Origin of the sequence: Chryseobacterium sp. MYb328, assembly GCF_037572595.1 — a bacterium.
Lineage (GTDB): Bacteria > Bacteroidota > Bacteroidia > Flavobacteriales > Weeksellaceae > Chryseobacterium > Chryseobacterium pennae.
In genome coordinates this window covers 1-111,973 of the sequence record NZ_JBBGZQ010000019.1, presented here as the reverse complement: position 1 = coordinate 111,973, position 111,973 = coordinate 1, and the positions used below count along the sequence as shown (strand labels likewise).

The window sequence follows — 111,973 nt, the reverse complement described above, 5'->3', positions numbered from 1 at the left end:
TTCTTCACATACTGTAAACGTTACTTTTCAGGCAGAAGTTGATCCTGCTGTTTCTTTAGGATTTGATAATGATCATTCGGATGGAAAATGGTTTGATGTCAATGGCTCTATTCCTGCTGAATTAGATGGAAAATATAAGCATCATCCGTATATTGCTGAGGTTTTGCAACTGATTGAACCTGATCGTGTTATTAAAACGGATAAAATAAAAGTATTAGTAACTGGAGCAAGTGGATTTATAGGCTCTCATTTAGGGAAAAGATTGATGCAGGAAGGATATTATGTGGTTGGTGCGGACTGGAAAAGTCCTGAATTTATGCAGCCAAACGAATTCTGCCATGAGTTCCTTAGAGTAGATTTACGAACAATGAAAAACTGTATGGATGCTTGTGAAGGGATCGATTGGGTGTTTAACCTTGCTGCTGACATGGGAGGAATGGGTTTTATTCAAAGTAATCATAGCCGTATTGGATATAATAATACAATGATCAGTCTGAATATGCTGGAAGCGGCAAGGCATCACAATGTGCAGCGTTATTTCTATTCTTCAAGTGCCTGTGTTTATCCTCTGCATGTACAAGATGATTCTGAAAATACAGTTGGACTAAAAGAAAAAGATGCATGGCCGGCTTATCCACAAGATATCTATGGTTTAGAAAAGTTATATGGCGAAGAAATGGCCTTAAAATATTCGGAAGAATTTCCTCAGTTACAAATCAGAATTGCAAGATTTCACGGAATCTATGGAGAACAAGGGACGTGGAAAGGCGGAAGGGAAAAAGTACCTGCTGCATTTTGTCGTAAAGCTGCTGCTGCAGAATCAGTTTTCGAAATATGGGGAGATGGGGAACAGAAGCGCTCCTTCTGTTACATTGATGATTGCGTAGAAGGAGTTATACGAATCATGAAATCTGATTATAACAAACCGCTTAATCTCGGTTCTGAGGAAATGATATCGATGAATGATTTTGCGAAGCTTGTTATGGAAAAAGCAAACAAGCACCTGCCCTTAAAGCATATCGAAGGTCCTGAAGGGGTTCGTGGAAGAAATTCTGACAATACTCTTATTGAAGAAGTACTTGGCTGGAAGCCTTCTATTCCTTTAGCGACAGGGATAGAAAAAACATACAGGTGGGTAAAAGAACAGGTTGAGGCTGAAAGACAAATTGGTGTTAATACTTCAGCGTACAGTGAATCAAAGGTAGTCATTACCGAAGCATCTGATATTAATGATTAAAAAAAATAATTACATTTGGAATAACTGGGCAGGAAATCAATCCTGCCTTTCTGAAAATTATTTTGAACCTGAGACGGAAGAACAGATTATTGAAATAGTCCGGTTTTCAGGAAAGAATAAAAAAAAGATCAAGGTTGTTGGTTCAGGACATTCTTTTTCTCCCATTGCGGTCAGTAATGAAATTTTAATTTCATTAAAAAATTATCGAAAATTGATATCAGTGGATAAAGATGCTGTTACCTGTCAGGGAGGAATGTATTTATATGATTTATATGATGTACTAATATCAAATAATTTATCGTTTCCTGATTTTGGAGTTATTAATAAGCAAACAGTAGCTGGAGCTCTTGCAGCCGGTACTCATGGCAGCAGTTTAATGCATAAAAGTCTTTCTGCGCAGATTGAGAAACTACGAATAATAACAGCGTCAGGAGATCCGGTAGAAATAACCAGAGAAACCAAATGGAAAATTGATGACGAAGAATTCAGTCTTTGGGAAGCGGCTTCTCTTTCGCTAGGATCTTTTGGTATTGTCACAGAGGTTACTTTAAAATGTGATCCTATTTTTTATCTGAAATCTGAAGAATCTGTTGTTGATTTTGATGAGTACCTGAAATGTATGGATGATTATGCCAGACGTTATGAATACTTTAAGGCGTGGTGGTTTCCGCATACGGATAAAGTATATTTATTTAAGGCGGAAAGAATTGAAGAAGAGCAGTATCATAAAAAAGAAGAATGGATAAAATACACGGAAGAACAAAGGAAACGTGATCTTCAAATTGATAAATTAACTTCTCCTTTATTTATAAAAAGTAATGATGATTCTTCTTTGATTCCAGAAATCAATTCTTTTTGTCTGGATTATTTTTTCACTCCACGTACAAGAATAGGGAACTGTTTCGAAATATTGGTGCATGATGAAACTGTACCTATGGTTGTTTCAGAATATGGATTGTCCATGTTAGATGATAATCATAAAAAGGCATTAAAGAAATTCAGGGATATTTTAGAACAGTCTCAGCATAAACTGCATTTTCCTGTAGATCTCAGGTATACCGGTGCAGAAAATTCATATCTCAGCCCTGCTTACAAGCAGGATACCTTTTATATTGGAATGTGTATAAGGGAATACGGTGAAGAAAAAATTCATCCATCAATGCAGTTGTTTTTTGATGTGATGAAAAAATATACAGCCTGTCCCAGCTGGGGAAAACTTTCAGATCTTTCAAAATCAACATGTGAGAAGGGTTTTCCGGGCTTTGAAAATTTTAAAAAATTGCGGAATATTATAGATTCTGACAGAATCTTCCTCAATGTATTTTTTGAAGGTATTTTTTGAAGCTGATGATGTCTGCAGAGGTATTTAAACAAGTGGATTAGTTCAGAAATAGAATTGTTTTAATGTAGGTGTACAGTAGAATTTCATAAAAAAGACCGTTTTCCCGAGTTGTGAGATGGTCTTTTTCAGTGGTGATTTTAAATTCTATTAAAATCTTTGTTGTTATTTTAAGTTAGATTGATAGTGATAAAAGCAAAAGGGATAGGTTGGCGTTACCCGTACCTATACCTATAACAACTGTTGAATAAGTGCTCACGGATGGGAAAAACAAGTTTTGTTCAATCCTTCCAAATACTCCTAATGGCATTTGTAATGTAGCGTAGTTGTTTTCGTTATTTCCTATCATGTCGTCTGCGTTGATTATAGTACAATCATCACAAAGCCCATAAACTTGAAAATTCTGGCTGTTTACATAAACCTGCTGTGCATACATTGTTGTACTAGTAATGAGCATCAATAATAAGATCGAAATTGCCTTTCTGAGGGCGTTAATTGTTAATGAATAAGTTTTCATAAATTAAAATTTTGGGTTAGTTTTTTTCTGAATCAAGATTTTGAATATAAATTCTGAGTAAGATTTTAATAAAATCAAAAAGAGATAATTAATATTAAAAACTCTGCTGTTGGTGTTGCAGTATGATTCTTAGTAAAGCTTTCTAATGGGAAGCTGACCTATGTAGAACCGTTTGCATGGAGTGCTTTTCGATGGCTTACGGTTATAATGTTTTTCGTGAGTGGATTTTGCTAACTTTACAATATTAAATATAATAATGAATTAATAAATATCAATTTTTTGTATTTTTTAAATAAATTATAAAATAATACAATTATGAGTGGCAGTATTTAATATTTATAACGCAAAAGATGATCTCTCAATAATAAAGAAGGCGGGCTTGAATTTGGAATCATACAAAAGGATCTTGAAAAAACATTTCCTATTTTTGGTTTTATTATAATTAAAAACGTTACAAATCAGTTAATTACGTTTGGTTTGTTTCAGTATTAACTGCAGTTAAAGAACGGAGAGCTGAAATACTGAAATAGAAGAAACTAAAATTTTTAACAAAGAATCAAAAGTCAAATGGAATTGAGAAACAGTTCCTTACGGCAAATAGTAAAACATTGATGTTTATTTTGAAAAAAGAATGCCAAGCTCACTTTTTCAATTATAAAATATAAGCAGATTTCGGTCTGTTTTCTTTATACTTTTTTGACACTTTTTAACTTTCATACCTCGAAAAAAATCACGATATTTGTAAGTCTTTGCATATAGCAGGATTTTTAATATTTAATATGAGTCAAAAACAATATACAGCTAGTAGTATTCAGGCATTGGAAGGAATGGAGCACGTACGTATGCGTCCTTCAATGTACATTGGTGATGTGGGATTAAGAGGTCTTCATCATTTGGTTTATGAAGTAGTAGATAACTCTATTGACGAAGCGTTGGCAGGATACTGCGACACGATCTTCGTTGCGATTAAAGAAGGAAACGGAATTGAAGTTAGCGATAACGGTAGAGGTATTCCGGTTGACTTTCACGAAAAAGAACAAAAATCTGCTCTTGAAGTTGTAATGACAAAAATTGGAGCCGGAGGTAAGTTTGATAAAGATTCTTACAAGGTTTCAGGAGGTCTTCACGGAGTTGGGGTATCGTGTGTAAATGCACTTTCCAATGAAATGATCACTACGGTTTACAGAGACGGAAATGTTTATCAGCAGATCTATTCCAAAGGAAAAGCACAAACAGGTGTTGAAGAAATTGGAAATAGTGACAAAAGAGGGACAAAGCAGTTTTTCCAGCCGGATGATACTATTTTTACAGAATTAGTTTACAATTATGATACTTTAGCAACCCGTTTAAGAGAGCTTTCTTACCTTAATAAAGGGATTACAATTACCCTTACAGATGAAAGAGAGAAATTAGAAGACGGTTCTTTCAAGTCGGAAATTTTCCATTCTGAAGGAGGATTAAAGGAATTTGTTGCCTATATCGATGGAAACCGTGAATCTATTATGGAGCATGTGATTTTCATGGAAGGAGAAAGAGATAATATTCCGGTAGAAGTAGCGATGCGTTACAATACTTCCTTCAATGAGAACTTACACTCGTATGTAAATAACATCAATACTCATGAAGGAGGTACTCACCTGGCTGGTTTCAGAAGAGCTTTAACGAGAACTTTAAAGAAATATGCAGACGAATTGGGACTTCCGGCAAAAGAAAAAGTAGAAATTACAGGAGATGACTTCCGTGAAGGATTAACCGCTGTAATCTCTGTAAAAGTAATGGAACCTCAGTTTGAAGGACAGACCAAAACGAAATTAGGAAATTCTGAAGTTTCTGGTGCTGTAGATAAAATTGTAGGGGAGATGCTTACTAACTTTTTGGAAGAGAACCCTAATGAAGCTAAAACTATTGTTCAAAAAGTAGTTCTCGCTGCAAAAGCAAGACAGGCAGCTAAAAAAGCGCGTGAAATGGTTCAGAGAAAATCTCCGATGGGAGGTTCTGGACTTCCAGGGAAATTATCTGACTGTTCATCAAAAGACCCGGCAGAATCTGAAATCTTCCTTGTGGAGGGAGATTCCGCAGGTGGAACAGCAAAACAGGGACGTGACAGACACTTCCAGGCTATTCTTCCATTAAGAGGTAAAATTTTGAACGTAGAAAAATCTATGCTTCATAAAGTATACGATAATGAAGAAATCAGAAATATCTATACTGCTCTTGGAGTTTCTGTAGGTACAGAAGAAGACAGCAAAGCATTGAATATGGTAAAGCTAAGATACCATAAGGTTGTTATTATGACCGATGCCGATATTGATGGATCTCACATTTCTACCCTGATTCTTACTTTCTTCTTCAGATATATGAAAGAACTTATTGAGAACGGATATATTTATATAGCTCAACCACCTTTATATCTATTGAAGAGAGGAAACAAAAAAGTGTATGCTTATAACGAGAAAGAACGTGAAGAATTTACATTAGAAATGTCTCCGGATGGTAAAGGTGTTGAAGTACAGCGTTACAAAGGTCTTGGAGAAATGAACCCTGAGCAGCTTTGGGAAACAACTCTTAATCCTGAACACAGAATTTTGAAACAGGTAACGATTGATAATGCTGTAGAAGCAGACAGTGTTTTCTCAATGTTGATGGGAGATGAAGTTCCGCCAAGGAGAGAATTTATCGAGAAAAATGCGAAATATGCAAAAATTGATGCATAAACGTTTTTAAAATATCATAAAAAAGCTTCTAATTATTTAGAAGCTTTTTCTATATTTGGGGTAACCCAAAAAAAAATAATAATATGTTAACTCTTTTACAAACGGACCCCTACAACGGGGCAGATGCGGTTTCAGGTGCAGCCGCTGCAGGATTAGGGATTGGATCAATGTTCATGAGTTTAATCGTATATCTGTTCTACGGATATTGTATGTTCAAGATCTTTAAAAAAGCAGGCAGAGAAGATGCCTGGGCTGCTTTTGTTCCAATTTACAATGCTGTTGTCATGTTGGATATTGTGAAAAAACCAATATGGTGGATCATCTTATTCTTAATTCCATTCGTAAATCTTTATGCTGCTTGGGTTGTCAATGACAGACTGGCTAAAGGTTTTGGAAAAGAAACACCCATCTACACAATCTTGCTGTTTTTCTTTGGATTTATTTTTATTCCTGTACTGGGACTTGGAAGTGATACTTACGACAGTAAAAGAATCCCGAATGATTAAAGAAACAAAAACAAGACTTCAGAAATGGAGTCTTTTTTATTGGAAAGCTGTTGTCTGTAGAATTAATTGTACTCTTTTGTATAAATAATTCTACATGTTTTGAATTATATGGAGTGTAATTTATTTTAAATTTGAAATCGCAGACAATATGAGATTTACCATTTCATATAAAAACATTTAATCTTAAATGATTGAAAAAGGAACATACACTCAATCCGTCATTTTTGTTTGTATATAGAAAACCTTTGATTATTTACAACCTTATTTAAGGTAGATTTAGGATAATACTTTTTAAGTATTAGTAGGGGCTCCATTGTATGGAGCTTTTTTTATTTCATTAATTTGGGAATTTATATTTTTTGTAAGTTGTTTTAAATCAGATTATTATAATTTAATTTAATTAAAATCTGTTTTTATTGAGTTATTTTTTTAAGTTTTCTTTAACAGTTATTAAGAATTTGTTATTTTTGCCCCAATATTAATAAACATGATGAAAATAGTATTTCTTGGGGCGTTATCAGCTGCTTCAATGTATTTTGCTCAAACCTATCCAGCTTCTTCAATTCCTGAAAATTTAAAGAAAAATGCCAATGTTGTCATCAGAAAAGATGTTACAACAGTTCAGATCAATAAAATTGATGAAATAAAGTACCAGTATAACACAGTAACTACGGTTTTAAATAAAGACGGTAATGAAAAAGCAGTGGCTTATATTCCTTATGACAAATCAAGAAGCATTTCTGATATAAAAGTTACCATATATGATGAATCCGGGAAAAAAATAAAAAGCTATTCCAAATCGGATTTTAGTGACTTTGCCAATAATACACAAGGCGTATTTTATTCTGATAACAGAGTTATGGTATTTACATATACTCCTGTTCAGTATCCCTATACAATTGATTTTTCTTACCAGTCTGAAAATAAGAATACTGTTTTTATTCCTGATTTTGTACCATTTTATTCTACCAATACTTCTTTGGAAGACGCGCAGATGAAGATTATCAATACCTCAGGAATTGATCTTCGAACCAAGATGTATCCGTCAAAGTATAATTATGCTTCAGTAATTGAAAACAGTAATGGGAATGAAAAAACATATTCTTACAAAAATGTTCCGGCAATAGATGATGCTTTGCTTATTCCGGAACCTGTTAAAATTTTACCTCATATAAGTTTTGCACTTGCAAAATTCAATCTGGCAGGAAAACAGGGAACTTTGAACAACTGGGCAGATTTTGGAACCTGGTATTATAACAATCTTGTTGAGCCGGTAGCGGTATCTACTCCGGCGATTAAGTCTGAAGTGGCAGCTTTACAGCTTCAGGGGTCTATAGAGGAAAAAGTAAAGAAGATCTACCAGTATATGCAAACTAAAACCAGATACATATATGTAGGACTGGGAATTGGAGGTTGGCTGCCAATGATGCCTGATGAAGTGCATAAAAAAGGATATGGAGACTGTAAAGGTCTTACCAATTATATGAAAACACTGTTGAATGAAGCCGGAATTCCCTCTTATTACTGCGTCATCAATTCAGGTCCTTCACAAGTGTCTTTTGATCCGGACTTTCCTAAGATGGGTGGAAATCATGCCATTTTAATGGTTCCCACAGAAAATGGAAATATATGGCTTGAAAATACCTCACAGCAAACGGCATTTAATCATTTGGGTTACAGTACCACAGACCGAAATGTACTTTCCGTAAAGAAAAATGGGATAGAATTGATTAATACTCCGGTATATTCTGCAGATCAGAATAAGGAAAAGCAAAATCTGAAAATAAAAATAGCCGAGGACAACAGTATTACAGGGGAAGGAAGCTTTTTCTATACAGGAAATCAGTATGATAATAATCTTGGATTTGTAAATCTTACTCCCAAAGATAAAAATGATGCACTGAAAAAAAGATTTGATGTTTTAAACTTTGAAAAAGTTGAAATGAAAAACTTTACGAATGACAAAGATAAAGCCGTTATCACCTATGATATAGATTTTAAAACCAATAATTATTGTAAAAATGCCGGGAACAGCCTTATTTTCAGATCGGTCCCGATATTCTCAGATAACATTTACAAAACAGATGAGAATCGTGAGCTGCCTTTTGAAATCAGACAGTCTTTTGCAGATGAGTATGAAATCAGTTTTGTGATTCCCAAAGGTTATAAAACAGATGAAACCCCAAATGATACCAGTATTAATTCAGAATTTGGCCAATATAAGCTGAGTTTTGTTAAAAACGGGGAAGAAATAAAAGTGGTAAGGAAAATCCAGATCAATAAAGGAGCATATCCAAAAGAAAAATACAATGACTATGTAGGATTCAGAAAAAAAATAATCAATATGGATAACTCAAAAATTTTAATCACAAAAATATAAATATGAAAAAAATAATAGTGCTGATCGTATGTTCAGCGAATATAATGCTGATCAAAGCTCAGAAACATGAGTTTTTGAACCCGCCAAAGTTTTCCGATACAGATCTTTCTAAGCTCAAATCAGTATTGGATGAAAATGCGCCGGCGGAAATTTTATACAAATCAGCTCATTTTATACTGGATAATTCCACCGGAAATCTGCATAAAAAATATTTTTACAGGGTTAAAGTTTATGACAAGGACAAAGCAGAAGATTGGCTGAATCTGGAAGTCCCCCTTTATCAGTCAGGTACAGATAAGGAGACATTGGGGAAGTTCAAAGCTTTTACCTATAATCTTGAAAACGGAGCTACAGTTCCTGTAAAAGTTGAGAAAAGTTCACAATATAAAAGCAAAGAAAGTAAACATATCAATATCACTAAATTTGCATTTCCCAATGTGAAAAATGGTTCCGTATTAGAATACCAGTATGAGATCATATCACCGTTTGCATATATCATTCCTGAATTTCTGATTGAAACGGATACGCCGTCTCTTTATACGGAATATGTGCTTGATGCTCCTATCAATGTTGCTTATAGTATCAATTATACAGGAGCTTTGGCACCTAAACATAGAACTATTGAGGATCAGACTATTTTTGGTGCTCAGTATAAAACCTATAGATTTGGATATGAAAATTTAAAAGGTTTCAAAACCGAAAAATTTGTAAGAAACGACAGGAATTACAGAACCAAAATAAGTGCAGAGCTTCATTCTACCAATTTTAAAGAGCTTAAGCAATACTCCTCCTCCTGGGATCAGATCAGTAAAAGACTGTATGAAAATGAAGATTTTGGTGATGAACTGAAGATGACAAAGTTGGCAAAAGACAATATGCCTGCAGGAGTGCTGGAGATGAAAACCAGTCTTGAAAAAGCCAATGCCATATTTTCCTATGTACAAAAAACATTCACCTGGAATAAAGAAAGAGGAATTTATACAGATAATGGTATCAAAAAGCTGCTGGAAACAAAAGTAGGAAACGCGGCGGAAATTAACCTGTATTTGGTTATGCTTCTTCGTGAGGCAGGGCTGAAGGCAGAGCCAATGGTGATTTCTACAGTAGATAACGGATTGATTAATCTGGTTTCACCTAATATCTCTAACATGAATTTTGTCCTTGCATCAGTGGGTATGGCTGAAGGGTATCATCTTTATGACGCTACTTCCAAACAGTCTTTAATAGATGAACTTCCTTTGCGAGACTGGAATCAGTATGGAGTTGTAATGACTAAGACTAAAGCGATACAGCTACAGATGGAAAACAGAAAGAAAAGCGACACTTTCCTGACTGTTGATGCAAAGCTTAATGATGACGGTAGTATTTCCGGTTCTTATTCAGATAAAGATACAGGCGCTATTGCGATGTATGTAAAAGATAATTATGATGAAAATCCTGAAAAATATAAAAAACAGTATAAAGAGAACTTCTCAGTAGATTTTACAGGGATTGATTCAAAAGTACTGGATAACGGAGATTTTGAAAGCACAATGAAGTTTTCATCCTCCAATCTGATAGACAGGATAGGGAAGAAGCTGATCATCAATTCCATGTTGTTTTTAAATAAAGCTTCCAATGAATTTGATCAGACTGAAGAAAGAAAATATTCAATTGACTTTGGTGCGCCTACCATGAAAGTCAAAAAAGTAATCCTTGAAATTCCTGAAGGGTATACGATTGAAGAAATGCCGAAAAATAAAAAGATCGTGACAGATGATAAAGAGATAGAATACAGTTATGCCATCGAACAAAAAGGGAATAAGCTAGAAATAACTTCCACTACGAAAATCGCCAGTGCAGATTATCCTAAAGAATATTATCCCGCATTCAAACAAATCTGGGGGGTAGCTTCCAAGCAGGAAAATCAGGTTATCAGCTTAGTGAAGAAGTGATTATGATTGCTGTTTGGCAGGTATTTCATTAATTTGAATAAATTTTTTTAAAAACCATTCATCTTTTGAATGGTTTTTGTATTAAATACCAAAAATTAAAATTATGAAAAATACGCTTGCCGTTCTTGTACTTTCTTCATTCTTTGTTTTTACTGCCTGTAAGAAAAATGAAACGGTAGAGACATCTACGGAGAAAAATGAAAATAAAAAAGCAGAAGAATTTGTAATAGATTCAGTAATAGTAAAAGATTCCACTAAAGTTACAGATTCACTAAAACTTACTTATACTTCCAAGTTGCTGGTATTTCCCGGTATAAAAGATAAAAGCCTCTTAGACAGTATCTATTTCCAGAATAATAAAATAAAAGACTTTTCCAAGGCCGGACTTCAGGCTTACCTGGAGAATGAAAAAAATAATTATTTCAGTTCTGTAAAAAATGATAATAAAGATTGGGCTTCAGATATTGCATATGCTCAGGACTGGTATTCCAGCTCTCACATGAATCTTATATCCAATACCAATGGGTATTTACATATTCAGTATACAGGAAGCGGATATGAAGGAGGCGCACATGATAATTATGGATTTTCAGAAAGAATCTTTGATCTTAAAAACAATAAAAAATTAGAATTAAAAGATATTACTTCCACTCCAAAAGCTAAACTTGAAGCCATGCTGATGAAAAATATCGATAACATCAACAGCGGAACAATGGATGGAGACGGAAGTGTAAAAAATTCTGAAATGTTGTTAGTAGAAAAAATTCCGGCTTCAAACAACTTCTATTTTGATGACAAAAATCTGTATTTTCACTACAGTCCGTACGAAATTGCGGCATTTGCAGCAGGAGATATCACAATTCCTATTTCATGGGAAGAGCTGAAAGGCACCTTAAATGCAGAATTTAAAGAAAGAATGAAAATTAAATAACTTAATGCTTCCGGGTTCAGGAAGCATTTTCTATTTTTGCGGTAATGGAAAAAGTAGCTTTTATCATCAATCCTTTTTCGGCCAAAAAGAATTATCAGCCGTTTTTGAATGAACTTAAAAATAAGGTTGGTAATCCTTTGTATTATGTCTCCGAATCTATTCCGGGAACAGACGAATTTATCAAAACACATTTTGATAACGTTGATATTTTTGTAGCTATCGGAGGTGATGGAACTATTTCCACCGTAGCCAAGAATCTGATATCTACAGATAAAATACTGGCAATCTTCCCGGCAGGCTCAGGAAATGGATTTTCTAATGAAACCCGTTTCAGTAAGAATCTGGATGAGCTTTTAGAGAAAATAAAGGCCAAGCAATCCAGAAAGATTGATACATTTACCGTTAATGACAGACTTTCCATTAATGTTTCGGGAACAGGTTTTGACGGGAAAGTGGTAAAAGAGTTTGAAAAGACCAGCCGCGGTTTCAAAAACTATATCAAAGTCTCATTGAAGACCTTCTTCAACTATCGACCGATTAAGGTTATCTTTTTTGATGAAGAATATAAGCAATACAACGGGAGGTACCTGATGCTGAATATTGCCAATACCCGTCAGTTTGGGAATAATGCCTATATCGCACCCAACGCAAGCAAAAGTGATGGGTTGGTAGATATGGTTTTGGTTAAAAAATTCCCTTTGACCTATTCTGCATTATTTGCATTCAGAATGTTCACCAAGAGGTTAAAGGATGATGAATATGTAACTTATCTTCCTGTTTCAGAGATTTCATTTAAAGTAAATACTAAAAACTGGCATCTTGATGGTGAATTTAATAAGATAGAATCACCGGTTCACGTGAAAGTACAACCGGCAAGCCTGAATATTCTGGTTTAAGTTCAAACAAAGTCTAAAATTGTAGGTGGATTATTTACCTTAGATGTTGGTTAAGTCTGTTGTTTCATTCATTATTTGTTTGTAAAGCAACACCTATTATTAGTATTTACAGGTAAAAATTACTCTTCCAGCTGTTTTTCAATTTTAGAAGGATGATCCAAACAATAGTGTAACTGATCTTTATCTAATTGTTTTTCCCAATTAGCCACAACAACAGTTGCTACAGAGTTACCGATAACATTCGTTAAGGCACGGCATTCACTCATAAATTTATCAATCCCTAGAATCAAAGTCATTCCGGCGATTGGAATTTCCGGAACTACGGCTAAAGTTGCTGCCAATGTTACAAACCCCGCTCCGGTAACACCTGCCGCACCTTTTGAACTTAACATGGCGACTAAAAGAAGCATCAGTTGTTTTTCTATTGGAAGATGAATATTGAGAGCCTGCGCAATAAATAAAGATGCAAGAGTCATATAAATATTCGTTCCATCGAGATTGAAAGAATAGCCTGTAGGAACTACAAGACCTACTATCGTTCGTGAGCAGCCTGCCTTTTCCATTTTCTCCATGATTCCCGGAAGGGCAGACTCTGAAGAACTCGTTCCCAAAACCAAAAGTAGTTCTTCTTTGAGATAAAATAGCAGTTTAAAGATATTAAACCCATTGTACCAGGCTACTGCTCCTAACACCAAAATAACAAAAAGGAAAGAAGTAATATAGAAGGTAGCTACCAGAAATATAAGATTTAACACAGAATGAAGTCCGTATTTTCCTATGGTAAATGCCATTGCTCCAAAAGCGCCTATTGGGGCAAGCTTCATCAGAATATGAACGATTTTGAATATCGGGGCAGACAGATTCTGAAGAAAATCAGTTACTTTCTGGCTTTTTTCCTTTGTTAAAACCAATGCAACCCCCATTAAAATAGCCACAAGAAGGACCTGAAGAATATTATCACCTACCAAAGGGCTGAAAAGAGTTTCAGGAATAATATTCATAATAAATCCGGTAAGCGTAGATTCGTGAGCTTTCTCCTGATATTCTGAAACATTTCCGGTAAGCGTTGCCGGGTCAATATTTAAACCATGGCCAGGCTGTAAAAGATTTCCAACCACCAGCCCGATAATAAGAGCCAGGGTAGAGAAAGTGAAGAAATAAATCATTGCTTTTACAGCAATTCTCCCTACCTTTTTGAGATCAGTCATATGGGCAATTCCCAGCGTAAGAGTAATGAAGATTACCGGAGCGATGATCATTTTTACCAATTTGATAAAGCCATCTCCTAAAGGCTTCATTTTTTCTCCTGATTCAGGATAAAAGTGTCCCAGGAGAATACCAATACTAATGGCTATAATAACCTGAAAATAAAGCTGATTGTATATCTTTTTTGCTTTCAATGAACAGTCGTTTTATTTTTAAGGGTGAAAATTAATAAATTTCATCATGAAAACTGATAAAAGTCATAAAAATTAATCTGTAGCTTTAGATGTTGGCTGATATAAAAAAAGCTTCGGCTTCATTCCATATCGATAATCTTATCTTTAGAATGAAGCCGAAGCTATATTGAAGCATGAAAAGAATAATTATTCCACTGCTACAGAATCATCTCCGCGGCCGTCTGCAACAGCATGAATATTGCCGTTCTCATCCATAACAATCATTTCAGTTTTCCCGATCTGTTTGATCTTTTCAATAGTGTAATTTTTCTTTTGCAGCTCAGCAATAGTACTTTCCGGGAAGTTGTTTTCTACTTTTATGGTTTCCGGAAGCCACTGATGATGAAACTTAGGCGCGTTTACCGAAATATTCGCGTTTAGTTTAAAATCAACAACATTTACAATAGACTGATATACTGAAGTAGGAATAGTAGTTCCTCCAGGAGTTCCCACTACCATATAGGGTTTTCCGTTCTTAAGCAGAATTGTAGGGGTCATAGAAGAAAGCATTCTTTTATTTGGCTGAATGGCGTTGGCTTCTCCGCCTACTGCTCCAAACATATTCGGGACTCCCGGTTTAATCGAGAAGTCGTCCATTTCATTATTTAAAAAGAAACCGGCTCCAGAGACTAAAACTTTACTTCCATAATATCCATTCAGGGTAGTTGTTACAGAAGCGGCATTTCCTTCCTTATCAAGAACCGAAATGTGAGTCGTTTGGGTGGATTCTTTAGGCTGTTCTATGATTTTTCCTACTTCTGCACTTGGAGTAGCCTTATTAAAGCTAAAGCTTTTCCATCTGCCTTTTAAATAGTCATCGGAGATCAGATAAGAGGTTTTATCCTGAATGAAATCCGGATCACCCATGTATTCAGCCCTGTCAGCAAAAGCTCTTCTTTCCGCTTCAGTCATGATTTGAACAGCCTGCGTAGAGTTTTGCTGGTATTTTTCAAGGTTTTCAAAACTTGCCATTCTCAACATCTGGGCAAGAAGCAGGCCTCCGCTGGAAGGTAAGGGCATTGAAACCACATTATTTCCTTTATATTCAAATTCCAGAGCTTTTCTTTCTGCAACTTTATAGTTTTTAAGGTCTTCTAAAGTAATGATTCCGTTCCCTCTCTTCATTTCTGCAATAAGGAGGTCTGCTGTTTTACCTTCATAGAATCCCTTGGCTCCCAGTTTCTGGATTAGTTTTAATGTTTCAGCAAGATCTTTCTGTATTAAAAGATCTCCTGCTTTCCATGGAGCATCCTTTACAAAAATAATAGCTGATTTATTATGTTTCTTAAAATGTTCTCTATTATTGTTAAGCATATCAGCTTCCTGTTCTGTAATGGCAAATCCCTGTTCTGCCAGATCAATAGCGGGCTGAATGATCTTTTCCATCGGAAGTTTACAGTATTTCATTGTAGCAAAGAATCCTGCGACACTTCCCGGAATACCTACCGCCAGGCGTCCGTTTTGAGACAGGTCAGTGTTGGCTTTTCCGTTTTTATCCAGATACATATCCCTGGATGCTTTTTTAGGAGCTGTTTCTCTGTAATCCAGAGTGAATTTTTCACCATTATTTTTTACTCCCACTAGAAATCCGCCACCACCAATGTTTCCGGCCTGCGGATAGACTACTGCCAGTGCGTATTGAGTAGCTGTAATGGCATCGTAGGCATTTCCACCCATTTTAAGGATTTTAGCTCCAGCTTCACTGGCTAATGGATGTGCAGATACTACCACACCTTTATTCTTAACCTTTACTTCTTTTACAATATTGATATCTGTAAACTGAGCCCAGCTAAGCTGGCTGGCTAATATGATCGACGCAATTAAGATCTTCTTCATATGATTGTTTTCTTTATAGCAAAATTACCGATTTTTATGTAAATCATTGGTGGTGATTATCCTAATGAATATTTTTTTTGTTTTTTTTCTTCTGTTTAAAATAGTAAGATATATTCATGACGAGTTTTGCTGTACACTTATAAATGCAGTAAAGTGTATTTTTTTTTAAATTTCAAATTATTTGTATTAAAATTTAAGTTAAATTGATTTTAATTTATCAAATATTGCTTTTTATTAATTTATTGTTAATTAATATTCTGATTTAATTAATAATATCTATATTTTTATGGTATTATTTGATATGTTTAAAAATACAAAATGAGAAAAAAAAACCAAAAAATTACTTCTTTAGGGGTACTATTCTTTGTTTCAGCTAATGTATATGCTCAGACGGGTGATACCATAAAAGTGAAAACTGTAGATGAAGTAAAGATTACTGTGGGTTCCAGAAATAAAAGCAGAGTAGCTACAGATACACCGGTTCCTGTTGATGTTATCAATATTGGGTCACAATCTGTTCTTAGCCCACAAATGGATCTTAATCAGATCTTAAATTATGCAGCTCCCTCTTTTACTTCCAATTCTACAACTGTAGCAGATGGAACAGATCATGTAGATCCTGCTCAGCTGAGAGGATTGGGGCCGGATCAGGTGCTTGTATTACTGAACGGAAAAAGAAGGCATACTTCATCACTCGTCAATATCAATGGTTCGCCGGGAAGAGGTTCGGTTGGAACAGACCTTAATGCAATTCCTGCTTTTGCTATTGAAAGACTGGAGGTACTGAGAGACGGTGCTTCTGCACAATATGGATCTGATGCCATAGCAGGAGTAATTAATGTCATCATGAAGAAAAATACAAATAATCTTACAGCAGCAATTACCGCTGGTGGGTTCAATTCAAAAGGAGCAAATGATCATCGTGGTGGTTGGGATGGAGGAAAATATCAGTTAGATTTGAATTATGGTACAAAATTGGGCACAACAGGATTTTTGAATTTTACGGCAAGTTTTCTGAACAGAGGAGCGACAGGAAGAGCGGGAACAGCTACGGGAGATATTTTTAATGCTTATAATGCAATTGAGCAGCGAGCTCTTGAAAACGGTGTTGATATCAATTCTTTATTTGGAAATATTGGGAATACTTCCAACACTCAGCAGATCATTAATTACATTCATCAATATGCTCCCTATGTAAATTATTTTAGCCCTGCAATGTTAACCAGCATACAGAATGCCGGAACGATTCCTGAATTACAATCAATTTTAAAAGCGGATGTCACAGGTAATGAATTAGCTTACAGGGGACTTGAAAGAAATGATTTTAATATGCGCGTAGGACAGTCTAAGTTAGGATCAGGTCAGTTTTTTGTGAACTCTGAATTTGATATTTCTCCCTCCGTTCGTGGATATGCTTTTGGAGGACTTTCTTACAGACAGGGAAATGCTGCAGGATTTTACAGAAGACCCAATCAGAGCCGGACGCCTACTTCACTTTATCCAAACGGTTTTCTGCCGGAAATTGCTTCTGATGTGATTGATCTTTCTTTAGCGGCCGGTTTTAAGGGGAAAGTTGGAAAGATAAGCTATGATATTAGCAATACCTTCGGACAAAATACTTTCGATTATACGATAAAAAATACGGCCAATACTTCGATGTTAGGCTCAAAAAAAAGCGAATTCAGAGCGGGAGGTTTGGGTTTTTTACAGAATACCATTAATGCAGATTTTGATACTAAGTTTGACTGGCTGAAAGGATTTAACGTAGCTTTTGGTGGGGAGGTAAGATTGGAACGGTATAAAATTGAAAGTGGAGAAGAGGCTTCATGGGCTCTTTATGATATTAATGGAAATATACAGACTCCGGGAACTCCTGTAGAGTTAAAACCCACAGATTTTATGGGGGCAACAAGGCCAGGAGGGGCTCAGGTATTTCCTGGCTTCAGACCAGGGAATGCATTGAAAAAAGGGAGAAGCTCTGTAGCAGCTTATCTTGATACTGAATTAGATGTTACGGATCGTTGGTTGCTGAGTGCAGCGTTGAGATATGAGAATTATTCAGATTTTGGTTCTACATTTAATTATAAAGTAGCTACCAGATATAAGCTTACCCATAATATCAATATCAGGGCTGCTCATTCTACCGGATTCAGGGCGCCTTCCTTGCAGCAGATTTATTTTAATGCAACAGCGACTCAATTTGTTGGAGGAACGGCTTTTGAAGTGGGAACATTCTCGAATGATTCTAATGTAGCTCGGATATTAGGGATTCCACAACTGAAACAAGAAGAGTCGAAGAGTTTTTCAGTAGGTTTTACAGCGAAAATTCCACAGGCTAATCTGACATTTACAGTAGATGGATATTATATTAAAATAAAAAACAGAGTAGTACTAACGGATCAGTTTTCAAGACCTGTAGGAGTATATCCGGAGGGAAGTCCTCAATATGATCTCCAGCAGGGGTTTGATAAAGCCAATGCTAATGCAGCAACATTCTTTGCCAATGCTATTGATACCCAGACAAAAGGTATAGAAGGTGTAATTTCGCATCGGTTTAAGGCTTCTGAAAAAGTATCTCTGAACACTGATTTAGCAGTAACGGTATCTAAGACAAACAGGGTAGGAGAGATCAAAGGGTCTGATGTTCTGGTTAATGCTGGTCAAATTAACAGGTATTATTCTGAAGCGAGCCGTGTTTATATGGAAGAAGCAGTGCCTAGATTTAAGGCTTCATTGAATAATTCTTTAGAGTTTAATAATTTTAGTGTTCTTCTGAGGAATGTATATTTTGGAAAAGTCACAGATCCTAATACAACAGATGTAAATGGAGATGGTATAGTTGATAGCAATATGGTAAATGGGAAAGAGGTTCCTATTGAACATCCGATATGGGGGGCTAAAGTTATTACCGATTTGTCGATCGGATATAAATTTACAAAAGGTTTAAGACTGACAATAGGGGCTAATAATTTATTTGATATTTATCCTGATAGGAATTTTGGACCTAAATCTCTGAAAAAACCATCTGTAGATGCCTCTGGAAATCCAATTAACAATATAGATCTCTCTAATCAGGATCAGTTTGTATATTCCAGAAATGTTTCTCAGTTTGGAATGAATGGAAGATTTCTTTTTGTAAGATTGAATCTGAGTTTTTAAGGTGAGTAAAGTAATGGTATTGAATGATAGTAGTTTATAATTGATTGGGAGTATTGTCATTTGATTTCAGATACTCTCATTTAAACTCAATCTTTATAATAATTTCCTATACAAAACCAAAGGTGTATTTTTAAATACACCTTTATTATTATGGTTGACATGTTTTTTTTACTTTTGTACAATTCTAAAAAAAATCTGAAAATGGAATCCTATACGGAAAGAATACTGATTACGGGTGCTTTGGGACAAATCGGCACCGAGCTTACCAATAGACTTGTTGAAATTCACGGAGCGGAAAATGTTGTCGCTTCAGGTCTGGACAGATGGCAGGAGGGGATTACCTCTGCGGCTCACTATGAGAGAATGGATGTTACCAATACTCAATTAGTAAGACAGATCGTTAAAGATTATGACATTACTACAGTGTATCACTTAGCATCGCTTTTATCCGGAACATCGGAAAAGCAGCCTATTTTCGCCTGGAAACTAAATCTAGAGCCCCTTCTTCATTTTTGTGAAATGGCTAAAGAAGGACTTCTTAAAAAGATCTTCTGGCCGAGTTCTATCGCGGTGTTTGGAAAAGGAATTCCAAAGCATGATGTAGGACAGGACGTAGTACTGAATCCAACAACCGTGTACGGAATCTCAAAGATGGCAGGGGAGAAATGGTGTGAATATTATTTCGATAAACATGGAGTAGACGTAAGAAGTATCCGATACCCTGGATTGATCTCTTGGAAAACTCCGGCAGGTGGTGGAACTACTGATTATGCTGTTGAAATTTTCTACAAAGCAATTGAAGACGGAAAATATACAAGCTTCATTTCCGAGGATACAGGAATGCCAATGTTGTATATGGATGATGCAATCAATGCTACCTTAAAATTAATGGATGCTCCGAAAGAAAGTGTAACGGTTCGTTCATCTTATAACCTGGGAGGAATGTCATTTACTCCGAAAGAATTGGCTGAAGAAATCAAGAAAGAAATCCCTGATTTCAGCATTGAGTATAACCCGGATTTCAGACAGGCAATTGCAGATTCATGGCCGGCTTCCATTGATGATTCTGTAGCGAAAAAAGACTGGGGACTGACTTACGATTTCGGAATTTCTGAAATGACGAAAGATATGATCAAGAATCTTAAAGTAAAATTAGCTAAGAATTAATAATATAAAGTAATACTTTAATTAATTGTTGTTTTAACTTCTGATTAATAATATATTATGTGTTTTATCTAAAATTTAATTTAAATGATATTATTAACTTTTAACATCGCAAATATTGAGGCTGCTGCAAAAAACGGTGCTCATATTACTGATGAAGTAAGGTTGAAAATCACAGCAGAGAATACGAAGGCAATTCTTAGAATTTTAGATATTCATGATACGAAAGCCAGCTTTTTTGTGGAGGTTTCTCTCACTGAAAAGCTGCAGAATCTTATAAAAGCAATTTCATCCCAAGGGCATGAAATTGCTTTTTATAATAAAAGCTCAAGTCTTGAGGAAATTGAAAATGCCAAGAAGAACATTCAGGACCTTCTGGAAAAACAGATCAGGGGAATTCGTCAGAAAGATGTAAAAATTTCACAGGAAAGTCTGAAGCTTTTGGAGTTCAATTATGTCTCCAATATCGACAATGCAAATATCCTTTTTCCATTCAAACGTCTGAAAAGAGATACTGAAATTACAGAAGAAGACGGATTGAGTATTGTGCCGGAAAGTATCTCACCATACAGCCAGTTGCCTTACAATGATTTTGTATTCCAGATTCTGCCGATGAAGTATTATCAGAACATGGTGTTGGAAACATTGCAGAATGAAGAATTTGTTCTGATTTATCTTAATATCTGGCAGTTTACAGATTTCAATAAACACCGTTTTGATATTCCGTTTTACAGAAGTTTATTTTCGGGCAAAAAAATGGAGGATAAACTGGAAGCCTTTCTTTCCTTTATTAATGAAAGAGAGATGGCTACTTCCCGTATGAAAGATTATATATTTTAACATTTCGAATGATAATAAAACCTGTGTTGCAATTACCTAAAACCATTCGTTTTCTTAATGAGAATGAACTTCCGGGAAACAACCTGCCTGTCTTTAAAAGGTGGGAGGAGAGCAAGAACGCAAATATCGTTGAAGGGTATACTTTGACTCTTAAAGATAATAATCCTGAAAATAATGCTTTGGGGTTTAGGTTTTATGCAGAGATTAATATAGATAATCCGAAGCTTTGGGCCTTGATGTTAGCATTGTCAGAAACCCTTCCTGATGAAGTTGCTTTTCTGTTTGGACATGTAGATTTTGACTTAAACTATGGGAATTATCAGGACAAAGAAGGAACGCTGGATTTTATTACCCAATATCAGTATGAATTAGCCGAAGATGCTTTTATCAATTATGGATTGATTTATCATGATGAACAAACTCTTATTGAGGTATTTGTGGATGAAAGCAAATATGTTAAATACTGGGGAGTTGATGAAGGATGGTTCAGGGCAATAATGGAAGAATTCGGACTGAAAGAGGTAAAAGGACTTGAATTTGTAGATGAATATCCGAAAGTCCGCGAAGCTTTAACTGTTTTAGATGAAAAAGCACTTGATTCAAAGTCGCTTATTGAACTGTTTGCTCAAAAGTACCTTTAAACCAAATGCTGTTATTTTTGTTGGACATGAGAATGTATCCGTATCTTATATTCCTTTAGCTCAATTCAAAAAGAGTAATTTCCGGTAAAACGCCAACTCTTCCCGGGTATCCCAATACTCCGAATCCTCGGTTTACATACAGTAACTTTCCTTCACTTTCATAAAGGTCTGCCCATTTCGGATAGCGATACTGAACAGGTGACCATTTTACATTTTTAAGATCCAGTCCAAACTGCATCCCGTGAGTGTGCCCTGAAAGGGTTAGATGAATATCTTTAGGGTGTTTTTTTACCACATAATCAAAATGGGTAGGGTCATGGCTCATTAAGATCTTTGTTGCGGATTCAGGGACCCCTTTTAAGGCATCATCAATTTTTCCAAACTGAGGGAAAGGTTTCAGTCCCCAGTTTTCAACCCCAAGGATGTAGATTTTTTCTCCGTTTTTCTCAATCACTCTATGTTCGTTTCTTAACATATCAAAGCCAGCCTGTTTTTCATAATCGATCAGGGTGTCAAGGTTTTTCTTTTTAGCATCAGAAGAAGGCCATGTTACGTAATCAGCATAATCGTGGTTTCCTAATACAGCAAACTTGCCGTCTTTAGCCTTAATTTGTGAAAATAAAGGAATGAAGGGTTTGAATTCATCGGCTACATTATTTACCATATCTCCGGTAAATAAAACGAGGTCAGGCTTTTGTTCATTAATAAGATCAACAGCATGTTGCAATTTGCTTGGGTCAGGAAAACTTCCACTGTGCACATCGGAGATCTGAATGATTTTATATCCCTTAAAACTTTTTGGGAGATTAGGGAATTTTACTTTCACTCTTCTTACTTTGTGACGGTATTTCCCAAATGTAATTCCGTCTATGAACAAGGCTGAAAGTACACCGCTCATTCCCAATCCTACAAGACTTAAAAATTTACGTCTTTCCGGAAAGAAGTTTTCAGAAGGTTTTGCGAATCCTATCAGATAGCCTCCGAATCTGATAATGTCATCAATCAATAAAAATAAAACCACAAAAATTTTGGGAAGAATAAAAATCAAAAATAATGAAATCATAATTTGAGCTCTTGCAGTACTTCTGTCTGATCTTTGATAATGAGTGACCTCATAAGCAAAAATCCCATATACAGCTAAAGATAGTACCCAATATCCGATTCTTATCCATGAGTTATCAGTAAGAGTTCTGATAGCCTGATAAATATACACTTCCAGGAACAGGAAGATTCCGGCGATGATTAAAAAATTTTTTTGCATATTCTGATTCAAAAAAAGCACAAAAGAAGACTTCCTTTGTGCTTTTTATATATTTTAATTAAAATTATTTTTAAGGAAATCTGTAAACGATAGCATTGATGTTCATTCCGGCGCCTACCGAAGTCATGATAATGTTACCATTCTCTTTAAACGAATGACCTTCCATTTTTCCTTTAATTATTAAATCATACATAGTAGGAATGGTTGCAACAGATGTGTTTCCAAGGTTTTGAATCGTCATAGGAGAGATTGCGTGATCATATTCTTTCACATCATAAAGTCTGTGAAGTCTTTCAATCATTGCATAGTCCATTTTAGCATTAGCCTGGTGGATAAGGATTTTGTCGATATCTTCAATAGAAAGACCTGCGTCTGTAATAGTGTCTTTGATCGCTACAGGTACATTTTTAAGGGCGTATTCATAGATTTTTCTACCTAACATTCTTACATACAAACGTTTTTGATCTACTTCTTTGTTGATTGAAGGCTGGTTTTCAAGATAGTTTAATTCAGGACCATTATCGCAAATTGTATTGTGAGCAATAATCCCTACATTTTCTTCATCTGTTGCTTTTACAACTACTGCACCTGCTCCGTCAGCAAAAATCATTCGGTTTCTGTCATAAGGATCAGTTACACGGCTTAATGTTTCAGCCCCAATAATAAGAATGGTTTTGGCTACTTTAGCTTTAATCAGGTTGTCTGCTAAAATCATACCCTCTACCCATCCCGGACAACCGAAAATCATGTCATAGGTTACACATTTTCTGTTTTTAATTCCCAGTTTATTCTTTACTCTTGCCGCCATTGTTGGCATAAAGTCTGCATATCCGTTCTCAGTAACTTCCCCGAAATTACTAGCGTAAATAATGTAATCCAGTTCTTCGCCATCTACTTTTGCATCCTCAAGGGCAATTTTTGCGGCTTTATAACCGATCTGTGAGTTGGAAAGATCATCCTCAATGAATCTCCTGTTTTCGATTTCTGTAATTTCTACAAACTTCGCAATGGTCTCTTCCACAGGCTTTTCAATCTTTACTCCGTCTTCAGTGTAGAACTCGGAATTCATGAAGTAATCTCTACCAATAACTCTGTTCGGGATGTAAGATCCAGAGCCAATAATGATCGTATTCGGCATTCGTTTATATGATTTTTTAAAGATGCAAAGTTAATAATTAATATTAATAACAGAGAATTAAAAATATTATTAAATTTGCAAAAATTGTACTTTACAATCTATGAAAAACAACCCATCCTTAAAAGGCTTACTTATTGCAGGTGTGGCGTTTATCGTTGCCTTTGGGATCTACTTCCTTTTTTTAGCCAAGAAGAATTATTATGTGGTAGATAATCCTACCCCGAACACGTATTACTTTAAAATCAATAATGGTTCTGAAGGAGTTATATCAGCGGGGCAGTATGTGCATGTGGATTTGAATAAGGGAAAAAACTCTATTCAGGTTTTCGATCAGAATAAAAAAATGCTTTATGATTCAGCATTTGAAGTAAACAAACTTCGTGGTCTGCTCAACATTGCTCATCAGGATTACTACGTGAATGACCAGTACTACGGGTATAACCTTAAAAAAGATTCGTTATTAACGGCTCTTGACAAAACCGTTATTGACGGAAAGGATTACTACGGAGGAGCAAAGCGTTTCAATAAGCTTTACACAGAAGATTTTTACTACAATGTAGATGAAGATTATGACAAAGTGATCAAGAATGTCCAGCAAGTGGAATCAAGATCAAAGGTTTTCAGAAAGCAGGATTACCTAAATTATTATAAAGAATATTACAAGTTTTAAGTTTTGACAAAAGATATCACTAAAGTTACTCCCTACAATTCGGAGGCTACTAAGAAGAGCCAGGTAGAGGATATGTTCGACAATATTGCGCCGAAATATGACCTTCTGAACCGTGTTTTATCCATGAAAATTGACATTTTATGGAGAAATAAACTGGTAAAATGGATGAAAAATGATAACCCGCAAGAAGTGCTGGATGTGGCTACAGGAACGGGAGATCTGGCAATTACCATTGAAAAAGGAACCGGTTCAAAAGTAGTTGGTTTAGATTTATCACAACAAATGCTCAATGTTGGCGTTATTAAAATAAAAAAACTTAAATTAGACGGCAAAATTTCCATGCAAAAAGGAGATGCAGAAAATTTACCTTTCGAGGACAATAGATTTGATGCTGTTTCCGTTGCATTTGGAGTAAGGAATTTTGAGAACCTTCCCAAAGGTTTGGCAGAGTTAAGAAGAGTAGTTAAAGATAACAAGAGTGTTTATATACTGGAGTTTTCAAAGGTTGAGGGTTTGATGGGACCATTTTATATGTTTTATTTCAAAAACATATTACCTGCAATAGGTAGGCTGGTTTCCAAAGATAATAGGGCGTATACATACCTTCCGGATTCTGTAAATGCTTTTCCTTTCGGGGAGAAGATGAAGCAAATTCTTTTAGATACGGGATTTAAGAAAGTTGAATATAAAAAATTAAGTTTAGGTATAGCCACAATTTATAAAGCAACAAAGTAACCTATGAATAAATTTCTATTAAAAGCACTGGTTTTAACCTCAGTAAATGTTGCCGTTTTTGCAAACGCGCAATTTAGAACCCGAAACAGAATGGATAAGTTGGAAGATTTCGACGAGCAGAAATTCAGTTGGGGTTTTTATTTGAACGGGAACAAACTGGACTACCGCATCGTATTAAATTCCACTTATGGGATGGATGGTAATCAGAATCTTGTGACCAGCACTAAAGAAAGCTACAGCTTCGGTGCCGGGCTTATCGCAAAATGGAGGCTGAATGATTATCTTGACGTAAGGATAGAGCCGGGGTTACAGTTTGCACAAAGACAGTTGACTTTTAATACACAAGTCAATGATAGATTTTCAGGTGGATCTACCACCAATCCTATTTTTACACCGATCCCTTTACAGGAAAAAGATAAAATAAGAGATATTAAATCTACATTGGTTGATATTCCGGTACTTTTGGAACTTCATGGGCGAAGATGGTATAATTCAAGACCTTATGTTGCTGCAGGGGTAAACTATATAGTGAATTTACAGTCGAACTCCAGTTCCACAGATGACAATATGCAGCAGATCTTCAGAACTACAACACATAATTTTGCATGGTCTGCAGAAATGGGAATTCAGTTTTATTTCAATAAATTTAAGCTGACACCTGCCATCAGAGGAACCTTCTTTATGAACAATGAAAAAGTAGCTGATAACGCTACTACACCTCCTTACTGGGCTTCTGCCGTTTCTACATTACAGACAAGAGCTGTGATGTTTGTACTGAAATTTGAATAAGAAATTATCATTTTAAAAATACTCAGGAGATGCTTTTGCATCTCCTTTTTTGTTGAGATACCAAAATATAGGACTTTTTATTTTTGTTAGTGTTAATATTTTTTTATTTTTGCTTCTAGTTAGAATATACAAACCTGAAATGCTTCAAGATTTAGAAAACAATTTTTCAGAATTAGAGAGAAAAATTTTGGCTCTGCAAAAGAATTACAGAAATCTTACTGAAAAGTTATCGGAATTAAGTAGTGAGCATGATGAGCTGAAGATAAGATATGATGAGGAAAGAAGAAGAAATCAGGTATTAGCAGAAGAACAAAAAAATATAAAACTTTATTCAGCAATATCAGGGAATCCTGAACACAATAGGTTAATGAAAAATCATATCAACAGATTGGTGAAAGAAATTGATTTCTGTATTGCTCAGCTTCAAAACAGTGGATTATAATGGAGGTAAGGAGAATAACCGTCAATATTGCAGGAAGAGTATATCCGCTGAACGTACCGGCAGCAGAGGAGGAAACTTTGCGTAAAGTAGGGAAGCAGATCGAGAATATGATTAAAGATTTTGAACAGAACTTCGATGTAAGAGATAAACAGGATGCTTTGGCAATGTGTGCCCTGAAACTGGGAACCAATGCAGAAGTAGTTTCTCTTAACTACGAAAAAAATATTAATTCAACCAACGAGAGATTACAACAGATCAATCAATCGTTGAATGAAATCGGGAAATAGATTTTTTTTCCTGAACAAGCTGCCTACAATAATTCTAACACATTAAAGGTAAACTCAACGCTAAACAATTACCGAACAAATGTCCTCTGAATGGCGTGCCGGTCTTCCGGATTACAGACAGTGGAAATCAGTTCAAATCGTGTTGATTAGGAGTTTACTCTCAATCCCTGGATTATTGTGGGCTTTTTTTATTTAAAGGATATGAATACAATTAAAACTCAATATACATTATGATAGAAGTTATAGTCGGTGTTGTTTGTTTAGTAATTGGTGCAGTGGTGGGAATACTCTTCTCAAAAAGCTCTCTGAATACTAAGGCAAAATTTATTATAGATGATGCCAAGAAAAACGCCGAAAACCTTATAGAAAAAGCTAACGTACAAGCTGAATCCATAAAGAAAGAAAAGAATCTGCAGGCTAAGGAAAAATTCCTTGAGCTGAAGTCACAGCATGATGCAGACATTCAGTCCCGCGAAAAGAAAATGCAAGAAACTGAAAAAAGAACGAAGGACAAAGAGCACAAGCTGAACGACGAACTTAGCAAGACTGGAAAACTTGAAAAAGATCTTGACAGACAGATTGCAGATTACGCCAAGAAGAACGAGATTTTAGACAGAAAACAGCAGGAGTTAGATATAGCAACTACCAAGAAAGTGGAAATCCTTGAAAAGATCTCTAACTATACCGCTGATGAAGCTAAAGCTGAATTGGTAGAAACAATGAAAGCTGAAGCGAAAACAAGAGCACAGGCACATGTTCAGGGTATCATGGAGGAAGCTCAGATGAATGCTAAGAATGAAGCTAGAAAAATCGTTATTCAGACCATTCAGAGAATCGGAACAGAGCAGGCTATCGAAAACTCAGTATCAGTATTCAACATTGAATCTGATGAAGTGAAAGGTAGAATCATCGGTAGAGAAGGTAGAAACATCCGTGCTTTAGAAGCGGTAACAGGAGTTGAAATCATCGTGGATGATACGCCTGAGGCGATCCTTCTTTCATGTTTCGATCCGGTAAGAAGAGAGATCGCAAGACTATCCCTTCACAGATTGGTTACTGACGGTAGAATTCACCCGGCAAGAATCGAAGAAGTGGTGGAAAAAACAAGAAAACAAATCGAAGAGGAAATCATTGAAGTTGGTAAGAGAACAATCATTGATTTAGGAATCCACGGATTACACCCTGAATTGATCAAGATCGTAGGTAGAATGAAATACCGTTCTTCTTACGGGCAAAACTTATTACAGCACTCAAGAGAAGTTGCGAACATTGCTGCAACAATGGCTGCTGAATTAGGATTGAACGTTAAATTAGCCAAGAGAGCAGGTCTTTTACACGATATCGGTAAAGTTCCTGAGCAGGAATCAGAATTACCACACGCATTATTAGGAATGCAGTGGGCTGAGAAATACGGTGAAAACCCAGAAGTGGTAAATGCTATTGGAGCTCACCACGATGAAATTGAAATGAAGTCTCTATTATCTCCGATCATTCAGGTTGCCGATGCTATCTCAGGAGCAAGACCGGGAGCAAGAAGACAGGTATTGGAGTCTTATATCCAGAGACTGAAGGATCTTGAATCTGCAGCATTAAGCTTTGATGGAGTATCAAGCGCTTATGCAATCCAGGCAGGTAGAGAGCTTAGAGTAATGGTAGAGAGCGGAAAAGTAAACGACGAAGTAGCTTCTCAGCTGTCTTACGATATCTCAGAAAAGATTCAGAACGAACTTACTTACCCTGGACAGGTAAAAGTAACCGTAATCAGAGAAACAAGAGCCGTGAATATTGCAAGATAACAATCGGATCAAGATATTTTATAAAAACCTTTCAAGAAATTGAAAGGTTTTTTATTTTTATCAAAACTTAACAATGCAAGAATTATCTCTGTCTTCAAAACTGAAGTACATTTTCTCTATTCCCGTTATTATTTCGGCGCTTGGCTATTTCGTAGATATCTATGACCTTCTCCTGTTTGGAATTGTAAGAATTCCCAGTTTAAAAGCTTTAGGGCTTAATCCGGACGCTGATGGAACCTTTATCCTGAACTGCCAGATGGTGGGGCTACTTATTGGAGGTGTATTCTGGGGAATTTTCGGAGATAAGAAAGGAAGGCTTTCTGTACTTTTTGGATCAATTCTGGTCTATTCTTTGGCCAATATTGCCTGTGGCTTTTTACCCTATTTTCCAAAAGAGCACTTAGTGTATCAATATGCGGGTTTAAGGTTTATAGCAGGGATTGGGTTAGCCGGAGAGCTTGGAGCAGGAATTACACTGGTTTCTGAAAGCCTGCCGAAGAATTTAAGGGCAATTGGTACCTCTGTAGTAGCCGGTTTTGGATTAATGGGAGCCGTAGTCGCACAATTAACAGTAGAATTAGCCGGCGGATGGAATATTTCCTACATCATTGGCGGAATCATGGGCATACTGCTGTTGCTGCTGAGAATAAGTGTTTCGGAATCCGGAATCTATAAAAATATTGAACATAAAAGTGTTTCTAAAGGTAATTTTCTGTCCTTTTTCACCAATAAAGAAAGGTTGGTAAGATACTTAAAATGTATTGCTATAGGATTGCCTACCTGGTATTGTATAGGGATTCTGGCTGTTTTAGCTAACCAATTTGCCCCAGAATTCGGAATTAAGGATCTTAGCCCAGGAAAAGCAATTATGTGGGCGTATGTAGGTATTTCTGTCGGTGATCTGATGAGCGGTTTTATTTCCCATGCTTTGAAGTCGCGTAAAATGGCCATATTCTACATGCTTCTTTTCACGTTAGTCGGGGTGGGAATTATGCTGTTCGGAAATACCAATACCGAGACGAAATATTATCTGTTCTGTGTATGGCTGGGCTTTGGTACAGGCTATTGGGCAATGTTTGTGACGCTGGCAGCAGAGCAGTTTGGAACCAATATCAGAAATACAGCAACCACCACGGTTCCAAATATGGTCAGAGGATTAGTGCCGGTAATGATCCTGGCTTTTGATTTCTTTAAAGAAAGTTTCTCAGTATTGGAAAGTGCAGCCATCGTAGGGGTAGTGGTATTTGGTTTGGCATTTTATTCTTCACTCACGATTTCCGAAACTCACGACAGAGATCTTGAGTTCACAGAATAATAAAATAGATGATATTTTATCTGTTTTTAAATATATGAAATTGAGTTAATTAACATTTTTTTATGTGATGAATAATTTTTATTTATTTAATTTTAAAAATGAACTAACAAAATATATGTTTAATTAAAACCAAATCATCATGTCACAAAACATTTTAAAAAATGCTAAAAAGCTGGGAAGAGATACTCTTAAAGATATTGCAGGAGGTATTGGTGGTGAAATCACTCCCGATCTTTCGAAATGTGGCTGTAGCTGTACAGGTGCAGTGACGGGCCCGTCATATTGTATAAAATACAAAAGATGTCTGCAGGTAATAACCTGTTAAATGAAACATTATTACATATTAAAAACCTTTTGAGAAATCAAAAGGTTTTTTTAATTAAAACTTAAGAATAACTAAGGAAGCCTATATTTCTTAGATCATTATGTTTTTATATCAGGTTTACTCTCATTCATTTTGACTGCTATTTAAGCGTATCCCGGAAGCTTTATTTTACAACTAAATTTAACTTGTTTAATAAATGAAGGAAGTATTTTATGTTTTTTAATGTATTAATTTGTTTGTAATCAGTATTTTATTTAAAAATATGTTAAAAAAAGTTGCATGTAATTAATATTTGTTTAACTTTGGGAGTGAACTAAAACTATATTGTTTAATCAAAAACTAAATCACATGAATATTACTAAAAACGCTAAAAAGCTAAAAAAACAAGATCTTAAAAGCATTACAGGAGGAGTAAGCGGTAAGCCGGATTTATCTCTTTGCGGCTGCAGTTGCTCAGGTGCTGTAACAGGTCCTGATTATTGCTCTATATATATGGGCTGTCTGCAGGTTTATACTTGCGGAGAAGTTTAAGAAACTGTTATCAATAAACATTTCCACATTTAATAGGCAGCACCCTCCTGATTTCAGAAGGGTGCTGCTGCTTTTAGTGAATAATGTAGAGTAGGCTTCCGATACTGATGGTCACCCAAAGCAGTACAGCTGTAAGTAAAGGCTTAAAACCTATTGTCTTTAAAGTCTGGATGGAAAGGGTAGAACCGATAAAAAACAAAGTAAGATTCAGTCCTGATTTGGCAAAAGAAGTAATTGCACCACTGAATTGATCCATAACAGGAAAATAAGTATTCAGCAGAATAGCCAGAATGAAATATCCGATGAACCACGGAATTTTTATTTTTGAATCTTTACTTTTAAAAATAAACATGGTAATCAGAGAAACAGGAATGATCCATAAAGCGCGGGCTAATTTAACTGTAGTTGCAATTTTTAAAGCTTCATTACCATATTTACTGGCAGCACCTACCACAGAACTTGTATCATGGATTCCGACTGCACACCATAATCCAAACTGTTCCTGAGAGAGATTAAGGAGATGTCCCATAGCAGGATACACAAATAAAGCAATGGAATTTAACGTAAAAATAATAGCAAGTGCCAATGATATCTGCTTTGTACCGGGCTTAATAATGGGTGAAATTGCAGCGATGGCACTTCCTCCACAAATTGCAGTTCCTGCAGACAGAAGGTAGGAGAGAGGTCTTTCAAGTTTAAATACTTTTCCTAAAAAATATCCAAGAACCATTACAGTGATGATGCTTACAACCGTTAGCATTAATCCCGTTTTTCCGGCATGAAGGGCTTCGTCCAGTTTTAATCCGAAACCTAATCCGACAATAGAGATCTGTAACAACAGATGAATATATTGATGTAAATGTTTTTCAAACGGATTTCCCATAAAAACAGCCAGGCCAAAACCTAGTGCCAGGGCGATGGGAGAAGAAATGAATGGAGTAAGGCATAACATTGCCAATCCAATAAAAATTACTTTTCGTGTTCTTTCATTTTGAATGAAATCTTTCATAGTGCGAACTTTTAAAATCTGGTTCAAAATTCGGCAATATGTTATTATAAAGTAAATCGTATTTTGTTATATTGGATAACTATAAGTTATAAAAGATAAAAGATAAAAGATAAAAGATAAAAGATAAAAGATATTTTCGTTAAAGAACAATTCCCGATGTGTATATCCATACGGATATCAACATCAATAGGGGCAGGCTTTAGCCCGTCCGTCAAAATAAATAAATTCCATTGGCTTTAGCCAAAACCTAAAAAATCAATGCGGTTTTATTCAAAATACTAAAGATAACAGATTTTGCTGTCCTGAATAGGGTAAGAAAATTACTCTGCAAACCTCAAAAAAAGCTCTATCAATTCAGATTGTTCTCCTTTTGGAAGAATAAAATGAAAATCTCTTTCAATGCTGAAGTTTTTAATGTCAATGACAGTAAGGATATTGTTTTTCAGTTCATTCAGAATAGTGCTGATAGAAAGGAAAGCCATACAATCTGAATGAAGAAGGTAATTTTTGATACTCTCACTGCTTCCCAGTTGGATGACGGTATTCAATTCACTGAGGTTAATTTCTTTCTCCTTTAGCCGGTTCTGTATAAATTCAAGCGTTCCGGAACCCTGTTCACGGAAAATAAGGTTGAGTTGGTACAGGTCTTTTACCTGTAAAGTTTTATGAGCTAAAAGGTGGTCAGATTTGGCTGCGAGAACAATTTCATCAGGTCTAAAAGTCTTATAATCAAAATAAGAAGATTGTGATTCACCCTCAATGATACCCAGATCAATTTTTTCTTCCTTTAAAAGAGTAGAAATAGCTTCTGTATTCCCTGTAAGAAGTTCTATTTTAATGTCTTTATAATAAGCATTAAACTTGGCAAGGATCTCAGGTAAAATATACTGAGCAACCGTTGTACTTGCTCCGATAATAAGTTTTCCTTTGTGTTGCTGGTTGATCTGGCTGATTTCAAACTCCAGATCACGGTAGATATTTCTGATTTTTTCAGCATATTCATATAGGATTTTACCACTTTGTGTCAGCTGTATGGAGGTACCTTTTCTGTCAAATAATTTAGTGCTCAGCTGAACTTCAATTTCTTTGATGTGCTTGGTAACTGCGGGCTGTGAAATGTGAAGCTCCTCAGAAGCTTTAGTAAAACTCAGCCTGGAAGCTACGGTATGGAAAACTTTTAACCTGTAATCGAACATAGCGCAAAAGTACGGATTATAGTTATATTTTGGACAGGAGTGTTCGGGGATGAAAGGGTTTTAGGTTGAATGTATTATAGTGATGAAGGTTTAAAAGCGGAAAAATGGTTCAAGTTACTGGATAAGTGGAAAATCGTAGCAATTTATCCTCAATATTATTTATATTTTCGGACACAGGAAAATTAAAAATTTTCAACAAGATAATGATTCTTTTTTTGCAGATTATATTAAAACACAAGTATCTGTGAAATCTGCAGGAAGCTAAATTATTACTCAAAATATTTGAGTAATATCCAATTTTATCAAAGGTGGAAAATCAAATCGCTTATAAGAAATCGGAAATAGATCTGTCCTGCTGGCTCTCATACCTCCTGTTTTTTGCTTCTCCGATCTTTTGTTTAGTATAAATGCTGTTATGTCCTGAAAGAAGATAAGAAACAACACAGGCGATGGCAACATACACTCCACACTCTACACCGAATAATTCAATTCCCATCAGCATACAGGCCAATGGTGTATTGGTAGCCCCGGCAAAAACGGCAACAAATCCCATTCCCGCCAATAAACCGAAAGGCAACGGAATAAACAGAGATAATGCACTGCCCAGCGTAGCTCCAATAAAAAATAATGGAGTTACTTCACCCCCTTTGAATCCTGCGGAGAGGGTAATAATGGTAAAAATCATTTTTAGAGCAAAATCATAAATTGGGAGTTGTTTCTCAAATGACTCTACAATTACGGGAACCCCCAGACCAATATATCGTGTAGTGCCCATGAGCAGAACGGCTAAAGCGATAACAGCTCCTCCGATAAGTGGACGAAGTGGCGGATATTTAATTTGTGATTTAAAGACAGAACCTGCCCAATGAATAATTTTACTGAAAGCAGCTGCACAAATTCCAAAAGCAATTCCTGCTAAAATACTGTACAGGATTGGTAAAAACTCCAGTTTGGGAATGAAATCGATGTGATAGTGAGTGTGTTTTACACTCCAGAGGTTGGTGACCCAATCTGCAAGAATAGCTGAAGCAAAGGCAGGGAATATGGCATTATACCGTATTCTTCCCATCAAAAAAACTTCTAGTCCGAAGACAGCACCTGCCAAAGGTGTTCCGAAAACAGAACCGAATCCAGCAGCAATGGCAGAGATAATTAATATTTTCCTCTCACTTTTATCAAGTTTAAAAGGTTTGCTCAGCTGATCTGCCATAGCTCCAGCCATCTGAAGTGCTGTTCCTTCACGGCCGGCTGACCCTCCGAAAAGATGAGTAACAATGGTTCCAAGGTAAACAAAAGGGGCCATTTTGAACGGGATTATCTCCTTTGGATCATGGATGTTGTCGATCAGAAGATTATTTCCTGCTTCCACATCCTTCCCGAAATAATAATATAAAAGTCCAATCAGAAAGCCAGCAACCGGAAGTAAGGCAATCAGCCATATATGACTTTCCCTGAAATTCGTAGCCCATTCCAATGATTGTAGAAATCCTGCAGACGCACTTCCTGCCATTGCTCCAATGATAATACTGATAAGTAACCATTTAAAAATATAAGGCAGCGCCGGAAATTTTCTGAAGAAAAACTGAGTGTGAAAAATTGCTTTTTTACCAAGTGTTCGTTGATTTTTTGACATCATAATCCTGATTAGTTATTCATTAATAATCTCTCAATCAGGCGTCATCAGCTTTTGTAAAGCGGTTGGGGAAGGAAGAACACCATTTCCTTTGGTATTGCAAATATATGGATTAAAGTAAAAAGTAAAAAGTAAAAAGTAAAAAGTAAAAAGTAAAAAGTAAAAAGTAAAAAGTAAAAAGTACTTATTGCTAAACAACAATTATCCATACAGATATCAGTATCAATAGGAGCAGGCTTTAGCCCAAACTTAAAAAGATAACATGTCTTTAAAAACAAAAACTCCGGCAAAAATCAGAGTAAGATGTAACATGTTTATCGCAGTATTAAAACCAATAAAGAATATCTTGATTATTCGTGCCAGTATAGCTGATACTCATATTTATTACTTTGGATAATGCATAGCTTTATCGATCTCAATCGGATTGTTGTATTTCCTGATGACTTCCTGCATACTTTTGGTCTGGGTATTCAGTTCATCCACATTGTGAATCTCTTTTCCGTTGATATTAATTTTCAGATTGTTATTGGCTTTGTTGAAATTATTCCGTTCAAAAGCAAAAGGATCATTATAAAATTCCATGATCAGCTTATGTTTTTGCTTTTCATTGATCGGAATTGCTTTATTTCCAAAATTGGACTCCAGAAAGTCTTCAGTAGAGTAGAGTTCCGGAAGCTCCCTGCTTTTTACAAGATGATAGATGAAGTTTTTCCCTGCATCTGATACTTCAAAGATCAAACCTGGTAATCCGCGTAGCTTAAATGGCCCTTCATTAAATGGAATATCTTTACAGAACCATGCCGTCCAGTTTCTTCCTCCAAATTTTGTTGTCGCTTTTTGCAGGGTGTAACTTTCTACCTTTTTGGTTTCATCAGTGATTGTCCAATTGATTTTATCTGTAGTTTTAAATGAATAGTATCCGTTTTTTATATTGATGAAGTTTTCGTTGTCAAAAGAATTGATTTTTCTTTTCACTACTTGGCCGGTCATATCAGTATAACTTGAATTCATTCCGAATTTTTTATTCAGTGAATCCGTAGTAGCAAGACCTCTCCCGTAGAATTTAACTTCTTTCGGGGTAATATCCAGAATCATATTCAGCTTTTCATAGCCTGACTCAGTAGAATCCATTTTATACTGAAGTTCATAAATAAATCTGTGCATCTGAGCCTGAAAAAGAATGGTTAATAGGATGCAGATAATTGTTAGGCTGTTTTTCATATTATAGTTGTAATAGATTGATACTAAATTAGATAATTCTAATATATTGTACAATAATATGATGTGTAAAGTGTATTTTTGACTTATATATTACCTCTGGAGTTTATTTTATCAAGTACGAATCATTTTCGTAAACTGTACCTCTCATAACCTTTATCCTAAAAACTTCTATAAAAAAGGCTTCATTTCATCTTCTATCTGTGTTCTCAGTTCCATCAGACGTTTAGCGTACTGTTCTTTTTGTTTGTCTTCTTCCGTTTCAGGAATCCATTTAGGGACAGGAAGCTTTTTGCCATTTTCGTCTACAGCTACAAAAACGATGATGCAGTGGGTTTTTTTATCAAAAGTAGGCTGTTTCAGGTTCCGGGAAAAAACATTGATGGAAATATGCATACTGGAAGATCCCGTATAGATGACCTGAGCATCCACTTTTACCACTTCGCCGATTTTAATAGGTTCATAAAAGCGGATCCCTCCAACATAGACTGTCACAGAATAATTTCCACTCCAGGTGGTGGCACACGCATAGCCTGCCTGATCAATCCATTTCATAACGCTTCCTCCATGCACATTTCCACCATAATTCACATCTGATGGCTCCGAAATAAACTGAAAAGTAATAGGTTTGTTCTGCATTCTTATAAATTTTGAATAAAGTTATTTAATAATTTCCAAAGTTTTGGATTAAATCCTACTTTTGAAAGACTAAATAATAATGAAGCAGAATTTTAACAAATAACAGACAAAAATAACAATGAAGAAAGTATTTCACCTGAACACCTGCGATACCTGCAGAAAAATTTTAGCACAATTTAATCTTAAAGACTGGGAACTTCGCGAGATTAAGAAGGAACCGATTACCAAAGAAGAATTAGAGGAAATGCATAAACTGACAAAGTCGTATGAAGCTTTATTCAGTAAAAAATCTACTCAGATCAAGTTGAGAGAGTTAGATGTAAAGTCTCTGGAGGAAAAAGACTTCAAAGAATTGTTACTGGATCACTATACCTTTTTAAAACGTCCTGTTTTTATGACTGATAAAGAAATATTTGTTGGGAATGACAAGAATAATATAGAAGCTTTAAGAACATTCTTTGCTGCGGAAGAATAATTTTGCTTAATAACATAAGCCTGAGCTCCACTTGTGGAGCTTTTTTTATTTAAGATGTTGGTGTGTAGTGTTTTAAAGATTATTCTTATCTTTAAATAATCAAAAACTATTATTATGAATCAAAACATTTTTAAAGCCCAGAAACTTAACAGGCTAACATTAAAAGAAATTAAAGGTGGTGGAAAAGTTATCGTACCCAATTGTTTTACACTTTGTGGTGAAGCAGGAGGTGTAGTTTCAGGACATCCGGGAAGGGGAGATATGTGCACTCCGGACAGATCACTTTGCTGCTACTGCAGATAAGAATACAGAGATTGTAAATTTTACAGTCTCTTTTTTTTTGGAATAGATGTTAAAAGAAAAGAGACTATCCGAAGACAGTCTCTTATCAGTATTATTTTTTAGAACAATTATACAAAAGGAGCTTTTACCACTTTTGCAGGAATGTTCTTATTTCTTACCTGGATGAAGATCTCAGAACCTAATTTGAAGTGAGGTTTGTCTACATAAGCAAGACCTAAACCTACTTTCTTCATTGGAGACTGTGTTCCGGAAGTTACTTTTCCGATAACATTTCCTTCAGCATCTACAACAGGGTAGTCATGTCTTGGAACTCCTTTATCTGTAAGTTCAAAAGCTACCAGTTTTCTGGTAACACCTTCTTCTTTCTGTTTAGCGAAAACTTCTTTAGAAACGAAGTCTTTATCAAATTTTGTGATCCATCCTAAACCAGCTTCAATGGGAGAAGTAGTATCATCAATGTCGTTTCCGTAAAGACAGAATCCTTTTTCTAGTCTTAAAGTATCTCTGGAAGCCAATCCGCAAGGAACAATTCCTTCAGCTTCACCAGCCTTCATTATTTCATCCCAAAGTTGTTCAGCGTTTTCGTTTTTGAAATAGATTTCAAAACCTCCGCTTCCTGTATATCCTGTGTTAGAGATGATCACATCGTTCACTCCTGCAACACTTCCTACTGTAAAATTATAATAAGGAATTTCAGAAAGGGTTACGTCAGTAAGTTTTTGAAGAATTTCAGTAGCTTTAGGACCTTGAACTGCTAATAACGACATGTCATCAGATGCGTTGGTCATTTTTGCTCCGAAAGTATTGTATTTTGAGATATGGTTCCAGTCTTTGTCAATATTGGAGGCGTTTACTACTACAAAATATTTGTCATCCTCCATTTTGTAAACGATAAGATCGTCCACAATTCCTCCGTTTTCGTTGGGAAGACATGAGTACTGAGCTTTTCCGTTTTCAAGAGTATCCACATTGTTAGTCGTTACAAATTGTAAAAGATCTTTAGATCCCGGACCTTCGATGAAAAACTGTCCCATATGGGAAACATCAAACAATCCTGCCTTTTCTCTTACTGCAAAATGCTCTTCTGTTACTCCTGAATATTGTACAGGCATTTCAAAACCTGCGAAAGGTACGATCTTAGCTCCCAATGAAACATGTTTGTCGTACAAAGCTGTTTTCTTCATATTTAATTTTTATTTCTTTATTTTAAAACTGTTAAAAGTCTCATTAAATAGGGTCATATAGTTTCCGTTCCAGAATTTCTGGCCACAGTTTATGGTTACCAGATACAAGTCTTTATCCTTTTGAAAGGCTCTTGTAATCCAGAAAAGTTTTTCTTTTTCATCAAAATATTCGTAGAAATATTCTGTATATCCTTTTTTACCTCTGTTTTCCTTTACTTTTTTTTCTTCATCTTCCGATTTATAAAGGGCCAGAATGAATTTCTTCGTTTCAGCTTTGGGAAGATTCAGATCATGATATTCGGAAATGGTAATGGCCCCGATCTCATTGGTTGGGAAAATATTGATAATATCACTGTCATTGGTAGATTTCCAGCCTTCAGGAACATTGATAGAGTAGTTAGCACTATCATAAGTGGTTGCCTTTTGGGCAAAAAACAGACTTCCTGATAGAATAGCAGAAAAGAGAAGGAGTTTTTTCATCGTTAAAAATGGTGTTTATATTCTTCAAGAATGATTTTGAACCATTCGGTGAAATGTTCGGGGTTTTCAGAAATTTCTTTATCCAGATCTTCAGGGGAAATAAATCTTACTTCTTCTACCTCCTCTTTATTCAGGTTAAAATCAGATTCATAGTTTCCAACAAAAACATGATCAAGTTCATGCTCCCAAAGGCCACCGCCTACATCTGCTTTGTAAATAAAATTGAATTTTTCTGAAAGTTCAGCCTCTATTCCCAACTCTTCTTTTAATCTTCGTTGAGCTCCGGCCAGGTAAGTTTCCCCAATTCTGGGGTGTGAACAGACTGCATTGGTCCATTGATTGGGAGAATGGTATTTTCCTGACGCCCTTTTCTGAAGCAGCATTTCGCCCTTAGCATTGAATAAAAATACAGAAAAAGCACGGTGTAACAAACCATTAACGTGAGCTTGCTGTTTTTCCATCAAGCCCAAAACCACATCATCAGGATTTACTAAAACTACAAATTCTTCCATTTCTACAAATGTAAGTGTAATAAATGTATTTTGGAAATTTTTAGGAAAACATTATATCTTTTGGATGATAGGAAAAGAGAATAAAAAAGAAAATTTTAAATCATAAGTATGATTCACAAAAAGCCAAAATATTCTCTATTTCAATATCTAAACTAAAATTAAAAAAGAAAAATTTTAACCATAAGTCATTAAATCATGAATAAAATGTTTATATTATTTATTAAATAACGATTTTTATAGTAAAATTTTAACTTAAAGCAAGATTAATATAGCTAATGGTTATAAAATCCGTAACTTTGTTACTCAAATTTTCGTGATGGAATTAGAATACGTAGAACACATCAGTCCTATTCTTAAGGATGGAGTAAAAAATTATTTAATCGATATAGACGGAACCATTACGGATGACGTTCCTAATGAGGAACCCGAAAGAATGGTTACCTGTGAGCCATATCCTGACGCTTTGGAAACCATTAATAAATGGTATGACGAAGGACATCAGATCTGTTTCTTTACCTCAAGAACCGAAAACCTGAAGCAAATCACAATTGATTGGCTGGATAAGCATGGGTTCAAGTACCACAGTGTACTTTGTGGAAAACCAAGAGGAGGAAATTATCACTGGATAGACAATCATTTGGTAAGAGCTACAAGATACAAGGGAAGGTTTACTGACCTGGTAGAAAAGCAGGTAACCATTGAAGTGTTCAAAGAAGACGAAGAATAAAATAATATAACGGAAGATTTAAAAATTGAATGGAGTGTATCCTTTAATTTTTAAATCTTTCAACTTTTAAAACATAGCTGTATTTATGAAAGTTTTAGCAAATGACGGCCTGGATCAATCTGGAATTGATGCATTAACAGAAAAGGGATTCGAGGTGATTACTGCAAAAGTTCCACAGGAGCTTTTAGTAGATTATATTAACGAGCACGAAGTTCGTACTTTATTGGTAAGAAGTGCTACACAGGTGAGGAAAGATATTATTGATGGTTGCCCATCCCTCGAAATTATCGGAAGAGGTGGGGTAGGAATGGATAATATTGATGTAGACTATGCAAGAGAAAAAGGAATTCATGTCATCAATACACCGGCAGCTTCTTCAGAATCTGTGGCTGAGCTTGTTTTTGCTCACTTATTTTCCGGAGCGAGATTTCTTCAGGATTCCAACAGAAAAATGCCTTTGGTAGGAGATACAGAGTTTGCAGGTCTTAAAAAAGCATATGCAGCAGGGATTGAATTGAGAGGAAAGACCATCGGTATCATCGGAATGGGAAGAATAGGTCAGGAAGTGGCAAGAATAGCTCTTGGACTTGGGATGAGAGTGGTTGCAGCAGATAATAATGTAGGAAGAGCAAGTATTAAAGTGAAATTCTACAATAATCAGTTCATCAACGTAGATATAGAAACAGAACCTTTACAGGAAGTGTTGAAGCATTCAGACTTTATTACCCTTCACGTTCCGGCTCAGAAAGACGGATATATGATTGGTAAGAATGAGTTTGAAATCATGAAAGACGGAGTAGCTATCGTTAACTGTTCCAGAGGAGGAGTTATTGATGAAGCTGCTTTAATTGAAGTGTTGGATTCCGGTAAAGTGAGATTTGCTGGCCTTGATGTTTTCATTAATGAGCCGACACCTTCTAAAGAGATTCTTAACCATTCTAAAATCTCCCTTACGCCACACACAGGTGCTTCCACACTTGAGGCTCAGGATAGAATCGGGCTTTCCCTGGCAGATCAGATTTCAAGCATTCTGCAGATTCAGTAATTGAAGCTATCAGATAAAACAAAAGCACCTTCATCAAGAAGGTGCTTTTATATTTTAAACCGCTAGGGAACGGATTATATATTATTTTTGCTTTTCAGTAAATCTCTGATTTCAGCCAATAACTTTTGATCATCTGTAGGTCCTGTAGGGGCCGGAGCATCTTTCTTATTAACTTTATTAGCTCCTTTAATGATAAAGAAAAGAACCATAGCAATACACAGAAAGCTAATGACGGCAGAAAGGAAATTCCCATACGCAACACCATTCCAGGTAAGTTTAGCGATATTTTCTGCACCTGCTGCTTTAAGCGCAGGGTTTAAGATCAGAGGAGTGATAACGTCTTCCACTAAAGACGAAACAATTTTACCAAATGCTGCTCCAATGATTACACCGACAGCAAGATCGAGAACATTTCCTTTAAAGGCAAACTCTTTAAATTCCTTAACAAATCCCATAATTTATATTTTTTAATTAGTATATACACAAAAATATAATTAAAAAATGTAAAAAACACTACTTTTTATCGTTTTTTATTCTGAAAAAGCGGACTTTTATCCTAAATTCATAGTATCTGATTTAATAGAAATTGTAACTTTATCCTTATATTTTATCTCATTAATGATGTCCCTTTATTTTTGTTATCTGGGCTTTATCATAATGAAATATCTTTTATAATTTATTTAAAAGTCAGATTTACCTATGAAGATCTTCACTGCTGAACAAATCCGTAGCTGGGACCGGTTTACCATTTCCCGTGAGCCAATATCTTCCATTCAATTGATGGAGAGGGCTTCAATGACGATAGCTAATTGGATAACCGAACATTGTAAAACCCATAGAAAGACAGTTTTACTTTGTGGCAACGGTAATAATGGTGGTGATGGTTTGGCAGTAGCAAGAATACTTTATCTGAAAGGATTTGATGTAGAGGTATTTGTTAAAGATCCAAAGGGCAAATTCTCAGAAGATGCCTCGGTGAATATTAAAAGGATAGAAGATATTTCAGGAATCTCTGTCCGGACCTTCAGTCAGATTACTCAATATAAGTTTGATGATGAAACTGTTATTATTGACGCGCTCTTTGGAACTGGATTGTCTAGACCTTTGGAAGGAGAATATAAAGAACTTGTTGATCAGATTAATAAAAAAGATCATATTAAAATAGCTATAGATGTTCCCTCTGGAATGTCTGCTGACAGGCTCATTGGTGGTGATTCTGTTATCTTGAAAACTGATTATACACTTACTTTTCAGTCCTGGAAGCGAAGTTTTCTTCATCCGGAAACCGGAAAGTATACCGGAAAAGTAATCGTTCTGAATATTGATTTAAATAAAGAATATGCTGAAGTAACTGAAACGAATTATTTCGCAACTGATGATCACTTTGCCGGCTCCCTTTTTATACCCAGAAATGAATTTGCTCATAAAGGGAGTTATGGTAAAGCCGTAATTGTTGGTGGAAGCTACGGGAAGATTGGTGCAGCAGTCTTGGCTACAAAATCGGCCTTGAAAACAGGAGCAGGACTTACTTTTACATTAGCTCCTCAATGTGGATATGAAGTCTTGCAAACTTCCTGTCCTGAAGCTATGTTTACAGAAGGAGGGGAGCAATATATTAAAGATTTTGATATTGATAAAGGAGCAGTTATGGGAATTGGTCCCGGTTTGGGAACACATACCGATACTCAAAAAGGACTTTTGAAGTTTCTGAAAGATAATCAGGCTCCATTAGTATTGGATGCCGATGCATTGAATATTATTTCTGAAGATGAGAAAAACCTTCAGTTAATTCCCAAAAGATCAATTATCACTCCTCATCCCAAAGAATTCGAAAGGTTATTTGGTCCAACAGAAAACTCTTTTGAACGATTGGAACTGGCAAGAAAAAAAGCTGGAGAACTTGGTGTTTATATTGTATTAAAAGATCATCATACACAAGTAATTACTCCTGATGGGAAAGTTTACTATAATCTGACCGGAAATGCGGGACTTGCCAAAGGAGGAAGTGGTGATATTCTGACCGGTATTTTAACTTCACTATTAGCTCAGGGGTATTCGGAAAAAAATGCCTGTATTCTGGGAGTCTGGCTGCATGGAAAAGCCGCAGATCTTGCAGCTGAAAAACACTCAAAAGAGTCTATGCTTCCTACAGATGTCATTGATGAGTTAGGAAATGTTTTTATTGGTTTAAATAGAAAAACAATGAGAATTTTATGATTGCAGGGAAGGCTAAGGACATAAATCAGTAAACGTAAAAAAGGCAAATCTGTAATTAACAAATTTGCCTTTTTATATTTTAAGCCAAGATTAACCAGCTATTCTGTTTATTCCGGTTTCTCGTTTTCTACCTCCGTAATTTTAAATCTTCTGGAAACGATCATGATGATCACTCCGGCAAGCATAAAAGGAATGGAAAGAACCTGTCCTGTGTTTAGTCCTCCGATCTGAATGAATTCATCACCTTGCGGTTCTTTTAGGAACTCTACAAAGAATCTGATGGCCCACAGGATGATAAAGAATAATCCAAATAGCCATCCCTGCTGATATTTTTTATTTGTTTTTCTGTAAAGAATCCATAATAAAATGAATAATGCAACATATCCTACTGCTTCGAATAACTGACTTGGGTAACGCGGTACCGTAAGTCCATATTCACTGCTCTGTTGTGGGAAAAGTAATGCAAAAGGAGAATTGGGGTCAGCAGGTTTTCCTACGATCTCAGAATTGAAGAAGTTCCCCATTCTTACAAATGCACCACCTAAAGCTACTACAATCCCTAATCTGTCATATACCCAGAAAGGGTTTTTCCTGATAACCTTATATGAGTAATAAAGAGTGGTAAGAATCAGTGCAATAGTTGCTCCGTGACTTGCCAATCCTGAAAATCCTGTGAATTTGATCCCGTTTTTGGTGCTGATTGGTAAAAATACACTCCAGAAATCCTCCTTAAACAGTTCCGGCTGATAGAAGATAACATGTCCTAATCTAGCTCCAAGAATAGTTCCTATCAATGTCCATGTGAAAAGCGGTTCCAGATATTTCTGGTTAATATTATCAATTTTAAAGATTCTTGTCATTAAAATGTATCCAAAACCAAAGGCCAGCACGAACATTAAGCTATAAAAGTGTAGGGTAAATATGCCGATATTGATACCTTTTGACGGATCCCATATTTTAAAAGAAGTTTTAAGTTCCACTTTATCAGAATCAGAAATAGGTTTTGCAGACTTTACCGCATATTTGAATGTGGTGATATTATCTTTGGAAGGAGGAGTGTTGATCAGTTTAAAATGTTTATCAAAAAACTGATATTGTGAATCTTTGAATCTTGTAAGTGTTGAAGCACTGTAGCTGTAGTACGCAGGTTCAAAATTAGATTCGTTAAGGATGACCAGTACATTATCTTTGATTCCTCTGTCTGGAAAAGCGCTAAGGTCTCCCAGTTCTGTAGTGGAATAGATTTTTACAGGAACATTATTTCCATTGATGTCTAAAGCTCCGTCAGATAGACCTCCAGGGTATTCCTGTGCAAAAAGGCACTGGGTAACCAATGCAAATATGACAAGGTAAATTCTGAAAAAAATATTACTCATTTTTCTATTGATTTAATAGTTTGTTTTATTGATGTTTATGCTTAGGGGGAACAGGGTCGTAGCCGCTTCCTCCCCATGGGTGGCATCTTAAAATTCGCCTGAACCCCATCCAGAACCCCTTAAATACACCATGAACCTGCAAGGACTCTACCATATAATGAGAGCAGGTAGGTTCGTAACGGCAATTTTTAGGAAGTAGGGGCGAGATGAACCACTGGTAAAATTTGATCAAAATTACCAAAGGAAATGTAATGATTTTATTGAATGTAAGTTTCAAAACAATGCAAAAATAGGGTAAAAAAATGAAAATTAGTTTAATTTTTTATAAAACAGCATTGTGTTGATATTCAGTAATTTAAATATTTTAAAATGTGCTGAAAACATAGGTATTTACTATGTTTTTTACTATTTTTTTACTACAATTATATTACAAATATAAAGATTAATATTAATTTTTTACCAATTGTCATTAGTTTCCGTATACTTTGAAACGTCAAATAATTGAGTAAACGAATAGTTTATTATTTTAGAAGCTCTTCCTTCGAAATTATTTCGAAAAGATTCTTTGTCATTTGTAAGGGCGTAGCTTTCCAGATTTTCATTACCATCGTTTGAAATTGCAACTCCGCTGGAGTATAAAGAACCTGAATTTCCTTTTAGTCTTATGTTAGTTATTGTGACCCTGTATTTATTTTCTTTAAATTCTATTTTGAAGTTTGTAAAGAACTTTGATGAATAAATGAAAATAGGAGTTCCAGCTCTTGTGTTTCCCGCTCCTTTATAGTCCATCATATAATCTGAAACATCTCCATTTAATATTCCACTTTCAATGCTTGTTACATTTACTTTACCAGAACTAGTTAAAATGTTTTTTACTTCGTCAATATTTTTGGTCGAATCATATATCTTTTGCCAAACAACTTGCTTATTATTTATTGAAAAAGAGTTTTCCTGAGAATAATATAAACACGAAATCAGGATTGTAAATAAAATAGCTATATTTTTCATTTTACCAATTTTTAATATTATTATATGATTTATTATTTTACGAGAATTCCATTGAGAATTTGGATTTATAAATTGATCTCACATTTACTGAATTTATTTTAGCTGGTGACCATTTTGTTCTTAGTGACTTAATTGTCTTAATGGCTTCTTTATTAAACTCTTCATTTTTTCCTATCGCTTTAATATTAGAAGTGCTACCGTCTTTTTCTATTATAAATGACAATTCTGTTTCTACATTGCCTGGTTGACTTGTAATTAATGAAGTATCAATGTGTTCTCCAATTGTTTTTCTAAAAGCACCCATACCTCCGGGATATTCAGCGTTAAGTTCAACTTCTGTAAAAATTGTTTCATCATCTTCAGCAACATTTGGGAAAATTTTAGATGAATAAATATTCGTTTCTTCTTTGTTATCCTTATTTAGTACCGTAATTACTTTTTCGTAAGCATTATATCCAATGTACATTTGGTTATTATATTTAATAGTTTTAAATGAACCATCCATATACTGAATTTTTATTGTAGATATTTTTAAATATTCAACTACATCAGTTGGCCAAACTGATTCAAACGTCCACTCTCCTACATTTTTAGATTCAATTGGGCCAATAGCTTTTAATGTTTTGTAATATCCTGTTTTAGTCTTAACAAGATCTCCAACTGGATTCTCCCCCGCAACTGTAAACCATATATATTTTATAGTTTTAGTAGATGGATTAAAAATAAAGAAATTAGCGCCAGTTACATAATCTTCATCTGTAGCTTTAAAGCTTATTATACCAATGCCATATTTTTTAATTGCTAAAAATGGCTTGAGAGCATTATTTAAATTTTCATTTATTTTGTCAGTTTCTAAATTAAAATCTGGAGGCAATAAAACAAACTCCTTAGGCTGCGGGATAGATTGTGCGAAAATAATATTAGAAATTAATAATAGTAATACTTTTTTCATGTATTAATTTTTCCACAAATATAGAAATATAAATTATTTCAAAATTTACGGTTTCCCGTAATGCTTTATTTAGAACAGATTTAATTTAAATATTTGTATTAATTATTCATTGTTATATGAATTAATATCATATATTAGCAATCGAATAAAGATAAGAAAACGGAATAATTAATGACTTATTATTAGTATTTTTGGGCAAACCTTAAATTACTAACAATGAAAGCAAAATTAATTATTTTAACTGCAATTGTAGCAGTTCTTATTCATTCATGTTCCGGTGAGAGAGATAACGAAAATGTAACTCCTACATTGGAAAAAACTAGACCTGAAAATTTTAAGTTAAACAAAAATGGGCAGACAAGTAAATCCGTTTCTGATACAATTATTGTTAGAGGATTGAATATGCCCGAAGACCCAGAAATAGATGGAGGAGATCCTACAACAATTACGCCGCCACACAGATAAGAGTAAATTAACTTATTTGAAAATAATAGGCTCGATACTAGTGATAGTATCGGGTTTTTTGCCTTTCTTAGATAATATCATAGTGTGGTTTAATCCACCATTTGCATATTATCAAAATACAATAGGAGGATATTTGAGAAATGATTATTGGTTACTTTCTTTATATTATACCACATTTGCGGTGATAATAGGAAAATTCATGAAGGCTTATGGCCTATTATTTTACTTTCCTTTATTTGCTTCGATATATTGTTCGTCACTATATGTTTGTCAATTTGTTCTTGGAATAAAGTTTGAGCCTGAATGGCCACATAGAATAGGTTTAATTATTATGATGATTCCTGGAGCTTATGTATTATATAGGTTTGTTAATCATATTCAAAATTTAATATTAGAAGATGAAATACAATATAATACTATAAGAGGAATTAGAAAACAAAATAATAAAACCAATGGAGAAGATAAATAGAGAACAACGTGGTTTTATTAGGCAATTACATTATAGAAATGAGGATTTTTTTGATCGAGGTATTATTGAATATGATGAATACATTGAAAATAACTTTCTTCTTCTACGTCAGGTGCGATTTTCTAATATTAACAAAGAACAAAGATTCTTATTAACGGAGTCTATATCACTCGATCTAAATCTTGATAAATTCCGCTTAGGTATAAAAATAGCTCAATTTGGATTTAATTAATTGAGCTTTTATCCCGTTGTTTATCCTTGCTATCTTCCTTTAACTTAAAATGCCTTAATATTGGAGCTAATGATATTTCTATTTTAAGAGTTAAGCTGTCAACCATATCTTTGAGTTCCTCATTTTCCTTCTTCAATTCCAATAAATCATTGTGTAAAATTTCCATTTGCTTATCATGAGGTAAATTTTTTATATCTAAATTGGTTGGTTCTTTTTGTATTATTTTGGAAAATTCTCCAGTAAGAAGAAAAGCTTTATCTATACCATATAAGCTTGAAAGTTTTTCAGCTAATCTTTTTCCAATACTTCTTTTTCCGTTAATAAAGCCTGAAACATATTGCTGGGAAACATTTAATGCATCCTGAATTTCTTTCTGAGAAATATTATTTTCTGCAAAATAATCCTTTAAATAACAACTTACACGGTTGTTTTTTTCTACATCTTCTATATTCATAAATAAAAAATTATCTGTATTAATACAGTCCTCATTTGAGGTGTGCGAAATTATACTGTTTATCCTAGTTGTTTATCAGTGATTTCACGGTGATTTCAATTTTGTTTTTTTATATTAAAATTAAATACCTTGAATATCAAACAGTTAAATATTAACAACTAAAAAAGTTGTTAGTTAATTTGCGAACAACTAAAAAGGTTGTATATTTGCTATATCAAAATGATAGAACAAGATGAAAAATCAAGCAAATATACTAAAACCGCGAAAAATAAGAGGTGAAGTATTCCGTAAGATTCTGGAAGATTACAGTTTGTTAAAGAAGATTGCAGATGAAACAGGGAATAGAGAGTCAACAGTAACCAATTGGGCTTATAGAGAATCTGATAAAGTATCAAATTATTTCTCTGTTAATGCGATTAAAAAACACACTGGCTGGAAGGATAAACAAATATTTCAATCATGAACCTAGATTATCAAATAGCAAAAGATTATTTGCTAAAGCTACCCTTAGATTCAAGAGAGGAATTATGCAAGAGTATTCTTAATGGTTTGAAGGTTAGGAAAAAAACGAAGAGGGAGATAGAGCAGGAGTATTCTAATTATTTAAGCAAATCAAAATCATTTAAAGACTTCAAAGATAGATATTTTCAAAAAAAATGAGTCGCCCTGCGCGAACAGAACGACTCGGTCAAATCGTGTAACTCATAAAAATTACAACATGGCAAAAGTAAGAAAAATTTTAGGAAAACAGATTATCAGAACTCATTTAAGTAGAGTAACTGATTGGGGAATGGGAAAAGACTACATAAGAGGTCACATTCTTCTAGAAAACGGAATGTTCATTCAGGTGTCAAAGGGAAAGTATTACATAGTTGTAGATGGGGTAAGAGAAGGAACGATACTAAAAACCTCATCGGCATTTAGAAAGATGAAAATCGTAATAGCAAAAGCCTTTAAAACTTATCGCAAAGGTTTGAAAGGAGGACAGATGCATCATGTAGGATATTGGAAGAGTAGAGTGGTAGACGGCATGCATAATATAAGCCTCTTCAAACATTCGGAAGTTAAGTTCTCAGAAAACAGGTCTAATTTTTTAAAGCTCGCTTCATGAATACTTTATTATTTCTAATCAAATGTTGGTTTGTTCAGCAAACAATTTACATCATCGAATATTTACTTAAAAAACAATAACAACATGGAAAATTTCAAAGGAACAAAAGGGAAGTGGACAATGGAACGGGATTTAGAATATCCCGCGCTTCATAATATTTGGAGCAATGAAGAAAGCACGCTTGAAAAAGGAACATTGATAGCAAGTACTTGTTATGCTATTTTAAGTGAAGCTAATGCTTTATTAATCTCTAAAGCCCCTGAAATGCTTGAAGCACTTATAACTATTAGACGTAGGTATAATATACAGCCTGATTTTGAAAGAGAAATTGATCAACTAATCAAAGAAGCCACTGAGATATGAACCTAACAGACTACCTACAAAAGCCAATCAGTGAAAGAAAACAAATTGTATCTGTACCGGTAGGGATTAAAGATCAGTTTTGGCTTGAGAGATTAAAAACGGCTTTTAAATTTTCTAGTCCATTGTCTGTTTCTCTGCATAAAATATTAGTAGATGAATATTGGATCCTTAAAAAATCGTAACCATGAAAATAACTGTAATAATAGAAAACGTGGGCGGTGTTTTCTATGTAAACCACAAACGCCTGGGGCACGAACCACTTTCCGAAATGGAAACAACTGCATTAAACGAGTTCATCAAAGAGTTTAAACAATCAAATAAATAATCATGACAACACAAGAGAAAATCAACAATCTAAAAGAGGAATTGGCAGTTTTAGAAATCCAGTTGGAAAATGAAAAACAGGATCCTAAATTATTCTTGTTAGAGATTTTAGGCAATGAATTGACTTTAAAAATAGACTTAGAAAAATATCCAAATTCTGTATTCTATTTCAAAGAAGATAAATGTTTGTTAGAATTAGAAAATTCAGGAAGTACAACATACTTATGGTGTAATTATTTTAAAATTTGGAATCCTATTTCTGAAAAATTTTCCCTTGAATACTCAGAAATTCAGCAATTGATTAAAGAGACGGTAGAAGAGCACTTCAAAATGAGAGACGTCACACCACACCGTCTATCTGGCCTATACAGGAGATGGGTAGAAGAGCACTTCAAAATGAGAGACGTCACACCAATACATAAATAAAAACCAAAAATGAAAATATGGAACCAATTGACTACAGCCGAGGCAGGAACAGCACTAATTCCAAAACGGCATTCAAAAAAGTAAATGAGACTATTCCTAAGATGTGGGAGCGAGTTTTAAATGAGGTAGACGGGAAAAGATCAACTATTGAGATCGCAAATGAACTTAGAGTACAAATACACGTAATATCCGGGCGATTCTCAGAGCTTAAAGCAAAACATAAAATTTATCAAACCTCATCAAAAAAGATCGGCAGTAAGCATTACGCGATCTATTCAAAAACAATTAATTAATTATGAGTTTACCTGATAGCACAGAATATTGGTGGGATGTAAAAGGTTGCCAACCTTATATGGGTGAAATTTATGTTCATATAAGCGAAATATGCAACCATTACAAACCCGAAAGCGGAAATACACTGACATCAAAATGGCTAAATGATATTAATTGCCATGCATGCAAAAAGTTAATTAAAAACAACGGAAATATCTATGGTCTGAAAGAAGGGACTTCACCAACCCAACAATTAAAAATTGATAAGGAAAGTAACAAGTTCAAGCATGGCAAGTGTGATAAATGCGGAAGTCCTATGTCAATTCGAAAGAACAAAATGCAGAATATAAATTTTTTAGGATGTTGTAATTATCCTAAATGTAAATTCACAAAAACAATCAATTAAAATGGAAAAACAAACTAAAACACACTTCCGTAAAGTGTACAAATCAGATCACTTAGGGGTGGCAGATTTGGAAGATTACCTGGAAGATGGGAAAAGGTTGGTTTTCAAAATACGAGAAGTTAAGCAGGAGTTAGGAGCAAGTGTGGCAGGCAAGAAAGGAGACTTCAATATCGCATATTTTGAAGAGAAAATAAAACCACTTGTGTTGAATGCAACTAACGCTGCGGTATTGAAAGGATTCTCCGGGTCCTCATTCGTGGAAGACTGGAAAGGACTATTAATCGAGTTATTTATTGATTCAACAGTAAAAATGAAAGGAGATGTCGTCGGTGGTGTTAGAATCGTAAAGAAGCAGCCAATAATTGACACAGATCTGACCAATGAAATAAATGGATGTAAGGATGTTATGGCTCTTCAATCGTTATTTACTAAGATGTCAAGAGATCAGCAGCAGAGATATAAAGTATTAGTAACCGAACGAAAAAAGAAATTAGAGTATGTTGAAAGTGCATGATTTTTCAAATTACAAGTTTCGTCCTCATGCAATTGGGAAATTAATGAAAGGGCTTCCCAAGCCATTAACACCTAATCAAGTTGAAACTTTAACTGGACTTATGGAAAAGCGATATGCCGGAACCATTACTGACAAGCAAATTGTAACACTTGGTGATTTGATAAAAAAGAGAGATGCAAAACCAGAGTTATCAGATGGAGCCAAAACTTACTTAAATGAACTTTTTAAAGATAAGGTTTTTGATAGATCCAAAGAAATTCAAAGTAAGTACTTATCTAAAGGCATTTCTGTAGAGGACGAAAATATAAATCAATACAATGAGGTAAACAGAACATTCCTTATAAAGAATGAAAAAAGACTAGACAATGAGTTTTTTGATGGAGAAATGGATGTTATTGAGGATATACTTTATGAATTTAAAAGCTCTTGGGATTATTCAACATTTCCTCTTTTTGAAGAAGATGTTCCAAATGAAGACTATTATGATCAGATTCAATGCTATCTTGATTTAACAGGTCTTACAAAAGCAAAACTAGTTTACGGATTAGTTGATACTCCAGATGATTTAATCCTAGATGAAAAAAGAAAGATGGCATGGAAATTAGGATTTTTAGATGGTATTCCTGAAGAATTAGACGAAGAAATTACTAAAAATATGACTTATGCTGACATACCAAAACAAGCCAGAATAAAAGAGTTTGAAATTTATAAAGATGAAAAAAGACTAGAGCTTATAAAAATAATGGTAAAGCAGGCTAGGGTCTATCTAAACTCACTTAACATAACATTAGCAAAACACTTACAATTAATTTAAAATATGGAAATACAAGGATCAATAAAAAGAATCGGAGAAACTGAAACATTCGCTTCTGGTTTTCAAAAAAGAGAATTTGTACTACTTACAACTGAACAATACCCGCAGCCTATAAATATCGAAATAATGGGAGATAAGATAGATATTCTTGACCCATTTAAAGAGGGAGATAATGTAATGGTTGGAATCAATTTAAGAGGAAGAGAATGGGTTTCTCCACAAGGTGAAACAAAGTACTTCAATTCAATAGTTGCATGGAAGTTACAAAAACTATAATTATTGAAAGACAAGGACGGTTATTTTATAGGCCGTGATTCAAACGGCCTATTTAAATGGAATGAAAAAAGACTAATCAGAATAGAAAACGATAATAAGAAAACCAATGAAAAACCCAAAAGTAAACCCAGAAATTGAAGCAATCAAAAACAGGCTAAGAAATGAAATTCTTCCTGAAGGCTTCATCCCAAATAGCAGAGTAGCTAAGCAGCTTGATCTATTAGATGCAATGGCCACTTTAGAATATGCTAAGAGTTTAAACAGGCCGGTGAGAATGGCTAAGCCTGGAGAGTGCGAGGCAATTAAGAAGGAAATCTACAAGCAATACCAGAAGGACCCTAATAAACCTGCAGGAATGTTATCGTCAAAGGAGGCTGCTGATAAAATAGGAATTAAAATATCTAACCTATGGCAGCAGAAAAAAAATAATACTATTAAGGCTGTCAGAGTAGGTTCTAGAAATTATTATTCAGAAGCTGAAATTATAAGATTTAGAGCAACCCATTATAAAACAGCTTAAGAATTAAATACCATACAATGAGTGATGTTAAAGTGTGGTAAAAAAAAAGGCCTTCCGTGCCTGTTTAAAAATTAATTACCAATAGTTATATAAGAAGATATGGAAAGAGACGGATTTGTTTTTTACCGAAGCTTCTATGAGGGAATAAAAGATCTGCCGAGAGATATTCAGGGAGAAGTGCTTACAGCCATAATGGAGTATGGCTTAAATGGAGTAACAACTGAAAATCTAAAGCCAGTAGCACGAGCTATATTTACTTTGATAAAACCTCAAATAGATGCTAATAATCAGAAGTTTATAAACGGTAAAAGCGGTGGTAGACCACCCAAAGAAAAACCAAACCATAACCTAGAAGAAACCAAACTAAAACCAAACCATAACCAAACCATAACCAAACCGGAACCTAAAGAGAAAGTAAAAGTTAAAGAGAAAGTAAAAGAGAAAGTAAAAGAAGAAAGTATTCCCCCAAACCCCCAAGAAGATTTTATTGAAATTTTATTTTCGGAAGAAAAAAAAGAAGAATCATCAGAACCGGTAATTACTGTAAATGGAGAAAAAGAAAAAAGTTGCGCGAAAAAAGAAAAAGAAATAATTGACTTTTTTCATCAAGAATGTCCAAGTCTTCCAAGAGTTTTAGTTGTAAGCGAGTCTAGAAAAAAAACAGTTAAAGCAAGGCTAAATGACTATGGGCTTGAAAAGGTAAAAGAAGTATTGCAATTAGCAGGAGAATCCAAATTCCTAGCAGGTGATAATCACAAAAAATGGACTGCTGATTTTGATTGGGTGTTTAATGCAACAAACTTCATTAAAATCATGGAAGGAAACTATAAAAACAAAGATCATAACAATGGAGAATCAAATTACCAAACAGGAGTCACAGGAAATAATTTTTCTTCCAGGCAAGCAAGTTCCCAACAAGCAACCTACAATATCGAAGAAGCAGCTGAAAGAATTACCAATGATTTTGCAAATGGAAATATCCCGGGAGTCTATTAAACAATCTTCAGCCAATACAAAGGAAAAGCTTGTAAATGATGTTCTAGCCCTTTTTCAAGTTAGAGATAAAAATCAGGAAAAGAAAGAAATGATGGATACATGGTTGCTGTTTTTGCTGGATTTTAGATTGACAGCCACTGAAATATATCAAGCACATAAAATGGCAATACAACGTGTTTTGTTAGATCAAAACGGGAAAGAAATTGAATGCCTGCCAATGTTGTCAACTAATACAACGGGAAAGATCCTAAAGGCTTATGAACGACACAAACTAAACGATAAGCAACTTGAGGCCGGAAGAGAGCAGCTGAAAAAACTGCTTAATCCAGAACCGGAAAGATCTCCTGAAGAAATAAAGGCCGAAAAAAAGAAGAATTGGGACGCTTTGGTTGAGTCAGTGAAAAAAGGAGAAAAATGCAACCATGCTTTCCTGTTTTATGAATTCGCAATTAAGAAAGGTGGGCTATCATCCTTTGTAAGAGACGAAAGTGGTCAAAAAATCGCGATTAAAGATAAAATGATACAAATCCTTACTAAAGAGAAATTAAAGCCAAATTCGATATTATTTAACGCTTACGAGTTGAAGAATCTTTCAGAGTATTTTGAAGATAAGAAAAAAGCCATGACAGATGATATTGCGTTTTCGTTCGATAGACTTCATGCAATGGCTATAACTCATGTTAAAAACGATAAGGTTTATGAATGGGTATCTGAGCAAATTAAATCGAAAAGTCATGAAAACAAAGATTAAACGAACGCCCTCTGATCTGCTTGATGATTTCACGATTTTCATTTATAATCTTAGATCAAGAGAATTTAAGATTCAAGAAATAGCCGCATTACTAGGAAAGGATCATTCAACAATCATGTATCACTTGAAGAAATACGAAGGATTGTCGCAATTCAACCAGGAATTTAAAAACAGAATTAAAAACTTTAACGAAGAATATTTTTTACGAAAAATGAACGCATCAAAATTACTAAAAAAGCCCATTGGATTTATGCCATTAGCACCTGTTTCTGCTCAATTTATTAATACTAAACCAGTGCAGGCGCAACCGTTAATTAAGCCATTAAAAGGTCCCGAAAATTATAATGACAAAGATCGTGAAGTGGTAGAAATGTGGTTGTCATTTACTGCGATCGGAACCACTATCGTAGATACCGGAACAAAGATGCTTAAAAATAAAGGATTAATTCATTCACGAGATGGAATATTCGATCTTATCAATGCCTTTAAACAACTTAATAAGCACTTTACAGGAAATGAAAATTTCGATAAAAAGGAAATTGGAATTGAAGATTTTATTTTCTCATTCTTAACCTCAACGGAGGAGCAACAAAACAGGGTGATTAAGTTTCAAGAGTCTTTATTTAGAAAAGCTTAGTTTTCAAATTTATTGATTGTATAAACCTCATCATTAATTGTTAGTTCAAATTTTGAGTCCTTAGAACGATAAGCCTTCATATACTCAGCATTAGTGACGTCTCTTTTATATAGCTTTTCCAAAAGATTTTTAAGATTAGTGTCAACCGCCACAACCTTGCATTTATAAAGGGCTGTAAATATATTTTTTAATCTCTTATCCATTATGCAAATGTAAATAAAATAACAAATAATAACAAAACATTTGTTTATGTAAATAAAACGACATATATTTACAGAGTCAAATCAAAGTAACAACAATTAAAAATTCAACAACATGGCAAAAATTACAGCGCAAGAGGAGACGTTAATCACTTCAACTGACAAACCTCGAAAAAAAATCAAATTAGAGTTTGTGAGATTTGGAAAAAAAGGAGGAGCTTATTCTAAAGAGTATTTCAAAATCACCACGCAAAGTGGTTCTTCTAAGGGAGAAACTCATTTTCTAACCTTAGAAGACTTAAAGAACATTATTAAGGATGCTGAACCGCTAATAAAGGCAGCAGATGATGAGTTAATCTAAACATTGTTAAAGCGAACCTGGGCAAGTCTAAAAACTGCCTTTATGGTTAGAGGCGGTCACTGGATCGGCCGCCTCTTTTTTTCTAAAAAATCAAATAAATCAAATATTATGAAAAACTTAAAAAAATTATCAAAAGCGCAATTAAAAGAAGTAAACGGAGGTATGAGATGGGATGATACAAGAGGTTGTAATGTTATCGACCTTAGACCCGGAGCTAAGCCTGAGTGGATGCAGGAGATTTCTAACTGGTGGTGTAAATTATAACAAGGCTGACCACCTATAACGGTCTCATGGTTAAAGTTCCCCGGCTTACGGGTCGGGGTTTTACAATCTTAAAAAAAATCATATGAAAAAAATACATGAAAATCTCACAATACAGCTAGAAGCATTAAAATTAGAAATTGAAAAGCGAGAAGAGATATTTGAAAATAGATCTGAAAGATGGCAAGAAAGTGAAAAAGGTGAAGAGTATGAATTAAGAACCCAAGAACTTGAACAGGTTGTTGATGATCTTGAAAACACAATTGATGAATTACTAAATATTATCTAATGAAAAGTAAGTACAAGAAAGTAGCAGTAAGCGAGAGGCTGCCGGAAGTTTGGAAAGACGCAGTTGGATATGAAGATTTGTATCAAGTATCTAATCATGGTAATGTCCGTAGTAAAGATAGGATAGTACATTCTAAAACAGGCAGACCTATGTTGTTTAAGAGTAGGATGCAAAAGCTAACATTAAATAGAATAGGTTACTACACAGTTTGTTTTAGAGCAAGAACAATTAATTTAAATAAAACAATTACTGTTCATAGGTTAGTAGCACAAGCCTTTATTAAAAATGACAATTGTTTTCCAGTCATTAATCATAAGGATTTAGATCCATTAAATAATTATTTTGAAAATCTTGAATGGTGTACACAGTCGCATAATATTAAACATGCAATTTCACATGGTTTGATTGTAAAAAGTTCTTTTGAATATAAAAATTCACAATTAAATGCTATTCAAGTAATGGAAATTAAGGAGCTATTTAAAAGTTCAGAATGGACAAATATAAAAATTGCAAAAAAATACAATGTATCACACCAGATTATATCAAAGCTAAAGCATGGTAGAACTTATAAAAACGTATAAACTAAAACAACAATCATGAGTGAGAATGATATAATTCAAGTTATAGTTAATCACGAAAGGTCAACTCAGTTCAAATCTTTGATTAGTAAAATAGGCGAAATAATTAATGTGGTAGATCTGAAAAGAGGAGAATCTTTATTATACATAATTAAGGCTGATCATTCTGATCAAGCTGAAATAAAGGAGATAGGCCTAATGTCTTTTATTAATAATCCAGAATTTCAAAAATATTACAAATGAATACAGGGTATACAAAACAGCAAGATTCTTTTATACTTGAAAATTATGGCAATATCAAAATAGCTGATCTTTCTGATGCATTGGGAAAATCATCGGCTGCGATATACAATAGATATGATCGCTTAAAAAATGGTGAAAGTATTCTTAATACAATTCAGCATAGTAAAGAGAATATATTGTTCATTAAAAACAATCTTCTTTCAATGTCTGATCAAGATTTTTCTTTGCATTTTAATTGCTCAAAAAGACACTTCTATGATTTCAGAGTATCAAAAGGTATTGAAAGATTACAATCGTGTAAGAAAAAGATTTCATGGTCAGAATTTGATGATTTATTCATCAAAGAAAATGTAGATATTCTTTCCAATAAAGAAATGGCAGAGTCACTTAATAGATCAGTATCGTCTGTTATTCAACGGAAGTGCAAGGTTTTAAATTTAACAAAAACAAAGGCAATAAGGATACTTCCAGAAGACTCTGAATTTTTCATTTTTATGGGTCAAATGTTGAAACGATGGAAGGGTGATTTGTCAGATGGAACTATTTCTCACAGAAGAACGTTCATTTTCCATCTTTATAAATTCAGAAAGAAAATTTCATTCAAAGAAGTTAATGAAAATTTGATTTTAGATTTTAAAATTTTCTTACAAAACGAAGATAAAATGAATGAAAATACTATTTCTAAAAATCTTCAAATATTCAAGGTGTTTACTAATGCAGCTTTACGATCAAGGAAGATCAAAGAAAATCCTTTTGCCTGGATCAAAATCAAAAAATGTAAAAGTGATCGGGTATTTCTATCTAAAGAAGAATTCCTAAGATTAGAATCGCTGTATATAAGTGGCAAGTGGCATGGTGTTGATCGGGGAGTAATGAATATGTTTTTGCTATCCTGTACAACAGGACTACGTTTTAGTGATATTCTTCAATTCGATAAAGAAAAAATGATCGAAAAAGATGTAATAAGATTAAAAATGAAAAAAACAAAAAATGAAGTTGCGATCCCTATTTCCGATAAAGCTAAATACTTTATTAATAATTTTCATCATGCTTATTGTAATAAAGTTGTTAATCGAAAACTAAAGGAGATGTTAAACGAGGTTGGAATTAATGATCAGATCACATTTCATTGCGCTCGCCATACATTTGCTACGCTTTCTTTGACAATAGGAATTCCCATCGAGGTGATCAGTAAGATATTAGGCCATTCAGATATTTCAACTACACAGATCTACGCTAAAGTAATTGATGATGTAAAAATAAAAGAGATGCAAAAATGGAACTTTTAGATGGATTTTGGAATATTTACTGGTATCTCATGATATTTAGTCCAGGACTTAAGAAACTTGAATTCAATGATGTAGCTCAGGAAATTAATTTAGCAATTCTAACTGGTGAAAATTCAAGAAATCAGGCTCTTTATAACTGTAGAAAATTACAAAGAGAGCGATTCGGATACTCAAGGAAATTAGGAAAAACAGATTGGCAAGTTGTTAAAGATAGTATTCTTCATAACAGTATGATTGATTATGATCAGGATTACAATTATGATTTAGATCAATGGAAGGAAATTGAAATTGAAAAATTACAGAGCCTAAAAAAAAATAATTCTTATAAACAAATACTAGAATTATACAATATAGAACCATCTGAAAAAAACATCAAAATAGCTTCTAATGCGTTAAAGAGTATTGATTCTAAGCCTAGAAATGAAAAATACTTTGATTTAGATAAGGCTAAAGAAATTATTAAAGAGCATAATTTGCCCATTCATATGATTGCAGTATGGAAGTATAGAGGATCAATCCCAGTAAAGTATAGATAATATCCGGTAATTCTTCCGGGAAAAACAACAACAATTTAAAGACAAAAATTAGTTGGTGCAAAAGCATCAAAGCACCCGTCTTATGTTTAATTTAAAATAAAATAACAATGGAAAATACCTTAGAAAAAGAGCAATTCATAAAAGAAAACAATATCCAAGATTTAAAAACATTGGTAAGAGTTAATAGTGATAATTACAAAAATGCTGGTGGTTATTATGGCTCATCAAATGGATGGATAGGTAAAGTAAAGTTAGGAGGATATGTGTCATCTTCAATGCATGAGAAGTTATATGTTTCATTTGGTAATGGTGAAAATTCATGGCAATACTTTCCCCACGAATTGGAAATAGTAACAATTCAGGATTTGGAACTAATGGAAGATAAAAATAAGTCATTTCAATTACTGATGAGATCAAGCTTTATAAAACTTAAATCATCATATTTTTTAGAAAATTTAGTAAGAGAAAATCTGATTGATTGGAGCCTGAAGGATGATGTTTTAACCGTAAAGGCTGCACCTTCAATTAATAATGATGTATTTACTATTTCTGTTGAAAATAAATAACCATGAGCCACCAAGAGAAACAACGCATATTCGATGAGTATGCGAAGAGTCAAGAGTTTGAAAATTGGAATGATTTAAAAAACTTCCATTTAGAAAATGATATTGACTTAGATGATGAGATTTTCGCTGCCTGTGATCTAGTCCAGGAGCAACAGCAGAAGAGAATAGCGGAGAACGCTAAAATGAATTTTCATGATGGAGTATATAAAACAAATGAGAAAATGTCTCATATCCAATATGGAGCTGATAATTTACAGGTAGACAAAGACTCCATACTTAACCCCGAAAACCTTATCAAATGATAGACCCATTAGAAGATGAAAACCTATACAAAGTAGAATGGAGCGACATCGAAAACGCTGATATGGACTATGAATGCTATATCAATGACATTGAAAATTTCTTCAGAGAAGAATTTGAAGAAGACCAAGTATTAACACCAGAAAAACAAAATATGAAACTAATATCAATGACAGAATTCGTTCTGCAACATAAAGAAAATGTAGAATTCCATATGAATGATACAGTTGTTGAGACTGGAAAACTTATGCAAAAAGTATTTAAATATGCTGAATTCCTTCGCCAACCTCTCACATTGGGAATGTTTGTTCCTGTAGATGAACAGGGAAAGGAGTTATCATTAGTACCTCTGAAAGTATTTGAAGGTAAATTCAAAGATTATCAGGCAGTATTGGGGAATTATGTTAAAGCCAAAGAAAAAGTACTGTTTGAAGAAATTAAAATAAAACATAGGGAAAACTATTTTATTCTGGAAGATGAAGATGGGACTTTAATCCGGGTTCTAAAGAACAAGACTTCATTAAAAGTTGAAGATTTATTAAAAATGTCTTCAGTTGAATTAACCCCCTCCGTATTAAAACAGATAGGACTATGAAAGCATTAAAAGAACTAACAGCCGATATACGGGAGAAGCTGCCAGAATCAGAAAGCAGGGAAATAGTATTATCTGATTTGATGTTTATAATACTTGTTCACTTATCAGGCAATAATGAAGTGAATATTTATAAACTAACACATGAATGGACTCTTTCCAAGCCATTTCTGAAGGACCAATCCCCTGAACTAATAAACTTCCTTCACGGATTGATTAAGAAGTAATTAATACTTCTCTTTTTTCCAGAATAATGCGACTACTGCTAAAACGATAAGAGTTCCGATCACTCCGTAATATGCAAAGTCGGCTATTTGAGTGAGTTGTTTAATAATACTTTCCATAACTAATAATTTCCGATTAATATACAAATAAATATGAAATACAACTGCATCCCTTTTTATTGTCACTTAGAATTCTGTATTGAATGTGATAAGGTTACTCCATTCGATGAATGGCAATGTATCTATTGTGGATGCGATACTCCTTTCGGTGTATGGGCTGATGATGATAGGACATATGAAGAAGATGAAGAATATTTTAAACAGCGAGTTCGTATAGGTGATTTAAGAGAAGCAAGTAAAGACATACAGGATATTTTTGATAAATATTATCCAATTAACCACTAAAAAAAAGACTTATGAATAATTCAGAATTATTTCCGCCTTCTTTTGATAAAAAGAAAATTATCAAAGAAGAATATCAAAAATGGCAACATGATAAGAAGGATTTAGACTTTGCAATAAGAAATGACGGATGGATGATTTTTAAAAAAACACATTTAAAAAGAGCTGATAAAATAAATTTAGACATTAAAGAAGATGGGGATTTATTTTGGTTACGTCCTAAAACTTTAACTCAAAGACTTTCTGAACTAAATGAGTAATAACCACTAAAAAACAAAACAATGACAAAAGAAGAACTTTTAAAAATATTCAGTGCTTATCTGCCGTATGGGTTAAAGATATGTACTTCATACAATAATGGTAAATCATGGAATAAACCTAAAAAAATGTTAGGAGCTGACTTAGATCGTTTACGAACTCTAGTTAAATATATACCTATCCTGTACGACCTCTCCTATCTAACAAAAGAGATAGAGCATGAGGGGGAGAAAGTAATTCCTATTGATTATATCAGCACAAGTATTAAAGACTCTCAAACTACAATGAGGCGTGTTGAGAATAATCAATCACTTGATGTGTTAGATTACTGGAAGATTCAAAGGCTATTAGAATTACACTTCAACGTCTTTCAATTACCGGAAGGAGAATACATAAACAAAGCAACTTTAACCAATAAATAATAAAGCAATGAAAAAAATTAAATGCTACACAATGACATTATTTGGATCTACCTTAACGGATCCCGACATTAATAACATTCTAGAAACTTTAAAAATAGAACTAGAGGAAAACTTAGATGATTCGGAAGATTTTGAAAGCATTGATTTTGCTTTTGGCATTAAATATTTAAGTCAAAATGAAATAGATAACCTGCCTGAATTTGATGGATTTTAACCCCTCAAAATGTATAATCTGTGAAATACTGTAAAGATGAAGCCGACAAAAGATAATTTAAAAGATGAATTACAATATAGGATTGAATGTATAGAAAATTCTAATAACGAAGATCCAATGCTTGCTTTATTTTTAGAAAACGAAAAATCAATTTTAACAGAAATGATAAAGTTGATAGATATATTTGGCAATCGAATTGGTTACTCAGAATTTGCTTTTTCCAAATTCACTCCAATAAAAGATTGTGTAACAAAAGAACCTTTATTGATTGGAGACAAAGTAAAATCAAACAGTTCTAACGGCTGCGGATTTCTTCATTTCGATGATTATCTTAATCAATATGTTATTAAGACCGCGGAAGGCACGCATCATAAAACTTCAAGCTTTATGAAAATTCCAGAGCTGTTCAGTTACACAATTGACAATTCTAAAGTTGAGTGCCGGCCGAGTCCATATAAGAAGAAGTGGTAATTACGGAAACCCACAACTTAAAACCATCCAACAAAAGTAAATTAGCAGAATGAAAGAATTCTTCAAAGATTGCATGTTATTCCAGAACAAAGACACTCAGATGAGGTTGATTGGAGTATTTGCATGGATATGGATAGTTGCTTTAATCTGTTTTCTTTACTGGATAATTTAGTATTATTACGGTTTCCCGTAAAAATAAAAACTAAAAAATAATTAAATTACACCCATGAATAAAATAGAAAATAAAATAGGCTTATCAATAGGCATTGTAGTTACTGTACTGTTGTTTTTAATGTTATTTGGTAGCGATATAGATGTTTTAAATAAAGGCAGGGTCCTTACTCCTTCCGGCATAGGTGATGGTGTTTTTTACAGCATGACAGACTATTTAACGTATAATGTATTCATCGTAGGATGTATATTGTCTATTCTTTATGTAATTCTATTAATTGGCAGTAGATCTAAGAAGTAGTATCTTTGCTCCATGGAAAACATGGAAGAAATAGAAGCAAAAATACTTGAAAAAGTAAAAGCTGATCATAAGATAAATGGCGGATCGAACGGAACCGATTTAAATGATCTGGATAAGATTATAAACCAGCCAATACCCGAGAGAAACCAATTGCTTGATAAAATGGTTGCCGATAAGAAATTAGCTTATCTAAGACCATTAAATGCAATACGTATTACACTTCCAAAATAAAACCCCTGCATTAACAGGGGTTATTTTATTAATTTTTCCATTCGTAAAGCATGGAAAGCGCCCACCTAGGAAGTTCTTTATTTGATTGTGTTTGATTTTTAACACTATCAGGAGTAATTCCAATAATGGAGGCTATATCAGAATTATTAAGGCCTCTTTCTTTCTTATACAACTTCCAGTCTTCATGTGTTGGAGTTCCAAAACAAATTGCATAAACAGGCATCATTTCCCTTTCATCGCTTACCCCATGATCTTTGCCACAAATCGGACATTCTAAATAAAACAATCCATCTTTTTGTACAATATCAGACTCGTCTAATTTTTCTTTTCTGTGTATCATAACTTATAAATTTTCAAAATATAATTCTTCTGCTGCTTCCTGATCATTAGATACATCTTCCCATTCCAACACTTGTTCTATTGTTTGAAATGTATCTGTTAGTTCGTTTTCCAAATCAATTTCCCATTCTTCAATTATAGAATTATAAGCAGATTGTCTTTGAGTGGTTCTATTTGAAATGAAAGATAACGTTTTAGCATCTCCATTATTCCTTTTATTTCCTGAATGATTACCAACTCTTAATTTTATTTCTTTACCTGAAACGCTATACACTGTAAAGTAAGCCGTTCTACCCTGGTTGCTCAAGGTTTCCAAAATTCTATTTTTAATATCAAGTATAGTTTTCATAACTGTTTGTTTTGTTATACAAATGTAATAATAATATTACTTACATGCAACTTTAAAGTAATAATAATATTACAATTTGTTTCAATTCTAAATAAGTTAGATTAATAAATAAAAAATGTTAGTAAATACTTTAAAATAAGTTAGGATACATTTGTTTTGTACCAATTTTTGTTACTAGCTTTACTGTAATTAAGCTGGTAATGAGTGTGATAAAGCCTAAGAAGTGCGTAGTATGTGGGAGTGAGTTTAGTCCCTTCCGGACAACTCAGAAAGTATGTAGTACGACCTGCGCAATTTCTTTAGGTAAATCAAATGTTCAAAAGCAAAACGCTAAAGCTTGGAGAAAAGAGAAGAAGATCAGGAAGGAGAAGCTTAAAACACATAAGGATTGGTTGCAAGAGCTGCAGAAAGACTTCAATACATTTATTCGACTAAGGGATAAAGACCAGCCATGTATAAGCTGTGGAACTACAAGGACAGATATTAAGTATGATGCTGGCCACATGTTCTCGGTTGGGGCTTATCCGAATGTTAGATTTGATGAGGATAATGTATGGAAACAATGCAGTAATAATTGCAATTTCCATTTATCAGGAAATATTCATGAATATCGCCCTAGGTTAATTGAAAAAATAGGGATTGAAAGATTTGAAGCTTTAGAATTCAGGGCGCGAAATGGAGTTTTGAAATTGTCAATTCTGGAGATAAAAGAAAAGATTGAGTATTACCGCAATAGGATTAAAGAACTTAAAGCAAAATAAATATGGGAGTAGATTATTACGCGCATTCAGGTATTGGATTTATGGTACGAAAACCAAAAGAGCATCAAGATAATGAAGACTTTGATTTTTTAGAGCATCTTGATGAGGTTTTGATTGATTCGGGATATGGATACTTTGAGATAGGAGAAGGAGCTTATACGGGTGAGGATAATGAGATTTATGTAGTCTTATCAGATTTCCGTCCGGTCAATAACCTAGCTGAACGAGCGCATAATTTGAAGAACTTTTTAATTGAACATGACTTGATTGATGATGCAGATGATTATGATCTTGTAGGAGGTTTGAAAGTGTGTTAGATATGATTTGATGTGTTGTTGAATTGCCAAGCACAAGATGTAGAGTGCAGAAGGGGTGGTTAGTTGGTTGATGAGGTGGATTGCTTGGTGTTTTTAAAAATTACAATATGAAAAAATTTTCAGTTAAGGCAGTAGGCAAAGATGGTAGAACATTTGCGATGCCAGTTGTAGAAGCTAAGTCTGTTAGGCTTGCTAAATATTCATTCTCTGACGCTTTTAGAAAACAATTGAATTTTTTCAGTAAATGGAAAGTAGAACGTAATAATTAAATAATGGGAGAAGAAAAAGTAAAGGAATTATGGGGTGATGTATTATATAAAGCATTTGCATACCACATCAATGAAGAAGGATGGTTAACAACTGATTGGGGTGTTTTTGTCGAAAAGAACTATTCAGATTTTGATAAAGATTACAATGATAATGAAGAAAAAAAAGACATTTATCAAAGGATGTACTTATTGGATTTAGAAGAAAAAGAAACAGAGTCTGGAACTTGGATTAGGCCAATATAACAAACGTGATGCTAGCATATAGGTAATGCGACCTTAGCTATCGCTAAGAGTTACGGAGCAAAACCGGGGGCATCAGCAAAAGAAGGGTGAGAATATTAGTACCTTGATTTTTTATTTCAAATCTAACAGCAAATCCATACTGCAACTATGGTTGACACTGGGAAAGACTAGGAAACGGGAAAGTAGCATAATGGCAATGCTTGTGAGAAACTCAAAACTCTGATAAAGCAAGGGTGATTCAGGTTCAAGTCCTGGCTTTTCCACTAAAATTTTTAAATATGGTGTTGAACGAAAAAGAAGTTGAAGATTTAATTGGCAAACTCAAAGAGAATCCAAAGTTGTATCTGTACGACTATCAGCTGACAGATTTAGTTAGGTATCTTTTAATTAAAGTTGAGAAATTGGAGAAAGAAAAAGAAGGGTGAAAACCCCATCGTTCTTTTTTAAATGCCTCGAATTCGAGGGAGATTGATTTAATGCAGTAGGAACTATTTTTTTCATATTAATATTTTGTGATTTGGTGTCCCGCTGCTGTAATAGGTAGCGGGGTTTTTAATTTAGGGAGTATGAGAATAAAAGTTAAAAATACTATATGGTCTTACGTGCTTGGTACAATACCATTATTTAAGGCTTTCTGGTTTTAAAATTCCTTATAGGAAAGCCAATAAGGAGAGTATATATCAACGGTAAATTGTGCAATACGTTGTATTTGAAAGAGAAATAAATTGAAAACTAATTTTCTATGGCAGAGGGAGTGACGGGGAGTGCAATGAATGAATAAAGGAAAAGAAATGAATATTAAAACAGCTAAAGAGAAAGGATTTACCCATAAAGGATATACATACAATGTAGTTAAGATTTATGCAAAGGATGTAGATTCTATGGAACCTGAAATTACTGGTGTTAATTGGTTTCATAATATAATACTTGAGGTGGCAACTTGGCTTGATGTCAATCTGCAGTTAAATGATGGGTTCTACATGGAGGTAGTTAAAATGAATTAGAAATGGCAAAGAAGAAGAGTGAAGAGAATGAAGGAAGAAAGCCGGACGGTAAGTTTGCGGAGGGAAATACAATTTCCGTTGGCAATGAAGGAGGGCGTCCTTTGAAATTTGAAACACCTGAAGAACTATCTACATTCTGCAAAGCATACTTTGAATGGGCTGATAAAAACCCTTGGATAAAAAATGATGTTGTTAAGGGTGGTGAATATGCTGGAACTCCATTACAAATTCCAACACAAAGACCTTACACTTTAATTGCACTTTGTCACTACTTAGGAATCGCTCATGCAACCTGGAAATTATATGAAGAAAGAGCGGAGTTTGTAGAAGTCACAACATGGGCGAGGGAAAAAATTAACAATCAACAGATAGAAGGTGCGATGGTTGGAGCTTTTAATGCTAATTTAACAGCAAGACTTCAAGGAATTTCTGATAAACAGGAGAAAATAGTGAAAAGTGAAATAAAAATTACTGATCCTCCTAAGTGGGTAGTTGTTGATGCTAGTAAAAAATGAATGTATTAAAAGAATATTACCCTTTATACACTGAAGAATACTTCATTGCTGATTTATGGGGTGGACGTGCCGGGGCGAGGTCTTACGCTATGTCACAAAGAGCCTTATATAATCTACTCCATAAAGAAGGATCAAGGGCCTTTTTCCTACGTCAAACACATGCTACTATTTACACTTCATGTTGGCAGGACCTTAAAGACAGGATTGATGAATATGAATCACAGCATGGAGTAAGCTTGAGTGGTGTAATATCTTACTCAGATAATAAGTCAGGGGAAAACTATGCTGAAAACCTTATAAATGGAAATACGTTGGGCACAAAGGGGTTTAAGGTATCATCAGGAAATCAAACGGCAAGTTTAAAGTCACTTGCAGGAGCAACAGATCTTTACATTGAGGAATATGATGAAGTTGAAAAAGAGGATTTTAATAAGCTGTTGTTGTCATTAAGGAAAAAAGGGGCAGTCCTTCAGATATTAAGAGCCTTTAACCCTCCAGAAAAGGATCATCATGTTTGGGGAGATTATAAATTAACAAAGGTTTCTAATGATGTTTTAGTAGAAATAGTACTTAAGCATAGTAGCAAGAAAAGATCTGAGATAGAGCAAATAGTTAATCAAAATAATAAGCCTTACTATTTAGCAATACCAAAAAGAAATAATCATCTTTCTCTTCAAAATACATTCATCAATAACTATGAGAATTTAAACGAGACTGCAATTGAGCAGTACGAAAAGTTTTTAGAAGATGATTTCCATTATTTCTGTACAACTATTTTAGGGCTTATACCGGATAAAGGTGGACATTCAGTTTATAATGATTATGATGACATTGAAAACCATTCGGATAGAGTAGTACAGCCTAATGATGTTTTGCATATCGGTATGGACTTTAACGTCACAAATATGAGCGCAATTATCCATGTACATGAAGGTGATTCAGATTTTGCTGTAGCTGAGCTTACAGGAATTTTTGATACATTTAATATGTGTGAGAAAATTAAGGAGCTGTACGGTGGACATAGCATTGTTATTTATCCAGATGCATCTGGGCAAAATAGAAAAACAAGTGGAAAGTCCGACTTTGACATAATAAGACAGTATAAGTATGTTATTCGTACTGGGGTAAGTAACCCGGCCGTAAGAGATCGAGTGAACGAAGTAAATACTGCATTTCGAGAGCGAAAATACTTTGTTAACAGATTCACGTGTTCTGTATACTCTGAATCATTAAAAAAACAAAAGTACAAGAACGGTGAACCAAGTAAAGATCCTAAAGAAGGATATGACCACACCAATGACGCCGGAGGTTATTATATAACTAAGAAAGGTAAAACTATTAAAATCAATTCAGGTGGAGCAAGAACGCGATAGCTTAGGGGTAGTGATTCAAAATGAAGCTTTATTTAAGGCTGTTTATGAGTTAATTCTACCTGAAGATACAATGTGTGTAGGAAATATATTCAAGGTCCCATTTACTAAAATATATCAATGTTTTGATTTTTACAAAGATGACAACATACTTGAGGCTGTAGCATTAATAACTGGGAAAAGTATAGAAGATTTCTTGAAAGAATCAGCTAATGAAGCTATAAAGTTCATGAAGTGGTTAGAGCAAGAGATTGACCAGTGTTCAAAGCTTTTAAATAGTATCCCATCTGTTAATGATCCTGATATGGCAGCAGCTGGAGCAGATAGGATGAATGATATTGGTGAGTTTGCTATTTACCGATCAATAACAAATGATCCTAGAAAATGGAAAAGTTTAGGAGAAGTTGAATTTGAGCTAATGTATGTAAAATTATTGGGTGATGGCATTCAATCAGTGATACAAAGAGACTATAATGAAATAATCAAAAACAAGAAGTAATGAATATAATCAAGCAGTTTGAAAACCTTGTTAATGGTTGGAATGAATCAAGTAAATGCAATTACTGTTGGAAGTTCATAGGAGCTGGGCGTCCGGACTTATTTAACATGTTTACTGATATAGATGTAAGTAAATGTTGCATATATGTGGGTCTGTTTAATATTAAGTTTGGAACTAGATATAAAATGAATGAAGATGGATTTACTCGAAAATCATATTGTTTTGTCAGTTTTGAAGGTTTTATAGGCATTCCGAGTAGATTAGATATTCAGTTTTACAATGAGTTGGGGAATACAGAAGAAGAAAAGCTGCAATCTAAGTGGGCTATTCTAAATTCAATTCAGGAATGTTTAGGATGTGACTTTATGGAAGTATTATGTGACCAAAACGGAGTGTACGCCCCTGCAGAATTCGCAGCTACTCAAAAAATAAACTTCCAGGACACCAATTATGATGGATGGTTAATAAAAGGACAATACAATTATTGATTATGAAACCAAGGTATAGTAAACGAAGAATTAAGAGGATGACCTGTTCACGATTAGTTAACGTGGGTTTTCAATTTACAATGGAAGATTAGAGAATGATAACCCTTGAAGTAGTAACAATTGAAGAGATTAAATCAGTTATGGATGAGGTAGTTGAAAAATTCCTTATACCAAGGTTTAATGAGTTGGGAATGAATGCTACGGGTGAGTGGTTGGAAGCGGTAGGCGGAGAAGCTGAACCGAATAAAGGCTTGATAATGGGGCTTGACTATACAGAGAAATTAGTGAAGGGCCAAGAACCTACTACCGTTCCCCTTCCAGACCTAAAGAGATGGGCAAAAGCTAAGTTTAGATTAAGTGATAATGCAGCGGCTGGAGTAGCGGTTAGGGTTCAAAGAAAGATTAAAGAAGAAGGTACTACATGGTATGAGAAAGGTGGAAGTGATTTACTTGAGGTCCTTGAAGAACAGGAGACTATAAACTTTGTTAACATGAAATTAGGACAATATGCTACACCGAGAATACAAGAAATTTTAATAAGACAATTGAGAGCATGACAATAAATGGACTTGAAAATAATTACTACCTAACTCAAAATGATATTTGGGTGACGATTAACGGATTTACTGAAGTTGTAACCAAGGTAGTTATTGACTTTAAAAACATAACAACTAATAATGAACTTAAAGGATTTGAATGTTCGGCAAGTATTGAGAATGATTGTTCACTTAATGTTTGTTTTCCAGTAAGAGCATTAATGCCAGAGCCTGATCATGTTAATATAAACACTCTTCAATCATTTCAAATAAAAGTAACAGTAAAATTCAAAAACACATCTTTGCCTGATGAGGTTGTAACTATTAATAAATATTTTATAAGAGGCGGTAGAGACAAGTATGGAGCAAATGAATGGCATTTAAACGATGGGTATTCATTGATTGTTAATAAATGGATTTCAGGCGGTAAAAGTTGGAATTCACCAACGCCTCCATTAAAAATAAGTGGAGGGTCTTTAATAGAAGATGATGCAGTACAAAATTATATTCAAGAAGAGAAAAAGTCTTGTAACGGATTACTCATAAAATATCTCAACTCACTTGGTTGTTATCAATACTTTTACTTTGATAAGTATGAACTTAAAAACAAGACTAAGGCAGCTAAAACGGTTAACAGAATAACTAATAGACTACGAAATGATAACTTTCAAAACATTGGATATTCAGAAACTAAGACATTAACACTTTATTCATTCACTGAAAAAGAATTGCAACTAAACTTTGAAGATCTAATTAAGAGTTTGCATATTTTTTATTTTGATTCTAATGGAATTGATCATGACTCTTCCTGGCATTTAATTAGATTAGACGATAATTCATCAACATGGAATAATTACGAGAATGCATTTGAAAACAAAGCAGAGTTTACTTTACCTAATTTTAGAACACTCGAAATATGAAAATAGATCTTTGGTTTGATGGTAAAAGTTTAGATTTATATGAGGGAACAGATATAAATCACACATTACAAATAAACGATATTGCAGAGGTAAAGGATCGTCAAGCATCCTATACAAATACATTTAAGGTGCCTAAAACGCCTAACAATATCAGAATATTTAGTGGGTTAGGTTTGCCTTCTAGTAATTCAATGGCTCCATATATAAAACCCAATGCATTGTTAAAAATTGAAGGTTTTGATTTTTTAACACAAGCATGGATACAAGTTAGATCAACAAGTGAAGAATATGATATTGCAATATTTTCAGGGATTATCGAATTTTTCAAAAAATTTGAGAATAAAACTATTGGTGATGAATTAGCTAATGAGCTTTCAGAAATTGATCACAGTAAAAATTTAACTACAGTAGTTAATACACAAAATGATGATACTTTAAAGTATACATATCTTATCGCTGATTTCAATGGGAGAACCCATCGTAAAAACGATAGTAATATTGTAAATATTGACTTTGTTGTCCCTAGTGTATTAGTATCGTATTTATTTGATAAAATACATGCAAGAGCAGAGTACACTTATGAGGGCAGCTTTAAAGATCTGGACACTTATAAAAACTGGTACATATCGTATCCAAAAGCTCCTGAAGGCTCCAACGAAACTGAATATTATAACAATTCGTCAACAGTTCCGTATGATCAAATTAATTATACGGGAAGTTTTGGTTTTAGTTTCCAAAATGTAGGTAATGAAGGAATTAAAATAATTGAAAAAGGAGTGTATAACTTCCAAATTAGCACGGGGGCATCGTTGAATTTCCCAATACCAAGTGGCATAGGACAGCTAGATTGGACTATTTATTATAAACTAAATGGAAATATTGTTCAAATACCTAATCAAGCTAACTTTAATATATTATTAGAAGAAAATGACATTCTAGAATTTTTTTATATTGTTAGTACGGATTGGAGCGGGAGCATAGCTATGAATCTTAAAATAGTTAGTTTAGAAGATGTGCTTTTTGCAGAAGAATTTAAAGACCTTAAAATAACAGAATTTCTTAAAGATGTTTATGGTATTTTAGGTCTTACTCCGGTAATTAATAATGACACAAAACATATAAATTATAAAACTAACAAAGAGAGGTTCAAAGATGCAGAAACAGAAGATTGGTCGGATTATTTAGTTTCAATAGAAAAAGAGTTGTATTCATTAGGAAGTTATTATGCAAAAAATAATCTATTTAAATACAAGTACAATGATAATGAGGAAACGCATTCAGATGGCGCTATTGTGATAAATAACAAACATTTGGCAGATGAAAAAACGATATTTACTTCATTTACTTATTCTGTAGAAAAGGAATTGGTATCTAATTTTTACATTAATCAAAATTTAACCGACAAAGTATCATTCTACAAATTATATGAGAAAGAACCCCAGGATGGATCTACAGAATTAAAGTATAAACCTTTATCAAAGAGGTATTTTTACTTAAGAATGAGGAAGATAAATACGACGGTGGAATTTGGATCAGACATTCAGAACTTTAATATTACTAATAATATTATTAAAGTTGGAGATTTTACAAATCTTAGCATGTCAAATGTTATAGGACAAAACTATTTAGAATTTCAAAATGTTATCAATAATGTAAAAGTATGGAATGCTGAGTTAAAGATACCATATGTGAAATTGTTAAATATTGATCTAATGAAGGTGTATTACTTTAAGCAACTTCAAGCATATTGTTTTATTAACAAAATTTCATTTGATAATAATAAATCAACAGCTGAATTAATAAAAGTAAATGATTTTATATGAGCAATATAAGGGATATTTTATTGATAATTCAAAAACTTTCATCAGTGTCAGATCTAAAGTTTGTAGGTGGGACCTCTTTATTTATTCAGGGGAAAGTATCTACAATAAATGATATTGATGTTCTCGTTGATGATATTAGGGAGATAAGTAAAGTTTACGAAATAGTTTTAATTGAAGAACCGATTTATAGATTTGATAAAAGACGTAGAGGGTATTTTATTCAAAATAATATTATGATTGATGTTTTTATACAAGAAAATAATGAAGATACCATATTGGTTGGAACTCAAGCTATATGCAGTACTATTAATGCTCAGATAGAGTTCCTAGAAAAGACACTATCATTAAATATATCACCAGAAAGAAAACAAAACACAATTGCTAAAATAAACTATTTAAAAACGTTGGAGTAAGTTAAATAATTAATGAAGGAGGGAAATGGCAGAGAGAATAATATTAGGTCAATTTGATATTGACTCACGGTCTTTGGAAGATAAAATTGCCCAAAACCAAACCAAAATAGATTTGCTTAAGGGTGAAATTACTGAAACAAGAAAATCTCTTAAAGAATATCAAGATCAGGCAAAATTAGCAGCGGGAATTATTTCAGAAGGCAATAAAGCATTAGAAGAAGCTTCTCGCGAATTACAAGAAGGTATAATCACTCAGGAGCAATACAACTATGTTGTAGATATGACTTCTGAAATAATTAGAGAATCTGAAATAGAATTAGCAAGATTAATTGAGACCGAAAGAGAGCAGCAGAGGCAGTTAGTGCGCTATCAAACCGATTTAAGATCTGTTAATGATGAGAATCGAGAGCTTAATAATCTTATGAGAGCCGGGAGAACGGAAGTGCAAGGAAATGAGGGGGCATATAGAGAATTGTCGCAACAATTAGGATTAGCAAGAACAGAAGCTAATAATTTAGGGGCACAAATGCTGGTCCTTGAGCAAAATGGACAAAGGAATACTGAAGAATATATCAGGTTAAACAGACAATGGCATGAAGCAACGCAGACAGCAAGAGAACTACATGATGGTTTGTTAGAGTTAGATAGAGCGACTGGAGATAATCGTCGGAACGTTGGGAACTATACAGAAAGTATAAGAGAGGCATTTGGAGGCTTAGGTTCAAGCTTTGCCCAATTAATGTCCGGAAATGTAACAGGAGCATTCAATACATTTAAAGAATCAATTGGAGGAATTAAGACTGCAGTAATGCAATTGTGGACAGCTATTCTAACTAATCCTTTGTTAGCGCTGGCGGCAGGGTTGGCTGCAATAGGAGTTGGCTTTGTTCAAGGTATGAAAGCTGTATACGAATATAATGTCGAAGTTTCCAAACTAAACAAAGAAATTGAACAACTTACAAATTTAACAGGGCCAATAGTTGATAAATTAAGAGAATTTGCAACCGCAACAGAAAAGGTTTTTGGAAAGGATTTTAAAGATGGAATTCAGGAATTAAATTCCTTAATGACAGACTTTAAATTGACCTCTGATGAAGCGTTTAAAATTTACCAGGATGGCTTAGTTAAAGGCGGTGCTGCTAATTCAGAATTCGGAGAAAGCATAAGAGAATACGGGGTATTGTTTGCTCAGAATGGGTATTCTGCTCAGGAGTTTCTTGATCTTTTGAATGCTGGTATTGATTTAGACGTTTATTCGGACAAGTTGCCCGATGCTATTAAAGAAGCTGGACTAGCTTTAAACGAGCAAACAAAAGCAACTAGAGACGCTTTAGTTAATGCTTTTGGACAAACATTTTCAGATGATCTACTTAAGGGGGTTAGAAATGCATCTGTTACCGTTAAGCAGGCGGTAGATCAAATATCTATTCAAGCCCAAAAGGTAGGACTAAACACTCAGCAAATTGCTCAATTAAATGCAGATGTATTTAAAGGAGCCGGAGAAGATGCTGGTGGACTTGTCAAAATAATTGAAGCTGTTAACCTTGCTAACAGTAAAGAAATTAAAACATTAACAGAAGGACAAAAAGCAACATTAGAATTGGCAGACGCGAATGTTGAGCTTGAAAAAGCTAAAACCGAAGCATTTAAATCAGATTTAGTATCTGGATTCACTAAAGGGATTGAGTTATCTTGGGTTAAAATTAAAACAGTTTTAGTTCAATTAGCAGGTGGGTTAGTTGATATTGTACTTTGGTTTGATAAATTAACGGGAACATCTGATTTAGCAAAGGAAGTATTTGATGAGCTAGTTAAATATGGAAATATTATGATTGATGCATTAGAGCCTCTTAAGGGTTTATTTAATGATTTACTTAATGCAATTGGAATTAATACAGAAAAAACTGGAGGATGGATAAAAACTATAATGCAAACCCTAAACCCATTAAACTTAATCAAGGGAGCGATTATTTTATTGTCAACTGTGGTAAAAGGTTTTGGAACAATCATTGAAAACAGCCGTGTACTTATAACAACATTTGCATTAACTGCTAAGAGTCTATTCAATCAAGTTATTAGTGTGGCACAAGATTTAAAGAATTTAGACTTTTCGTCTGCGTTAAATAAACTTAAAACATTTTCTATCACAAACGAATTAAAAAATGCGAGAAAAGAAGCAGAAAAAATTGTTGCATTAAACAAACAAAAACCAACAAAAGAAGAAATTGTATATAGAGATGATACTAAAATTAAAAAAAATGGAAAGGACACTGGGGCATCAGCAGATGCTGCGGCAAAAGCAGCTGCGGATCGTCAAAAATTATTAGATAAGCAACAAAAAGAAGCTGAAAAAGCAAGATTAAAGGCTGAAAAAGCAGCAGAAGCAGCAGCAAAACAAGATTTAGCAAACGCAAAAGAAAGAGCTAACATCGCAATCCAGGCAACACAATCTGAATTGGCAGAGTATATTGCCATGAATGCAGAAAAGCTTAAGTCTGATAAAAGACTAACACAAGCGCGCGTAAATCAAATCCAAAAGTACCTTGATGATGTTCGAGAAAAGATGCTTCAGGCAAATCAGCAAGAAAGAGAGCAGAAGTTGCTATCACTTGATGAGCAGTTGGCTGCCATCAAAGGTAATAGTCAACAAGAACTTGATCAGAAAAAGAATCTCGAAGCCCAGAAGCAGGTTGTTAGAAAAGAATATGACACAAAAGAAATTCAAATAGTTAATGATGTTTATGAAAAACGTAAGGAATTAGATAAAAATTACGAGACTCAAAAAACTGAATCTAAAAACTTAGCCAGAGCATTAGAGTATCAAAAACAAATAGCGGATTTAGAATCACAACACGCCTCTGAATTAGTTTTACAAAAAGTTAATTTAGATCAACAAACTGAACAGAAGTTAGCAAGTTTTCTTCAAGAGAATGAATTAAAAAGACAACTGAACCAGGAGAATTATGATATAAACTCAGAAATAGAAGCTCAAAGAAAAGAGCTGGAAAATCAAATTGGCTTAGAACAAGATGAAATAAAGAAACAAAATCTTAAAAACCTATTATCAGCATTAAATGTAATTCAGGCCGAATATGCAAATAAAGATGTAGAAATAGCAAGAAATAAAGAAATGGCAAAATACGCTCTTGCGGCTGGAATAGCACAGGGTATGGCTCAAATTGCCGGAGAGCAAAGCGCATTCGGGAAATCACTCGCTGTTGCAGAGACAACGATAACAACATATATGTCAGCAACTAAAGCGTTTAATTCACTATCTGGGATACCAATTGTTGGACCAACATTAGGAGCCGTGGCTGCAGGTTTGGCGGTAGCGTCTGGATTAGCAAATGTTGCGAAAATAACTGGGATCAATATTCCATCTGGCGCATCATCTGGGTTAATGTCACTATCAAATGGTGTTGTAGCCTATGGGCAGGCAAAAGCAACTCCAAAAGCAGCCGACGGTGTTCTTATTGGTCCTTCGCATTCTAATGGAGGAATTCCAATAAATACCCCTAGTGGAATGATTGAGGCTGAAGGAGGTGAGGTTATAATAAATAAGAGAAGTTCTGCAATGTATCGAGATGTTCTTTCTCGGATCAATCAATTAGGCGGAGGTGTTAAGTTCGCATCAGGAGGGGTAGTAGGAAATATAAGCAGTTTGCCAACTGTACAGAATAATTTTAAATCCTTAATTGATATGGACATGATGCGTGAAGTAATAGGTGAAGCAGTATTAGAGGGGGCGCTTCTGGGCACACAAAGCGGAAGTCAAATGGGATTAGTGGAGCTTTCAAATAATAGGGAAATTCAAAATGGAGCAAATTTTTAAGATATGAAGGAGGTGTTTAAAAGGTTCTGTGAGAGCCTAAAAAAACAAGATGAGGTAAATATTATCAGAGATACAAAAGCTGTTGCTGTTGGTATTGCAAATTTCAAAACTAATAATAAAAAAGCTGTTGAATTAGCTGTTATCAGGTTGGAAAAACATTGTAAAAGTTGTATCTTTAGTATCGATGAGCCAATACCTGAATTACGAGTAGAAGATAAACAAATATCGCAATTATCCGGTAAAACTTGTGGTGAATGTGGGTGTGTTTTATCATATAAATTAAGACAATCAGTAAAGAAATGCAGCAGATGGGAACAGTGAAGGAAGTAGTTCTAAACAATAGAAGTCTTTTCTATAAATTAAATAAGTGCGGAGTCAAAAATATTGAAACCGCACTTGATTATCTTTCAATTTATGAACAATATGAAAATCAAAAACATATTGATTCAAATATGGAACGAAAAAAGGTTGTAGCTGTATTTTGTAAAGTCACGGTAAGAACTGTAGAAATAGCTTTGCAGACCATGAAAAGGGCTATTTAGTCTTTCCAAAAAGTTTATTAACTTGTTTTTTGGATAAGTATCTTGAATATCCAACGATTCCAGTGCTTTTATCTTTTGCAGCAAAATCAAAATTCATTACTCCTAATTGTTTCTCAAATCTTAATGTAATATAATGTAATTGTGACTCTAATTTTACTTCATTATTAATGTTTTTTTCAAAACCATCAATTATTAAATTATATAGATTATTTATGTCGTCATTTTCGTTAATGAAACAAAACTTTTTCCATGTATTAATTTGTGTAAATTTCATGTCTTGATACTCAAAGCAGTAAATTTTATCATCTTCAGATTTTAACATGGAAATATTTGTCGTTCCCATAGGTCCTACCTTTCCAACCTCAATCATTTTAGGACCTTTATCATCGACAACTTTTAGTTGACTGAAGCAAAAAATGCTTAAAAAAATAGTAAAAATTGATAAAAAATATTTCATTTCTTTATTTTTTCAAAAGTTGCAATCCTACCAGTTATATCTCCAATTGTCCCTGGTCTTTCTTCTTTCTTTTCAAATCCCTGAGATTTTAAATATTGTACAAGCTGGAGCCATTCACCTTTTTCAAACTTTCTATTGTCTTTATCAAAAATACCCTGTCCGGAAAAATCATAATTATTAGGTCTAAATTTTTTTTGACCATAGTTGATAAAGTATGATTCTTTTAAGTTGAACGGTTTTATAAATGCCCAAACTTCAAATACATCCGTTTTGTCCTTAATGTCTTCTTTGTTGACAAATATTTGTGCTGAAGACAAAAATGATATAGCAAGTAATGCTAGGAGTAAAATTCTTTTCATGATTTAATTTTTCCCCAAAGAAAGGAAATATTTTTGATATGGTTTTTGCGGGAAACCGTAATTGTTAATTCAAAAACTTATCTATTATCTCATACTTTCATTTATCTTTCTTTTCAATTCTTCCTCTCTCATTCTTAATTCCCTGAATCCAATTTTTTCCATTGGTAGCTCTCCATTTTTCTTACAGAATTCTATATAATCATCATATATTTTATCATCATTCATTTTATTTTGATGAGTTTCGATATATGGATTTACCTGGCTTTTCTTTTTCCTAAACATAGCATTTAGGAACCAATAGAAGCAAAAACATAAAACTAGGAACATTAATATCATAATCATTGCGAATTAAATAGTTCGTGAAAAGTCGTAATAGCCTAATAAATAGACATAGTACGTGTTGTCTTAACGAACTATGTTTTAGCAAAATTACTAATAAAAATGTGAAACTTTGTATAAGGTAGAATGGATTTTAATGAAGCATGAGATAAAACTTTATGGAGAGATATTGGATCTCGTTTGGGCTGAAGAAAGCTTTCAATATATCGATGTTAAATATGTTGATGAAGAACTGTCTAAACTTGTCGTTTCTCCAGGTGATGAGGTTATTTTCAATATACATTCTTTAGGCGGAGATACGGCTGTTGCTTTCGCTATTTACAATAAAATTAGAAGATTTGGTAAAGAGAAAAACGTTTTAATAACCACTAGAATAGATGGATATTGTGCAAGTGCCGGAGTTACGCTTTTACTAGCAGGTGATAGAAGGATTGGTAATAAGTATGCTGAACCATTTGTCCATAATGCATGGACTTATGTAGTTGGTGATAAAAATGAAGTTGAAAAACAGTTTGAAGAGCTTGAAAAAACTGATGGAATGATTGCTTCTTTATATGAGGAGCGAACAAAACTGACAAAAGATAAGGCTCTTCAATTAATGCTGGAAGATACATGGATAACAGCAGAGCAGTGCCTTGAATATGGATTCTACACCGAACTTGAAAATGATGATAGTTCAAAACCTGTTTTCAATTCAGAAAAACAAATCATTTTCAACTCACTAAAAAGATCTAGAAATAATTCAATAAATAATAAAATGACGCAAGAAGAGAATTCTTTGTTGACAGAAATAAAAAATCTGTTTAAAAACAAAAAAGCCCCTTCTAAAAACGCAATGCTATACACTGACAAACAAGAGGAAGTTGTATTTGCTGAGCTTAATGAAGGAGAAAAGCCGAAGGTGGGCGATGCTGCAACTATTAACGGTAAAAATGCGAGTGGTACAGTGAATATGGCAGACGGAGATGTTTACAGTTTCGAAAGCGGAAAAGTTACTGAGATTAAAGAAAAAGAAGGTCAAATAGATTCTGTAACCCTTAATACTTTGAATGAAAAGATAGAAAACCTTTTGTCAAAGAATACTGAGTTAGAAAATAAATTAACTGCTCAAAATTCAACAATTGAAGATCTAAAAGGAAAGTTTAATAAGGTTGAAGAATTTGAGGGTACATTTAATAGCCTTAAAAATATTGTTGGTGAATATGGAGCTGGATTAGAAAACGAACCGCCTACACCGCAAAATAATGTACAACCTCAGGTTAGTAAAAACAGATTCGAAAATTTCAAACTAAAAAACACAAAGTAAATGGCATTAGCATACGATTTTAATATTCAAGATTTAATTGATGCATCATGTGATCTTGCTCAAGCAAGAGAATTGAATATCAATAATATGATTTTCCAGGAGACTGTAGAAACATCAGACTTTGCTCAGAGACATTACATACAAACTGGAATTGAACATAATACTCCAATTATTGCATGGGAGCAGCCAAAAAACTGGGGTTTCTTAAAAAAGTCAAGTGATACAGGATGTACTTGGAACTCTTGTACTCTTTCATCTGAACCAACTAATAAACTATGGTCGCCTCATAACTATGACTGTACACTAGAATTCTGCTGGAATGATGCACAAATTACTAAGAATTTCAGAGCATTCTGGATGTTAAAGTGTCAATCAGATCCAGAAACTGAATTTGACAGCGCATTTTATCAATTTGTTGTCGATCAAACAATGAAAGCGGTAAACGATTCTCAGTGGAGAATTACATACTTTGACTACAAAGACAATGCAAATGCAGACTTTGCCGGAATTGACAACATATTCTTGAAGTTACAAGGAATTCTAAACGACCCTATTTTAGCTGCTCAACAAAGAGTAACGATCACTCAAAACGAAGGAGTAGATATTGCTGTTCAAATGACATTGCCTGCCGATGCAGGATATAAGTATTTCAAGCAGATGTATTCGTTAATGCTTACAAATAGACCGTTTATGATGACTAAACCGGGTCTTAAGATAAGAGCAACGCAAGAATTAGCATTAAATTACTTGAATTGGCTACAAGAGAATAAAGAAATTAACTGCTGTTTTTCACCAACAGATGGGGTTACGGGTTCTAAGTATTCTTTAGAGAATCTTAATTATATGGGTGTTCCAATTCAGATTGAGCAAGAATGGACTGAATTGGTGAAATACATCGCTGGCCCATCTGCAACTAAGTATGATAAACCACATAGAGCATTACTAACATACGATACTGAAATTTCTGTAGGTACTTGTGATATGAATGCATTTAAACAAATGAAGAGAATTTATGATCCTGTCACTGAAAAGCTTCAAATCAGAGTTAAGACAAACATTGACGTACAAGCAACATTTGATAAAAATTTCATTCTAGCAATCTAAAAAACTGATTATGGCAAATTGCGCAAAAATTATAAACAATTCTCTATTCAACTGTGATAATAAGTCAACAGGTGGATTAGAGCAAACTATAAAGCTGATTAACAGGGATGATATTTTAGCGAATCTTGCAGATTTTACAATCCAAAGAGCTACGGCACCAGCGTGTCAACATTCAATTACGGCTTATGCAGGAGATCCTACAACTTTAAAGGCCGTAACCTTTGAAGGGATTCCTTCTAAACAATTACTATCAGCATCGTACAATTTAACGATTGGTGATTATGCAGACCTCTTTACTCATACAGTTAATCTTTTCAGTCAAGGCATGTCAATTGAAACTGTTTGCAACCTTAAGGCGTTAGCAGTAGGGGCTGAGGTAGTTGCCATTGTACACCAAAGAGATAAGGGTACTGATAACAAAGATGCATTCTGGATATATGGCTTCGATAACGGGTTGAAGATTGGAGAATTCACATGGAATTCCAATGAGAATAACGGTAATTCCATCATTCCTTTAGCGTCTCGTGAGCCAAATCTTGAAAAAGATCCACCACTAAGGCTGCTTTTAACCGATTATACAACTACTAAAGCATTCTTTGACTCCCTGGGAAACTAAATGGGGGCGGGGACACCCCCTTCTTCAATTACACTTTCGATTATCCCTTTAGTTAGTATGGATAGAATAGAATTAATAAATAAAGGAGCGGATGCGGTTAGAAACACACCGCTCCTTTTTAATGCCTATAAACAATTTCTACTTGAAGATTGGGGGCAATTACCGCAAGGTTGTTTTGGTTGCCAATTTAACAATCATTTCAATCTGTGGAAGAATCAAGTGTTAAACAATAATATTATTCCAATGGAAAATAAAATAGAAAATAGCAATAAAACTTATGTTCTAAAAGATAGAGGGACATTAAAGTACTTGTATGGTGATGTTTGGTCTAGTAATTCATCTGATGCGGATTGGTTGAGGTATCTTGAATTAAAACCAGATGCAAAAGACTTGTTTTATGTACTTCCACAAGTAGCTGAAAAAACTACAGAAGATTTAATCATTGAGGAAGATTATAAAAAAAAAGAGCCGAACGTATTGCAAACGACAGAAGATGCTGCAGTTAATGAAGTAGAAGAGGTAGAAAAACCAAGACGAGGAAGAAAAAGACAAAACTAATGCAAAAAGCAGAAGATAATTTATCAAAGTTTACAGCAAAATTCGTTGAGATTTATAATCGAATTATTCCACAAAGAAAGGAATGCCATTTTGATATTTATCTTAATGATGTTGATAACCTTTATCCAGACAGGTTAGAGGCAATTGAGCGTAATTCCGTTACAGCATTAAGCTGTTCAAATAAGCTTGGAAATTTTATTTTCGGAAAAGGATTTGAAGATAATTTTGCAGCTGAAATAAACACCAGAAAAGGGAAAACCATAACCTTAAATAGATGTTTGTTAGATGTTGTATCATCACTAAAAACACATAAGGGAGTTTATATTCACCTAAACTATGACATTGAGGGAAAGGTAAATTATTTTGATGTTCTTGAGTACAAGAAATGTCGTAAAGTGAAAGAAGATGATTATGGCAATGAAGGTATTATTGTTTACAGGGATTGGTCAAAGATTGAAAAACGTTTTAGTTTTATTACAGAAAGAAAGAATAAAAAAAGCAAATGGTTCTATCCTTACAACATAAATAGTATTAAAGATCAGCGGGAAAAAGATAGTCCCAAAAGTGATTTAAAAACTCAAATACGCAATTACCGGGGTCAAGTTCTGTATTATTCACTAGATGATAAAAATAAAGAATATTCACATGGTTGGTTAAATGCCCAGGGAATGAATGATGCGGATTCAGAATTCAGAATGAGCTTGTATCACAACAATAATATTAGACTAGGTTTTATTGATAAGACTATACTGATCACAAACGGATTAGATCCTGATTCTGAAAGAAAATTTCAAAATGATTTTTATGATTGGTTAGGAGCTGAAAATGCCGGAGGTGTTTATCACATCAATACACCTTTCCAAGTTGAAGATATAAAAAGTACAATAGCAGTTGAAACGGTACAATCGTCTTATGATCCTAAAAAGTTCAAAGAAGCATTAGAAGATATTAAAGATAATATCCGGAATTGTTATCAAACACCCAAAATTTTAATAAACGACAATGAAGGAGGTGTTTTTGGTACATCGGGCGAAGCAATTAAGGAAGCAACTAAGGTCTACAATTCTATAACAGCCCATGTAAGATATGAAGTTGAAGATCTTTTCAAGAAAATATTTGATAAAGAATTTAAAATCATTCCAATAATTGAAGAAGAGGTTTCCAGTGATGTTGGTGAAGAACTAAGGCTTAAGTCGCAAGCTGAATTGAAGGGTTCCGTTGGCGGTGTATCAGCTTTGATTGAACTTCAAAAGAGTGTTAGTGAAGGCTTTACTGAAAGGGCATCGGCAATAGAAATTATTAAAGAGATATATGGAATTAACAGTGATCTAGCTGATAAAATGATTGGACAACCTAAAAGGCAAAATAATGGTACCGATTTGTAACATAGAGCTAAATTTAATATCCAAGATTGACTTTGAGTGTGTTGGACAAGTTGCTAAACATTGTGACTGGGAGCAATTATGTGTATTTGTTAGAGAGCAAACTAATTTATGGCTTATACCTAAAGTTGGATATTGTTTAATAAGTAAAATAACATCTGATCCAAATAATGATTTTGTAAAAAAAATATGGTGTGGCTCTGAATATGAATGCGCAGGGAAATTAAAAGTTCATTTTGGGTTAAAAAGAGTTTTAATTCATGCTAGTTATGCAGCTTATATATTTAGACATGGTTATATAGATACATCAGTGGGTGTTGTTCAAAAGATAAATCAAGACAGCGTTGCAGCTCCCATTAATGAACTTAAATCAATCATGAATGAGCATTATAAAAATGCAGAGATATATCTGGAAATGGTAAAAGATTATTTGTGTACAATAAAAGATGAGGAGGAAATAAAAGATTGCGTCCAAATTGATTGTAAAAATTGCGGATGTGGGGGTAAAAACTATAACAACGAAATTCAAAATAGGAATCCTATCGGGAAAAATATAACAAAGTGGAATTATGATGATTGATAAAAAACCGATACAAGACATGCCTAATAAGGCATTTGGAGATAAGCATTTTGCGTCAGAATTCAATACAGTAAAAACATTTTTATTGAAAACGGCAGACGCAATTAATAATTATAATATAAATATTACAGGAGAAGCATCGCCGGAAAGCAGTCCTACGCCATGGAAGCCTGGCGATAAAAATATTTTTGAAAAATGGGAAGTTAAAACTGCTGGGACTTATACTAATTTTAAAGATGCTAGTTTAAATCCAATCATTGTTACTGCCGATGATTTAGATAAAAATATAGTTCAGATTTGGGTAACGAATGGTGTCTCAAAAAAAGAATTAACAAGTTTACCAAGTGTTGATTATAACTCAACGGATTTAAATCCTACATCCATTGATAAAGCAGAGACTGGCAAAACGGTAGCAAATTTTGTTAGTGAAAAGTTAGAGGCAAACATAAGTAGCCGAATCAATGCTGGAGAAAATAGCAATAATCCACAATACTTCAAAGCAGCACCTGATGAAGCTAATGCTTTCGGGATTCGTTTTGAAAGCAATGATGGACCAGCATCGGAATATCTATCTTTTAAACGTGTGTTTTTCAGCGATGATGACCCATCTGGAGCAACGATGTTTAAGAAAGAAGACATATTTATAGGATTAAATAGACCATCTTTAATTTCATTTTCGTATTGGTTTAAAAAGGATGAATTTGATTCAATTTTCACAAGTGAATTCAAATCATATTTAGGTTATGTAGATTATAGCTTCAACGCTGCTGATATTATTGCGGGAAAAGAATCAATTGTAAATAATACGCCAGATATTCCTGAATATTCTTCAGCAGTAGGAAAATGTAAAATAATTGCAGAAAAAGAAATAAATGGAGTGTCTTTCATTCGCGTTAGGATAAATTTTGAAAATATTGTATGGAAGTCAACATTTACGGGGAATACTATCGCGTATTTCTTTTTATTTAATGGGTCTGATTTTTTTCAAAAACAAATGTCTGTCTATGACTTTACTATATTAACAGAATCGGCTCAATATGATACTGTATACAACGGCGTTAATAATGAGTTTTCCGGATCTACATCATTGAAAGATCTCAATGATAGATTAAAGGCTGTTGAAGGCACTGGATTAGATATAAGGGTAAAAAGAGATGGGGATATACTATTTGTAGGAATGCCATTCTCTAATTCTAAAGAGATAGTATCAAAACTTAATGTATTCAGGAATAATCTTACAGAAAATAGGAATGTAAATTTTGAAGGAGAATTTTTGATTGATAAAGATGGAGGTTTAACTTCTGGAAATTTAATCAAAGATAGTTCAGATGATATAGCACCTATACTTGTTGGTGGTAGCTACATTGGAGGAAATCACGGATGGGCGCTACCTAGAAAAATCACAAAAACGGCGCACGGGAAAACATATGCTGATATTGGCAAGGTCGCCACGGATGCTGCTGGAAATGAATTTACCATCATTCAAATAACTAATGCTAATTCGTTTATTATTTGTGCTAAAAATAAAGCTACTGATGGGTTTACATATACATTCCCAGAACCATCAGGAACATTAACTTTTCCAGAAGGGGCATTTTCAGGGTATACAAGTGAACACCCTGGTAATGTATTTCCATTTATAAAGTCAGTGAAGAGGCAAGTATTAATCAATGGATCAGAAGAACTTGGAGGAGGTGAACGTAAGTGTAATTTCGTTGACGTGATCGACGTTCATGACATTTATGACCTTACATCAGTTGTGTTAAAGGTAATAGCTGACAGGCCTTCTGGGGGCTATACTTCTAATCTGGATTTTACGGAAATAGGAGCTGATAAGCTAATTAATGTATCTATCGTGTATAGATATATTGGGAATACATGTCTTATTAATCAGTCCTTCTATAACTATAAGAAAATGACATTTGAATTCGCTAATGGTATTCAGATGATGGCATTCACAGGCGGAAATCTTTATATTAACAAGTCAACACCATTGTCAGATGGTACTAAGACATATGATTTCAGAAAGGGCGAGAATTGGACATCGGCACCAGCTGGGCCAATTTACCTGGAAAAAACAAAATGGGAGAATTCAACTAATTCTCCGGATAGATTCATTCAATATGATAGTAGTAAGGCTTTCGCGGTAGGATTTGTAAAGTCAAAGGGCTTTGATAGAACGAACAATGCCAACGCTGGGTGGCTGTATACTTCACGAAAGATTTACCCACGTATAGCCGATACACAAACTATAGAGGCTTTTCAAAATTTCTCATTTCAATCTTATAGATCTTACCAGGATAGATCAAATTATCCTGTAGGAAGAATTTCTAAAGTGGAATGGCTTGACAACGGAGAGTATTATTTAATGCTTGATTGGAATGCTTCAATATTTGAAAAAATAGAACTTCCAAAAGAAGTAATTGGAAAAAAAATCGAAGTGATCGAGAAAACACCTAATGTGAGTATCCTTAGCGAAGTGGCAATATCAGAGCTGGGAATAAATGTGAAAGTAGATACTGCCAATGTATACGGATACTGTGTATTAAGAATTAAATAATGAAAGAGTTTGTAACAAGTAATTTAATAAAATGAAATGGCAGATCCAAATACTAATCAAATCGGACGGGTTCAGCAACTTATCGCAAAGAATCCTATTGCTTTCGTTGCTGCTGTTTTCTTTGTTATGTTTTGGATAACATATTTCATTAACATGAATAAAAACAGTGACTCAGAGCAGTATTGGAAAGAGTTGTACGAAAAAGAAAGATGGGAGAAAGATGCCTTAAAAGATCAATTATTAACAAAGGCCGGATACATTGAGAAGGAAACAATAAAAAAAGCTGACAGCACTTTAAGGGAGAAAACTCAAGAACAGGCCAAAACAATTTTAAATCAAGCAAAATGAAAAAGAATGCATTTATAGCGATTTTGGTTTTGGCGGTTATAGTTTTAGTCGCAAACCTTTTTAATGGATGGTTTACACCAAGTAAGAACGACAGAGTTATTGATGACTTTAAGCACAAACGTGATAGTATAGCTATGGCATTATGGATGAGTAAAATAGATAGTACGTTGCATGGCAAGTTTAAAGAAAATGAAGGAGAAATTATCCAGAATCATATAACTAGGAACTACAACACTTATGTTCAAGATACACTTGCTCCAGCTCTTAATATTGCAACCGAAAAGATAAATGAATTAACGAGAGCTAAGTTCATTCTGGAAGGTCAACTAAAGGCAAGCAAGGATCAGCGGGAAAAAGATCGTATGTATTATGAAAACAAGTATATGCAGATTGTTACAAATACAAAAGATAGTACACTTGATTATAAATACAATGCGATTGTAGATGTTGTTAAGTACAGTGAACGTAAATGGCTTTTTGGTAAAGATCATTCTTACATTGACATTTCTTCTCCGGACAAAAACATGAAGATTAACGGTGTTGAGCATTTTAAAAAAAGAATTGATGTAAAACCCAAAAGAATTGGGTTTGGTGTTCAGGCTGGATATTATTATATACCTGGAGTAAATCAGTTTCATCCTGGTTTTGGAATTGGCATTTCTTACAATTTAATTAGGTTATGATCGACATCCTATTAAAAATCACTTTTTACACATTGGGAGCCGGCACTGGTTTCTGCGCAAAAATTATTATTGACAAAATACTTGAAAAATGAAAACATCACAAAAAGGAATAGACTTAATAAAAGAATTTGAAAGTCTTCATGATGGGGATTTGAAAAAGCCAGGACTTCAGCCAAAAATGGACCCGGTAGGAATATGGACAGAAGGATACGGCCGAGCAATGCGTGATGATAAAGGAAACTTTTTAAAGGGAGTGGGAAATAAGGCAGCTGCGGAAAAAAGAGCCACAATTTTCACTGAAACAGAAGCTGAAGAAGCGCTTAGACAAGACCTGCAGGTGTATGAAAATATCGTGGCTAAAAAAATAAAAGTTTCGGTTAATCAAAATCAGTTTGACGCTTTAGTTTCTCATACTTATAACACCGGCGGATCTGATGGGCTGTTTTCTTTAGTCAATAAAAAAGCAGGAGAAACGGAGATCAGAAATTGGTTCACTAATAAGTATATTACTGCTGGTGGTAAAACTTTAAATGGGCTGATCCGCAGAAGAAAATCCGAAGCTGATTTATTTTTTGCAAAATAGGTAATCATGAGTTGCAAGGCATTAAAATTAAGTAACTGTGAAATTCAAGGTTCTACGTTTGAAGGACGTGTTTTCAAGTTTCTAGGGCGTGACATTTCTATTGATTTGTTTACAGCAAAAATAAGACTTCGTAATTCATTTTTGAGCGATATTGAAGGTGTTGTAAATGATGGTTCTGTATACTTTACATTTTCATCAATAGAGAATCTGAGATCAGAGCATTACATTATTGAATACTGGGCAGATTTTCATGGTCTAGGTAAAGAAATGATAGCTATTGAAGACTTCAAGGTATCATTGTCTCCATGTGACTGCGGATCTAAAACCGAAGCATCATTTACTATTGAATTTCTAACCACTCAAATAGATTATTCAGTTAATTACTCAGTTATTAATATTGAAGGTAAAGGCGATAAGGGAGATAAAGGCGATTCTGGAGATCCGGGACCGAAAGGTGATCAAGGTATTCAAGGGGAAAAAGGGGAACAAGGACCAATAGGTCCGCCTGCAGAAAAACCATACAAAGAGTTGATAGGCTATATTAATCAAACCGGAACAACAGATCCTATTTTTTCTTTAGTATATTCGGACTTTGGAAGGATAACGTTTAAACGAATATTTCCGGGAACATTTTCTTTAGAATTAGAAGATACTATTTTTGATTTAGACAAAGTATTTTTTCAGAATACAATGTATGTAGTTGAGAATGATCCTGCTTATATTTACTGCGAATATTACTTCACCTTCAGAAAAAACCAAAGTTTTGAAGAGAAACTAATTTTCAGCAACAATATATCTTCTTATAATAATCAGACTCGAAATGATGGGGTTATTGATGCCCCTTTTTTTCTGAGAATATATAAATAAAAATTCCCCACTGTTAGGTATTCCGATCACCCTTGAATTACCCCTTGATGGGCGATCTAAAGCCTTAAAAACACCATTCTGGGTTATTATTCTTTGTCCGTTCTCTAATACGGCAACATCGATCTCTGCGCCTCCAAGTTTTAATTTTTCCTCATGAGTAGCTCTTGTTATTTTTTTTGCTGTCATATAATATTGGTTAATTTTCGAATATACAATCTATATCAAAAAGGCAATTACGGATTCCCGTAGTATTATGACTACAATTGCTATAGTTATTCCAATATTTTTTTTATTGCAATTTGCTTACCATTAAGAATATCCAATTTATGTTTGAGCGCACTATTCTCTTGTTCTAACTGTTCTATATATTTGATTATTTCATCATTTGTAACAATGCCACTAACAACTTCATTTAATAAAATTTCCTGATAAATATCCTCTAAAGGGACATCTAAAAAACGAGCAATTTTCTCCCATTCATCTCTGAAAATTTTAATAATACCACTTTCTTTTCTACTATAGTTAGACACATCTGTAGCGATAAAATCAGCTATCTGCTGCTGAGTATAGCCTTTTTGCTTTCTGATAAGACGTAATTTTTCTTTTTTCATTTAAGTGTATTTCAAACAAATGTGAGAAAAAAATAAATAATACAATTACGGTTTTTCATTTTTTTTGTGGATAACTTTTTAATGCGTCAAGTTCTGTCGTATAAAGGGTTTTGCTTTGTCCTATGAAAATTTAACAGCGATTTGATAAAAAACGGTTCAAAAAGTACATAACTTTGCGCTATGGAAAGTATCGGAAATTTAGAGTTATTTAGTTTGGAATGCAAAGATCCTGTAGTTTTAACTCCCTTAGAAGAGCGTATACATGCTGGTGGCTATGGCGCATTTCCAAGTGCTGCGCTTGATTTCCCAGACGAAAGTATAGACTTTTTAAAGCTATTGGTAAAAGATCCGATAACAACGTTTCCGGGAAGAATATCCGGGGACTCTTTAAAAGATATAGGCATATTAAGTGATGATTGGTGTTTGATACAAAAAGGTATTGAAGCCCGGCCAAATGATCTGGTTGCAGCTATTATTGAAAATCAATTTTTCATTAAGAGATTCCGTCCAAGATATGACAAAGGAAATAGGATTAAAGAATTGAAACTTGAATCAGCAAATATTGAATTTTCAGATTTTGACATCACAGATGAAACAGAGTTTTTCTTGTGGGGTGTCGTAACATGGACATTTAAGAATTGGAGAAAATTATGATAGCACTTATTGATGGCAACAACTTCTATGCAAGCTGCGAAAGAATTTTTAATTACGGATGGAGAAAACGTCCGGTTGTTGTTCTGTCGAATAATGATGGCTGTGCAATAGCTCGAAGTAATGAAGCTAAAGCTTTGGGCATTCCGATGGGCGAGCCGTATTTCAAACTAAAGCACTTTGAAAAAACACATGGTCTTGTAGTGTGTTCGGCGAACTTTGTTTTATATGGAGATATAAGCAATAGAGTAGTGAATATTACTCGAAGATATTGCAATGATATTGAACCGTACAGTATTGATGAGTCATTTTTATTCCTGGATGGATATTCTGATCAATATCAAAAAATGATAAATCTTCGCCAAGATGTATTAAAGGGGCTGGACCTGCCAACAAGTATTGGTATGGCACCATCTAAGACATTAGCTAAAGTTGCTAATAAGATAGCAAAGAAATTTCCGGATAGGACCGGATCAGTATACATGCTGGATTCTTGGAAAAAAATCGAAGCAGCTTTAAAGTGGTTTCCTATTGACGATCTGTGGGGGATTGGCCGAAGGTACAATGATAAGTTTCGAAGTTATGGGGCTCATACAGCTTGGGATTTTACCCAGTTACCGGATGGATTCCTGCAGCAGGAAATGGGAATTCTAGGATTGAGAATGAAGAAAGAGTTATTAGGCGAGCCTCAATACGGAATGAGTGTTTCTGAGCCTAAGAAAAATATTTCCACAACAAGGACTTTTGATACCGGACACGCAGAGTATGATTATATGCATGAACGTGTATCTACGTTTGCTTCAGAGTGTGCCCGAAAACTCCGTGAGCAAAAGTCATGTTGTAAGCATGTGACTGTTTTCATAATGACGGACCGATTTAAACAAAATCAAGTCCAATATTCAGACTCGTTTACGGTAACTCTTCCAAATCCTAGCAGTTCCAGCATTGAAATTTCAAAGTTCGCTAAAAAAGCATTAGATAAAATATTCATTCAAGGACCTAAATACAGAAAGGCTGGTGTGATTACGGGAACATTTGTACCGGAAACCGAAAGGATGACAAGTATGTTTGATACAGATTACCATGAGAAACATAAGCCTATAATGACGGCTATCGACACAATGAATAAACGATTAGGCAAACAAAAGGTTAAGCTGGCAAGTATGGATGTTCAGACGACATGGAAAATGAAACAAAAGAACCTATCGCCTAAATACTCGACAAGCTTTGAAGACTCAATAATTTTAAATGCATAAATGCATTGGTTGGCATTTGTACAAAATTTGTATATTCAATAAAAAATATTCTATGTGTTATTCATTTAATAATAAAAAAGTAAATCTAAAAGAGATTGCTGATGAAATGAATGCAGAAAATTACGAGAGTGATTATGTCCAGGAGGAAAGTGTTTCTGCGTTTACAAGACCCGCAATGCCTATCGTTTTAGAACATAATGGACGAAAAATCACACACGGGACTTGGGGCCTATATGCAGAGATCCCGAAGGATAAACCTGCAAAAGGATTAAACCTAACTGCAGAAAAAACACATACATTTTATAAGAAGTTTGAAAATAATCGCTGCGTAGTTCCAATATCAGGGTTCTATGATTTTCAGCATGTAGAAATACTAGGAAAGAAAACACCAGCAAAAGTTAAACATGAGGTTTTATGGAAAGGTAATGATCATCTATATTTGGCAGGATTCTTTGACGTCTGGGACAATAACGAAATAGGAGTAGGGATAGTTACAACGGCTGCAAATGAATTGATGTCTATCATTCACAATTCTAAAATGAGAATGCCAATTTGTTTAGATGCTAAAATGGCAGACCGGTTTCTGAAAGATGAGCCAATTGAAGAATTTGTTTTTCCTACTTATGATCCTGCACTTATTGCTGTTAATCTAGAGCCTCACAAAATGCCGCCACCAACATTATTTTAATCATGGAAGATTCAAAATACATATTTCAACTACTTGCAAATTACATTGAGGAAGATCCGGAAGATCTGGATAACTTCTATGATGATGCCATGAACCTAATCAGAGGTGCGGCAGCAGACAAGAATATAGAATTCGACGGTTATTTTTGCGAACGCTGGGAAATCTCCGCTGATACGATTTTTGAATTCGATGAAGACTACTTTGAAGATGAGGACCGCAGGGATCTTTACGTTTTCTTATCAACTTTAGTAGATGAAGAAATATTTGAATATCTTCATTATGTATGGCATCATGTACACAATGAAGAATTGACAAAAGAAACAATTGAGTATAGGATAGAAGAACTAAAAGAAAAAGGCGTCAGATTTTAGACGCCTTAAATTTAGTATTCATCAAGATTTATTTTTTTTGCGTCTTCAAGCCTTATCTCATTGATATAATTAGCATATATTTCAGTCATTTTTTCTGTTGAATGTCCAAAAATGCTACTAACTGTTTTTAAGTCTAATCCGGATTTTAATTTGTCATTAGCGCCTTTGTGTTTAAGCGAGTATAATTTTTTATCTATTTCTAATTCTTTTATTACAATGTTTCTCCACAGATAAGTTGGATAATTCCTTTTAATCGGGTATTTATTAGGACAAAATATTGCTTCCGATAACTTAGGTACTCTATTTATTGTATTTTTTCCAAAGAGAAAAAAGTTAGGATTTGACAGATCAAATTTACCTATATTATCAGCTATTGCACCTAATATTGGAACAATACGAGTTTTATTTGTTTTAGAAGATTCTGATGTGATTTTTATAAGACCCTTATCAAGCAAAACGTCCTCGCATTTTACCTTTAATAACTCACCAGGTCTTATACCCATGTAGTAAACAATTGAGCAAAAGACATAGTAATTAAAAGAAATTTTCCTTAATTCTTCAAATATTTCCTTTTGCTCTTCATCATTTAATAGCTCATAATTACCAACATTAATTTCTTTTATTGGTTTTAAATCCTTAGTAGGGGATTGTTGAATCATGTCCCATTCAACTAATTCGGAAAATATAGAGCCTAAATTTCTTAGTGTTTTGTTATTGTTTCTAGCGGACCACTTTCTCTTGCTTCTAGCTAGTTCTAAAACCGATTTAATATGATACTTTTCGCAATCTTTTAGTTCCAGACTAGATAAACCAATTTCATTTGCATATTTTTTAAATATATTGACAGAATTGGTGTATTCAGTAAACGAACCATCACTTAGGTCTCTTTTCTTTTTTTCTAAACCAAACGCAAGAGCATCAAATAGTTTAATTTCTGTAGGCTTCTGTTTTTTTAGTTTTGGATTCCATCCGCTATTAAGCTCTTTTTCTAAAGATAATTTTAAAGCCTCAGCACTAATCATTCTTTCCTCAAATGTCACCCCCTTATTGAGTCCCTTATATATTTTTTTTATAATTTTACCGTCTAGATATATGTATACATACCATTTATCTGATAAATTTTTAGAAGAAAAGATGCGTATTTCAGGCTTTTTCATATAATCGTATTTGATTGTTAAATTTACTATATTTTACTATAATATAATTGTATATATTTAAAAATGTTATAAATCAAACATTTATAGTGTTTAGTTAAAATTAGTTTAATTTTGTTAGAAGTTTCAGAGCGTAGAAATCTGAAATATTGATCTTAAAAAATAAAATACTTTGAATCAAAATATTCCATTAGCTGAGAAATTAAGACCTAAAACCCTGGATGAGGTGCTGGGGCAGGAACATCTTACCGGCGAGAAAGGAACGATCAGAAAAATGATCGAAAATAATTCCCTGAATTCCCTGATACTTTGGGGGCCTCCGGGAACAGGCAAGACTACACTGGCAGAGATTATTTCTGAGAGTTCCGGGAGAAAATTTTATAAACTTTCAGCGGTGTCTTCAGGAGTAAAAGATGTTCGTGATGTAATTGATGATGCTAAAAAGCAGAATTTATTTTCCGGAAAATCACCTATTTTGTTTATTGATGAGATTCACCGTTTTAATAAGTCCCAGCAGGATTCCCTGTTGCATGCAGTAGAAAAAGGCTGGATCGTTTTAATAGGAGCTACTACAGAAAATCCGAGCTTTGAAGTGGTCTCTGCTTTATTATCAAGAAGTCAGGTGTATATCCTGAAAGCTCTAAGTTATGAAAAGCTTGAAGAACTTATCGATATCGCTTCTGAAAGATACAATAAAGATGAAGGCTCAGACTTTAAAATTCTCGAAAAAGAGGCACTGATACAATATTCAGGAGGTGATGCCCGAAAGCTGATCAATTCTGTGGAACTGGTTCTGAATCAGTATAAAAATACAGAGACCAAAGAGATTATCAATTCAGATGTGCTGGAAGTTCTTCAGGAAACCATGGCATTGTATGATAAGAATGGTGAGCAGCATTATGATATTATCTCTGCCTTTATCAAATCCATGCGTGGGGGAGATCCTAACGGAGCTGTTTATTGGCTGGCGAGAATGATTGCCGGAGGAGAAGATATTAAGTTTATAGCAAGAAGAATGCTTATTCTGGCGGCAGAAGATATCGGGTTGGCAAATCCTAATGCGCTGGTTATTGCCAATAACTGCTTTCAGGCTATCAATGTGATTGGAAATCCCGAAGCGAGAATTATTTTAAGCGAGACAGCTGTATATCTAGCTGTTTCTCCAAAGAGTAACTCTGCGTATATGGCAATTAATGAAGCGTTAGCGTTGGTAAAACAAACCGGTAATCTGCCTGTACCACTTCATTTAAGAAACGCTCCTACCAAACTGATGAAAGATCTGGATTATGGAAAAGAATATAAATATGCTCATTCCTATGAAGGGAATTTTGTAGAACAGGACTTCCTTCCTCAGGAAATCAGGGATGTGAAACTGTATGAACCCGGAAATAATTCAACAGAAAAGAAAATCTATGAAGAACTGAAGAAAAAGTGGGGAAAGAAATATTAAATAAAAAAGGATAGAACTCTTAGTCTATCCTTTTTTTATGGTGAAAAATTATTTCGTATGAATATATAGAGTTGGTTTCCCGTTGTACTCTTTTATCTTAGATGTTGCAGGAACCTCCGTGCTTATCATAGTTGATGAATCAGTAAATTTAAAATCATCAATAAAAACAGGATTATTGGCAGGAAGGTCTTTTTGTTTATTGAGAGATGCTAATGTTATCTTACTTAATTTTACGCCATCCAGAGATTTATATTCAGTAACTCCGTTGGTGAAAACAGAACTGAATTTTTTCAGGTTGGCAGGAAGTTCAGATCCACTAGTGTAGACTTTTACAACCTGCATACTAGTGCCTTTCGAGTTGAACAGGGCTTCTGTTCCAATCATATTATCAGCAATAGCAAGCTTTTGCTGTGCAAACAATGTTGCAGATGACAGTATTAAAAAAGAGTAGAGTAATTTTTTCATAATCAGAATATGTAACTGTTAAAAACGTGATAAATATAGTTATTTTTTACAAAATGTGAATTAAATATTGGAATGTTTTAAATTTTATTTAGAAATAAAAACTTTTAATCTAATTATAAATCCTGATTTTCTTCTTTTTTTTCTTTTGTATCGACCATATTTTTGATGATATTCTTAAAGCGCTGAAAAGTAAAGGAACTTAACAGCAGAATAATCCCAAGGGCAATAAAGGCACTGATTCTTGAAATATTATCCATTTGCCATACATCATAGGCGTATAGCTTCAATGCCATTATACCAATAAGAGTAAAACCGATCTTATTGTATTGCTGAATATTTCTTTTTAATCCCATATAAATAAAAATACTGGCAAGTATCGTCCAGATGATTGGAAGATAAAGAATGTTAAAATGATTTTTTACAGCATACGAATCGGCAATATCCTTAGAGACTGTCAATACATATAGATGATGAAGCTCACAGCTAACCGAAATAATGAGTGTGAGGGCAATAAACCAATATGATATTTTCGATTGATGGAATCCTGTAGCGGGAACAATTTTTAAGCATATATATATAAAAGGTATCCATTGAAGCAGGTGCCATAAATAAAATCCACTCTGAAGTTCTTTTGAAAGAATATCCGTCACAACTGATGAGGTGGAAGCAGAAATGTTAATTATAATAAGGAAAAAGAACAGATAGATCAGTGCGGTCTGAAAATCATTGGGAATATTAAGTTTATTTCTGAAAACTAATAGGATGAAAATATAACAGATACTGTATAGTAATCCTACACTGCTTATTACCGCCAAAGACATGTGACTGATATGATAAATAATTTCCAGAAGGAATGCAGTATAAATAACTCCATAACTTGCTATTGTAATAAGGTCTTCAAAAAAGGTATTGGCTTCTGTTTCTTTCCGGTTGTTTTTCAGTAAATATAAATTGATACCAGTTGAAACGATGGTCACCAGGCTGGTTAAAAATACAGGATTGAATATAATGGCAAGATTGTCTGTGTTGAAATATTCGCACCATGTAATAATCTGTGCAAAAATAACCATTGGGAAAAGGACATGAAAACATGTTTTAAATATTGTATGACCGGTTTTTTTCCATATGAATAAGAGTAAAGTAGCTTCTATAGCCCAGACACTTGTGATAAGATGTGCTTTAAACTGTAAAGCAACTGCTATTGTAATAAGGCTGATAGTTATCCCGGCAAAAACAGAAAAAGAAGTCCCGAAATTCCTTTTTCCATATTCTCTTAAGAAAAGGATTGCATTTACCACAGCAAAAATGAGTGGGAAGATGATGACAGGTTCGTATTGTAATTCATTGAAAATATATGTTAGTCCTATAATGCTTGAGCCATTAACCAGAGTAAGCATTAAAATATCAGGAACAGAAAGTTCATTTTTCCTGAAATAATTGTGAAGGGCAAAAATGTAAAAAACAATATAACTGATGAGGTAGAAAGTAATGCTTAACAGTTGAGGCAAATCAGCAGTCCAGTAAAAAAGGTAGAGGCTGGTGAAAATATAAGCTGTCCATCCCACACTTTTCCAGTGCTGAAGAAAAGCGGCTGCAAGCATTCCAAGGTTTAATAAACTGAGGTAGGTGAAGAGAAACAGATAGTTGCTTTCTCCTGTACTGATCATGAGAGGAGCGGCAAAACCGCCTATTAATGAAAAGATGATCAGAACCTCGCTTCTGTAATAGTAGGATAGAATGATAGAAACAGCAGTAATCACCGAAGTGATGATAAAGGCCATATTCTGACTGAAAAGATGATATTCCCGAAAGGCGATAGTGGTTGTAAAATAAAGGACGGCAATTCCGCCTCCGGTAATAATAGAGGCAAATGTTTTGTAGTTTTTTCTAAGGAAATGCCCTAGAACTATGATTCCGCCTCCGATGCAAAGGCCAATTCCTGCTCTTGCAGTTTCTCTGATCCAGTTTTTATCAATGGCATATTTTACAAAATAACCAATTCCGAGAACGAGGGTGAAAATACCAATAACGGTAAGAATATTCTGCTTTAAAAATTCAAATACAGGATGTAACCAATCTTTTTGAATTACCGGAGGTTGTTCTGTGTTTTCATCAGGAATGACAGCTTCTCTGTGAGATTCGACTGGTATTTGTGATTCAATAATGGTGTCTTCGGTATGGGAAATCCCCTGACTGGTCTCAGGTTGTAGTATTTTTTTATTGATTTTTGAACTAAGGTCTGATACCTCTTTTTCAAGTTTCCGGATTTTAGTATTCAGGTTGTTGAAAATAATGGCAATTACTACAATAAGGATAACCGCAATATACTCATTCATTATATAGTTTTTATCAAATATAAAGAATTTTAAAATGGTGTTTAAAAATTAACCCACCGCAATAGAGGCGATGGGCTAACGGTATAGATAACTAACAATATGTTTATATTAATTGGATACTTTGTAAATATAGAATGAAGCAACACTGGAACCTGCAATTGATAAATCTAAAACATTGTTTCCTGTGAGACCGAAGCTGATTTTGTCTCCATTTTGGAAGGAGTATAGTGAATTGATACTGGCGTCAGACATGGTTAACTTGGCTACAAGTAAATCAAGACCTGAAAATGGACGGGTGTCAATAATTGTGCCTACACCATTTCTGGTTCTTGCGATCCCGATGCCATAACCGTTTACAAGAAGATTTGCTTGTAATCCGGTTCCGTAACGGAATGAATATCCTACCATGTAAACTCCTGTAGATGGAACGATGAAAGAGCCGTCTGAATCGGAAAACATACTTGCGGATCCTATTGTTCTTTCAACTGCTTGGAAATTAACAGGTTTGAAATCTGCTGGAAAAAGAGTAACGTTTACAAGGCTAATGCCAGTTATTTTTTTAGCCGCAAACATTCCTGAATTGACATTAGAAGCTCCTATTAACAATTGTGGATCCATGGCAAATACTTCTGTGCCTGCATTATCCTGAACTAAAAGCTGGTATCCGGGTACTGTAGTAGCAGTTGGTGTATTTCGAACTCTCATATTTCCATTAATATCTAATGTTGCCGTTGGGGTTGTGGTATTAATTCCTACTTGTGAAAATAATGGCAGTGCTGCACATGCCAGTATTAGGCTGTAAAGTTTAGTTTTCATGATCAAGATTTTTACTTAGTTGCAAACAAAGATACAATAAATATACATTTTGTATTATGAAATTTTCATTATTAATATAAATATGATGTAATATATTTAAAAGTATGTTTGTGTTTTAGAATATATTATTACATATTTTAATTACGGGTTGTTTTTATTTTATTTATTTAAGTGAGTGTTTGTGAGGGGTTTGAAAAAATAAATTATCCCTGTTGTGTGGGTTGTTATTTTGATTTATAAGGTGCTGGTCAGGCATTTATTAATAAATCACATTACTTTTTTGGTTGTTACGATATAAAAAAAACACTGTTACTTTAACAGTGTTTTTTTATTAGGAATATGTTGGTTTATTTTTAACTTTCCAAAAGGAATTCTTTATAATTTCCAAGAAAATCCACATCAGCGTTGATGGATTCAAGTTCTTTCAGGGCATTTCCGTGTAGCACATCCTTCCATGAGCCTTCTACATTAATGAAGAAGAAATAATTCCCCAATCCTGTTTTTAATGTTCTGGATTCAATTTTGCTGAGGTTCATCTTTCGCCATGCAAAAACAGACAGCACCTGATGTAGGCCTCCAGGATGATCTTCAGGTAGGGTGATCAGCATTCCTGATTTCTCACCCAATGTTTCGAGTTGACTGTTATCATATCTGTTTTGTTGCTTTGAGATAATAATAAATCGGGTATGGTTCTGTTCAAAATCCTGAATATTACGGTTGATGATCTTTAAACCATATAAATTAGCTGCAAACTGATTGGCTACTGCTGCGATCTTCAGATCTTTATTTTCCGACACATATTTGGCAGCAGCGGCGGTAGAAGAAAAATCCTGTTTGGGAATGTCTTTGTAATGTGTATCCAAAGAATGGAAGCTCTGAGCCAATGCCTGTGGATGAGAATAAATCCTTTCTATCTCCTCAATAGAATTTTCAGGATGAATCATCAGGTGGTGAGCGATAGGCATTACAGCCTCCGCTTCAATTTTAATAGACGGTGTCTTATACAAATAATCCAGCGTCATTGATACGGTGCCTTCTATGGAATTCTCCAAAGGAACAACAGCTTTGAGTGTGTCTCCGCTTTCCACTGCACTAAAACAGTCCAGAATGCTGGCTTGTGGTAAAAGCTCATCATCAGGAAAAAGCTGTGCGGCGGCAAGCTGAGTAAAGCTGGCATGAGGCCCCAAAAATGCAATCTTCATAAGTAAATATATAAGGTGTTGTTGTTATCAAAAGACAAAGGTGCGAATTATAGTTCAAAGTTCAGCGGGAGAGTTCAGGGTTTAAAGTTTAAAGTTGGTTGACTGTAGGTGTCCCGTCTCCTGTTTTCAATCTTTATAACGTGTCCTCTGTGGTCTCTTTCCAATTGCCTTCAATCATCTTCATCAGGAAATCCGGACATTTGATAACTTTATTGGTTTGGGCATCTAAAAAGAAAAGGGTAGTGGAGGCCTCGGTAATTTTAATATGCTCTTCATTGTAAATTTCATATTCAAATTCAATTCTTACTCCGGGAATTTTTTTTACATAAGTGTGAATTTCTAATTTTTGATCATACAAAGCTGGGCGAATATACTTAATTTTGTAGTCTGAAACAGGCAGCCAAATTCCTTGGTTTTCAATTTCATCGTATGAAATTCCTATACTTCTGAAGAGTTCAACCCTGCCTACTTCAAAGTACTGGGCGTAGTTACCATAATATACATATTTCATAGGGTCTGTTTCTGCGTAACGTACTCTAATTGAGTGAGTTGTGTGTATCATTTTAGGTCTTAAATTATACATACAAATATATTTTTAAATAATCAATACCTGCAATATTTTTTTTTAAAAAGAAAATATTGGACCTTTGTCTCCCTTCTAAAAACAGTACAAACAAAAGAATAATCAGGGCATAAAAATGGATGACAATTTAATGATGATATGGCAGAAATGCCTTCAGTTTATGCGCGATAACCTGAACGCAGCTGAAGATAATTCTGACCTGAAAAAACTTGAGAAATCTTTCGATATGTTATTTGATAAGGTACAGCCACTTTCATTAGTGTCTAATAACCTTACACTTATCGTACCGAGCGATTTTTACAAGGAATATATTGAGGACAATTACCTGTCCTTACTTTCTGCTGCCCTGAAGAAAAATGTAGGAAAAGGAGTGAAGTTATGGTATTCTGTAATGGAAAACAGGCCAAAAGGTGAAGAAAAACCGGTTACCATGAACATGAAGGGACAAAGTGTTCCTACTCCAAAAACACAGGAAACAATGCCACAAGGATTCTCAGCTAATATTGTAAACCCTTTTGTGGTCCCTGGAATTAGAAAAGTAAATATTGATTCTAATCTGAAACCAGACTATTCTTTTGATAGTTATGTAGAAGGAGAAAGTAATAAATTTGCAGCTACCGTAGCAAGATCTATTGCTAAAAGACCTGGAGCTACAGCATTCAACCCATTATTCTTATACGGAGGATACGGAGTAGGAAAAACCCACTTAGGTCAGGCTGTTGGTCTTGAAGTAAAGAATCAGTTTCCAGACAAGGTAGTTCTTTATTTATCTTCAGAAAAATTCATCCAGCAGTTTATTTCAGCTGCTAAAGCACATAAGCAAACAGAATTTGCAAACTTCTATCAAATGGTAGATGTACTGATTATTGATGATATTCAGTTCTTATCAGGAAAATCAGCAACACAGGATAGCTTCTTCCACATTTTCGATCACCTGCATCAAAATGGAAAGCAGATTATCCTTACTTCAGATAAAGCACCGGCAGATATTATGGATATTCAGGACAGGATTGTTTCCCGTTTCAAATGGGGACTTTCTGCAGAGATCAAATCTCCGGATTTATCTACAAGAAGACAGATTATTGAAGATAAGCTAAGCAGAGACGGAATCGTTCTTCCTGGAGATATGCTGGATTTCCTTGCTGTTGAAACGAAAACAAACGTAAGAGAATTAATTGGGGTTATCAATTCGGTAATTGCATATTCTACAGTATATAAGAGAGATCTAAGTCTTGAATTGTTAAAGGAAACCATCAACAGAATTGCAGCCAACCAAAAGAAGGTGATCAATATTCCTTATATTCAGGAAGTGGTATGTGACTATTTTGGAATCAAAAAAGAGCAGCTTCTATCCAAAACGAGAAAAAGAGAAATCGCATTACCAAGACAATTGGCCATGTATTTCTCAAAAGAGTTTACCAACTCCACATTCACTAAAATTGGAGAAGAAATGGGCGGAAAAGACCACTCTACAGTAATGTATGCATGTGATACTATCAAGGACGTTTCGAAAATTGATAAAGAAATTAAGAAATACGTTAAGGATCTTACCGAAAGAATTAAGCAGTAAGATGATCTTAATCTAAAATATTTAAAAATGAAGAATAGTTTTATTCTTCATTTTTTATTTAGTTTTGTTACAGCAATACATTTTGATTGCCATTTAATTTATTAAATATCAGACTATGAAAATCCTGATGGTTTGCCTCGGAAATATTTGCAGAAGCCCTTTGGCAGAAGGAATTATGAAAACAAAAGTGCCGGAAAATTTTGTGGTAGACTCTGCCGGAACCATTGCTATGCATGAAGGGGAACATCCGGATAAAAGAGCCATTAAAACAGCAGCTAATCATCATATTGATATTTCCAGACAGAGATCAAGGCCTATTACCAGAGCAGATTATGAAACTTTTGATAAGATCTACTGTATGGATATAGATGTGTTTGAAGATGTTGTTTCCAAAGCTAAAAATGAAGAAGAACGCCAGAAAATATCATTGTTTCTGAAGGTATTGGGAGATCGCGAAAATGCTGAGGTTCCGGATCCGTATTGGGGAGATTTGAAAGATTTTGAAAATGTTTTCCAGCTTTTGGAAAAGGGATGTGATGCTATCAGAAAGCAAATCCTAATAACATAACCATGAAAAAACTGCTATTACTACTCATCGTAAGCTTTAATTTCTCTTTTGCTCAGACCAAAGATGAAACAGAAATCCTTAAAGTAATGAATGACTTTATGGAAAGTATTAAAACAAGAAATGAACCCAGATATCTGTCTCTATTCCAGGAACCAGTGCTCTGGACAGGAATTTATAAAGACAGAACACAGGCTAAACGTCTGAAGAAAAATCCCAAGGCAGAATATTATTTTGCCGATGATTATAAAACTTTCATCAAAGGCTTTAAAGATGATAAATCTGAAGAAAAATTTGACAATATTAAAATCGTTGAGGATGGAGGAGTAGCTTCTGCCAATTTCGATTACAGTTTTTGGTATGACGGAAAAATGGAAAACTGGGGAAAAGAAATCTGGACACTGATGAAAATCAACGGAATCTGGAAAATAACCTCTGTAACCTTTTCTATGGACCTTGCGAAATACTTCCCACAACCATCATTAAACGAAAGAACTAAAAAATAAAACAATGCTTTTTTTACTCCCTGCTTACTTATCAGAAAATACTTCAATCACTCATTTTGCACCTGTTATTAAGGAATATATCATGCAAACCGATTACTTCTTTGTGGAAAATGAGAAAACGGCCAGAAAGGTCGTTAAATTCTTTGCTCCTGAAAAGAAACAGGCAGATTTGAAGCTGTTTTTATTGGATAAGTATACAGAAAATGCAGATATTAAAGAAGCCCAGCAGCTTATGTTGAAAGGGCAGGATTTCGGATTGCTTTCAGAAGCAGGATTACCATGTATTGCAGATCCTGGAAACCTGATGGTAAAATGGTGCCATGAAAAGAATATCAGAGTAATCCCTATTTCAGGACCTTCATCCATTATTCTGGCTTTAATTTCCAGTGGTTTTAATGGACAGGAGTTTACGTTTAACGGATATCTTCCTATTGATAAAGGAGAAAAGAAGAAACAAATCCAACAGTTGGAAAGCCTGGTTCAGAAAACTGGTTATTCTCAGATCTTTATGGAAACTCCTTACAGAAATAACCAGCTTATTGAAGATCTTACAAAATTCTTATCACCTAATACCAAGTTGTGTATTGCTGCCAATATTAATGATCCGGAGCATGAATTTATTAGTACTAAAACAATAAAGGATTGGCAGAAACAAAAACCTGAACTTCATAAAGTTCCTGCTGTATTTGTACTTGGAAAATAAAAAAAATGATGAAGAATAACCCATTTCTTACTGTTTTTCTATTATTTGGTATTCAGGTATTGCTTATCAAATACCTGGATTATCTGGATCTTGAGATGGGACAAGGTTTATATCTTGCTTTTGTTTGTTTTTGTATTCCCACCATCTCTATCATTCTTAATTGGTTTACCGGAGAGTCCAGATATAAAAAATCATTCAGGTATTTTACTTTTTTTATGGTAATAGCTTCCCTCTTGGCATTTGTAGCATTGTCATATTTATAGGGGTTTTAGGAAGAGTTTATCAACATTAAAGTATGAAAAAAACGACTATAGATTATCTTAATTTTGGGTTGGCAGGCATTTTTATTGGAATGCTTATTCTCTATGGAGTTACCTTACTTCAAAAAAAGGAATTTGATAGATTAAACTGGTCGGCAAAAATCATCGGTATAAAGCCTGAGTCGGTAGATGAAAAACCAGGAATGCTGAAGATTCTTGATGCTGTTTTCATCAATAGTTTTAATAAGTATGTAACCAAATTAGATGATGTTTCTCCTCTGTTGATTTTTTCCCACAAAGAATCAGATTCTGGCTCTTTTCGGACCCAAAATGATCTCTTACCTGATTCCTTATCTGTTAAATATTTTTCTTTTGAAGATAAAAAGTTTTATCATTTAAACGCAAAGCTTTCTTTGGAAAAAATGTATAATTGTTTAGAAGATAAAGATTTAGAGGCTAACTTGAAGATAGAGATTCATCCGGGTGGAAAGATTTCTTTGAAGGTTGAACAGCCGGAATCTGAAAATTTCGGAACAAAATTAATACATAATTTTCAGGCCAAGGAAATTCCAGGAACATTAAAAATGCTGGTTGATGGTTCAGATCGGAAAGAGTATGACTTTTCTCTGATGAAGGGGTTGTCCGATTATTCGGATATTCTTACTCAAAAATATCTATGGGAAGTAAAAATTGAAACTGAAGGTTCTGAGGATATTTTAAACACTTCAGCATATAACTTTTATGGTAAATCAATAAGAACGGATAATGAAACTTTTGAAGATGTCCTGTTAAGAGATATTCCGGAAAGCATTGTGATTAAATGGGGAAATAAACAACATTATGAAATTGGTTATTCTTTTGACGGTCAGGAAATTTTAGATGCTTTTAAAGATCTCGATAAGATAAAGAGTAGTGAACCTGCAGTGATAACTTTTAAGTTATTAAAAAATTCTCTTCCAAAAGCTGAAATATCTAAAGCTGGGAAGACAATTAAGTTAAAAGATACTTACCCGAACTATCCTGCAAAAATTAATTATAGATTGGGATGTTAAATAGAAAATTCTGGAAGATCTTTTTAGAATTAATACCTGATCCCGGTCTTTTTAAGAATAAAACTTAAAAGCCATATCGGCCCAATCAGCAGAAACTGGATATCTTTAAGAAAAGACGGCTTTTTTCCTTCAATCTTATGTCCGATAAACTGGAAAATCCATGTAATCACAAAAACACCGAAGTAAAGTATCCAGGCTTGTTTGCCGAGGGTAATATTGGTAAGATAAATACAATGTTCTGCCAAAAGCACAATCAAAATCATGGTGATTCCGATTAGTAAAGAAAGCCTTACATAATATAAACTTATCAGGGCAACAGCTACCAAACTTACAATACTGATACACCCAAAATAGGAAATGCAGAAATGAGAGGAAGGAATTAAGGAAATAAATCCAAGGATAGAACAAAAAATAAGAGGTACACAAAACCAATGAATGAACTTGTTAGTCGCATTTCTATGGCTTTTACTATATTCTGCAAATAATAAATCAACCTTTCTCATACTGACAGGAATTGGATAATTGCTAAAATAATAAAATTTTGTAATCAGTGGTAAGATTGCTTACATTTGTGTTATGTCTGCCTTAGAAAAGTTCGGAGTAGAAATATCTACGGAACGTAATATTTTTGAAAGAATTGCCGTTGATAAACCCTTTCGGCCTGAAAATCCGGCATTTATTTTTATTAAATCAGGAACCATAAAACTTCGCCAGCACTTCAGTGATCTGGAAGTTTCTGCCAATATGTTTATGGTAACAGATCCACAGACTATTTATGAAGTAGTAGCGGTAAGTGATGACTTTCAATCAAGAATGGTTTCCTATAAAAGGGATTTTATTTCGGCGCTATCGTTAAAATTCAATAGACTGATTACATACCGATATTTCAGACAGCAGATGAATAAAGGTGTTCCCTTTCCTGAGAATGAAATGGAAGTGGTCTGGAAAAGTGTCAATTTCCTGAAATTTATCCTTGATTCTGAAACTGAAATGCTGTACAAAAAAGAAATGGTAGAACATCTTTTCTCTGTTTTCTGTTATCAGATGGCCGGAATTATTTCAAAGGAAGATAATAATTCCATGAACCAGATGTCCAGACAGGAAGAAATTGTATTCGTTTTTCTTACTGATCTTTCCGAGCATCATCTCACAGAGAGAACGGTAGAGTTCTATGCCGAAAGACAATCCATTACAACCAGACATTTGTCAGCAGTAATCAAAGAGGTAACAGGGAAGTCAGCAAGCCAGATTATTGCTTTAATTGTGATTAATGAAGCAAAAGTACTTCTAAACTCTTCTAATAAACCTGTTTCTGAGATTTCTTCTATCCTTGGTTTTAGCGATCAGTATGCATTTTCTCACTTTTTTAAAAAACATCTGGAGGTAAGCCCAAGACAATACAGGCATCAGTTCGAAAGCTAAAATCTTACATTTGAACATCTTTTTCCAAAAATCAAACATTTGATTGAATTTGTTGTTGTCCTAACTTTGCATCTGTAAAACAAGGTAAAATGACAAAGAAAATAAAAACAGCACTATCAGTTCTGATAGCAGCTTTTCCTGCGCTGTTTTTTTCACAACAGATTAAACAGTTGACCGCAGGGGAGATTGCTGAACTGGCAGTTCAGAATCATCAGCAGTTGAAGGTTTCCGCTCAGAATATTGATATTGCAAAACAGAATATCAATGTTGTTAAGCTTCAGAAACTTCCAACCATCACGGTTTCTACAAGCCAATTTTATTTGGGAGATGCAGTAGCCATCGATAAAGATTTTTCAAATTCTACAAAGGTTCCTATGCCTCATTATGGAAGCTCCTATGCTGTTCAGGCAACGCAGCTGATCTTTAAAGGAGGGTTGGTAAATAAATCTATTGAAATGGCAGGGCTTCGTGAACAGCTTTCTGAACTGGATCTGGAGAAAAATAAACAGGATGTGAAATTTTTAGTGATTTCAAACTATCTGGATGTCTACAAGATTATCAATCAGGAAGACGTGTTTCAGAATAACAAAAAGTTAGCTCAGGAACGTCTTAAGAATATTCAGAAATTCTATCAGCAGGGGATGGTGACCAGAAACGAAGTGATTCGTGGTGAGCTTGCCCTTAAAAATCTGGATCAGGGTATTCTGACGCTTTCAAATAATAAAAAAATCCTTAATTATAATTTAAATATTGCTTTAGGTTTATCTTCTGATACTGAAATTGTTCCTACTGAAAATCTGGAAAATAAAGAATCAGGAATCGGAATAGATTATTATATGAATCTTGCTCACGACAGCAATCCGGTGTTGAAGTCAGCACAGAAAAATATAGCAGTAGCTGATAAAAATATTGAAATTATTAAAACCGATAATTCACCTACTGTAGCAGGATTCGGCGGATATACTTTACAAAGACCAATTACTACGAGAAACCCTGTCTTGGATATGTATTCAGGAGGTTGGCAGACAGGTGTTTCTCTTAGTTACAATATCGATACCCTATATAAAACAAAAGAAAAAGTAAAATTAGGTGAACTGCAGAAGAATCAGGCCAATGATGCAATGACTTTGGTTCAGCAGAATGTAGATATGGGTGTGAATGCAGCGTATACCAAATATCAGGAGTCTATTCAGCAGGCAGATATTTTAAATGATTCCAAAAGGCTGGCAGAGGAGAACTATAAAATTACCGAAGCCAAATATCTGAATCAATTGGCTGTACAGGCGGAAATGATTGATGCGCAAAACCAGAAACTGCAATCAGAATTGGATTATGCCAATGCAGAGATCAATGTTTTGTATCAATATTATAACCTTTTGAAAGCTACGGGAACACTTTAATTTTTTTAACTGAAATCAACACAATGGAAAACAAGGAACAAACTACTCAAAATACTACATCAACTCCCGCAAAACCAGCGGCAGACAACAAAAAAAAGCAGAATAAGAAAAATAAAATCAGAGCGATTATTTCCAATATCGTCGTTTTTCTGGTGATTGGATTCGGATTATTCTGGCTTATTCGTGAATATTTTCACATCGGAAATAAAACCTATACAGAAGCGGCTCAGGTAGAAGAATTCATTAACCCGATCAACACAAGGGTTTCTGCTTATATCAAAGAAATTAAATTTATAGAGCACCAAAGAGTAAAAAAAGGAGATACACTGGTTATTTTGGATGAACGTGAAATCCTTACCCAACTGGGACAGGCTGAAGCGGCTTATCAAAATGCAATGGCTCAAAAAACAGCAACCAGCTCTTCTGTAAATACAGTTTCCAATAACGTAAATGTAATGGAATCTAATATTGCAGGGGCAAAAGCAAGACTTTGGAATGCTGAGCAGAATCTGAACAGATACAAAAACCTTTTATCTGCAGAAGCGGTAACAAGACAACAGTACGATCAGGTAAAAACTGAATATGATGCCCAGAAAGCAGCCTATGAGACGTTGGTGAACCAAAAACAATCGGCAAATCTTTCTACTACAGAAGTGAAAAGCAGATTGGGAATTAACGAGGCAGAGATTAAAAGAACAAAATCTGCACTGGATATGGCGAGAATCAACCTTTCTTATACTGTTATTACTGCTCCTTACGATGGAGTGATGGGAAGAAGAACAATCTCTGAAGGTCAACTGATTCAGCCGGGTCAGCAAGTAGCAACCATCGTCTTAAACGGTCAGAAGTGGGTAACAGCCAACTTCCTTGAAAGCCAGATGCCTAATATTAAAGTAGGAGAGAAGATGATGATGACGGCAGATGCATTGGGTGGAAAGCAGTTTGAAGGAGTTGTAACCGCTGTTTCTGCTGCTACCGGATCAAGATATTCAAGTGTGCCAACCGATAACTCTACCGGTAACTTCATTAAAGTACAACAGAGAATACCTGTAAGAATAGAGTTCACTGCTTCCAACAAAAAAGAAGATCTGGAGAAGTTAAGTGCAGGAATGAATATGAATGTGAATATTAATAAAGACTAGAAGATGGAAGATATCAGATTCCAGGCATTATGGAGTGTGAAGAATTAAGGTTGAATATTGAAAGTCTGCTATCTGATATCTGAAATCTATTATCTACAATATGTACAACAAAGGATTATATAACGACTGGGTACCTAAACCCATACAGCTCTTGCTGATTGTATTGCTGCTTGCTGTGGTAATGCCGATTGGTGGGGTGTATACCGGGAACATTAGTTCTTTGGTGAGTGGTACCGGAGCGATGACAGAATATTTTATGTGGGCAAATTATGCAACCACTATTGGAATGGGAGCGTGTATGCCGGTTGTTATCAGAATTAAAATGAGATTTAAAGTAAGAGACAAATTGGTGCTGTTATTGGTTCTTTTAGGATTATTAAGCTACATCAATTCTACTACTTTACAGCCGATGATCTTCGTTTTTTCCGCTTTACTGATCGGATTTATGAAGATGATGGTAACTATAGAACTCTTCCTGCCATTGATGGTAATGATTGGGAACAGAGGGATTTTTTATGGAGCATTTTATACATTTGTTCTGGTAATGAATCAGGTAGCTGTGTATTATTCAGCGGAGTTTGCTCTTCTTTATAATTGGCAGCAGTATTATGTTTTTACAGCAGTTTTATGCTTTATTTTAGCTTTGATACACTGGATTTTCATGCATAACAAATACTTTGCCCTGAAAGTTCCATTGCATTATATTGACTGGCTGAGTATCCTGCTTTTCATTTCAACCTTTATGTTTTCGGCCTATGTGTATGCATTCGGAAGACAGCAGGACTGGTTGAATTCAAAGAATATCATTAATGCAAGTATTGCAGCTTTTGTAAGTTTTGCATTGCTTTCCATTCGGCAGTTAACTTTAAAGAGACCTTATCTTTCTTTTAAAATTTTTACAAAAAGTAATGTACAGAACGGTTTATTTATGCTGTTCTGGCTGGGGATGTTCTTAGGAACGGCTTCCCTTCAGAATACTTTTGCTGTAGGAGTTTTAGGGTATGATCAGTTAACCAATGCGAAACTGAGTATGATGATGATTCCGGGAATCATTGTGGCTGGGGTGATTGCTATATTTTGGTTTAAAAAAGAAAAGCCATTGAAAATGTATATTTTTTCAGGGTTTTCAGGGATGATAGGATATGCTATTATCATGTATTTTTCTATGGTTCTGGAGTTCAATTATGATAACTGGTACTTACCTATGTTTTTAAAAGGCTATGGAATGTGTTCACTGTTTATCTCCGTTTGGTTCTATACGCTGGATAAACTTGAAATGGATGAAATGCTGGCAGCCATCGGATTGGTATTGGTTTGGAGAACCTTCTTAGCTGTAGGTATTTTTTCAACCCTATATTCATGGTTACAGTACCGTTTTCAGGTGACAGCAATAGGAGATCTTGCTGTTTATATGGACGGAATGACCGTGACTCCGCAAAATGTGATGGCCAATATGAAAGCCATTCAGCTGAATGCTATCCTGATAGCCACGAAAAAAATATTCGGACTTATAATTCTGATTGGTTTTGGAGTCCTTTTGTATGTGGTAACCCATCATTTTGGGGCTAAAAGATTCCAGTATTTCAAATTTATCAGAGTACTTGGTGGGAAATCTGTTATTGCAAGAAGGAGACTTCGTGAACGCAAAAGATTATTAGAAGAAATAAAAGACGCAGCAGGGCCTGCGATGTAAAGATACCTTGTTTTTCACTGTAAGATCCTGGTCCTTAGTTGGGCTGGGATCTTATTATTTTTGGTAGTGAAGCGGGAGGCTGGAAGAGGGGAGTTATGATAGGCGGTTAACATCTATATCTCAATTTTTATAGATGGATTATTGCATATTGAATTTAAGCTTTATAAGGCGGGAAGCGGGAGGCTGGAAGAGGGGAGTTATGATAGGCGGTTACCATCTATATCTCAATCTTTATAGATGGATTATTGCATATTGAACTTAAGCTTTATAAGGCGGGAAGCGGGAGGCTGGAAGAGGGGAGTTATGATAGGCGGTTACCATCTATATCTCAATTTTTATAGATGGAATACTGCATATTGAACTTAAGTTTTATAAGGCA

General features: G+C 34.3%; 135 protein-coding genes, 1 tRNA gene, 1 pseudogene and 1 riboswitch (1 of these 138 cut by a window edge). Of the genes and pseudogenes, 105 read left to right on the top strand and 32 right to left on the bottom strand.

The annotated features are described in order from the left end of the window. Positions 1 to 1,237: the 3' portion of an NAD-dependent epimerase/dehydratase family protein gene (locus WH267_RS17845; RefSeq protein ID WP_340010047.1), read on the top strand. It extends 341 nt beyond the left edge of the window; the window shows 1,237 of its 1,578 coding nt (coding positions 342–1,578); its start codon lies off the left edge, out of view; the stop codon is at positions 1,235 to 1,237. Next, positions 1,230 to 2,579: a D-arabinono-1,4-lactone oxidase gene (locus tag WH267_RS17840; protein WP_340010046.1), complete on the top strand. Its 1,350-nt coding sequence runs from the start codon at positions 1,230 to 1,232 to the stop codon at positions 2,577 to 2,579. Before WH267_RS17845 ends, WH267_RS17840 begins: the two co-directional genes overlap by 8 nt. Before the next feature lie 172 nt (positions 2,580 to 2,751). Here WH267_RS17840 and WH267_RS17835 read toward each other — a convergent pair whose 3' ends face one another. Further along, positions 2,752 to 3,093, bottom strand: coding sequence for a hypothetical protein (locus WH267_RS17835; protein WP_340010045.1), 342 nt, complete (start codon positions 3,091 to 3,093; stop codon positions 2,752 to 2,754). Positions 3,094 to 3,872: 779 nt separating this feature from the next. Between WH267_RS17835 and gyrB the strand changes: the two genes are divergently transcribed. The 6 genes from gyrB to WH267_RS17805 all read left to right on the top strand — a co-directional run bounded on the left by gyrB (position 3,873) and on the right by WH267_RS17805 (position 12,454). After that, positions 3,873 to 5,807 (top strand): DNA topoisomerase (ATP-hydrolyzing) subunit B, encoded by a 1,935-nt coding sequence (gyrB, locus tag WH267_RS17830; RefSeq protein ID WP_115971058.1) that lies wholly within the window; start codon positions 3,873 to 3,875, stop codon positions 5,805 to 5,807. An 83-nt stretch (positions 5,808 to 5,890) separates the two neighbouring features. After that, on the top strand, positions 5,891 to 6,313 hold the full coding sequence (locus WH267_RS17825; RefSeq protein ID WP_115971059.1) for a DUF5684 domain-containing protein: 423 nt from the start codon (positions 5,891 to 5,893) through the stop codon (positions 6,311 to 6,313). A gap of 487 nt (positions 6,314 to 6,800) precedes the next feature. After that, positions 6,801 to 8,693, top strand: coding sequence for a DUF3857 domain-containing transglutaminase family protein (locus WH267_RS17820; protein WP_340010044.1), 1,893 nt, complete (start codon positions 6,801 to 6,803; stop codon positions 8,691 to 8,693). Between the two features lie 2 nt (positions 8,694 to 8,695). Then, positions 8,696 to 10,627, top strand: coding sequence for a transglutaminase-like domain-containing protein (locus tag WH267_RS17815; protein WP_340010043.1), 1,932 nt, complete (start codon positions 8,696 to 8,698; stop codon positions 10,625 to 10,627). Positions 10,628 to 10,730: 103 nt separating this feature from the next. Next, positions 10,731 to 11,558 (top strand): DUF3298 and DUF4163 domain-containing protein, encoded by an 828-nt coding sequence (locus WH267_RS17810; protein WP_340010042.1) that lies wholly within the window; start codon positions 10,731 to 10,733, stop codon positions 11,556 to 11,558. Between the two features lie 44 nt (positions 11,559 to 11,602). Then, a complete protein-coding gene (locus tag WH267_RS17805; RefSeq protein ID WP_340010041.1) occupies positions 11,603 to 12,454 on the top strand; it encodes a diacylglycerol/lipid kinase family protein in 852 nt (283 codons plus the stop codon). Positions 12,455 to 12,573: 119 nt separating this feature from the next. On the opposite strand, the gene WH267_RS17800 is transcribed toward WH267_RS17805, so the two are convergent. Together WH267_RS17800 and ggt are read right to left on the bottom strand one after the other, a co-directional pair. Further along, on the bottom strand, positions 12,574 to 13,854 hold the full coding sequence (locus tag WH267_RS17800) for a dicarboxylate/amino acid:cation symporter (RefSeq protein ID WP_115971064.1): 1,281 nt from the start codon (positions 13,852 to 13,854) through the stop codon (positions 12,574 to 12,576). Between the two features lie 186 nt (positions 13,855 to 14,040). Further along, positions 14,041 to 15,729, bottom strand: a complete 1,689-nt coding sequence (gene ggt, locus WH267_RS17795) for a gamma-glutamyltransferase (protein ID WP_340010040.1) — start codon at positions 15,727 to 15,729, stop codon at positions 14,041 to 14,043. A gap of 318 nt (positions 15,730 to 16,047) precedes the next feature. Here ggt and WH267_RS17790 point away from each other — a divergent pair, with 318 nt between their 5' ends. From WH267_RS17790 to WH267_RS17775, 4 genes are all read left to right on the top strand, one after another. Then, positions 16,048 to 18,888 carry a TonB-dependent receptor plug domain-containing protein gene (locus WH267_RS17790; RefSeq protein ID WP_340010039.1) on the top strand — a complete coding sequence of 947 codons (2,841 nt, stop codon included), beginning with the start codon at positions 16,048 to 16,050 and terminating at the stop codon, positions 18,886 to 18,888. Positions 18,889 to 19,089: 201 nt separating this feature from the next. Then, entirely contained in the window at positions 19,090 to 20,055 is a 966-nt protein-coding gene (locus WH267_RS17785) for an NAD-dependent epimerase/dehydratase family protein (protein ID WP_115971133.1), read from the top strand. Positions 20,056 to 20,139: 84 nt separating this feature from the next. After that, positions 20,140 to 20,892, top strand: coding sequence for a polysaccharide deacetylase family protein (locus WH267_RS17780; protein WP_340010038.1), 753 nt, complete (start codon positions 20,140 to 20,142; stop codon positions 20,890 to 20,892). 8 nt (positions 20,893 to 20,900) lie between these two features. Next, positions 20,901 to 21,533: a hypothetical protein gene (locus WH267_RS17775; protein WP_340010037.1), complete on the top strand. Its 633-nt coding sequence runs from the start codon at positions 20,901 to 20,903 to the stop codon at positions 21,531 to 21,533. 55 nt (positions 21,534 to 21,588) lie between these two features. On the opposite strand, the gene WH267_RS17770 is transcribed toward WH267_RS17775, so the two are convergent. After that, on the bottom strand, positions 21,589 to 22,794 hold the full coding sequence (locus WH267_RS17770; protein ID WP_340010036.1) for a metallophosphoesterase: 1,206 nt from the start codon (positions 22,792 to 22,794) through the stop codon (positions 21,589 to 21,591). 70 nt (positions 22,795 to 22,864) lie between these two features. Continuing rightward, positions 22,865 to 23,932: a 3-oxoacyl-ACP synthase III family protein gene (locus WH267_RS17765; protein ID WP_340010035.1), complete on the bottom strand. Its 1,068-nt coding sequence runs from the start codon at positions 23,930 to 23,932 to the stop codon at positions 22,865 to 22,867. A gap of 100 nt (positions 23,933 to 24,032) precedes the next feature. Here WH267_RS17765 and WH267_RS17760 point away from each other — a divergent pair, with 100 nt between their 5' ends. The 9 genes from WH267_RS17760 to WH267_RS17720 all read left to right on the top strand — a co-directional run bounded on the left by WH267_RS17760 (position 24,033) and on the right by WH267_RS17720 (position 30,822). Then, entirely contained in the window at positions 24,033 to 24,602 is a 570-nt protein-coding gene (locus WH267_RS17760; RefSeq protein ID WP_115971071.1) for a hypothetical protein, read from the top strand. Between the two features lie 3 nt (positions 24,603 to 24,605). Beyond that, a complete protein-coding gene (gene ubiE, locus WH267_RS17755; protein ID WP_123319741.1) occupies positions 24,606 to 25,337 on the top strand; it encodes a bifunctional demethylmenaquinone methyltransferase/2-methoxy-6-polyprenyl-1,4-benzoquinol methylase UbiE in 732 nt (243 codons plus the stop codon). Between the two features lie 3 nt (positions 25,338 to 25,340). Beyond that, on the top strand, positions 25,341 to 26,126 hold the full coding sequence (gene porT / locus WH267_RS17750) for a type IX secretion/gliding motility protein PorT/SprT (RefSeq protein ID WP_123319740.1): 786 nt from the start codon (positions 25,341 to 25,343) through the stop codon (positions 26,124 to 26,126). A gap of 139 nt (positions 26,127 to 26,265) precedes the next feature. Further along, a complete protein-coding gene (locus WH267_RS17745; protein ID WP_115971074.1) occupies positions 26,266 to 26,568 on the top strand; it encodes a hypothetical protein in 303 nt (100 codons plus the stop codon). After that, positions 26,568 to 26,855 carry a cell division protein ZapA gene (locus WH267_RS17740; protein WP_045495179.1) on the top strand — a complete coding sequence of 96 codons (288 nt, stop codon included), beginning with the start codon at positions 26,568 to 26,570 and terminating at the stop codon, positions 26,853 to 26,855. Before WH267_RS17745 ends, WH267_RS17740 begins: the two co-directional genes overlap by 1 nt. A gap of 230 nt (positions 26,856 to 27,085) precedes the next feature. Then, positions 27,086 to 28,651, top strand: coding sequence for a ribonuclease Y (gene rny / locus WH267_RS17735; protein ID WP_185018824.1), 1,566 nt, complete (start codon positions 27,086 to 27,088; stop codon positions 28,649 to 28,651). Positions 28,652 to 28,724: 73 nt separating this feature from the next. Beyond that, positions 28,725 to 29,966, top strand: a complete 1,242-nt coding sequence (locus WH267_RS17730) for an MFS transporter (RefSeq protein WP_123319739.1) — start codon at positions 28,725 to 28,727, stop codon at positions 29,964 to 29,966. A gap of 139 nt (positions 29,967 to 30,105) precedes the next feature. Further along, a complete protein-coding gene (locus tag WH267_RS17725; protein WP_340010033.1) occupies positions 30,106 to 30,291 on the top strand; it encodes a hypothetical protein in 186 nt (61 codons plus the stop codon). A 348-nt stretch (positions 30,292 to 30,639) separates the two neighbouring features. Beyond that, complete coding sequence (locus tag WH267_RS17720) at positions 30,640 to 30,822, top strand: hypothetical protein (RefSeq protein ID WP_123319737.1); 183 nt, start codon at positions 30,640 to 30,642, stop codon at positions 30,820 to 30,822. Positions 30,823 to 30,895: 73 nt separating this feature from the next. On the opposite strand, the gene WH267_RS17715 is transcribed toward WH267_RS17720, so the two are convergent. The 5 genes from WH267_RS17715 to WH267_RS17695 all read right to left on the bottom strand — a co-directional run bounded on the left by WH267_RS17715 (position 30,896) and on the right by WH267_RS17695 (position 36,517). Continuing rightward, the gene (locus WH267_RS17715) at positions 30,896 to 31,831 is read right to left on the bottom strand and encodes a YeiH family protein (RefSeq protein ID WP_340010032.1); all 936 of its coding nucleotides are present in this window, start codon (positions 31,829 to 31,831) and stop codon (positions 30,896 to 30,898) included. 320 nt (positions 31,832 to 32,151) lie between these two features. Then, entirely contained in the window at positions 32,152 to 33,027 is an 876-nt protein-coding gene (locus tag WH267_RS17710) for a LysR substrate-binding domain-containing protein (protein WP_340010031.1), read from the bottom strand. 325 nt (positions 33,028 to 33,352) lie between these two features. Beyond that, on the bottom strand, positions 33,353 to 34,660 hold the full coding sequence (locus WH267_RS17705; protein WP_445223279.1) for a voltage-gated chloride channel family protein: 1,308 nt from the start codon (positions 34,658 to 34,660) through the stop codon (positions 33,353 to 33,355). A gap of 31 nt (positions 34,661 to 34,691) precedes the next feature. Then, positions 34,692 to 34,759, bottom strand: a riboswitch (Fluoride riboswitch). 285 nt (positions 34,760 to 35,044) lie between these two features. Beyond that, the gene (locus WH267_RS17700) at positions 35,045 to 35,881 is read right to left on the bottom strand and encodes a GLPGLI family protein (protein WP_115971081.1); all 837 of its coding nucleotides are present in this window, start codon (positions 35,879 to 35,881) and stop codon (positions 35,045 to 35,047) included. Between the two features lie 168 nt (positions 35,882 to 36,049). Next, a complete protein-coding gene (locus tag WH267_RS17695) occupies positions 36,050 to 36,517 on the bottom strand; it encodes an acyl-CoA thioesterase (protein ID WP_115971082.1) in 468 nt (155 codons plus the stop codon). Positions 36,518 to 36,635: 118 nt separating this feature from the next. Here WH267_RS17695 and WH267_RS17690 point away from each other — a divergent pair, with 118 nt between their 5' ends. After that, positions 36,636 to 36,992, top strand: coding sequence for an arsenate reductase family protein (locus WH267_RS17690; protein ID WP_340010029.1), 357 nt, complete (start codon positions 36,636 to 36,638; stop codon positions 36,990 to 36,992). A gap of 114 nt (positions 36,993 to 37,106) precedes the next feature. After that, on the top strand, positions 37,107 to 37,295 hold the full coding sequence (locus WH267_RS17685; protein ID WP_115971084.1) for a hypothetical protein: 189 nt from the start codon (positions 37,107 to 37,109) through the stop codon (positions 37,293 to 37,295). Positions 37,296 to 37,402: 107 nt separating this feature from the next. Here WH267_RS17685 and gcvT read toward each other — a convergent pair whose 3' ends face one another. From gcvT to idi, 3 genes are read right to left on the bottom strand one after another with little or no spacing between them, the layout of a single operon-like run. Beyond that, entirely contained in the window at positions 37,403 to 38,479 is a 1,077-nt protein-coding gene (gene gcvT / locus WH267_RS17680) for a glycine cleavage system aminomethyltransferase GcvT (protein ID WP_123319734.1), read from the bottom strand. A gap of 9 nt (positions 38,480 to 38,488) precedes the next feature. Then, positions 38,489 to 38,959, bottom strand: coding sequence for a hypothetical protein (locus WH267_RS17675; RefSeq protein ID WP_340010028.1), 471 nt, complete (start codon positions 38,957 to 38,959; stop codon positions 38,489 to 38,491). Positions 38,960 to 38,961: 2 nt separating this feature from the next. Further along, positions 38,962 to 39,471, bottom strand: a complete 510-nt coding sequence (gene idi / locus WH267_RS17670; protein WP_340010027.1) for an isopentenyl-diphosphate Delta-isomerase — start codon at positions 39,469 to 39,471, stop codon at positions 38,962 to 38,964. 316 nt (positions 39,472 to 39,787) lie between these two features. Between idi and WH267_RS17665 the strand changes: the two genes are divergently transcribed. Both WH267_RS17665 and WH267_RS17660 read left to right on the top strand, forming a co-directional pair. Further along, the gene (locus WH267_RS17665) at positions 39,788 to 40,198 is read left to right on the top strand and encodes an LNS2 domain-containing protein (RefSeq protein ID WP_123319731.1); all 411 of its coding nucleotides are present in this window, start codon (positions 39,788 to 39,790) and stop codon (positions 40,196 to 40,198) included. An 85-nt stretch (positions 40,199 to 40,283) separates the two neighbouring features. Continuing rightward, on the top strand, positions 40,284 to 41,243 hold the full coding sequence (locus tag WH267_RS17660; RefSeq protein ID WP_115971089.1) for a D-2-hydroxyacid dehydrogenase: 960 nt from the start codon (positions 40,284 to 40,286) through the stop codon (positions 41,241 to 41,243). A gap of 74 nt (positions 41,244 to 41,317) precedes the next feature. Here the strand turns inward: WH267_RS17660 and mscL are convergent, their stop codons facing one another. After that, positions 41,318 to 41,698 (bottom strand): large conductance mechanosensitive channel protein MscL, encoded by a 381-nt coding sequence (mscL, locus tag WH267_RS17655; protein WP_115971090.1) that lies wholly within the window; start codon positions 41,696 to 41,698, stop codon positions 41,318 to 41,320. Between the two features lie 244 nt (positions 41,699 to 41,942). Between mscL and WH267_RS17650 the strand changes: the two genes are divergently transcribed. Continuing rightward, positions 41,943 to 43,460 (top strand): NAD(P)H-hydrate dehydratase, encoded by a 1,518-nt coding sequence (locus WH267_RS17650; RefSeq protein WP_340010026.1) that lies wholly within the window; start codon positions 41,943 to 41,945, stop codon positions 43,458 to 43,460. Between the two features lie 107 nt (positions 43,461 to 43,567). Here the strand turns inward: WH267_RS17650 and lgt are convergent, their stop codons facing one another. The 4 genes from lgt to WH267_RS17630 form a co-directional block, all read right to left on the bottom strand. Then, positions 43,568 to 44,440 (bottom strand): prolipoprotein diacylglyceryl transferase, encoded by an 873-nt coding sequence (gene lgt / locus WH267_RS17645; RefSeq protein ID WP_445223278.1) that lies wholly within the window; start codon positions 44,438 to 44,440, stop codon positions 43,568 to 43,570. Between the two features lie 421 nt (positions 44,441 to 44,861). After that, positions 44,862 to 45,113, bottom strand: a complete 252-nt coding sequence (yidD, locus tag WH267_RS17640; protein WP_185018822.1) for a membrane protein insertion efficiency factor YidD — start codon at positions 45,111 to 45,113, stop codon at positions 44,862 to 44,864. Positions 45,114 to 45,292: 179 nt separating this feature from the next. Then, positions 45,293 to 45,844, bottom strand: a complete 552-nt coding sequence (locus WH267_RS17635) for a hypothetical protein (RefSeq protein WP_340010025.1) — start codon at positions 45,842 to 45,844, stop codon at positions 45,293 to 45,295. Between the two features lie 37 nt (positions 45,845 to 45,881). Then, positions 45,882 to 46,796, bottom strand: coding sequence for an energy transducer TonB (locus WH267_RS17630; RefSeq protein ID WP_340010024.1), 915 nt, complete (start codon positions 46,794 to 46,796; stop codon positions 45,882 to 45,884). Positions 46,797 to 47,012: 216 nt separating this feature from the next. Between WH267_RS17630 and WH267_RS17625 the strand changes: the two genes are divergently transcribed. From WH267_RS17625 to WH267_RS17615, 3 genes are read left to right on the top strand one after another with little or no spacing between them, the layout of a single operon-like run. Next, complete coding sequence (locus WH267_RS17625) at positions 47,013 to 47,261, top strand: hypothetical protein (RefSeq protein ID WP_340010023.1); 249 nt, start codon at positions 47,013 to 47,015, stop codon at positions 47,259 to 47,261. After that, on the top strand, positions 47,221 to 47,730 hold the full coding sequence (locus WH267_RS17620; RefSeq protein ID WP_340010022.1) for a hypothetical protein: 510 nt from the start codon (positions 47,221 to 47,223) through the stop codon (positions 47,728 to 47,730). Before WH267_RS17625 ends, WH267_RS17620 begins: the two co-directional genes overlap by 41 nt. Further along, positions 47,714 to 47,962: a hypothetical protein gene (locus WH267_RS17615; protein WP_340010021.1), complete on the top strand. Its 249-nt coding sequence runs from the start codon at positions 47,714 to 47,716 to the stop codon at positions 47,960 to 47,962. Before WH267_RS17620 ends, WH267_RS17615 begins: the two co-directional genes overlap by 17 nt. Here the strand turns inward: WH267_RS17615 and WH267_RS17610 are convergent. Continuing rightward, positions 47,955 to 48,416 (bottom strand): helix-turn-helix transcriptional regulator, encoded by a 462-nt coding sequence (locus tag WH267_RS17610; protein WP_340010020.1) that lies wholly within the window; start codon positions 48,414 to 48,416, stop codon positions 47,955 to 47,957. The two genes, WH267_RS17615 and WH267_RS17610, sit on opposite strands and share 8 nt — an antisense overlap. 232 nt (positions 48,417 to 48,648) lie before the next feature. Here WH267_RS17610 and WH267_RS17605 point away from each other — a divergent pair, with 232 nt between their 5' ends. The 32 genes and pseudogenes from WH267_RS17605 to WH267_RS17450 all read left to right on the top strand — a co-directional run bounded on the left by WH267_RS17605 (position 48,649) and on the right by WH267_RS17450 (position 63,736). Then, complete coding sequence (locus tag WH267_RS17605; protein WP_340010019.1) at positions 48,649 to 48,879, top strand: hypothetical protein; 231 nt, start codon at positions 48,649 to 48,651, stop codon at positions 48,877 to 48,879. After that, entirely contained in the window at positions 48,876 to 49,076 is a 201-nt protein-coding gene (locus WH267_RS17600) for a hypothetical protein (RefSeq protein ID WP_340010018.1), read from the top strand. The genes WH267_RS17605 and WH267_RS17600 overlap by 4 nt, the downstream gene beginning before the upstream one ends. Before the next feature lie 58 nt (positions 49,077 to 49,134). After that, positions 49,135 to 49,527: a hypothetical protein gene (locus WH267_RS17595; protein ID WP_340010017.1), complete on the top strand. Its 393-nt coding sequence runs from the start codon at positions 49,135 to 49,137 to the stop codon at positions 49,525 to 49,527. 84 nt (positions 49,528 to 49,611) lie between these two features. Further along, the gene (locus tag WH267_RS17590; RefSeq protein ID WP_340010016.1) at positions 49,612 to 49,890 is read left to right on the top strand and encodes a hypothetical protein; all 279 of its coding nucleotides are present in this window, start codon (positions 49,612 to 49,614) and stop codon (positions 49,888 to 49,890) included. 184 nt (positions 49,891 to 50,074) lie between these two features. After that, positions 50,075 to 50,215 carry a hypothetical protein gene (locus tag WH267_RS17585; RefSeq protein ID WP_340010015.1) on the top strand — a complete coding sequence of 47 codons (141 nt, stop codon included), beginning with the start codon at positions 50,075 to 50,077 and terminating at the stop codon, positions 50,213 to 50,215. A 2-nt stretch (positions 50,216 to 50,217) separates the two neighbouring features. Next, on the top strand, positions 50,218 to 50,640 hold the full coding sequence (locus WH267_RS17580; RefSeq protein WP_340010014.1) for a hypothetical protein: 423 nt from the start codon (positions 50,218 to 50,220) through the stop codon (positions 50,638 to 50,640). A gap of 17 nt (positions 50,641 to 50,657) precedes the next feature. Beyond that, a complete protein-coding gene (locus WH267_RS17575) occupies positions 50,658 to 50,933 on the top strand; it encodes a hypothetical protein (protein ID WP_340010013.1) in 276 nt (91 codons plus the stop codon). Positions 50,934 to 50,935: 2 nt separating this feature from the next. Beyond that, positions 50,936 to 51,319 (top strand): topoisomerase DNA-binding C4 zinc finger domain-containing protein, encoded by a 384-nt coding sequence (locus tag WH267_RS17570; RefSeq protein ID WP_340010012.1) that lies wholly within the window; start codon positions 50,936 to 50,938, stop codon positions 51,317 to 51,319. A 1-nt stretch (position 51,320) separates the two neighbouring features. Then, entirely contained in the window at positions 51,321 to 51,833 is a 513-nt protein-coding gene (locus tag WH267_RS17565) for a hypothetical protein (RefSeq protein ID WP_340010011.1), read from the top strand. Next, positions 51,817 to 52,647 (top strand): hypothetical protein, encoded by an 831-nt coding sequence (locus WH267_RS17560; RefSeq protein ID WP_340010010.1) that lies wholly within the window; start codon positions 51,817 to 51,819, stop codon positions 52,645 to 52,647. Before WH267_RS17565 ends, WH267_RS17560 begins: the two co-directional genes overlap by 17 nt. Before the next feature lie 3 nt (positions 52,648 to 52,650). Then, positions 52,651 to 52,917 (top strand): annotated as a pseudogene (locus WH267_RS17555) (DUF3127 domain-containing protein); the annotation flags it as partial. Positions 52,918 to 53,029: 112 nt separating this feature from the next. Next, positions 53,030 to 53,443: a hypothetical protein gene (locus tag WH267_RS17550; RefSeq protein ID WP_340010009.1), complete on the top strand. Its 414-nt coding sequence runs from the start codon at positions 53,030 to 53,032 to the stop codon at positions 53,441 to 53,443. A 99-nt stretch (positions 53,444 to 53,542) separates the two neighbouring features. Continuing rightward, complete coding sequence (locus tag WH267_RS17545) at positions 53,543 to 54,439, top strand: DUF6291 domain-containing protein (protein ID WP_340010008.1); 897 nt, start codon at positions 53,543 to 53,545, stop codon at positions 54,437 to 54,439. A 734-nt stretch (positions 54,440 to 55,173) separates the two neighbouring features. Further along, a complete protein-coding gene (locus WH267_RS17540; RefSeq protein ID WP_340010007.1) occupies positions 55,174 to 55,827 on the top strand; it encodes a helix-turn-helix domain-containing protein in 654 nt (217 codons plus the stop codon). 315 nt (positions 55,828 to 56,142) lie between these two features. Beyond that, entirely contained in the window at positions 56,143 to 56,388 is a 246-nt protein-coding gene (locus WH267_RS17535; protein WP_340010006.1) for a hypothetical protein, read from the top strand. A 108-nt stretch (positions 56,389 to 56,496) separates the two neighbouring features. Next, positions 56,497 to 56,652: a bacteriocin-like protein gene (locus tag WH267_RS17530; protein ID WP_340010005.1), complete on the top strand. Its 156-nt coding sequence runs from the start codon at positions 56,497 to 56,499 to the stop codon at positions 56,650 to 56,652. Between the two features lie 82 nt (positions 56,653 to 56,734). Beyond that, positions 56,735 to 56,938 carry a hypothetical protein gene (locus tag WH267_RS17525; protein ID WP_340010004.1) on the top strand — a complete coding sequence of 68 codons (204 nt, stop codon included), beginning with the start codon at positions 56,735 to 56,737 and terminating at the stop codon, positions 56,936 to 56,938. Further along, positions 56,938 to 57,519 (top strand): NUMOD4 domain-containing protein, encoded by a 582-nt coding sequence (locus WH267_RS17520; RefSeq protein WP_340010003.1) that lies wholly within the window; start codon positions 56,938 to 56,940, stop codon positions 57,517 to 57,519. The genes WH267_RS17525 and WH267_RS17520 overlap by 1 nt, the downstream gene beginning before the upstream one ends. 15 nt (positions 57,520 to 57,534) lie before the next feature. Next, positions 57,535 to 57,759 (top strand): hypothetical protein, encoded by a 225-nt coding sequence (locus WH267_RS17515; protein ID WP_340010002.1) that lies wholly within the window; start codon positions 57,535 to 57,537, stop codon positions 57,757 to 57,759. After that, complete coding sequence (locus WH267_RS17510; RefSeq protein WP_340010001.1) at positions 57,756 to 59,048, top strand: tyrosine-type recombinase/integrase; 1,293 nt, start codon at positions 57,756 to 57,758, stop codon at positions 59,046 to 59,048. The genes WH267_RS17515 and WH267_RS17510 overlap by 4 nt, the downstream gene beginning before the upstream one ends. Then, on the top strand, positions 59,036 to 59,584 hold the full coding sequence (locus WH267_RS17505; RefSeq protein ID WP_340010000.1) for a hypothetical protein: 549 nt from the start codon (positions 59,036 to 59,038) through the stop codon (positions 59,582 to 59,584). The genes WH267_RS17510 and WH267_RS17505 overlap by 13 nt, the downstream gene beginning before the upstream one ends. Positions 59,585 to 59,691: 107 nt before the next feature. Continuing rightward, a complete protein-coding gene (locus WH267_RS17500) occupies positions 59,692 to 60,150 on the top strand; it encodes a hypothetical protein (protein WP_340009999.1) in 459 nt (152 codons plus the stop codon). 2 nt (positions 60,151 to 60,152) lie between these two features. After that, positions 60,153 to 60,452, top strand: coding sequence for a hypothetical protein (locus tag WH267_RS17495; RefSeq protein ID WP_340009998.1), 300 nt, complete (start codon positions 60,153 to 60,155; stop codon positions 60,450 to 60,452). Then, positions 60,449 to 61,045, top strand: a complete 597-nt coding sequence (locus WH267_RS17490) for a hypothetical protein (RefSeq protein WP_340009997.1) — start codon at positions 60,449 to 60,451, stop codon at positions 61,043 to 61,045. The genes WH267_RS17495 and WH267_RS17490 overlap by 4 nt, the downstream gene beginning before the upstream one ends. After that, entirely contained in the window at positions 61,042 to 61,269 is a 228-nt protein-coding gene (locus WH267_RS17485) for a hypothetical protein (RefSeq protein WP_340009996.1), read from the top strand. Before WH267_RS17490 ends, WH267_RS17485 begins: the two co-directional genes overlap by 4 nt. A 150-nt stretch (positions 61,270 to 61,419) precedes the next feature. Then, entirely contained in the window at positions 61,420 to 61,671 is a 252-nt protein-coding gene (locus WH267_RS17480) for a hypothetical protein (RefSeq protein WP_340009995.1), read from the top strand. A gap of 11 nt (positions 61,672 to 61,682) precedes the next feature. Beyond that, the gene (locus WH267_RS17475) at positions 61,683 to 61,928 is read left to right on the top strand and encodes a hypothetical protein (protein WP_340009994.1); all 246 of its coding nucleotides are present in this window, start codon (positions 61,683 to 61,685) and stop codon (positions 61,926 to 61,928) included. 21 nt (positions 61,929 to 61,949) lie between these two features. Next, positions 61,950 to 62,348: a hypothetical protein gene (locus tag WH267_RS17470; RefSeq protein ID WP_340009993.1), complete on the top strand. Its 399-nt coding sequence runs from the start codon at positions 61,950 to 61,952 to the stop codon at positions 62,346 to 62,348. A gap of 7 nt (positions 62,349 to 62,355) precedes the next feature. Next, positions 62,356 to 62,562: a hypothetical protein gene (locus WH267_RS17465; protein WP_340009992.1), complete on the top strand. Its 207-nt coding sequence runs from the start codon at positions 62,356 to 62,358 to the stop codon at positions 62,560 to 62,562. 36 nt (positions 62,563 to 62,598) lie between these two features. Beyond that, entirely contained in the window at positions 62,599 to 63,033 is a 435-nt protein-coding gene (locus tag WH267_RS17460; protein WP_340009991.1) for a hypothetical protein, read from the top strand. 226 nt (positions 63,034 to 63,259) lie between these two features. Further along, on the top strand, positions 63,260 to 63,505 hold the full coding sequence (locus WH267_RS17455; RefSeq protein ID WP_340009990.1) for a hypothetical protein: 246 nt from the start codon (positions 63,260 to 63,262) through the stop codon (positions 63,503 to 63,505). A 21-nt stretch (positions 63,506 to 63,526) separates the two neighbouring features. Continuing rightward, complete coding sequence (locus WH267_RS17450; protein WP_340009989.1) at positions 63,527 to 63,736, top strand: hypothetical protein; 210 nt, start codon at positions 63,527 to 63,529, stop codon at positions 63,734 to 63,736. A gap of 28 nt (positions 63,737 to 63,764) precedes the next feature. On the opposite strand, the gene WH267_RS17445 is transcribed toward WH267_RS17450, so the two are convergent. After that, positions 63,765 to 64,076 carry a hypothetical protein gene (locus tag WH267_RS17445; RefSeq protein WP_340009988.1) on the bottom strand — a complete coding sequence of 104 codons (312 nt, stop codon included), beginning with the start codon at positions 64,074 to 64,076 and terminating at the stop codon, positions 63,765 to 63,767. 3 nt (positions 64,077 to 64,079) lie between these two features. Beyond that, positions 64,080 to 64,424, bottom strand: coding sequence for a hypothetical protein (locus tag WH267_RS17440; protein ID WP_340009987.1), 345 nt, complete (start codon positions 64,422 to 64,424; stop codon positions 64,080 to 64,082). Positions 64,425 to 64,624: 200 nt separating this feature from the next. On the opposite strand from WH267_RS17440, the gene WH267_RS17435 reads away from it, so the two are divergent. The 18 genes from WH267_RS17435 to WH267_RS17350 all read left to right on the top strand — a co-directional run bounded on the left by WH267_RS17435 (position 64,625) and on the right by WH267_RS17350 (position 77,956). Further along, positions 64,625 to 65,185: a recombination protein NinG gene (locus WH267_RS17435; RefSeq protein ID WP_340009986.1), complete on the top strand. Its 561-nt coding sequence runs from the start codon at positions 64,625 to 64,627 to the stop codon at positions 65,183 to 65,185. Positions 65,186 to 65,187: 2 nt separating this feature from the next. Continuing rightward, entirely contained in the window at positions 65,188 to 65,502 is a 315-nt protein-coding gene (locus WH267_RS17430; RefSeq protein WP_340009985.1) for a hypothetical protein, read from the top strand. A gap of 107 nt (positions 65,503 to 65,609) precedes the next feature. Next, a complete protein-coding gene (locus tag WH267_RS17425) occupies positions 65,610 to 65,771 on the top strand; it encodes a hypothetical protein (protein WP_340009984.1) in 162 nt (53 codons plus the stop codon). Positions 65,772 to 65,774: 3 nt separating this feature from the next. After that, complete coding sequence (locus tag WH267_RS17420) at positions 65,775 to 66,014, top strand: hypothetical protein (RefSeq protein WP_340009983.1); 240 nt, start codon at positions 65,775 to 65,777, stop codon at positions 66,012 to 66,014. Between the two features lie 176 nt (positions 66,015 to 66,190). Beyond that, a tRNA-Ile gene (locus tag WH267_RS17415) sits at positions 66,191 to 66,277 on the top strand. Positions 66,278 to 66,292: 15 nt separating this feature from the next. Beyond that, the gene (locus WH267_RS17410) at positions 66,293 to 66,439 is read left to right on the top strand and encodes a hypothetical protein (protein WP_340009982.1); all 147 of its coding nucleotides are present in this window, start codon (positions 66,293 to 66,295) and stop codon (positions 66,437 to 66,439) included. A 348-nt stretch (positions 66,440 to 66,787) separates the two neighbouring features. Next, on the top strand, positions 66,788 to 67,018 hold the full coding sequence (locus WH267_RS17405) for a hypothetical protein (RefSeq protein ID WP_340009981.1): 231 nt from the start codon (positions 66,788 to 66,790) through the stop codon (positions 67,016 to 67,018). Positions 67,019 to 67,020: 2 nt separating this feature from the next. Continuing rightward, positions 67,021 to 67,533 (top strand): terminase small subunit, encoded by a 513-nt coding sequence (locus tag WH267_RS17400; RefSeq protein WP_340009980.1) that lies wholly within the window; start codon positions 67,021 to 67,023, stop codon positions 67,531 to 67,533. After that, on the top strand, positions 67,530 to 68,906 hold the full coding sequence (locus WH267_RS17395) for a phage terminase large subunit (RefSeq protein ID WP_340009979.1): 1,377 nt from the start codon (positions 67,530 to 67,532) through the stop codon (positions 68,904 to 68,906). Before WH267_RS17400 ends, WH267_RS17395 begins: the two co-directional genes overlap by 4 nt. After that, positions 68,887 to 69,402: a hypothetical protein gene (locus tag WH267_RS17390; protein ID WP_340009978.1), complete on the top strand. Its 516-nt coding sequence runs from the start codon at positions 68,887 to 68,889 to the stop codon at positions 69,400 to 69,402. Before WH267_RS17395 ends, WH267_RS17390 begins: the two co-directional genes overlap by 20 nt. Continuing rightward, the gene (locus tag WH267_RS17385; RefSeq protein WP_340009977.1) at positions 69,402 to 69,890 is read left to right on the top strand and encodes a hypothetical protein; all 489 of its coding nucleotides are present in this window, start codon (positions 69,402 to 69,404) and stop codon (positions 69,888 to 69,890) included. Before WH267_RS17390 ends, WH267_RS17385 begins: the two co-directional genes overlap by 1 nt. Positions 69,891 to 69,985: 95 nt before the next feature. Beyond that, positions 69,986 to 70,447, top strand: a complete 462-nt coding sequence (locus WH267_RS17380; RefSeq protein WP_340009976.1) for a hypothetical protein — start codon at positions 69,986 to 69,988, stop codon at positions 70,445 to 70,447. Continuing rightward, positions 70,444 to 71,346, top strand: coding sequence for a hypothetical protein (locus tag WH267_RS17375; protein ID WP_340009975.1), 903 nt, complete (start codon positions 70,444 to 70,446; stop codon positions 71,344 to 71,346). The genes WH267_RS17380 and WH267_RS17375 overlap by 4 nt, the downstream gene beginning before the upstream one ends. Then, complete coding sequence (locus WH267_RS17370) at positions 71,343 to 73,169, top strand: hypothetical protein (RefSeq protein WP_340009974.1); 1,827 nt, start codon at positions 71,343 to 71,345, stop codon at positions 73,167 to 73,169. The genes WH267_RS17375 and WH267_RS17370 overlap by 4 nt, the downstream gene beginning before the upstream one ends. Continuing rightward, positions 73,166 to 73,582: a hypothetical protein gene (locus WH267_RS17365; RefSeq protein WP_340009973.1), complete on the top strand. Its 417-nt coding sequence runs from the start codon at positions 73,166 to 73,168 to the stop codon at positions 73,580 to 73,582. Before WH267_RS17370 ends, WH267_RS17365 begins: the two co-directional genes overlap by 4 nt. Before the next feature lie 25 nt (positions 73,583 to 73,607). Beyond that, positions 73,608 to 77,414 (top strand): hypothetical protein, encoded by a 3,807-nt coding sequence (locus tag WH267_RS17360; protein WP_340009972.1) that lies wholly within the window; start codon positions 73,608 to 73,610, stop codon positions 77,412 to 77,414. A 3-nt stretch (positions 77,415 to 77,417) separates the two neighbouring features. Further along, positions 77,418 to 77,735 carry a hypothetical protein gene (locus tag WH267_RS17355; protein ID WP_340009971.1) on the top strand — a complete coding sequence of 106 codons (318 nt, stop codon included), beginning with the start codon at positions 77,418 to 77,420 and terminating at the stop codon, positions 77,733 to 77,735. Next, positions 77,723 to 77,956, top strand: a complete 234-nt coding sequence (locus WH267_RS17350) for a hypothetical protein (RefSeq protein WP_340009970.1) — start codon at positions 77,723 to 77,725, stop codon at positions 77,954 to 77,956. The genes WH267_RS17355 and WH267_RS17350 overlap by 13 nt, the downstream gene beginning before the upstream one ends. Here the strand turns inward: WH267_RS17350 and WH267_RS17345 are convergent. From WH267_RS17345 to WH267_RS17335, 3 genes are all read right to left on the bottom strand, one after another. After that, positions 77,949 to 78,413 carry a hypothetical protein gene (locus WH267_RS17345; RefSeq protein WP_340009969.1) on the bottom strand — a complete coding sequence of 155 codons (465 nt, stop codon included), beginning with the start codon at positions 78,411 to 78,413 and terminating at the stop codon, positions 77,949 to 77,951. The genes WH267_RS17350 and WH267_RS17345 overlap by 8 nt on opposite strands. Next, the gene (locus WH267_RS17340; protein WP_340009968.1) at positions 78,410 to 78,772 is read right to left on the bottom strand and encodes a hypothetical protein; all 363 of its coding nucleotides are present in this window, start codon (positions 78,770 to 78,772) and stop codon (positions 78,410 to 78,412) included. Before WH267_RS17340 ends, WH267_RS17345 begins: the two co-directional genes overlap by 4 nt. Before the next feature lie 84 nt (positions 78,773 to 78,856). Next, positions 78,857 to 79,054, bottom strand: a complete 198-nt coding sequence (locus WH267_RS17335; RefSeq protein ID WP_340009967.1) for a hypothetical protein — start codon at positions 79,052 to 79,054, stop codon at positions 78,857 to 78,859. A gap of 193 nt (positions 79,055 to 79,247) precedes the next feature. Between WH267_RS17335 and WH267_RS17330 the strand changes: the two genes are divergently transcribed. The 11 genes from WH267_RS17330 to WH267_RS17280 all read left to right on the top strand — a co-directional run bounded on the left by WH267_RS17330 (position 79,248) and on the right by WH267_RS17280 (position 89,698). Next, a complete protein-coding gene (locus WH267_RS17330; protein ID WP_340009966.1) occupies positions 79,248 to 80,417 on the top strand; it encodes a Clp protease ClpP in 1,170 nt (389 codons plus the stop codon). Continuing rightward, positions 80,418 to 81,521, top strand: coding sequence for a hypothetical protein (locus tag WH267_RS17325; RefSeq protein WP_340009965.1), 1,104 nt, complete (start codon positions 80,418 to 80,420; stop codon positions 81,519 to 81,521). A 10-nt stretch (positions 81,522 to 81,531) separates the two neighbouring features. Continuing rightward, a complete protein-coding gene (locus WH267_RS17320; RefSeq protein ID WP_340009964.1) occupies positions 81,532 to 82,137 on the top strand; it encodes a hypothetical protein in 606 nt (201 codons plus the stop codon). 57 nt (positions 82,138 to 82,194) lie between these two features. Then, positions 82,195 to 82,695 carry a hypothetical protein gene (locus WH267_RS17315; protein WP_340009963.1) on the top strand — a complete coding sequence of 167 codons (501 nt, stop codon included), beginning with the start codon at positions 82,195 to 82,197 and terminating at the stop codon, positions 82,693 to 82,695. Beyond that, complete coding sequence (locus tag WH267_RS17310) at positions 82,695 to 84,080, top strand: hypothetical protein (protein WP_340009962.1); 1,386 nt, start codon at positions 82,695 to 82,697, stop codon at positions 84,078 to 84,080. The genes WH267_RS17315 and WH267_RS17310 overlap by 1 nt, the downstream gene beginning before the upstream one ends. Beyond that, a complete protein-coding gene (locus tag WH267_RS17305) occupies positions 84,064 to 84,657 on the top strand; it encodes a DUF6712 family protein (protein WP_340009961.1) in 594 nt (197 codons plus the stop codon). Before WH267_RS17310 ends, WH267_RS17305 begins: the two co-directional genes overlap by 17 nt. Beyond that, entirely contained in the window at positions 84,647 to 87,217 is a 2,571-nt protein-coding gene (locus WH267_RS17300; protein ID WP_340009960.1) for a hypothetical protein, read from the top strand. The genes WH267_RS17305 and WH267_RS17300 overlap by 11 nt, the downstream gene beginning before the upstream one ends. 36 nt (positions 87,218 to 87,253) lie before the next feature. Then, positions 87,254 to 87,565, top strand: a complete 312-nt coding sequence (locus WH267_RS17295) for a hypothetical protein (RefSeq protein ID WP_340009959.1) — start codon at positions 87,254 to 87,256, stop codon at positions 87,563 to 87,565. Next, complete coding sequence (locus WH267_RS17290; RefSeq protein ID WP_340009958.1) at positions 87,562 to 88,248, top strand: DUF6808 domain-containing protein; 687 nt, start codon at positions 87,562 to 87,564, stop codon at positions 88,246 to 88,248. The genes WH267_RS17295 and WH267_RS17290 overlap by 4 nt, the downstream gene beginning before the upstream one ends. A gap of 88 nt (positions 88,249 to 88,336) precedes the next feature. Further along, positions 88,337 to 88,831 carry a lysozyme gene (locus WH267_RS17285; RefSeq protein ID WP_340009957.1) on the top strand — a complete coding sequence of 165 codons (495 nt, stop codon included), beginning with the start codon at positions 88,337 to 88,339 and terminating at the stop codon, positions 88,829 to 88,831. Positions 88,832 to 88,837: 6 nt separating this feature from the next. After that, a complete protein-coding gene (locus WH267_RS17280) occupies positions 88,838 to 89,698 on the top strand; it encodes a collagen-like triple helix repeat-containing protein (protein ID WP_340009956.1) in 861 nt (286 codons plus the stop codon). A 272-nt stretch (positions 89,699 to 89,970) separates the two neighbouring features. On the opposite strand, the gene WH267_RS17275 is transcribed toward WH267_RS17280, so the two are convergent. Next, the gene (locus tag WH267_RS17275; protein WP_340009955.1) at positions 89,971 to 90,309 is read right to left on the bottom strand and encodes a helix-turn-helix transcriptional regulator; all 339 of its coding nucleotides are present in this window, start codon (positions 90,307 to 90,309) and stop codon (positions 89,971 to 89,973) included. Between the two features lie 180 nt (positions 90,310 to 90,489). Here WH267_RS17275 and WH267_RS17270 point away from each other — a divergent pair, with 180 nt between their 5' ends. From WH267_RS17270 to WH267_RS17255, 4 genes are read left to right on the top strand one after another with little or no spacing between them, the layout of a single operon-like run. Further along, positions 90,490 to 90,963, top strand: coding sequence for a LexA family protein (locus WH267_RS17270; protein WP_340009954.1), 474 nt, complete (start codon positions 90,490 to 90,492; stop codon positions 90,961 to 90,963). Next, positions 90,960 to 92,216 carry a Y-family DNA polymerase gene (locus WH267_RS17265; RefSeq protein WP_340009953.1) on the top strand — a complete coding sequence of 419 codons (1,257 nt, stop codon included), beginning with the start codon at positions 90,960 to 90,962 and terminating at the stop codon, positions 92,214 to 92,216. The genes WH267_RS17270 and WH267_RS17265 overlap by 4 nt, the downstream gene beginning before the upstream one ends. 52 nt (positions 92,217 to 92,268) lie before the next feature. Next, a complete protein-coding gene (locus WH267_RS17260) occupies positions 92,269 to 92,904 on the top strand; it encodes an SOS response-associated peptidase family protein (protein ID WP_340009952.1) in 636 nt (211 codons plus the stop codon). 2 nt (positions 92,905 to 92,906) lie between these two features. After that, positions 92,907 to 93,275 (top strand): hypothetical protein, encoded by a 369-nt coding sequence (locus WH267_RS17255; RefSeq protein WP_340009951.1) that lies wholly within the window; start codon positions 92,907 to 92,909, stop codon positions 93,273 to 93,275. 11 nt (positions 93,276 to 93,286) lie between these two features. Here the strand turns inward: WH267_RS17255 and WH267_RS17250 are convergent, their stop codons facing one another. Beyond that, positions 93,287 to 94,432 carry a tyrosine-type recombinase/integrase gene (locus WH267_RS17250; RefSeq protein ID WP_340009950.1) on the bottom strand — a complete coding sequence of 382 codons (1,146 nt, stop codon included), beginning with the start codon at positions 94,430 to 94,432 and terminating at the stop codon, positions 93,287 to 93,289. 169 nt (positions 94,433 to 94,601) lie between these two features. On the opposite strand from WH267_RS17250, the gene WH267_RS17245 reads away from it, so the two are divergent. After that, positions 94,602 to 95,879, top strand: coding sequence for a replication-associated recombination protein A (locus WH267_RS17245; protein ID WP_340009949.1), 1,278 nt, complete (start codon positions 94,602 to 94,604; stop codon positions 95,877 to 95,879). A 48-nt stretch (positions 95,880 to 95,927) separates the two neighbouring features. On the opposite strand, the gene WH267_RS17240 is transcribed toward WH267_RS17245, so the two are convergent. The 5 genes from WH267_RS17240 to WH267_RS17220 form a co-directional block, all read right to left on the bottom strand. Continuing rightward, complete coding sequence (locus WH267_RS17240) at positions 95,928 to 96,344, bottom strand: hypothetical protein (RefSeq protein ID WP_340009948.1); 417 nt, start codon at positions 96,342 to 96,344, stop codon at positions 95,928 to 95,930. Between the two features lie 113 nt (positions 96,345 to 96,457). After that, positions 96,458 to 98,680, bottom strand: coding sequence for a DUF2339 domain-containing protein (locus tag WH267_RS17235; RefSeq protein WP_340009947.1), 2,223 nt, complete (start codon positions 98,678 to 98,680; stop codon positions 96,458 to 96,460). Positions 98,681 to 98,788: 108 nt separating this feature from the next. Next, on the bottom strand, positions 98,789 to 99,496 hold the full coding sequence (locus WH267_RS17230) for a hypothetical protein (RefSeq protein ID WP_115971095.1): 708 nt from the start codon (positions 99,494 to 99,496) through the stop codon (positions 98,789 to 98,791). Positions 99,497 to 99,849: 353 nt separating this feature from the next. Beyond that, positions 99,850 to 100,698, bottom strand: coding sequence for a prephenate dehydratase (gene pheA / locus WH267_RS17225; protein ID WP_340009946.1), 849 nt, complete (start codon positions 100,696 to 100,698; stop codon positions 99,850 to 99,852). 133 nt (positions 100,699 to 100,831) lie between these two features. Continuing rightward, positions 100,832 to 101,260, bottom strand: coding sequence for an acyl-CoA thioesterase (locus WH267_RS17220; RefSeq protein ID WP_115971097.1), 429 nt, complete (start codon positions 101,258 to 101,260; stop codon positions 100,832 to 100,834). Positions 101,261 to 101,396: 136 nt separating this feature from the next. Between WH267_RS17220 and dnaA the strand changes: the two genes are divergently transcribed. The 6 genes from dnaA to WH267_RS17190 all read left to right on the top strand — a co-directional run bounded on the left by dnaA (position 101,397) and on the right by WH267_RS17190 (position 105,937). Beyond that, on the top strand, positions 101,397 to 102,851 hold the full coding sequence (gene dnaA / locus WH267_RS17215) for a chromosomal replication initiator protein DnaA (RefSeq protein WP_045495212.1): 1,455 nt from the start codon (positions 101,397 to 101,399) through the stop codon (positions 102,849 to 102,851). A gap of 115 nt (positions 102,852 to 102,966) precedes the next feature. After that, positions 102,967 to 103,419 (top strand): low molecular weight protein-tyrosine-phosphatase, encoded by a 453-nt coding sequence (locus WH267_RS17210; protein WP_115971098.1) that lies wholly within the window; start codon positions 102,967 to 102,969, stop codon positions 103,417 to 103,419. A 2-nt stretch (positions 103,420 to 103,421) separates the two neighbouring features. Continuing rightward, entirely contained in the window at positions 103,422 to 103,922 is a 501-nt protein-coding gene (locus tag WH267_RS17205) for a nuclear transport factor 2 family protein (RefSeq protein WP_340009945.1), read from the top strand. A 4-nt stretch (positions 103,923 to 103,926) separates the two neighbouring features. Continuing rightward, positions 103,927 to 104,625 carry an SAM-dependent methyltransferase gene (locus WH267_RS17200; RefSeq protein WP_115971100.1) on the top strand — a complete coding sequence of 233 codons (699 nt, stop codon included), beginning with the start codon at positions 103,927 to 103,929 and terminating at the stop codon, positions 104,623 to 104,625. Between the two features lie 5 nt (positions 104,626 to 104,630). After that, positions 104,631 to 104,888 (top strand): hypothetical protein, encoded by a 258-nt coding sequence (locus WH267_RS17195; protein ID WP_115971101.1) that lies wholly within the window; start codon positions 104,631 to 104,633, stop codon positions 104,886 to 104,888. Positions 104,889 to 104,920: 32 nt separating this feature from the next. Beyond that, positions 104,921 to 105,937 (top strand): hypothetical protein, encoded by a 1,017-nt coding sequence (locus WH267_RS17190; protein ID WP_340009944.1) that lies wholly within the window; start codon positions 104,921 to 104,923, stop codon positions 105,935 to 105,937. 29 nt (positions 105,938 to 105,966) lie between these two features. On the opposite strand, the gene WH267_RS17185 is transcribed toward WH267_RS17190, so the two are convergent. Then, entirely contained in the window at positions 105,967 to 106,440 is a 474-nt protein-coding gene (locus tag WH267_RS17185; RefSeq protein WP_340009943.1) for an Mpo1 family 2-hydroxy fatty acid dioxygenase, read from the bottom strand. Positions 106,441 to 106,513: 73 nt separating this feature from the next. Between WH267_RS17185 and WH267_RS17180 the strand changes: the two genes are divergently transcribed. The 4 genes from WH267_RS17180 (at position 106,514) to WH267_RS17165 (ending at position 111,594) form a co-directional block, all read left to right on the top strand. Then, positions 106,514 to 107,359: a helix-turn-helix domain-containing protein gene (locus WH267_RS17180; RefSeq protein WP_115971104.1), complete on the top strand. Its 846-nt coding sequence runs from the start codon at positions 106,514 to 106,516 to the stop codon at positions 107,357 to 107,359. A gap of 89 nt (positions 107,360 to 107,448) precedes the next feature. Further along, positions 107,449 to 108,759, top strand: coding sequence for a TolC family protein (locus WH267_RS17175; RefSeq protein WP_340009942.1), 1,311 nt, complete (start codon positions 107,449 to 107,451; stop codon positions 108,757 to 108,759). Positions 108,760 to 108,782: 23 nt separating this feature from the next. Then, a complete protein-coding gene (locus WH267_RS17170) occupies positions 108,783 to 109,901 on the top strand; it encodes an HlyD family secretion protein (protein WP_340009941.1) in 1,119 nt (372 codons plus the stop codon). A gap of 100 nt (positions 109,902 to 110,001) precedes the next feature. Continuing rightward, entirely contained in the window at positions 110,002 to 111,594 is a 1,593-nt protein-coding gene (locus tag WH267_RS17165) for an MFS transporter (protein ID WP_123319719.1), read from the top strand. The last annotated feature ends 379 nt before the right edge of the window (positions 111,595 to 111,973 follow it).

What these genes read in the sequence shown, in the direction of transcription:
- WH267_RS17400 (WP_340009980.1), top strand. Translation starts at nt 67,021, where the DNA reads ATGGCAAAGAAGAAGAGTGAAGAGAATGAAGGAAGAAAGCCGGACGGT.
- WH267_RS17570 (WP_340010012.1), top strand. Translation starts at nt 50,936, where the DNA reads ATGAGTTTACCTGATAGCACAGAATATTGGTGGGATGTAAAAGGTTGC.
- gyrB (WP_115971058.1), top strand. Translation starts at nt 3,873, where the DNA reads ATGAGTCAAAAACAATATACAGCTAGTAGTATTCAGGCATTGGAAGGA.
- WH267_RS17470 (WP_340009993.1), top strand. Translation starts at nt 61,950, where the DNA reads ATGACAAAAGAAGAACTTTTAAAAATATTCAGTGCTTATCTGCCGTAT.
- WH267_RS17695 (WP_115971082.1), bottom strand. Translation starts at nt 36,517, where the DNA reads ATGCAGAACAAACCTATTACTTTTCAGTTTATTTCGGAGCCATCAGAT.
- WH267_RS17785 (WP_115971133.1), top strand. Translation starts at nt 19,090, where the DNA reads ATGGAATCCTATACGGAAAGAATACTGATTACGGGTGCTTTGGGACAA.
- idi (WP_340010027.1), bottom strand. Translation starts at nt 39,471, where the DNA reads ATGGAAGAATTTGTAGTTTTAGTAAATCCTGATGATGTGGTTTTGGGC.
- gcvT (WP_123319734.1), bottom strand. Translation starts at nt 38,479, where the DNA reads ATGAAGAAAACAGCTTTGTACGACAAACATGTTTCATTGGGAGCTAAG.
- WH267_RS17350 (WP_340009970.1), top strand. Translation starts at nt 77,723, where the DNA reads ATGGGAACAGTGAAGGAAGTAGTTCTAAACAATAGAAGTCTTTTCTAT.
- WH267_RS17770 (WP_340010036.1), bottom strand. Translation starts at nt 22,794, where the DNA reads ATGCAAAAAAATTTTTTAATCATCGCCGGAATCTTCCTGTTCCTGGAA.
- WH267_RS17325 (WP_340009965.1), top strand. Translation starts at nt 80,418, where the DNA reads ATGGCATTAGCATACGATTTTAATATTCAAGATTTAATTGATGCATCA.
- WH267_RS17380 (WP_340009976.1), top strand. Translation starts at nt 69,986, where the DNA reads ATGATAACCCTTGAAGTAGTAACAATTGAAGAGATTAAATCAGTTATG.
- WH267_RS17375 (WP_340009975.1), top strand. Translation starts at nt 70,444, where the DNA reads ATGACAATAAATGGACTTGAAAATAATTACTACCTAACTCAAAATGAT.
- WH267_RS17720 (WP_123319737.1), top strand. Translation starts at nt 30,640, where the DNA reads ATGAATATTACTAAAAACGCTAAAAAGCTAAAAAAACAAGATCTTAAA.
- WH267_RS17625 (WP_340010023.1), top strand. Translation starts at nt 47,013, where the DNA reads ATGAAAGCAAAATTAATTATTTTAACTGCAATTGTAGCAGTTCTTATT.
- WH267_RS17315 (WP_340009963.1), top strand. Translation starts at nt 82,195, where the DNA reads ATGGATAGAATAGAATTAATAAATAAAGGAGCGGATGCGGTTAGAAAC.
- WH267_RS17705 (WP_445223279.1), bottom strand. Translation starts at nt 34,660, where the DNA reads ATGTCAAAAAATCAACGAACACTTGGTAAAAAAGCAATTTTTCACACT.
- WH267_RS17435 (WP_340009986.1), top strand. Translation starts at nt 64,625, where the DNA reads ATGAGTGTGATAAAGCCTAAGAAGTGCGTAGTATGTGGGAGTGAGTTT.
- mscL (WP_115971090.1), bottom strand. Translation starts at nt 41,698, where the DNA reads ATGGGATTTGTTAAGGAATTTAAAGAGTTTGCCTTTAAAGGAAATGTT.
- WH267_RS17310 (WP_340009962.1), top strand. Translation starts at nt 82,695, where the DNA reads ATGCAAAAAGCAGAAGATAATTTATCAAAGTTTACAGCAAAATTCGTT.
- WH267_RS17490 (WP_340009997.1), top strand. Translation starts at nt 60,449, where the DNA reads ATGATAGACCCATTAGAAGATGAAAACCTATACAAAGTAGAATGGAGC.
- WH267_RS17650 (WP_340010026.1), top strand. Translation starts at nt 41,943, where the DNA reads ATGAAGATCTTCACTGCTGAACAAATCCGTAGCTGGGACCGGTTTACC.
- WH267_RS17740 (WP_045495179.1), top strand. Translation starts at nt 26,568, where the DNA reads ATGGAGGTAAGGAGAATAACCGTCAATATTGCAGGAAGAGTATATCCG.
- WH267_RS17820 (WP_340010044.1), top strand. Translation starts at nt 6,801, where the DNA reads ATGATGAAAATAGTATTTCTTGGGGCGTTATCAGCTGCTTCAATGTAT.
- WH267_RS17280 (WP_340009956.1), top strand. Translation starts at nt 88,838, where the DNA reads ATGAGTTGCAAGGCATTAAAATTAAGTAACTGTGAAATTCAAGGTTCT.
- WH267_RS17730 (WP_123319739.1), top strand. Translation starts at nt 28,725, where the DNA reads ATGCAAGAATTATCTCTGTCTTCAAAACTGAAGTACATTTTCTCTATT.
- WH267_RS17700 (WP_115971081.1), bottom strand. Translation starts at nt 35,881, where the DNA reads ATGAAAAACAGCCTAACAATTATCTGCATCCTATTAACCATTCTTTTT.
- WH267_RS17230 (WP_115971095.1), bottom strand. Translation starts at nt 99,496, where the DNA reads ATGAAAACTAAACTTTACAGCCTAATACTGGCATGTGCAGCACTGCCA.
- WH267_RS17765 (WP_340010035.1), bottom strand. Translation starts at nt 23,932, where the DNA reads ATGCCGAATACGATCATTATTGGCTCTGGATCTTACATCCCGAACAGA.
- WH267_RS17550 (WP_340010009.1), top strand. Translation starts at nt 53,030, where the DNA reads ATGAAAAACCCAAAAGTAAACCCAGAAATTGAAGCAATCAAAAACAGG.
- WH267_RS17320 (WP_340009964.1), top strand. Translation starts at nt 81,532, where the DNA reads ATGGCAAATTGCGCAAAAATTATAAACAATTCTCTATTCAACTGTGAT.
- WH267_RS17175 (WP_340009942.1), top strand. Translation starts at nt 107,449, where the DNA reads ATGACAAAGAAAATAAAAACAGCACTATCAGTTCTGATAGCAGCTTTT.
- pheA (WP_340009946.1), bottom strand. Translation starts at nt 100,698, where the DNA reads ATGAAGATTGCATTTTTGGGGCCTCATGCCAGCTTTACTCAGCTTGCC.
- porT (WP_123319740.1), top strand. Translation starts at nt 25,341, where the DNA reads ATGAATAAATTTCTATTAAAAGCACTGGTTTTAACCTCAGTAAATGTT.
- WH267_RS17270 (WP_340009954.1), top strand. Translation starts at nt 90,490, where the DNA reads ATGGAAAGTATCGGAAATTTAGAGTTATTTAGTTTGGAATGCAAAGAT.
- WH267_RS17515 (WP_340010002.1), top strand. Translation starts at nt 57,535, where the DNA reads ATGAGTGAGAATGATATAATTCAAGTTATAGTTAATCACGAAAGGTCA.
- WH267_RS17620 (WP_340010022.1), top strand. Translation starts at nt 47,221, where the DNA reads ATGGAGGAGATCCTACAACAATTACGCCGCCACACAGATAAGAGTAAA.
- WH267_RS17790 (WP_340010039.1), top strand. Translation starts at nt 16,048, where the DNA reads ATGAGAAAAAAAAACCAAAAAATTACTTCTTTAGGGGTACTATTCTTT.
- WH267_RS17840 (WP_340010046.1), top strand. Translation starts at nt 1,230, where the DNA reads ATGATTAAAAAAAATAATTACATTTGGAATAACTGGGCAGGAAATCAA.
- WH267_RS17370 (WP_340009974.1), top strand. Translation starts at nt 71,343, where the DNA reads ATGAAAATAGATCTTTGGTTTGATGGTAAAAGTTTAGATTTATATGAG.
- WH267_RS17575 (WP_340010013.1), top strand. Translation starts at nt 50,658, where the DNA reads ATGGAACCAATTGACTACAGCCGAGGCAGGAACAGCACTAATTCCAAA.
- WH267_RS17265 (WP_340009953.1), top strand. Translation starts at nt 90,960, where the DNA reads ATGATAGCACTTATTGATGGCAACAACTTCTATGCAAGCTGCGAAAGA.
- WH267_RS17590 (WP_340010016.1), top strand. Translation starts at nt 49,612, where the DNA reads ATGGAAAATTTCAAAGGAACAAAAGGGAAGTGGACAATGGAACGGGAT.
- WH267_RS17560 (WP_340010010.1), top strand. Translation starts at nt 51,817, where the DNA reads ATGTTGAAAGTGCATGATTTTTCAAATTACAAGTTTCGTCCTCATGCA.
- WH267_RS17825 (WP_115971059.1), top strand. Translation starts at nt 5,891, where the DNA reads ATGTTAACTCTTTTACAAACGGACCCCTACAACGGGGCAGATGCGGTT.
- WH267_RS17760 (WP_115971071.1), top strand. Translation starts at nt 24,033, where the DNA reads ATGAAAAACAACCCATCCTTAAAAGGCTTACTTATTGCAGGTGTGGCG.
- WH267_RS17385 (WP_340009977.1), top strand. Translation starts at nt 69,402, where the DNA reads ATGAATATAATCAAGCAGTTTGAAAACCTTGTTAATGGTTGGAATGAA.
- WH267_RS17255 (WP_340009951.1), top strand. Translation starts at nt 92,907, where the DNA reads ATGGAAGATTCAAAATACATATTTCAACTACTTGCAAATTACATTGAG.
- WH267_RS17355 (WP_340009971.1), top strand. Translation starts at nt 77,418, where the DNA reads ATGAAGGAGGTGTTTAAAAGGTTCTGTGAGAGCCTAAAAAAACAAGAT.
- WH267_RS17475 (WP_340009994.1), top strand. Translation starts at nt 61,683, where the DNA reads ATGAATAATTCAGAATTATTTCCGCCTTCTTTTGATAAAAAGAAAATT.
- WH267_RS17425 (WP_340009984.1), top strand. Translation starts at nt 65,610, where the DNA reads ATGAAAAAATTTTCAGTTAAGGCAGTAGGCAAAGATGGTAGAACATTT.
- WH267_RS17585 (WP_340010015.1), top strand. Translation starts at nt 50,075, where the DNA reads ATGAAAATAACTGTAATAATAGAAAACGTGGGCGGTGTTTTCTATGTA.
- WH267_RS17615 (WP_340010021.1), top strand. Translation starts at nt 47,714, where the DNA reads ATGGAGAAGATAAATAGAGAACAACGTGGTTTTATTAGGCAATTACAT.
- WH267_RS17235 (WP_340009947.1), bottom strand. Translation starts at nt 98,680, where the DNA reads ATGAATGAGTATATTGCGGTTATCCTTATTGTAGTAATTGCCATTATT.
- WH267_RS17460 (WP_340009991.1), top strand. Translation starts at nt 62,599, where the DNA reads ATGAAGCCGACAAAAGATAATTTAAAAGATGAATTACAATATAGGATT.
- WH267_RS17510 (WP_340010001.1), top strand. Translation starts at nt 57,756, where the DNA reads ATGAATACAGGGTATACAAAACAGCAAGATTCTTTTATACTTGAAAAT.
- WH267_RS17580 (WP_340010014.1), top strand. Translation starts at nt 50,218, where the DNA reads ATGACAACACAAGAGAAAATCAACAATCTAAAAGAGGAATTGGCAGTT.
- WH267_RS17250 (WP_340009950.1), bottom strand. Translation starts at nt 94,432, where the DNA reads ATGAAAAAGCCTGAAATACGCATCTTTTCTTCTAAAAATTTATCAGAT.
- WH267_RS17300 (WP_340009960.1), top strand. Translation starts at nt 84,647, where the DNA reads ATGATGATTGATAAAAAACCGATACAAGACATGCCTAATAAGGCATTT.
- WH267_RS17290 (WP_340009958.1), top strand. Translation starts at nt 87,562, where the DNA reads ATGAAAAAGAATGCATTTATAGCGATTTTGGTTTTGGCGGTTATAGTT.
- WH267_RS17480 (WP_340009995.1), top strand. Translation starts at nt 61,420, where the DNA reads ATGAAATACAACTGCATCCCTTTTTATTGTCACTTAGAATTCTGTATT.
- WH267_RS17725 (WP_340010033.1), top strand. Translation starts at nt 30,106, where the DNA reads ATGTCACAAAACATTTTAAAAAATGCTAAAAAGCTGGGAAGAGATACT.
- WH267_RS17190 (WP_340009944.1), top strand. Translation starts at nt 104,921, where the DNA reads ATGAAAAAAACGACTATAGATTATCTTAATTTTGGGTTGGCAGGCATT.
- WH267_RS17340 (WP_340009968.1), bottom strand. Translation starts at nt 78,772, where the DNA reads ATGAAAAGAATTTTACTCCTAGCATTACTTGCTATATCATTTTTGTCT.
- WH267_RS17220 (WP_115971097.1), bottom strand. Translation starts at nt 101,260, where the DNA reads ATGATACACACAACTCACTCAATTAGAGTACGTTACGCAGAAACAGAC.
- WH267_RS17815 (WP_340010043.1), top strand. Translation starts at nt 8,696, where the DNA reads ATGAAAAAAATAATAGTGCTGATCGTATGTTCAGCGAATATAATGCTG.
- WH267_RS17195 (WP_115971101.1), top strand. Translation starts at nt 104,631, where the DNA reads ATGATGAAGAATAACCCATTTCTTACTGTTTTTCTATTATTTGGTATT.
- WH267_RS17260 (WP_340009952.1), top strand. Translation starts at nt 92,269, where the DNA reads ATGTGTTATTCATTTAATAATAAAAAAGTAAATCTAAAAGAGATTGCT.
- WH267_RS17345 (WP_340009969.1), bottom strand. Translation starts at nt 78,413, where the DNA reads ATGAAATATTTTTTATCAATTTTTACTATTTTTTTAAGCATTTTTTGC.
- WH267_RS17450 (WP_340009989.1), top strand. Translation starts at nt 63,527, where the DNA reads ATGGAAGAAATAGAAGCAAAAATACTTGAAAAAGTAAAAGCTGATCAT.
- WH267_RS17365 (WP_340009973.1), top strand. Translation starts at nt 73,166, where the DNA reads ATGAGCAATATAAGGGATATTTTATTGATAATTCAAAAACTTTCATCA.
- WH267_RS17430 (WP_340009985.1), top strand. Translation starts at nt 65,188, where the DNA reads ATGGGAGTAGATTATTACGCGCATTCAGGTATTGGATTTATGGTACGA.
- WH267_RS17420 (WP_340009983.1), top strand. Translation starts at nt 65,775, where the DNA reads ATGGGAGAAGAAAAAGTAAAGGAATTATGGGGTGATGTATTATATAAA.
- WH267_RS17240 (WP_340009948.1), bottom strand. Translation starts at nt 96,344, where the DNA reads ATGAAAAAATTACTCTACTCTTTTTTAATACTGTCATCTGCAACATTG.
- WH267_RS17285 (WP_340009957.1), top strand. Translation starts at nt 88,337, where the DNA reads ATGAAAACATCACAAAAAGGAATAGACTTAATAAAAGAATTTGAAAGT.
- WH267_RS17405 (WP_340009981.1), top strand. Translation starts at nt 66,788, where the DNA reads ATGAATAAAGGAAAAGAAATGAATATTAAAACAGCTAAAGAGAAAGGA.
- WH267_RS17440 (WP_340009987.1), bottom strand. Translation starts at nt 64,424, where the DNA reads ATGAAAACTATACTTGATATTAAAAATAGAATTTTGGAAACCTTGAGC.
- WH267_RS17505 (WP_340010000.1), top strand. Translation starts at nt 59,036, where the DNA reads ATGGAACTTTTAGATGGATTTTGGAATATTTACTGGTATCTCATGATA.
- dnaA (WP_045495212.1), top strand. Translation starts at nt 101,397, where the DNA reads ATGGATGACAATTTAATGATGATATGGCAGAAATGCCTTCAGTTTATG.
- WH267_RS17775 (WP_340010037.1), top strand. Translation starts at nt 20,901, where the DNA reads ATGATAATAAAACCTGTGTTGCAATTACCTAAAACCATTCGTTTTCTT.
- WH267_RS17715 (WP_340010032.1), bottom strand. Translation starts at nt 31,831, where the DNA reads ATGAAAGATTTCATTCAAAATGAAAGAACACGAAAAGTAATTTTTATT.
- WH267_RS17635 (WP_340010025.1), bottom strand. Translation starts at nt 45,844, where the DNA reads ATGAAAAATATAGCTATTTTATTTACAATCCTGATTTCGTGTTTATAT.
- WH267_RS17595 (WP_340010017.1), top strand. Translation starts at nt 49,135, where the DNA reads ATGGCAAAAGTAAGAAAAATTTTAGGAAAACAGATTATCAGAACTCAT.
- WH267_RS17535 (WP_340010006.1), top strand. Translation starts at nt 56,143, where the DNA reads ATGGCAAAAATTACAGCGCAAGAGGAGACGTTAATCACTTCAACTGAC.
- WH267_RS17710 (WP_340010031.1), bottom strand. Translation starts at nt 33,027, where the DNA reads ATGTTCGATTACAGGTTAAAAGTTTTCCATACCGTAGCTTCCAGGCTG.
- WH267_RS17675 (WP_340010028.1), bottom strand. Translation starts at nt 38,959, where the DNA reads ATGAAAAAACTCCTTCTCTTTTCTGCTATTCTATCAGGAAGTCTGTTT.
- WH267_RS17165 (WP_123319719.1), top strand. Translation starts at nt 110,002, where the DNA reads ATGTACAACAAAGGATTATATAACGACTGGGTACCTAAACCCATACAG.
- WH267_RS17525 (WP_340010004.1), top strand. Translation starts at nt 56,735, where the DNA reads ATGAAAAAAATACATGAAAATCTCACAATACAGCTAGAAGCATTAAAA.
- WH267_RS17600 (WP_340010018.1), top strand. Translation starts at nt 48,876, where the DNA reads ATGAACCTAGATTATCAAATAGCAAAAGATTATTTGCTAAAGCTACCC.
- WH267_RS17495 (WP_340009998.1), top strand. Translation starts at nt 60,153, where the DNA reads ATGAGCCACCAAGAGAAACAACGCATATTCGATGAGTATGCGAAGAGT.
- WH267_RS17330 (WP_340009966.1), top strand. Translation starts at nt 79,248, where the DNA reads ATGAAGCATGAGATAAAACTTTATGGAGAGATATTGGATCTCGTTTGG.
- WH267_RS17530 (WP_340010005.1), top strand. Translation starts at nt 56,497, where the DNA reads ATGAAAAACTTAAAAAAATTATCAAAAGCGCAATTAAAAGAAGTAAAC.
- WH267_RS17565 (WP_340010011.1), top strand. Translation starts at nt 51,321, where the DNA reads ATGGAAAAACAAACTAAAACACACTTCCGTAAAGTGTACAAATCAGAT.
- WH267_RS17180 (WP_115971104.1), top strand. Translation starts at nt 106,514, where the DNA reads ATGTCTGCCTTAGAAAAGTTCGGAGTAGAAATATCTACGGAACGTAAT.
- WH267_RS17835 (WP_340010045.1), bottom strand. Translation starts at nt 3,093, where the DNA reads ATGAAAACTTATTCATTAACAATTAACGCCCTCAGAAAGGCAATTTCG.
- WH267_RS17210 (WP_115971098.1), top strand. Translation starts at nt 102,967, where the DNA reads ATGAAAATCCTGATGGTTTGCCTCGGAAATATTTGCAGAAGCCCTTTG.
- ggt (WP_340010040.1), bottom strand. Translation starts at nt 15,729, where the DNA reads ATGAAGAAGATCTTAATTGCGTCGATCATATTAGCCAGCCAGCTTAGC.
- WH267_RS17545 (WP_340010008.1), top strand. Translation starts at nt 53,543, where the DNA reads ATGGAAAGAGACGGATTTGTTTTTTACCGAAGCTTCTATGAGGGAATA.
- WH267_RS17745 (WP_115971074.1), top strand. Translation starts at nt 26,266, where the DNA reads ATGCTTCAAGATTTAGAAAACAATTTTTCAGAATTAGAGAGAAAAATT.
- WH267_RS17810 (WP_340010042.1), top strand. Translation starts at nt 10,731, where the DNA reads ATGAAAAATACGCTTGCCGTTCTTGTACTTTCTTCATTCTTTGTTTTT.
- WH267_RS17630 (WP_340010024.1), bottom strand. Translation starts at nt 46,796, where the DNA reads ATGAAAAAAGTATTACTATTATTAATTTCTAATATTATTTTCGCACAA.
- WH267_RS17185 (WP_340009943.1), bottom strand. Translation starts at nt 106,440, where the DNA reads ATGAGAAAGGTTGATTTATTATTTGCAGAATATAGTAAAAGCCATAGA.
- WH267_RS17605 (WP_340010019.1), top strand. Translation starts at nt 48,649, where the DNA reads ATGAAAAATCAAGCAAATATACTAAAACCGCGAAAAATAAGAGGTGAA.
- WH267_RS17445 (WP_340009988.1), bottom strand. Translation starts at nt 64,076, where the DNA reads ATGATACACAGAAAAGAAAAATTAGACGAGTCTGATATTGTACAAAAA.
- WH267_RS17170 (WP_340009941.1), top strand. Translation starts at nt 108,783, where the DNA reads ATGGAAAACAAGGAACAAACTACTCAAAATACTACATCAACTCCCGCA.
- WH267_RS17690 (WP_340010029.1), top strand. Translation starts at nt 36,636, where the DNA reads ATGAAGAAAGTATTTCACCTGAACACCTGCGATACCTGCAGAAAAATT.
- WH267_RS17685 (WP_115971084.1), top strand. Translation starts at nt 37,107, where the DNA reads ATGAATCAAAACATTTTTAAAGCCCAGAAACTTAACAGGCTAACATTA.
- WH267_RS17205 (WP_340009945.1), top strand. Translation starts at nt 103,422, where the DNA reads ATGAAAAAACTGCTATTACTACTCATCGTAAGCTTTAATTTCTCTTTT.
- WH267_RS17665 (WP_123319731.1), top strand. Translation starts at nt 39,788, where the DNA reads ATGGAATTAGAATACGTAGAACACATCAGTCCTATTCTTAAGGATGGA.
- WH267_RS17295 (WP_340009959.1), top strand. Translation starts at nt 87,254, where the DNA reads ATGGCAGATCCAAATACTAATCAAATCGGACGGGTTCAGCAACTTATC.
- WH267_RS17200 (WP_115971100.1), top strand. Translation starts at nt 103,927, where the DNA reads ATGCTTTTTTTACTCCCTGCTTACTTATCAGAAAATACTTCAATCACT.
- WH267_RS17335 (WP_340009967.1), bottom strand. Translation starts at nt 79,054, where the DNA reads ATGTTTAGGAAAAAGAAAAGCCAGGTAAATCCATATATCGAAACTCAT.
- WH267_RS17305 (WP_340009961.1), top strand. Translation starts at nt 84,064, where the DNA reads ATGGTACCGATTTGTAACATAGAGCTAAATTTAATATCCAAGATTGAC.
- WH267_RS17485 (WP_340009996.1), top strand. Translation starts at nt 61,042, where the DNA reads ATGAAAGCATTAAAAGAACTAACAGCCGATATACGGGAGAAGCTGCCA.
- WH267_RS17275 (WP_340009955.1), bottom strand. Translation starts at nt 90,309, where the DNA reads ATGAAAAAAGAAAAATTACGTCTTATCAGAAAGCAAAAAGGCTATACT.
- WH267_RS17540 (WP_340010007.1), top strand. Translation starts at nt 55,174, where the DNA reads ATGAAAACAAAGATTAAACGAACGCCCTCTGATCTGCTTGATGATTTC.
- WH267_RS17500 (WP_340009999.1), top strand. Translation starts at nt 59,692, where the DNA reads ATGGAAAATACCTTAGAAAAAGAGCAATTCATAAAAGAAAACAATATC.
- WH267_RS17395 (WP_340009979.1), top strand. Translation starts at nt 67,530, where the DNA reads ATGAATGTATTAAAAGAATATTACCCTTTATACACTGAAGAATACTTC.
- WH267_RS17780 (WP_340010038.1), top strand. Translation starts at nt 20,140, where the DNA reads ATGATATTATTAACTTTTAACATCGCAAATATTGAGGCTGCTGCAAAA.
- rny (WP_185018824.1), top strand. Translation starts at nt 27,086, where the DNA reads ATGATAGAAGTTATAGTCGGTGTTGTTTGTTTAGTAATTGGTGCAGTG.
- WH267_RS17610 (WP_340010020.1), bottom strand. Translation starts at nt 48,416, where the DNA reads ATGAATATAGAAGATGTAGAAAAAAACAACCGTGTAAGTTGTTATTTA.
- WH267_RS17410 (WP_340009982.1), top strand. Translation starts at nt 66,293, where the DNA reads ATGGTGTTGAACGAAAAAGAAGTTGAAGATTTAATTGGCAAACTCAAA.
- WH267_RS17805 (WP_340010041.1), top strand. Translation starts at nt 11,603, where the DNA reads ATGGAAAAAGTAGCTTTTATCATCAATCCTTTTTCGGCCAAAAAGAAT.
- WH267_RS17520 (WP_340010003.1), top strand. Translation starts at nt 56,938, where the DNA reads ATGAAAAGTAAGTACAAGAAAGTAGCAGTAAGCGAGAGGCTGCCGGAA.
- WH267_RS17455 (WP_340009990.1), top strand. Translation starts at nt 63,260, where the DNA reads ATGAATAAAATAGAAAATAAAATAGGCTTATCAATAGGCATTGTAGTT.
- WH267_RS17465 (WP_340009992.1), top strand. Translation starts at nt 62,356, where the DNA reads ATGAAAAAAATTAAATGCTACACAATGACATTATTTGGATCTACCTTA.
- WH267_RS17360 (WP_340009972.1), top strand. Translation starts at nt 73,608, where the DNA reads ATGGCAGAGAGAATAATATTAGGTCAATTTGATATTGACTCACGGTCT.
- WH267_RS17660 (WP_115971089.1), top strand. Translation starts at nt 40,284, where the DNA reads ATGAAAGTTTTAGCAAATGACGGCCTGGATCAATCTGGAATTGATGCA.